At 47.3% G+C, this 115,343-nt stretch carries 104 protein-coding genes, 1 pseudogene and 1 riboswitch (2 of these 106 cut by a window edge); of the genes and pseudogenes, 66 read left to right on the top strand and 39 right to left on the bottom strand.

Annotated features, from left to right (window positions below; genetic code table 11):
* On the bottom strand, nt 1-223 hold the 5' portion of the coding sequence (locus KNP98_RS00265) for a 5'-nucleotidase C-terminal domain-containing protein (RefSeq protein WP_214810526.1). Its footprint begins 1,874 nt before the window's first position; only the first 223 of its 2,097 coding nucleotides appear in the window; its start codon is at nt 221-223; its stop codon lies off the left edge, out of view.
* A gap of 373 nt (nt 224-596) precedes the next feature.
* Between KNP98_RS00265 and KNP98_RS16160 the strand changes: the two genes are divergently transcribed.
* The 4 genes and pseudogenes from KNP98_RS16160 to galU all read left to right on the top strand — a co-directional run bounded on the left by KNP98_RS16160 (nt 597) and on the right by galU (nt 3,834).
* A complete protein-coding gene (locus KNP98_RS16160; RefSeq protein ID WP_255407413.1) occupies nt 597-731 on the top strand; it encodes a hypothetical protein in 135 nt (44 codons plus the stop codon).
* A 312-nt stretch (nt 732-1,043) separates the two neighbouring features.
* Nucleotides 1,044-1,853 (top strand): ABC transporter permease, encoded by an 810-nt coding sequence (locus KNP98_RS00270; RefSeq protein WP_088837901.1) that lies wholly within the window; start codon nt 1,044-1,046, stop codon nt 1,851-1,853.
* A 15-nt stretch (nt 1,854-1,868) separates the two neighbouring features.
* Nucleotides 1,869-2,822, top strand: coding sequence for an ABC transporter ATP-binding protein (locus tag KNP98_RS00275; protein ID WP_088837900.1), 954 nt, complete (start codon nt 1,869-1,871; stop codon nt 2,820-2,822).
* A gap of 133 nt (nt 2,823-2,955) precedes the next feature.
* A pseudogene (galU, locus tag KNP98_RS00280) lies at nt 2,956-3,834 on the top strand (UTP--glucose-1-phosphate uridylyltransferase GalU).
* A 44-nt stretch (nt 3,835-3,878) separates the two neighbouring features.
* Here the strand turns inward: galU and KNP98_RS00285 are convergent.
* Entirely contained in the window at nt 3,879-4,460 is a 582-nt protein-coding gene (locus tag KNP98_RS00285) for an LOG family protein (protein WP_214768970.1), read from the bottom strand.
* 129 nt (nt 4,461-4,589) lie between these two features.
* Here KNP98_RS00285 and KNP98_RS00290 point away from each other — a divergent pair, with 129 nt between their 5' ends.
* Both KNP98_RS00290 and KNP98_RS00295 read left to right on the top strand, forming a co-directional pair.
* Nucleotides 4,590-4,763 (top strand): hypothetical protein, encoded by a 174-nt coding sequence (locus KNP98_RS00290; RefSeq protein WP_214802612.1) that lies wholly within the window; start codon nt 4,590-4,592, stop codon nt 4,761-4,763.
* 301 nt (nt 4,764-5,064) lie between these two features.
* Nucleotides 5,065-5,523, top strand: coding sequence for a hypothetical protein (locus KNP98_RS00295; protein ID WP_214767032.1), 459 nt, complete (start codon nt 5,065-5,067; stop codon nt 5,521-5,523).
* On the opposite strand, the gene KNP98_RS00300 is transcribed toward KNP98_RS00295, so the two are convergent.
* Nucleotides 5,515-6,405, bottom strand: a complete 891-nt coding sequence (locus tag KNP98_RS00300) for a helix-turn-helix domain-containing protein (RefSeq protein ID WP_214767034.1) — start codon at nt 6,403-6,405, stop codon at nt 5,515-5,517. The two genes, KNP98_RS00295 and KNP98_RS00300, sit on opposite strands and share 9 nt — an antisense overlap.
* Before the next feature lie 148 nt (nt 6,406-6,553).
* Between KNP98_RS00300 and KNP98_RS00305 the strand changes: the two genes are divergently transcribed.
* The 4 genes from KNP98_RS00305 to KNP98_RS00320 all read left to right on the top strand — a co-directional run bounded on the left by KNP98_RS00305 (nt 6,554) and on the right by KNP98_RS00320 (nt 9,249).
* Nucleotides 6,554-6,700: a hypothetical protein gene (locus KNP98_RS00305; protein ID WP_157898498.1), complete on the top strand. Its 147-nt coding sequence runs from the start codon at nt 6,554-6,556 to the stop codon at nt 6,698-6,700.
* An 87-nt stretch (nt 6,701-6,787) separates the two neighbouring features.
* On the top strand, nt 6,788-7,999 hold the full coding sequence (locus tag KNP98_RS00310) for a hypothetical protein (RefSeq protein ID WP_214810527.1): 1,212 nt from the start codon (nt 6,788-6,790) through the stop codon (nt 7,997-7,999).
* Nucleotides 7,992-8,735 (top strand): hypothetical protein, encoded by a 744-nt coding sequence (locus tag KNP98_RS00315; protein WP_088837894.1) that lies wholly within the window; start codon nt 7,992-7,994, stop codon nt 8,733-8,735. The genes KNP98_RS00310 and KNP98_RS00315 overlap by 8 nt, the downstream gene beginning before the upstream one ends.
* Nucleotides 8,736-8,931: 196 nt before the next feature.
* On the top strand, nt 8,932-9,249 hold the full coding sequence (locus tag KNP98_RS00320; protein ID WP_088837893.1) for a hypothetical protein: 318 nt from the start codon (nt 8,932-8,934) through the stop codon (nt 9,247-9,249).
* Between the two features lie 61 nt (nt 9,250-9,310).
* Here the strand turns inward: KNP98_RS00320 and KNP98_RS00325 are convergent, their stop codons facing one another.
* A complete protein-coding gene (locus KNP98_RS00325) occupies nt 9,311-9,730 on the bottom strand; it encodes a helix-turn-helix domain-containing protein (RefSeq protein ID WP_214810528.1) in 420 nt (139 codons plus the stop codon).
* A gap of 339 nt (nt 9,731-10,069) precedes the next feature.
* Here KNP98_RS00325 and KNP98_RS00330 point away from each other — a divergent pair, with 339 nt between their 5' ends.
* Together KNP98_RS00330 and KNP98_RS00335 are read left to right on the top strand one after the other, a co-directional pair.
* Nucleotides 10,070-10,567 (top strand): VanZ family protein, encoded by a 498-nt coding sequence (locus KNP98_RS00330; protein WP_088837891.1) that lies wholly within the window; start codon nt 10,070-10,072, stop codon nt 10,565-10,567.
* Nucleotides 10,568-10,659: 92 nt separating this feature from the next.
* Nucleotides 10,660-11,652, top strand: coding sequence for an ATP-grasp domain-containing protein (locus KNP98_RS00335; protein WP_214810529.1), 993 nt, complete (start codon nt 10,660-10,662; stop codon nt 11,650-11,652).
* 330 nt (nt 11,653-11,982) lie between these two features.
* Here the strand turns inward: KNP98_RS00335 and KNP98_RS00340 are convergent, their stop codons facing one another.
* Both KNP98_RS00340 and KNP98_RS00345 read right to left on the bottom strand, forming a co-directional pair.
* Nucleotides 11,983-12,741, bottom strand: coding sequence for a homing endonuclease associated repeat-containing protein (locus KNP98_RS00340; RefSeq protein WP_088837889.1), 759 nt, complete (start codon nt 12,739-12,741; stop codon nt 11,983-11,985).
* Between the two features lie 31 nt (nt 12,742-12,772).
* Nucleotides 12,773-14,062, bottom strand: a complete 1,290-nt coding sequence (locus KNP98_RS00345) for an O-antigen ligase family protein (RefSeq protein ID WP_251135119.1) — start codon at nt 14,060-14,062, stop codon at nt 12,773-12,775.
* Between the two features lie 334 nt (nt 14,063-14,396).
* On the opposite strand from KNP98_RS00345, the gene KNP98_RS00350 reads away from it, so the two are divergent.
* The 13 genes from KNP98_RS00350 to KNP98_RS00410 are packed head-to-tail and all read left to right on the top strand — an operon-like array spanning nt 14,397 to nt 28,843.
* Nucleotides 14,397-15,038 (top strand): YveK family protein, encoded by a 642-nt coding sequence (locus KNP98_RS00350; RefSeq protein WP_251132218.1) that lies wholly within the window; start codon nt 14,397-14,399, stop codon nt 15,036-15,038.
* Between the two features lie 21 nt (nt 15,039-15,059).
* Entirely contained in the window at nt 15,060-16,922 is a 1,863-nt protein-coding gene (locus tag KNP98_RS00355) for a polysaccharide biosynthesis protein (RefSeq protein ID WP_214767045.1), read from the top strand.
* A 12-nt stretch (nt 16,923-16,934) separates the two neighbouring features.
* Nucleotides 16,935-18,197 carry an oligosaccharide flippase family protein gene (locus KNP98_RS00360; protein WP_214767047.1) on the top strand — a complete coding sequence of 421 codons (1,263 nt, stop codon included), beginning with the start codon at nt 16,935-16,937 and terminating at the stop codon, nt 18,195-18,197.
* 13 nt (nt 18,198-18,210) lie between these two features.
* Nucleotides 18,211-19,503 carry a hypothetical protein gene (locus tag KNP98_RS00365; protein WP_088837885.1) on the top strand — a complete coding sequence of 431 codons (1,293 nt, stop codon included), beginning with the start codon at nt 18,211-18,213 and terminating at the stop codon, nt 19,501-19,503.
* Nucleotides 19,493-20,530 (top strand): NAD-dependent epimerase, encoded by a 1,038-nt coding sequence (locus KNP98_RS00370; RefSeq protein WP_214810530.1) that lies wholly within the window; start codon nt 19,493-19,495, stop codon nt 20,528-20,530. The genes KNP98_RS00365 and KNP98_RS00370 overlap by 11 nt, the downstream gene beginning before the upstream one ends.
* The gene (locus KNP98_RS00375) at nt 20,520-21,869 is read left to right on the top strand and encodes a phenylacetate--CoA ligase family protein (RefSeq protein WP_214767053.1); all 1,350 of its coding nucleotides are present in this window, start codon (nt 20,520-20,522) and stop codon (nt 21,867-21,869) included. Before KNP98_RS00370 ends, KNP98_RS00375 begins: the two co-directional genes overlap by 11 nt.
* 12 nt (nt 21,870-21,881) lie before the next feature.
* Complete coding sequence (locus KNP98_RS00380) at nt 21,882-23,225, top strand: nucleotide sugar dehydrogenase (RefSeq protein ID WP_251132056.1); 1,344 nt, start codon at nt 21,882-21,884, stop codon at nt 23,223-23,225.
* Entirely contained in the window at nt 23,213-24,322 is a 1,110-nt protein-coding gene (locus KNP98_RS00385) for a glycosyltransferase family 4 protein (RefSeq protein WP_214767054.1), read from the top strand. The genes KNP98_RS00380 and KNP98_RS00385 overlap by 13 nt, the downstream gene beginning before the upstream one ends.
* A gap of 15 nt (nt 24,323-24,337) precedes the next feature.
* Nucleotides 24,338-24,958: a sugar transferase gene (locus tag KNP98_RS00390; RefSeq protein ID WP_088837880.1), complete on the top strand. Its 621-nt coding sequence runs from the start codon at nt 24,338-24,340 to the stop codon at nt 24,956-24,958.
* Nucleotides 24,939-26,006 carry a lipid II:glycine glycyltransferase FemX gene (locus KNP98_RS00395; RefSeq protein ID WP_214804268.1) on the top strand — a complete coding sequence of 356 codons (1,068 nt, stop codon included), beginning with the start codon at nt 24,939-24,941 and terminating at the stop codon, nt 26,004-26,006. Before KNP98_RS00390 ends, KNP98_RS00395 begins: the two co-directional genes overlap by 20 nt.
* Entirely contained in the window at nt 26,003-27,157 is a 1,155-nt protein-coding gene (locus KNP98_RS00400) for an aminotransferase class I/II-fold pyridoxal phosphate-dependent enzyme (protein ID WP_251132057.1), read from the top strand. The genes KNP98_RS00395 and KNP98_RS00400 overlap by 4 nt, the downstream gene beginning before the upstream one ends.
* A 23-nt stretch (nt 27,158-27,180) precedes the next feature.
* Nucleotides 27,181-27,924, top strand: a complete 744-nt coding sequence (locus KNP98_RS00405) for a hypothetical protein (protein WP_088837877.1) — start codon at nt 27,181-27,183, stop codon at nt 27,922-27,924.
* A 28-nt stretch (nt 27,925-27,952) separates the two neighbouring features.
* Nucleotides 27,953-28,843: an LCP family glycopolymer transferase gene (locus KNP98_RS00410; protein WP_214804269.1), complete on the top strand. Its 891-nt coding sequence runs from the start codon at nt 27,953-27,955 to the stop codon at nt 28,841-28,843.
* A gap of 795 nt (nt 28,844-29,638) precedes the next feature.
* On the opposite strand, the gene KNP98_RS00415 is transcribed toward KNP98_RS00410, so the two are convergent.
* Both KNP98_RS00415 and KNP98_RS00420 read right to left on the bottom strand, forming a co-directional pair.
* Nucleotides 29,639-30,250: an AmiS/UreI family transporter gene (locus KNP98_RS00415; protein ID WP_251132058.1), complete on the bottom strand. Its 612-nt coding sequence runs from the start codon at nt 30,248-30,250 to the stop codon at nt 29,639-29,641.
* 143 nt (nt 30,251-30,393) lie between these two features.
* Nucleotides 30,394-31,644, bottom strand: coding sequence for an SH3 domain-containing protein (locus KNP98_RS00420; RefSeq protein WP_214768936.1), 1,251 nt, complete (start codon nt 31,642-31,644; stop codon nt 30,394-30,396).
* Nucleotides 31,645-31,803: 159 nt separating this feature from the next.
* On the opposite strand from KNP98_RS00420, the gene KNP98_RS00425 reads away from it, so the two are divergent.
* Nucleotides 31,804-32,703 carry a Gfo/Idh/MocA family protein gene (locus KNP98_RS00425; RefSeq protein ID WP_214768933.1) on the top strand — a complete coding sequence of 300 codons (900 nt, stop codon included), beginning with the start codon at nt 31,804-31,806 and terminating at the stop codon, nt 32,701-32,703.
* A gap of 92 nt (nt 32,704-32,795) precedes the next feature.
* Here KNP98_RS00425 and KNP98_RS00430 read toward each other — a convergent pair whose 3' ends face one another.
* Together KNP98_RS00430 and KNP98_RS00435 are read right to left on the bottom strand one after the other, a co-directional pair.
* Nucleotides 32,796-33,434: a hypothetical protein gene (locus KNP98_RS00430; protein WP_088837872.1), complete on the bottom strand. Its 639-nt coding sequence runs from the start codon at nt 33,432-33,434 to the stop codon at nt 32,796-32,798.
* Nucleotides 33,431-34,132: a zinc ribbon domain-containing protein gene (locus tag KNP98_RS00435; RefSeq protein ID WP_088837871.1), complete on the bottom strand. Its 702-nt coding sequence runs from the start codon at nt 34,130-34,132 to the stop codon at nt 33,431-33,433. Before KNP98_RS00435 ends, KNP98_RS00430 begins: the two co-directional genes overlap by 4 nt.
* Before the next feature lie 268 nt (nt 34,133-34,400).
* Between KNP98_RS00435 and tnpB the strand changes: the two genes are divergently transcribed.
* The 3 genes from tnpB (at nt 34,401) to KNP98_RS00450 (ending at nt 37,371) form a co-directional block, all read left to right on the top strand.
* Complete coding sequence (gene tnpB / locus KNP98_RS00440; protein WP_214810532.1) at nt 34,401-35,573, top strand: IS200/IS605 family element RNA-guided endonuclease TnpB; 1,173 nt, start codon at nt 34,401-34,403, stop codon at nt 35,571-35,573.
* A 76-nt stretch (nt 35,574-35,649) separates the two neighbouring features.
* The gene (locus KNP98_RS00445; RefSeq protein ID WP_214810668.1) at nt 35,650-36,699 is read left to right on the top strand and encodes a glycerate kinase; all 1,050 of its coding nucleotides are present in this window, start codon (nt 35,650-35,652) and stop codon (nt 36,697-36,699) included.
* Between the two features lie 102 nt (nt 36,700-36,801).
* The gene (locus KNP98_RS00450; protein ID WP_088837869.1) at nt 36,802-37,371 is read left to right on the top strand and encodes a hypothetical protein; all 570 of its coding nucleotides are present in this window, start codon (nt 36,802-36,804) and stop codon (nt 37,369-37,371) included.
* A gap of 57 nt (nt 37,372-37,428) precedes the next feature.
* Here KNP98_RS00450 and KNP98_RS00455 read toward each other — a convergent pair whose 3' ends face one another.
* A complete protein-coding gene (locus tag KNP98_RS00455) occupies nt 37,429-37,908 on the bottom strand; it encodes a glutathione peroxidase (protein WP_214807144.1) in 480 nt (159 codons plus the stop codon).
* 184 nt (nt 37,909-38,092) lie between these two features.
* Here KNP98_RS00455 and KNP98_RS00460 point away from each other — a divergent pair, with 184 nt between their 5' ends.
* Nucleotides 38,093-38,287 carry a hypothetical protein gene (locus KNP98_RS00460; protein WP_088837867.1) on the top strand — a complete coding sequence of 65 codons (195 nt, stop codon included), beginning with the start codon at nt 38,093-38,095 and terminating at the stop codon, nt 38,285-38,287.
* A 74-nt stretch (nt 38,288-38,361) separates the two neighbouring features.
* On the opposite strand, the gene KNP98_RS00465 is transcribed toward KNP98_RS00460, so the two are convergent.
* Nucleotides 38,362-41,943, bottom strand: a complete 3,582-nt coding sequence (locus KNP98_RS00465) for an SH3 domain-containing protein (RefSeq protein WP_214810533.1) — start codon at nt 41,941-41,943, stop codon at nt 38,362-38,364.
* A 200-nt stretch (nt 41,944-42,143) separates the two neighbouring features.
* Nucleotides 42,144-44,177 (bottom strand): thioredoxin domain-containing protein, encoded by a 2,034-nt coding sequence (locus KNP98_RS00470; RefSeq protein WP_214810534.1) that lies wholly within the window; start codon nt 44,175-44,177, stop codon nt 42,144-42,146.
* A gap of 764 nt (nt 44,178-44,941) precedes the next feature.
* Here KNP98_RS00470 and KNP98_RS00475 point away from each other — a divergent pair.
* The gene (locus tag KNP98_RS00475) at nt 44,942-47,692 is read left to right on the top strand and encodes a chitobiase/beta-hexosaminidase C-terminal domain-containing protein (RefSeq protein ID WP_214810535.1); all 2,751 of its coding nucleotides are present in this window, start codon (nt 44,942-44,944) and stop codon (nt 47,690-47,692) included.
* A 15-nt stretch (nt 47,693-47,707) separates the two neighbouring features.
* Here KNP98_RS00475 and KNP98_RS00480 read toward each other — a convergent pair whose 3' ends face one another.
* Complete coding sequence (locus tag KNP98_RS00480; RefSeq protein ID WP_088837863.1) at nt 47,708-48,064, bottom strand: hypothetical protein; 357 nt, start codon at nt 48,062-48,064, stop codon at nt 47,708-47,710.
* 359 nt (nt 48,065-48,423) lie between these two features.
* Here KNP98_RS00480 and KNP98_RS00485 point away from each other — a divergent pair, with 359 nt between their 5' ends.
* Nucleotides 48,424-49,302: a CAP domain-containing protein gene (locus KNP98_RS00485; protein ID WP_214810536.1), complete on the top strand. Its 879-nt coding sequence runs from the start codon at nt 48,424-48,426 to the stop codon at nt 49,300-49,302.
* A 717-nt stretch (nt 49,303-50,019) separates the two neighbouring features.
* Here KNP98_RS00485 and KNP98_RS00490 read toward each other — a convergent pair.
* From KNP98_RS00490 to KNP98_RS00505, 4 genes are all read right to left on the bottom strand, one after another.
* Nucleotides 50,020-50,835, bottom strand: a complete 816-nt coding sequence (locus tag KNP98_RS00490; RefSeq protein ID WP_088837861.1) for a MetQ/NlpA family ABC transporter substrate-binding protein — start codon at nt 50,833-50,835, stop codon at nt 50,020-50,022.
* Between the two features lie 33 nt (nt 50,836-50,868).
* Nucleotides 50,869-51,534 carry a methionine ABC transporter permease gene (locus KNP98_RS00495; protein WP_214767083.1) on the bottom strand — a complete coding sequence of 222 codons (666 nt, stop codon included), beginning with the start codon at nt 51,532-51,534 and terminating at the stop codon, nt 50,869-50,871.
* Nucleotides 51,524-52,537, bottom strand: a complete 1,014-nt coding sequence (locus KNP98_RS00500; protein WP_214767085.1) for a methionine ABC transporter ATP-binding protein — start codon at nt 52,535-52,537, stop codon at nt 51,524-51,526. The genes KNP98_RS00495 and KNP98_RS00500 overlap by 11 nt, the downstream gene beginning before the upstream one ends.
* Before the next feature lie 83 nt (nt 52,538-52,620).
* Nucleotides 52,621-52,727, bottom strand: a riboswitch (SAM riboswitch).
* Between the two features lie 62 nt (nt 52,728-52,789).
* Nucleotides 52,790-53,977, bottom strand: a complete 1,188-nt coding sequence (locus tag KNP98_RS00505; protein ID WP_088837858.1) for an aminotransferase class I/II-fold pyridoxal phosphate-dependent enzyme — start codon at nt 53,975-53,977, stop codon at nt 52,790-52,792.
* A gap of 166 nt (nt 53,978-54,143) precedes the next feature.
* On the opposite strand from KNP98_RS00505, the gene KNP98_RS00510 reads away from it, so the two are divergent.
* Nucleotides 54,144-55,751, top strand: a complete 1,608-nt coding sequence (locus KNP98_RS00510; RefSeq protein WP_214810537.1) for an alpha-glucosidase — start codon at nt 54,144-54,146, stop codon at nt 55,749-55,751.
* 648 nt (nt 55,752-56,399) lie between these two features.
* On the opposite strand, the gene KNP98_RS00515 is transcribed toward KNP98_RS00510, so the two are convergent.
* The 3 genes from KNP98_RS00515 to KNP98_RS00525 form a co-directional block, all read right to left on the bottom strand.
* Complete coding sequence (locus tag KNP98_RS00515; protein WP_088837856.1) at nt 56,400-57,107, bottom strand: MBL fold metallo-hydrolase; 708 nt, start codon at nt 57,105-57,107, stop codon at nt 56,400-56,402.
* Between the two features lie 107 nt (nt 57,108-57,214).
* Entirely contained in the window at nt 57,215-58,018 is an 804-nt protein-coding gene (locus KNP98_RS00520) for an SMP-30/gluconolactonase/LRE family protein (protein ID WP_088837855.1), read from the bottom strand.
* Nucleotides 58,019-58,257: 239 nt separating this feature from the next.
* Nucleotides 58,258-58,521 carry a metal-sensitive transcriptional regulator gene (locus tag KNP98_RS00525; protein WP_088837854.1) on the bottom strand — a complete coding sequence of 88 codons (264 nt, stop codon included), beginning with the start codon at nt 58,519-58,521 and terminating at the stop codon, nt 58,258-58,260.
* A gap of 229 nt (nt 58,522-58,750) precedes the next feature.
* On the opposite strand from KNP98_RS00525, the gene KNP98_RS00530 reads away from it, so the two are divergent.
* The 3 genes from KNP98_RS00530 (at nt 58,751) to KNP98_RS00540 (ending at nt 62,267) form a co-directional block, all read left to right on the top strand.
* Complete coding sequence (locus KNP98_RS00530; RefSeq protein WP_088837853.1) at nt 58,751-59,296, top strand: RNA polymerase sigma factor; 546 nt, start codon at nt 58,751-58,753, stop codon at nt 59,294-59,296.
* The gene (locus KNP98_RS00535; RefSeq protein WP_088837852.1) at nt 59,296-60,054 is read left to right on the top strand and encodes an anti-sigma factor; all 759 of its coding nucleotides are present in this window, start codon (nt 59,296-59,298) and stop codon (nt 60,052-60,054) included. Before KNP98_RS00530 ends, KNP98_RS00535 begins: the two co-directional genes overlap by 1 nt.
* A gap of 170 nt (nt 60,055-60,224) precedes the next feature.
* Nucleotides 60,225-62,267: a putative bifunctional diguanylate cyclase/phosphodiesterase gene (locus KNP98_RS00540; RefSeq protein WP_088837851.1), complete on the top strand. Its 2,043-nt coding sequence runs from the start codon at nt 60,225-60,227 to the stop codon at nt 62,265-62,267.
* A 263-nt stretch (nt 62,268-62,530) separates the two neighbouring features.
* Here the strand turns inward: KNP98_RS00540 and KNP98_RS00545 are convergent, their stop codons facing one another.
* From KNP98_RS00545 to KNP98_RS00555, 3 genes are read right to left on the bottom strand one after another with little or no spacing between them, the layout of a single operon-like run.
* Nucleotides 62,531-62,878, bottom strand: a complete 348-nt coding sequence (locus KNP98_RS00545; RefSeq protein WP_088837850.1) for an iron-sulfur cluster biosynthesis family protein — start codon at nt 62,876-62,878, stop codon at nt 62,531-62,533.
* A 51-nt stretch (nt 62,879-62,929) separates the two neighbouring features.
* Complete coding sequence (locus tag KNP98_RS00550; protein WP_088837849.1) at nt 62,930-63,658, bottom strand: tryptophan-rich sensory protein; 729 nt, start codon at nt 63,656-63,658, stop codon at nt 62,930-62,932.
* 59 nt (nt 63,659-63,717) lie between these two features.
* Nucleotides 63,718-64,563 (bottom strand): DegV family protein, encoded by an 846-nt coding sequence (locus KNP98_RS00555; protein WP_088837848.1) that lies wholly within the window; start codon nt 64,561-64,563, stop codon nt 63,718-63,720.
* 192 nt (nt 64,564-64,755) lie between these two features.
* Between KNP98_RS00555 and KNP98_RS00560 the strand changes: the two genes are divergently transcribed.
* From KNP98_RS00560 to KNP98_RS00585, 6 genes are all read left to right on the top strand, one after another.
* Nucleotides 64,756-65,301: a helix-turn-helix domain-containing protein gene (locus KNP98_RS00560; protein WP_088837847.1), complete on the top strand. Its 546-nt coding sequence runs from the start codon at nt 64,756-64,758 to the stop codon at nt 65,299-65,301.
* A 12-nt stretch (nt 65,302-65,313) separates the two neighbouring features.
* A complete protein-coding gene (locus KNP98_RS00565) occupies nt 65,314-66,408 on the top strand; it encodes an ABC transporter ATP-binding protein (RefSeq protein ID WP_088837846.1) in 1,095 nt (364 codons plus the stop codon).
* Nucleotides 66,405-67,214 (top strand): ABC transporter permease, encoded by an 810-nt coding sequence (locus KNP98_RS00570; RefSeq protein ID WP_204251404.1) that lies wholly within the window; start codon nt 66,405-66,407, stop codon nt 67,212-67,214. The genes KNP98_RS00565 and KNP98_RS00570 overlap by 4 nt, the downstream gene beginning before the upstream one ends.
* Nucleotides 67,211-68,014, top strand: a complete 804-nt coding sequence (locus tag KNP98_RS00575) for an ABC transporter permease (RefSeq protein ID WP_088837844.1) — start codon at nt 67,211-67,213, stop codon at nt 68,012-68,014. Before KNP98_RS00570 ends, KNP98_RS00575 begins: the two co-directional genes overlap by 4 nt.
* A gap of 15 nt (nt 68,015-68,029) precedes the next feature.
* Complete coding sequence (locus tag KNP98_RS00580; protein ID WP_371816049.1) at nt 68,030-69,091, top strand: ABC transporter substrate-binding protein; 1,062 nt, start codon at nt 68,030-68,032, stop codon at nt 69,089-69,091.
* Between the two features lie 129 nt (nt 69,092-69,220).
* On the top strand, nt 69,221-69,730 hold the full coding sequence (locus KNP98_RS00585) for a hypothetical protein (protein ID WP_214810538.1): 510 nt from the start codon (nt 69,221-69,223) through the stop codon (nt 69,728-69,730).
* A gap of 33 nt (nt 69,731-69,763) precedes the next feature.
* Here KNP98_RS00585 and KNP98_RS00590 read toward each other — a convergent pair whose 3' ends face one another.
* Nucleotides 69,764-70,372, bottom strand: coding sequence for a YktB family protein (locus KNP98_RS00590; RefSeq protein ID WP_029331532.1), 609 nt, complete (start codon nt 70,370-70,372; stop codon nt 69,764-69,766).
* A 123-nt stretch (nt 70,373-70,495) separates the two neighbouring features.
* On the opposite strand from KNP98_RS00590, the gene KNP98_RS16235 reads away from it, so the two are divergent.
* Complete coding sequence (locus KNP98_RS16235) at nt 70,496-72,190, top strand: GGDEF domain-containing protein (protein WP_214810540.1); 1,695 nt, start codon at nt 70,496-70,498, stop codon at nt 72,188-72,190.
* Between the two features lie 207 nt (nt 72,191-72,397).
* On the opposite strand, the gene KNP98_RS00600 is transcribed toward KNP98_RS16235, so the two are convergent.
* From KNP98_RS00600 to KNP98_RS00615, 4 genes are all read right to left on the bottom strand, one after another.
* Entirely contained in the window at nt 72,398-73,048 is a 651-nt protein-coding gene (locus KNP98_RS00600; RefSeq protein ID WP_088837840.1) for a homing endonuclease associated repeat-containing protein, read from the bottom strand.
* A gap of 278 nt (nt 73,049-73,326) precedes the next feature.
* Nucleotides 73,327-74,976, bottom strand: coding sequence for a peptide ABC transporter substrate-binding protein (locus KNP98_RS00605; protein WP_214807162.1), 1,650 nt, complete (start codon nt 74,974-74,976; stop codon nt 73,327-73,329).
* Between the two features lie 662 nt (nt 74,977-75,638).
* Nucleotides 75,639-76,088 (bottom strand): thioredoxin-dependent thiol peroxidase, encoded by a 450-nt coding sequence (bcp, locus tag KNP98_RS00610; RefSeq protein ID WP_029331528.1) that lies wholly within the window; start codon nt 76,086-76,088, stop codon nt 75,639-75,641.
* A gap of 13 nt (nt 76,089-76,101) precedes the next feature.
* Nucleotides 76,102-76,944 (bottom strand): hypothetical protein, encoded by an 843-nt coding sequence (locus KNP98_RS00615; RefSeq protein WP_214810541.1) that lies wholly within the window; start codon nt 76,942-76,944, stop codon nt 76,102-76,104.
* A 126-nt stretch (nt 76,945-77,070) separates the two neighbouring features.
* Between KNP98_RS00615 and KNP98_RS00620 the strand changes: the two genes are divergently transcribed.
* The 10 genes from KNP98_RS00620 (at nt 77,071) to KNP98_RS00665 (ending at nt 88,743) form a co-directional block, all read left to right on the top strand.
* Nucleotides 77,071-77,358, top strand: a complete 288-nt coding sequence (locus tag KNP98_RS00620; protein WP_088837836.1) for a HesB/YadR/YfhF family protein — start codon at nt 77,071-77,073, stop codon at nt 77,356-77,358.
* A gap of 130 nt (nt 77,359-77,488) precedes the next feature.
* Nucleotides 77,489-79,033 carry an L-glutamate gamma-semialdehyde dehydrogenase gene (pruA, locus tag KNP98_RS00625; protein ID WP_029331525.1) on the top strand — a complete coding sequence of 515 codons (1,545 nt, stop codon included), beginning with the start codon at nt 77,489-77,491 and terminating at the stop codon, nt 79,031-79,033.
* A gap of 78 nt (nt 79,034-79,111) precedes the next feature.
* A complete protein-coding gene (gene putP / locus KNP98_RS00630) occupies nt 79,112-80,623 on the top strand; it encodes a sodium/proline symporter PutP (RefSeq protein ID WP_088837835.1) in 1,512 nt (503 codons plus the stop codon).
* Between the two features lie 446 nt (nt 80,624-81,069).
* Entirely contained in the window at nt 81,070-82,290 is a 1,221-nt protein-coding gene (locus KNP98_RS00635; RefSeq protein WP_214768891.1) for an Nramp family divalent metal transporter, read from the top strand.
* A gap of 201 nt (nt 82,291-82,491) precedes the next feature.
* Entirely contained in the window at nt 82,492-82,782 is a 291-nt protein-coding gene (gatC, locus tag KNP98_RS00640; RefSeq protein ID WP_088837833.1) for an Asp-tRNA(Asn)/Glu-tRNA(Gln) amidotransferase subunit GatC, read from the top strand.
* Nucleotides 82,783-82,798: 16 nt separating this feature from the next.
* On the top strand, nt 82,799-84,241 hold the full coding sequence (gene gatA / locus KNP98_RS00645) for an Asp-tRNA(Asn)/Glu-tRNA(Gln) amidotransferase subunit GatA (protein ID WP_214810542.1): 1,443 nt from the start codon (nt 82,799-82,801) through the stop codon (nt 84,239-84,241).
* A gap of 12 nt (nt 84,242-84,253) precedes the next feature.
* Nucleotides 84,254-85,687 (top strand): Asp-tRNA(Asn)/Glu-tRNA(Gln) amidotransferase subunit GatB, encoded by a 1,434-nt coding sequence (gene gatB, locus KNP98_RS00650; RefSeq protein WP_088837831.1) that lies wholly within the window; start codon nt 84,254-84,256, stop codon nt 85,685-85,687.
* Nucleotides 85,688-85,843: 156 nt separating this feature from the next.
* Nucleotides 85,844-86,806 (top strand): diacylglycerol kinase, encoded by a 963-nt coding sequence (locus KNP98_RS00655; RefSeq protein WP_029331519.1) that lies wholly within the window; start codon nt 85,844-85,846, stop codon nt 86,804-86,806.
* 30 nt (nt 86,807-86,836) lie between these two features.
* Entirely contained in the window at nt 86,837-88,195 is a 1,359-nt protein-coding gene (rlmD, locus tag KNP98_RS00660; protein WP_214810543.1) for a 23S rRNA (uracil(1939)-C(5))-methyltransferase RlmD, read from the top strand.
* Between the two features lie 38 nt (nt 88,196-88,233).
* Nucleotides 88,234-88,743 carry a DUF6933 domain-containing protein gene (locus KNP98_RS00665; protein WP_214807168.1) on the top strand — a complete coding sequence of 170 codons (510 nt, stop codon included), beginning with the start codon at nt 88,234-88,236 and terminating at the stop codon, nt 88,741-88,743.
* Between the two features lie 87 nt (nt 88,744-88,830).
* Here the strand turns inward: KNP98_RS00665 and KNP98_RS00670 are convergent, their stop codons facing one another.
* Both KNP98_RS00670 and KNP98_RS00675 read right to left on the bottom strand, forming a co-directional pair.
* Complete coding sequence (locus KNP98_RS00670; protein WP_214768883.1) at nt 88,831-89,988, bottom strand: helix-turn-helix domain-containing protein; 1,158 nt, start codon at nt 89,986-89,988, stop codon at nt 88,831-88,833.
* A gap of 120 nt (nt 89,989-90,108) precedes the next feature.
* Nucleotides 90,109-92,358 (bottom strand): methyl-accepting chemotaxis protein, encoded by a 2,250-nt coding sequence (locus KNP98_RS00675; RefSeq protein WP_214810544.1) that lies wholly within the window; start codon nt 92,356-92,358, stop codon nt 90,109-90,111.
* A 174-nt stretch (nt 92,359-92,532) separates the two neighbouring features.
* On the opposite strand from KNP98_RS00675, the gene KNP98_RS00680 reads away from it, so the two are divergent.
* Both KNP98_RS00680 and KNP98_RS00685 read left to right on the top strand, forming a co-directional pair.
* On the top strand, nt 92,533-92,955 hold the full coding sequence (locus KNP98_RS00680) for a CBS domain-containing protein (RefSeq protein ID WP_029331512.1): 423 nt from the start codon (nt 92,533-92,535) through the stop codon (nt 92,953-92,955).
* A gap of 128 nt (nt 92,956-93,083) precedes the next feature.
* Complete coding sequence (locus tag KNP98_RS00685; RefSeq protein WP_214767115.1) at nt 93,084-95,882, top strand: putative bifunctional diguanylate cyclase/phosphodiesterase; 2,799 nt, start codon at nt 93,084-93,086, stop codon at nt 95,880-95,882.
* 184 nt (nt 95,883-96,066) lie between these two features.
* On the opposite strand, the gene KNP98_RS00690 is transcribed toward KNP98_RS00685, so the two are convergent.
* Nucleotides 96,067-97,773, bottom strand: coding sequence for a M3 family oligoendopeptidase (locus KNP98_RS00690; protein WP_214767117.1), 1,707 nt, complete (start codon nt 97,771-97,773; stop codon nt 96,067-96,069).
* 176 nt (nt 97,774-97,949) lie between these two features.
* Between KNP98_RS00690 and KNP98_RS00695 the strand changes: the two genes are divergently transcribed.
* The 8 genes from KNP98_RS00695 to KNP98_RS00730 all read left to right on the top strand — a co-directional run bounded on the left by KNP98_RS00695 (nt 97,950) and on the right by KNP98_RS00730 (nt 106,673).
* Nucleotides 97,950-98,453: a PTS sugar transporter subunit IIA gene (locus tag KNP98_RS00695; protein ID WP_088837825.1), complete on the top strand. Its 504-nt coding sequence runs from the start codon at nt 97,950-97,952 to the stop codon at nt 98,451-98,453.
* A gap of 489 nt (nt 98,454-98,942) precedes the next feature.
* Nucleotides 98,943-99,704: an ABC transporter ATP-binding protein gene (locus KNP98_RS00700; RefSeq protein ID WP_214804281.1), complete on the top strand. Its 762-nt coding sequence runs from the start codon at nt 98,943-98,945 to the stop codon at nt 99,702-99,704.
* The gene (locus KNP98_RS00705; protein WP_214810545.1) at nt 99,691-101,607 is read left to right on the top strand and encodes an ABC transporter permease; all 1,917 of its coding nucleotides are present in this window, start codon (nt 99,691-99,693) and stop codon (nt 101,605-101,607) included. Before KNP98_RS00700 ends, KNP98_RS00705 begins: the two co-directional genes overlap by 14 nt.
* A gap of 81 nt (nt 101,608-101,688) precedes the next feature.
* Nucleotides 101,689-102,375, top strand: a complete 687-nt coding sequence (locus KNP98_RS00710) for a response regulator transcription factor (RefSeq protein ID WP_214767123.1) — start codon at nt 101,689-101,691, stop codon at nt 102,373-102,375.
* Complete coding sequence (locus KNP98_RS00715) at nt 102,372-103,364, top strand: sensor histidine kinase (RefSeq protein ID WP_214807171.1); 993 nt, start codon at nt 102,372-102,374, stop codon at nt 103,362-103,364. The genes KNP98_RS00710 and KNP98_RS00715 overlap by 4 nt, the downstream gene beginning before the upstream one ends.
* Nucleotides 103,357-104,121 carry an ABC transporter ATP-binding protein gene (locus KNP98_RS00720; protein ID WP_088837820.1) on the top strand — a complete coding sequence of 255 codons (765 nt, stop codon included), beginning with the start codon at nt 103,357-103,359 and terminating at the stop codon, nt 104,119-104,121. Before KNP98_RS00715 ends, KNP98_RS00720 begins: the two co-directional genes overlap by 8 nt.
* A 55-nt stretch (nt 104,122-104,176) precedes the next feature.
* Nucleotides 104,177-106,018, top strand: a complete 1,842-nt coding sequence (locus KNP98_RS00725) for an FtsX-like permease family protein (protein WP_251135122.1) — start codon at nt 104,177-104,179, stop codon at nt 106,016-106,018.
* A gap of 25 nt (nt 106,019-106,043) precedes the next feature.
* The gene (locus KNP98_RS00730; protein WP_214804284.1) at nt 106,044-106,673 is read left to right on the top strand and encodes a helix-turn-helix domain-containing protein; all 630 of its coding nucleotides are present in this window, start codon (nt 106,044-106,046) and stop codon (nt 106,671-106,673) included.
* Between the two features lie 57 nt (nt 106,674-106,730).
* Here the strand turns inward: KNP98_RS00730 and KNP98_RS00735 are convergent, their stop codons facing one another.
* From KNP98_RS00735 to KNP98_RS00745, 3 genes are all read right to left on the bottom strand, one after another.
* A complete protein-coding gene (locus tag KNP98_RS00735; protein WP_088837818.1) occupies nt 106,731-107,165 on the bottom strand; it encodes a hypothetical protein in 435 nt (144 codons plus the stop codon).
* 64 nt (nt 107,166-107,229) lie between these two features.
* A complete protein-coding gene (locus KNP98_RS00740; RefSeq protein ID WP_214810546.1) occupies nt 107,230-108,432 on the bottom strand; it encodes an ABC transporter permease in 1,203 nt (400 codons plus the stop codon).
* Complete coding sequence (locus KNP98_RS00745; protein ID WP_088837816.1) at nt 108,422-109,315, bottom strand: ABC transporter ATP-binding protein; 894 nt, start codon at nt 109,313-109,315, stop codon at nt 108,422-108,424. Before KNP98_RS00745 ends, KNP98_RS00740 begins: the two co-directional genes overlap by 11 nt.
* A gap of 324 nt (nt 109,316-109,639) precedes the next feature.
* Between KNP98_RS00745 and KNP98_RS00750 the strand changes: the two genes are divergently transcribed.
* Complete coding sequence (locus tag KNP98_RS00750; protein WP_088837815.1) at nt 109,640-110,248, top strand: alpha/beta hydrolase; 609 nt, start codon at nt 109,640-109,642, stop codon at nt 110,246-110,248.
* A 52-nt stretch (nt 110,249-110,300) separates the two neighbouring features.
* On the opposite strand, the gene KNP98_RS00755 is transcribed toward KNP98_RS00750, so the two are convergent.
* Nucleotides 110,301-110,768, bottom strand: a complete 468-nt coding sequence (locus KNP98_RS00755) for a hypothetical protein (RefSeq protein WP_088837814.1) — start codon at nt 110,766-110,768, stop codon at nt 110,301-110,303.
* Between the two features lie 424 nt (nt 110,769-111,192).
* Nucleotides 111,193-111,933: an SGNH/GDSL hydrolase family protein gene (locus tag KNP98_RS00760; RefSeq protein ID WP_214810548.1), complete on the bottom strand. Its 741-nt coding sequence runs from the start codon at nt 111,931-111,933 to the stop codon at nt 111,193-111,195.
* Nucleotides 111,934-111,976: 43 nt separating this feature from the next.
* Here KNP98_RS00760 and KNP98_RS00765 point away from each other — a divergent pair, with 43 nt between their 5' ends.
* Together KNP98_RS00765 and KNP98_RS00770 are read left to right on the top strand one after the other, a co-directional pair.
* Nucleotides 111,977-113,044, top strand: a complete 1,068-nt coding sequence (locus KNP98_RS00765; RefSeq protein ID WP_088837812.1) for an acyltransferase family protein — start codon at nt 111,977-111,979, stop codon at nt 113,042-113,044.
* Nucleotides 113,045-113,095: 51 nt separating this feature from the next.
* Nucleotides 113,096-113,428, top strand: a complete 333-nt coding sequence (locus KNP98_RS00770; RefSeq protein WP_235195173.1) for an Asp23/Gls24 family envelope stress response protein — start codon at nt 113,096-113,098, stop codon at nt 113,426-113,428.
* A gap of 47 nt (nt 113,429-113,475) precedes the next feature.
* Here the strand turns inward: KNP98_RS00770 and KNP98_RS00775 are convergent, their stop codons facing one another.
* Together KNP98_RS00775 and secA are read right to left on the bottom strand one after the other, a co-directional pair.
* A complete protein-coding gene (locus KNP98_RS00775; RefSeq protein WP_214768868.1) occupies nt 113,476-114,234 on the bottom strand; it encodes an SLAP domain-containing protein in 759 nt (252 codons plus the stop codon).
* Nucleotides 114,218-115,343, bottom strand: partial view of a preprotein translocase subunit SecA gene (secA, locus tag KNP98_RS00780; RefSeq protein ID WP_214810549.1) — the final stretch only. It continues 1,235 nt past the right edge of the window; only the last 1,126 of its 2,361 coding nucleotides appear in the window; its start codon lies beyond the right edge, outside the window — the gene reads right to left on this strand; the stop codon is at nt 114,218-114,220. Before secA ends, KNP98_RS00775 begins: the two co-directional genes overlap by 17 nt.

Consider the following 115,343-nt stretch of genomic DNA (forward strand, 5'->3'; position numbering starts at 1 on the left):
TAAAGATGTGACGGTCATACTTCTTCCACGTGATTTTTTCGCCCTTGTATGTAGCGGGTAATTTGACCGAGGCACCTTTCTTGAAGACGAGTGACTTGAGTTTGACCGTTTTGACTTTGACATGGGTTGCAGCAGAAACAGTAGTTTGCGCAACCGGCACGATTGCCGATGTCGTCAAGGCGACAGCGACAGCTGCCGCGTAAAGCGGTTTTGATTTGTACATACGTAAAAATCCTCCTTCAAAGTGGGTATATGAATGCAAGGTCAAAATGCGATCGTTGACCTCTTCTTCTACTATAAGTGTTTTAGAAAGCACTGTGCGGATAATGTTTTGTAAAAAACGTAAATTCTTAGGTCGGACGACGGGACAACCGATTGGAGAGGTTTACTTGTTAGACTGCAGACGCTGAAAAAGTGACTGAAAAATAAATGATAACGCTTTCATTATATGTCGGATTGATTCAAAAGGAAATAAAAAACTGCGAGAAATTTATGTGTCATTCCCATTTTTTGATAATTTGCTTGTAGTTTTTAGTGCCTCTCTCTTGTATCATATAAAGTAATGGACTAACGTGTGAAAGGATGATCAACTGAAAATGAATGAAGCGATTCGAGGAAGTTTAGTCGTTTTGATCCTCTGTTTGATGATTGCCTTACTCGGATGGGGATTATCTTCACCTCCGACGACGATTGGTAGTATGCATGTAATTGATTTTGAGCTGTCTCCGTGACGTGTCCTAGGACATCGATGAGGGCAGTTTTTTTGTCGTTTAGAAAGCTACAGTTTAGTGTCGGTTTCCTCAATACATTGACACGATTTTTAACGATGGCTAGAATTGACTAAGTGTATGGTCGTTATCGACGACTTTTAATATGAAAGATTTGTTCAAGCAGAGAGGGGGAATAATCGAATCGGGCAGGCGAGAGGCACTGCTAACGGATCGCATTCGTTTGATACGATCGCGAATCGAATCCGTCATTTTTGACTGGAAGTAACTGAACTAAAATACATGTACCTCTACGGATCGGAAGGAACTTAACTTATGTTAAAAGAAATGAAAAACATCATCCGCGAACAAGTGGAGAATTTTCCACTGATTCGGCGCCTGGCACGGTACGAAATCAAATCGGCGCATGCGGAGCAACGGCTCGGTCTGTTGTGGGAGCTGCTCAATCCCGGATTACAAATCTTTATTTACTGGTTCGTGTTTGGTGTCGGTCTGAAAGGCAACAAGAACGTGGATGGCGACACGCCGTTCATTGTCTGGCTTCTTTGCGGGATCGTCGTCTGGTTCTTCATCAATGACGCGTTACTCCGGGGTTCGAACTCGATCAACAACCGGCTCGCGATGGTGACGAAGATGCGTTTCCCGATGAGTGCGATTCCGTCGTATGTCATCTTGTCGCGGATGTACCAGCATTTCGCGATGTTATTGATCGTCTTCGTCGTCATCTTGCTGAACGGAATCCCGATGACGTGGAAGCTGCTCCAGTTGCCGTACTACATGGCGGCGACGTACATCTTCGTCTACGCGTTCTCACTTTGTTTCTCGACATTGATTACGCTCGTCAAAGACATTCAACTCTTTTTACAATCGATGATGCGGATGCTCTTTTATTTAACACCGATTCTGTGGAACATTGAACGATTCCCGGACGTCTTACATGGTCTGCTTCGTCTCAACCCGGTCTTCTACCTAGTCGAAGGCTACCGGTCGAGTTTACTGGGCGGTGCCTGGGTCTGGCAGGAATGGCCGACGGGACTTTACTTCTGGAGCGTGACGCTTCTATTGTTCACAGCCGGAACTTACTTACACATTAAGTTCCGTAAATCATTCACCGAGCTTGTTTAAGGGAAGGAAATCGCTATGTCTATGATAAAACTCGAACATGTCACGAAACGGTTTGACATGGTTACGACGACGAAAGAAAAATTTAAGTTGTTATTCAAAAGTAAAAGCAAGAGCGTGAAAACGTTCACGGCACTCCGTGACGTCACGCTCGACATCGGATCAGGAGAAGTCGTCGGTCTCGTCGGCATCAATGGTTCCGGTAAGTCGACGCTATCGAACTTGATCTCCGGTATCATCTATGCGAACGAAGGCGATGTCGAAATCAATGGTGAAGTCGCGATCATCGCCGTCTCGCAAGGACTGAAGAGTGTCTTGACGGGGCGCGAGAACATCCGGCTCAAATGTTTGATGCTCGGGATGGACGACGCAGAAATCGACCGCCGGATGCCCGGCATCATCGATTTTGCGGACATCGGGGACTTCATCGACCAACCGATTAAAAAATATTCGAGCGGGATGAAGTCGCGTCTCGGCTTCGCGATCGCCGTCAACGTCGATGCCGATATCTTGATCGTCGATGAAGCGTTATCGGTCGGGGACCAAACGTTCTATAACCGGTGTATCGATAAGATGAATGAATTCAAGAACGAAGGCAAGACAATCATCTTCGTCAGCCACTCATTGTCACAGATTCGCAACTTCTGTGAACGTGTCATCTGGCTCGAGTACGGTCAAGTCAAACTCGACGGGACGACAAAAGAAGTCGTGCCGCAGTATAAGCAGTTTTTGACGTCATACAAGAAACTGTCGAAAGACGAGCAACACCAGTACCGCAAAGATCGCTTAAAGGAACAAGCAGAAAACGCGACACCGCGTAAGCAGAACGTCGATGCTGAAGATACGGTCAAACATCCAGGCTGGATCTTGTCCGGACTCGGGTTGCTCGTACTCGCAGCCGGCAGTGTGATGGTCATCGATGAAACGCCATCATTTGCATCACTGACTGACGCAATCGCCAACTTATTTTAAACACCAACGACCAGTGATACGTTTTGTGTCACTGGTCTTTTTTGTCGAGGAAACAGGGAAACGCGAATCAAAAAAAGAAGTAGTACAACGGACAGTACAGCGTTAGACGATTCAGCATAAGGGAGGGCGCGGGATGCAGAAGATTCGAAAAGCCATCATTCCGGCAGCGGGACTCGGAACACGTTTCCTGCCGGCGACGAAAGCGATGCCAAAAGAAATGCTTCCGATTTTGACGAAGCCGACGATTCAGTACATCGTCGAGGAGGCCGTTGCTTCAGGAATCGAACAAATCATCATCGTCTCGGGACGAAACAAACGGGCAATCGAAGACCACTTCGATCATGCACCGGAACTCGAAAACATATTACGGCAAAAAGGGAAGCTCGAGCTATTGAAAGAAGTCGACGCCTCGACGACGATGGCAGAAATCCATTATATCCGGCAAAAGGAACCTAAAGGTCTTGGACATGCGATTTGGAGTGCCCGTCATTTCATTGGGAATGAACCATTCGCCGTCTTACTTGGTGATGATTTGATCGTCGCAGAACGTCCCGGTCTCAAACAGTTGATGGATCAGTATGAGACGACAGCGTCTTCCGTCATCGGCGTTCAACAAGTTGCAGCGGAGCATACACATCGCTACGGGATCATTGATCCGATTGAACAAATCGGGAATCGGTACCACGTCCGGCAATTCGTCGAAAAACCGCCGCAAGGTACAGCGCCGTCGAACATGGCAATCATCGGGCGATACATTTTGACACCAGCGATCTTTACGTACTTGGAGACGCAACAGGCGGGTTGAGGGGGCGAGATTCAATTGACGGATGCGATTGAACACTTGAATGGAATCGAGGACGTCTATGCGTATGACATCAAAGGAGAACGGTTTGATGTCGGCGAAAAGATGGGGTACGTCGAGACGACGCTTGCCTTCGCGCTGAAGGACGAAGAGATTCAAGAGGATGTCAAAGCATTGCTGAAGAAGTACGTCGCGGAGTGGGAAGCTTAAAAAAAGAGGGGGAACCCCCTCTTTTAAACTGTGATTAAGATTGTTTACGTTTGATCCGTATTCAAGTAGGACTTGACGTGAGGGGCTTCGTATTGACGAAAACGCTCGAGTAACGCTTCAGGTGTCGACTCGACGAGCAGCATCGCTGCATGCTCGGGGATGATGAATCCTTGGGTTTCCATCTGCTTGAACAACGCGATGAGGGGATCGTAGTACCCGTCGATGTTCAAGATGCCGCACGGTTTTTCATGGAGACCAAGCTGAGCCCACGTGAAGACTTCGAAAAATTCTTCCATCGTTCCGGGACCGCCTGGTAAGATGATAAACCCGTCCGCAAGTTCCGCCATCTTTGCTTTTCGGTCATGCATCGAGTCGACGAGGTGGAGTTCTGTCAGGTTCGGATGAGCGATTTCTTTTTCCTGTAAAAAGTGTGGTAACACACCGATGGCTTGTCCGTTCGCGGATAAAATGGCATCTGCGACGGCACCCATTGTTCCGACACGCGAACCACCATAGACGAGTCCGTAATCCTGTTTCGCAAGCACCGTGCCGAGCGTCGCGGCGGCTTCCTTGAAAAGCGGTGATGCTCCATCTTTTGAGCCACAAAACACAGCGAGTTTTTTCATGACAATCGTTCCTCCTTCAAGACTGGTCTTTTCTCAACATACCATATCGCCGCGGGAAATTGAAAAGCGACCTCGTCTTCTTAGCGGGAACTTTACATTGATGACGCCATTAGAATGGAGGGGACAACAGTGAGACCTAAAACAATTGTCTGGCTTGTACTGATCATTGCCGTAATTAATTTACTGCTCGGCATTTTTATACCGGAATCACCGACACGGACGACGATCAGTACGATTTTATTAGGCGTGATTCTGCTGTTAGGGGTAGGTTATTTCATTACACTGCGTCGATCTTCTAAATGAACAAGCAATCTCCCTGGCTGGATGTTTCAGTCAGGGAGATTGCTTTTTTTGATAGATTAAGAACACAATAGGTATGAAGGAATATTCTAAAAAATCTATTTTTATACATATTTTCGACACGAGAGTGGATTAAATGTAAAAATTGCACAACTTTAGGGACGTATGACCCGCGACTAAAGTAATAATAAGTGTAAATAATGTGCAAAATACGCATAATATTCGTATTCGAATATTTGGAGGGGGTCTAAGGTTATATGATGATATTAATAAGCCATATAAAAATATTAGGAGGTCATTAATCATGAACTTGAAAAATAAATTAGGTCTTGTTGTTGGCGCACTTACTTTAACTGCTTCAATCGGATTAGGATCAATTGGTTCTTTAAATAAAGTAGACGTAGCAATCAACAACCTACCGACAGAATTCTCAGTGAAGCGTGATGTAGCGATCAACAACCTACCGACAGAATTCTCAGTGAAGCGTGATGTAGCGATCAACAACCTACCGACAGAATTCTCGATGAAGCGTGATGTAGCGATCAACAACCTACCGACAGAATTCTCGATGAAGCGTGACGTAGCGATCAACAACCTACCGACAGAATTCTCGATGAAGCGTGATGTAGCAATCAATAATCTACCGACAGAATTCTCGGTGAAGCGTGACGTAGCGATCAACAATCTACCGACAGAATTCTCGGTGAAGCGTGACGTAGCGATCAACAACCTACCGACAGAATTCTCGGTGAAATTAGGATAAAATACCTTTATCGTTTATATATTTTATTTTGCTTGTTAAGATAATATCTTTGTATTCTTCCATACCGAGAAGATCGAATAATAGATATGCTTTTGTATATGAGATTTTTATTTCTTCAATGGGGCCGGATTGTAGCTCTAATACTGAAGCTCTTTGGAATAATAATTGTCCCAGAATAGACATATCCTTAAATCTTAAACTATCGTATATGCCTTCTTCGATGTATTTAAGTGCTGTGTGAGTATCGTTGATATCTAGAAGCATTTTTGAGAAGTTATAGAATATTCTAATACGATCTATCATTAACTCATCATTGTCGAAATTCAAAGAAATTAATTCTTCATATACTTTTTTACACCGTTGGTAACTTTTATTTTCGTAATAAATCGTTGCTATCGCTGATTTCAATCTTATTAACATTTTTGGTGAGTAATAAGAAGTTGAATACAAATCAGATAATTTTTGTAATTCGACTATGCATGTGCGGTAATCTATTTTTTTTAATCGGTATGAAGATAAATGGAAATAATATTTATACAGCAGAGAAGATTCTTCTGTTAAAGGGAAGTTTTCTAGTCGATTTCTGGCCTCATTGTAAAGGGATTCATATTTCATATTTCTAAACTTCATAAGTAAAGAGTCATCTAAAGTTCTTAATGAATTATATTGCTCTGTATGGTCTAAAAAAACGGCTATCGGAACTTGTAATCTCCGAGATAACGCAAACAACAAATCAACCGTCGGTGAATGTGTGCCGCTCTCAATCTTACTGATCTCCGCTTGGCTACAAATCCCGTTCGCTAGATCCTTCTGCGTCAAGTTATGCTTCTTGCGAAGACGGCGAAGGGCGAGGCCAATCTGGGGTGACGTGAATTGATCCATGGGTTCGGTCCTTTCTATACAAGTGGATTCGACTACGTGTCTATCTCCTTATTATAGAAGTGATGCCCGGACAAAACCAACTTTTTACTGTGATAATTCGTCAACGATTTTGATTATCCATTCTAAACGGAAGAAAGGGGTATTTCCTATGAATCTCATTTTTAAAGAATCGCGCCGTACGATTTCATCTTGTGGCTGGTGTTTAAACGCTTCTACGGTTACGGTCGCACCCTTGGCTAGTCGGGAGATGGAACGCGTCAAACCGGTGACGAAACGTCGCACTAAAACATCTTAAAAAAACGTCCATTAACGGCGTGGCTTCATTCCGTTCGTTACGGTTTGAAGCCATTTTTTTACACACTCAGATGAAAGGAGAATGAACATGATTGGACTTACTGTACTCGCTGAGAGTGAAGGCTGGCTCCACCAGCTTGAACCGACAGCGGACTTCATCGCTTTTTGTCAGTCGCATCGTTTTTCGTTCGATCATTACGATTACAATGTGCACACGTTTCTTGATTTACTGGATTATATGGATTTTCAAGAATTTGAACACTATTTGTTCATTCTTCGGGGGACCGGCGAACGGACGATGCGACTCGTCGCCTATCTTCAACAACGGATGCTGCATGTCCAGTTTCATTTGATTAATGACCGGGGGGACGTTTTGTTTGGGAATCCGTATTTTTTAGACGGCATCACGGTACTGTTCGAAGAACCGCTCGCTGACTCACAACCGATTGCCTTACAAGATGCCTTGATGTCTTTATTCACAGGTGTCTATCCGGACGCGACGTCCCGGCATCCGCAACCACTCCGGCATATTTACGCAGAAGAGACGAGTCTACTGAATTCCATCAATCCGGCACTATTCGATCAGATGACGATCAACAGCTTACTGTACATCGACCAATCGACACGGCACGATTTACCGGTCATTGAACTGATGAGCCGCGTTCCGGTCTTGGTCGCCTTCTCGGATACCCTGTCGTTCGACATCAAGGCACACCTTGCCGTCGTCAGTCGAACGGCAATAGAAGCTGCCTTCGAAACGTGGCAGACGACGAGCCGCGTACCGAACCCGGGACACTATATGGGGATTCTCGATTATGCGACACTCACCGGGATGACCGTGTCTCATCGGCTATTTATTTTTAAAGACGGCGTCTGTGCAGATTACGGAAAACAAATCTGCTTGAGCGGGCTTGAAGAGATTGATATTTGTCAGTTGCGTCATCGTCAACGGGAGACATTCGCACCGATCGCGCCACACCTTCAACTCGCATTGTATCCTTTACTGTATCAGCTGGCCTCGGCCTTCTTGACCGAAAGTCAGTTTGTCACTCCATATACCCAGTTGGATTTACCTCGGACGCCCGGAAAGCTCGGTCCCTTGACGATGATTGGCATTCAAAATCGCGAAGGGGCATTCGTGTTCGAACTGACGACGAACCAGCTGTTTGAAACAGATGAAGTCTTTTTATGGATTTTGGAAGCCGATCAAAAAGACCGGTTCGATGTATTGCCGGAACGCCTCGGTTCTGATTATGAAACAGTCATTCAAGCCTATAAGGAGTTGATGTATCATGGGTGACGTACCACTCTTTGGACCATTTTCACGAAAAGGAAGTTATTCGAGAGTGACCGTGCTCGATGATTTCAACGCAGATAACCGTTTCATGCGTCTGCATCAGGAAACGATGCAACTGGCAGAAATCGATGAATTGACATTTTATCGCCGGTATTTAAATCGGAATGACCGTGTCCTCGTTTATGGAACGTTTGATCCGGGCTTGTTCAACACGTTATCTGAGGAAGGATATGATTTGTATCTCGTCGAACCGGAAGCCGGCCGATTGAATGGAATTTCTTCACGGTTTATGCATAAAGTATACGGTCTTAGTTATGATTTAATCGACGCTGTCGGGTATGAAGCATTTGAGAAGCTGATTTTGCCTGGGACGACGGTTGCCCGGTATTCACGCGGCGAATTACTGTTATTTTTCCGAAACATCCGCCAGCTTCTGACGACAGATGGTCAACTGTTAGTGAATGTTCATAATGCCAAGCATTTAAAGCAACAGACGCAACCGATCGCTTCAAAACGTGTAAAGGACTGTGCTCTATTCTATGGACAGAAGGTGGAGGGGGAGCGGTTGATACTAAATCTTTATCTGAAATCTGATCAGGATGAGAAAGTCAGTTATGCTGTCGAGCATCTCTATGAACCAACCACTCTCTTTGAATTCGCGAAACTATCGAAATATGCAGGACGTACTCTATATGCAGGGAAAACCGTACACATCTTAGAATTTGATAAATTAGGATGAATTTCACCAGGGGGCAGATTAATAATCTGCTCCCTTGTTTTTGTTTAAGGATTAAAGTACGGATTAGACTTTTTAATGAAGAATGATTAAAAAAATATTTTAAATATTAGTTTGAATGGGTCTAAAGTCAGGGTATTATTTAAACTAGTTCATCACTTAGGGGCAGCCATCATGAAATTCGGAGGATCAATACGTTATGGATAAAAAAATGGCACAATCACGGACTATACAAGCCAGCTGTTTTGAATTCATCTCTACCTTATTTCCGGAAGAAACGTTTCAATTCATGGAAGAGCAAACCTTTCCGGATGCATTCGGTCAAATCGGCACATATTTGACGTTTAAATCGAAGGAGCGGGAACTAAAATTTAGCTTCGTTGAACAAGCCCACCAAAAGTTCGAGCGGGTTTTTCTTGCGGAAAAGAGTAAAGAGTCTTCTTTTTTTAGTCGTTTGTTAGAAGCCACATATGAAGAGGAAACATTATACATTCATCATATCGTCAAACCGGATTGAACTAAAAAAACACGATGAGAAGTGCACGGGAATAGTTCCTGTCTACTTCTCATCGTGTTTTTTAGACTTCGATTGATTCGAGACCTTGCTGTAGGGCTTGATTGACAGAGGCAGCTATCTCTTCACGGACTTCATGTGATAGTAACCGACCGTTAAAGTAAACTTCATTCGAGAGTGTAAGGTGAACGAGTATATCTTCAAGGACAAGCTTAAAGTCGATTGGTTTCGATGGTTCGAGCGATTGGCTCATAAAATCACTAAGGGTCGGATGCTGGACGTGCTCTGGATCAACCAAATCAATCACAGTCGTGTTGAGGGCGATGGCGAGCCGTTCAAGTGATTGCGTGCTTGGCATCCGTTGTCCGCGTTCATAGGCAGAAATCGAGGTCGTCGATTCACCGCATCGCTCAGCGAGATACTTTTGTGTATACTTGTGCTGTTTTCGTAGTTGCATGATTTTTTTCCCGAGAGCTCGGTTCATGTTATAGGTTGTCAGACGCTCAAGACGTTAGTCAGGAGAGGGACATCCTTCACCTCCTTTTTTAGAATGTAATCGATTTATCGGTAGAGCAGCCAACGATAAAGCTTATGGTCTGTGAAGCTCAACTCCTACTTTTAACGGTACTGCTATAGTACTAAATAACCACTTCGACTATATCGCAAACCTATCAAATGTAAAAAAAAGTTTTTTAGTAATTCAAATTACATAATTATGTAACTAAAAGGGTCTCTAAACAGTAATTGTTCCATCGATTAACTGAGAAATTCAAGAAGAACTCATGGTATTCTAGAAGCGTATTGAATAAGGAGGACGAGTTATATGCGTAAAATTCCTTGGTCCGGTTACATCACCTTGGCTATTCTAATTATTTTATTTATTTCGAGTTCGATGCCGTATGAAGAGCAATCGTTAAAGCCCGGGCTGTCCCGTTATTTTAATTTGGACTTTGTGGAGGCGTTTCGCTTCATCTCATTTGATTATCACGGAGAAGTCAGTGTTGAAGCGCTTGGTGCATCCGGTTTTGTCGAATTCTTTATTCGAAAAGCAGCGCACTTATCGATTTTCATTGTACTCGGATTTGCCTTGGTCGACTTGACCGTTCGCTTGTTGCGTCCCTATGTACTAGCCGGTTTATTCGCCTATACGTTGGCAATCACGATTGCTGTCTTTGATGAATTCCATCAAATTGTAACAGGCGGACGAACCGGGTTGATTCAGGATGTCTTATTAGATGGTACAGGTGCGTTAATTGGTATTGTATTGTATCGATTCATTCGGAGAAAACGTCGAGCGGAGCAACTGATTAGACTGTCTTGAGACTTTTGTCTCAGTTCAACGTTTTTTTGGAAGGAATCTTGTCTAGTAAAAGCGAATCCTTTGGGAACATCATACAAAAAGGAGCGGACAACATGAAGAGACCTCATCTGTTGATTACGAGTGCAGGTCGTCGTGCGAAGCTGGTCGAATACTTCGTTCAGGAGTTTCAGGAGGGGGCGGTCAGCGTGGCAGACTGTAATCCACTTGCACCGGCACTCTATATGACACCGAACCACCATATCGTCCCGAAGATTGATCAGCCGGATTACATCGATCATTTATTAGAATTGTGTCAACGCGAGCAGGTGACGGCATTGTTGTCGTTAATCGACCCTGAACTTGAGTTGCTCGCGACAGCGACGGAACGGTTTGCAGCAATCGGTGTCACGGTCATCGTTTCTCCGCCATCGTCGTGTCTGCTTTGTTTTGATAAGTACGCGATGTTCGAGCACTGTACCTTACAAGGCATCCCGCATGCGAAAACGTATCATGCCCTCACGTCGTTTCGTGAAGCGGTCGCACTCAAGGAAGTTGGTTTTCCAGTCTTCGTCAAGCCACGCAATGGGAGTGCGAGTATCGCCGTAAGACGCGTCGAGACATTAGAAGAAGTCGAACGATTATTTGAACAGAGCCCCGGCTTGATCGTGCAGGAATTTCTTGATGGGCCTGAACTCGGCGTCGATGTCTACGTCGATCTACTGTCTCATGAAGTCACGTCCATCTTCATCAAAGAAAAATTGGCGATGCGAGCCGGAGAGACGGATAAAAGTCGCTCCGTCCTCCGGACCGATGTATTCGAACTCGTCGAGCACGTCCTCGCCGGTTCTGGACTGGTCGGTCCGCTCGATTTCGATATTTTCGATGTCGACGGAACGCTCTACTTATCGGAAATCAATCCCCGCTTCGGCGGCGGGTATCCCCATGCCTATGCATGTGGTGTCAACTTCCCCGCTCAAGTCTGGCGCAATTTATGCGGGCTCGTCAATCAACCGGATATCGGTCACTATCAGGAAAACCTTTACATGATGAAGCACGATACGCTGACGCTCGTATCGGCGGCACAGTTTGAACAAACGAAATACTAAAAAGACGGAGGATGGCTCCTACGTCGTTCCGAAATCTTAGTGATGGAAGCGCGAACTGATTGTATCTCGATATCGCATGTTCACGCGTCATAAGCGTGAGCATGCTGAAAGCGAATCTTTGAGCTGTGCCGTAAGGAAGAAAATTCATGCAGATATTTAAACGCGTGTTCCGTCCCGCATATAAAATAAAACGCCGATGTTTCCGTTTTTCCTACGGAGCCATCGGCGTTTTCGATGCGTCTTTTCTCGTTCCTGATGTCTTGATGCGTCTTTACGTTATACATACGAAAGCTTTGATTTCTTTTGAGCCAGCCCCGTTTTTAAATGGAATTATGAGAGCGAGACACGGGAACGCTTGAGGCACTGAACAGCGGACGTCCAGCTTCCGAAGAGGGCATTGATCGTCGAAGTGCTCGGGACAGATTTTCCTTCAGCCCACTTCCGGTAATGGATGATGCTGAAGGAAGGAAGTTCAGCTTGCGCTTGTTTTAAGGCGCTGAGAACATCTTCTTCGACCCATTTCCGGCGGGGAGGCGCGATATCAAGGCACGCGAGGGCATCGACCCACGAGCCGTATTTTCGGGCAATCGTCGCGACCGTCGGATGCCCATTTTCTTGCGCCCAAATCGAATAGGTTTGGGTCGTCAGACGCGGGAGGACGTCCGATGCTTCGAGGAGCGCATTGATGATGCGTTCTTCCGTCATGCAGACGGAGCGTGTCATCTCGATATGTGCTTCCTCAAGGGCCCGTGACCATGACCCGAAACGAAGGTTGATTAACGTTAAGGAAGGACCCTGTTTCGCTTTCGCCCATTCACGATAACTGTTGCTATGAAACGGATGAAGGCGGTTCGAGGCTTCTTTGATGAACGTCAAGATTTCTTCATCGGAAAAGTAGGGACGAATCGATGAAAGTCCTGCTGCATGCAACGCTTCGCGCCATGAACCGAAGACGTTGATGATCGTCGTGATCGAAGGTACTTCTTTAGTACTGGACCAGCGGGCATATGTTTTAGCGTCTAACGCAGGTGAAGCAAGACTTGCCTCGACCAAACTATCGATAACTTGTTGTTCTGTCCATTTCTTCATGATGTCATACCCCTTTCGTGTCGGTGTTCGTCTAGGTGTGGGTACTGTCTGTTGGTGTGTCGCGACGGAATGTCGCGTATGCGAGTAGATTGAGCCAGATGAAATAAAAGCCGCCCGGTCGAATCAGGATGCTTTCTGTAAACTGAAGCAACAACAACCAGAAGATGAGCAGTAGAAGTGTGAGCGACTCGACGTCGTCAAAACGATAATTCCGAATTAAACGAAACAAGATGAAACTAAAACATAAAACGTAGAGGAGTAACCCGATGATGCCGAACTCATAGAGGAAAACGATCGGCGTACTGTGAAACGTGTAAAGGGTCTCTTCTCCCAATTGCTCAAATAAGCCGGTCGTTGCGGCGCCGAAACCATGACCGACCCAAAAGCGATCTACTGAAGCTGCGAGTCCCGCCTGCCAAAGATCAAGGCGACCATTCAAACTGACTAAATGGAGGAGGAGTCCCGGCTTTAGCGACAGGGCGCCAAACACAATTGCGATTCCGGTGATGTAACAGGCGCTGACCTGAAGACGTAGTCGCCGCGAAGGTAACAATAGAACGGTCGTCAATAAAGTGAGTAGAAAAAAAGAATAAATGCCCGTTTGCGAAGCACTTGCCAACAGCCCTCCGCATATCAATGCCAGCGAAACGCCAAAGAAGAAGAGACGGCGCCAGGCACTCGTCGTGATGGAACGGAGGACCGCAATCCAAGCAATCAATCCACCAGGAACAAGCCAAGCAGCAAATGCGTTCGGATTGTTCGTCAAGCTGGCTAAGCGTAGAAAGCTACCTTGCTCCCCGACATAGAGTTGTGGAAGCGCGATCGGACCAATCCGTAACCACTGCAAGTTGTCGATTGGGATGTAGGATTGTCCAAACGAGACGAGCAGGGCGTAACTCGCTAAAAATAGTGCCTGATAAAAGAGGATGAGAAATAAGAACCGGTGCCAGTGAGTGAAAAGCGGAGAAGAGAGTGATAGGACGATGATCAGAAACATCCATGTCGTCAAAAGAAAGAAGAGTGAAAAAGGTGCATCCGTCGCGGGACGAGAGAAAAACAAGACAGTGTGTAATGTCAAATAACTCAAAAAGACGAGGATGAGTCGATGCGAACGAGACCGAAACGGAAAGTATAACGGACGGGACACGATATAAAAAATGAGAAAGAGTAACGGGTATAAAAAGACGGTCACGACGTTCCAATGCTCCGGTAAGACTTCATCCGTAAAGCGTAACGGACGCGTCCACAAATCAATCGTCACAAATAGCAATAGGATGAATAAGGCAATTGACTCGGGTATATTGACGGATTTTAACATCATTTCTAAAGTCTATCCACCCTTCATATAGGACTTATTACCGATTATGTGACTTTTTAATCATCAAATTGGTATTTACCCGTAAATAAACGATATTTATGCGGATAAGATGAATGTTTTTGAAGGAACGACGATTATTTTTCTGTGAATCGTCTTTTTTTCGTGAAACGATATTTTTCGATGATGTAATGATACGCATGCACAACGACTACTGAAAAAAAACTAATCATTTCCACCAAGCTCTAATTGTTTTGGTAGTCGTTTGGAAATAAGGTGAAGTCATAACCAATGACCCTCCGACGTTCAAGGTAAGAAAGGGGTGAACCATGTGAATACCATGCATCAAAAAAGAACATTTGCAGACCACTTGATGACATTGAAAAAGGGCTGGTGGATCCTCATCGTCTGTGCCATCTTGTTTGCGGGTGCCGGTTACCTGATCAGCACGTACGTCATTAAACCTACGTATGAAGCAACAGCTTACATCCTCGTCGTACCGCAAAAGAGTAGTGACACGACTTCCTCGACGTCACTCGTCAGTACCTATCAAGATATTCTTCGGAGTCCGGAAGTCGTCGATCAAGTCGCCCAAAAGATGGGTGTGACCGATAAGCGTCTATTCGATTTAACCGATCGCTTGACGGTGTCGAGTAACCTTGATTCTCAAGTCATCGCCTTATCCATTACAGATGGATCAGCTGAACAAGCTGCCATCCAAGCGAACACGATGACAGAAGTGTTCCAAGATTACCTGCCTCAGTTGATTGATACGAGCAGTACGGAAGTTTTCTCGACGGCACGGATTCCGACGAAACCGATGTCTCCGAACATCTTGATGAACACGGCAATCGGCGGTGTACTCGGGTTGATGTTCGGCTTACTGATCGTCTATTCCCGTGTACTAGGAAAGAAGTCAGCAACTGAATCAACGAAAGATGATGCATCCTATCCACAAGCCGTCAGCCGTCCACACTCATGATTCGGGGAAGGAGGAGCAGTCATGCAAGCACCACCATTGCATCAGTATCGTCGCCATATGAAAATCGGACTTTTACGCGGGGTCGACGCACTGATCATCGCCGCCGCAACCGTCGTCACCTTCTACTTCTTCAATCCCCTTCACCTGACCGTCCAGTTCGATTTACGGAATGCGATTGAAATCGCATTGATTCAATGGGTCGCCCTAACACTCGTCGCCCACTGGATGCGCTTTTATCAAATCGTTTGGCGTTATGCGAGTCTGAGGGATTTAGGTGTCCTCCTGTTTGTCGTCGTCGCCAGCAGCTTTGTCTTACTCGGACTCGAGTATGCCTTGTTCGACTTCGCCGTCGAGCGCGCCGTCTTCCTGCAAACGGGACTTGTCCTGAACGGTATCTTGTTTGTCCGCTTAGCGATTCGCGGACGGACGCTTCAACTGAAACGGGACCGGACGCTCGGTAAACGTACGTTAATCATCGGTGCCGGAGCTTCCGGACAGATGATTACGAAAGAGTTAAAGCAGAAAAAAGCGCACATCTTGAACGTCGTTGGTTTACTCGACGACCTCGCAGAACTCAAAGGGATGCGCATCCACGGCGTCCCCGTCATCGGAACGATCGAGCAACTCGAATTCATCATCGAAGAACAGAAAATCGAAGCGGTCGTGCTCGCGATTCCTTCCTTATCCTACACGGAGCGGGTCGCTTTACTCAATCGCATCAAACAGACAAAGGTCGAAGCCCACACGTTACCGATGCTCGTCGAACTGGCGTCAGGAAAAGTATCAATCAATCAAATCCGCGAAGTCTCCATCGCTGACTTGCTCGGTCGTGAACCGGTCGAACTCGACATCACGGAAATCGAACGAAGCGTCAGCGGGGCGACCGTCCTCGTGACGGGAGCCGGTGGATCGATTGGCTCAGAGATTTGTCGCCAGTTGATTAAATTTAAGCCCGACCGGCTCATCCTCCTCGGACATGGCGAGAACAGCATCTACTTGATTCGCCGGGAGCTCGAATGTATGACCGATGGTACGGTCCTTCATTCCGTCATCGCGGACGTTCAGGATTTAGAACGACTGAATGAAGTCATGGGACGGTTCGAACCAGATCTCGTCTATCATGCGGCAGCCCATAAGCACGTCCCGTTGATGGAAGATAATCCACGCGAAGCTGTCAAAAATAATATTTACGGGACACGCAACGTCGCGCTCGCGGCGGAAGCAGCACACGTCAAACGATTCGTCATGATCTCGACCGATAAGGCCGTCAATCCGACGAGCGTGATGGGGGCGACAAAACGGATTGCCGAGATGGTCATCCAGCAAATCGCCCGCAACAGTGAAACGACGTTCGCCGTCGTCCGTTTCGGAAATGTACTCGGCAGCCGTGGTTCCGTCATCCCGCTCTTCAAGGAACAAATCGCAAAAGGCGGACCGATCACCGTGACGGACCCGGCGATGACCCGGTACTTCATGACGATTCCGGAAGCGAGTCGGCTCGTCATCCAAGCAAGCGTCCTCGCAAGCGGAGGAGAAGTCTTCGTCCTCGACATGGGAAAACCGGTCAACATCACGACGCTTGCGAAAAATTTGATTCACTTGAGCGGTTTTACGGAAGAACAGATTCGAATCGTCTACAGTGGCATACGAAAAGGCGAGAAGCTTTATGAGGAGTTACTCGCAGAAGAAGAAGTCCATGAGGAACGGGTTTTCGAGAAAATTCTAGTTGGGAAGACCCGGCCCTTCGGCTCCGTCGAACCGTATCTTCGGGAAATCAATCGTTGCCTCGACGATGAAGAGGCGCTTCGGACGTACCTGCTCGGTGCGACGAATGACAGCCGCCCGGTCGCGATGCCAGAAGTCGTCCGGATCGCGCGAGAATGAGAGGTGAGATAAATGAAAGCACCGCGGCAGTTATCACGCTTTAACTTGATTTTCATTGCCGATACGGCCTATTCCTTACACCAATGGATGATTTTGACGCTCTTAATCAAATGGAGCACGCCACTCAACATCGGTTATTTCAATTACGCTCTCGCCTTGACGGCACCGATTGTCATGTTCTGTTGGCTCAATGCCAGCACGATTTTGACGGCGGAACGGGCCGGGCTGAAGAACTTCACGCTTTTCATCAAAACACGGTTCTTCCTCTTGACGCTCGGTGTGTTCGTCTTACTGATCGTCTATTATTTCTTCGGTAAAGCGGATATCTTACTGTTGACGTTACTCGTTTATCTCAATAAATACATGGAATCGTTCGCCGATCTCTCGTACGGCTTCCTCCAAGGACACATGGCGTTCAAAGAAGTCGCCTTATCGAAGATTTTCAGAAGTCTGATCAACGTCTCGGGTGCAGCCTTGATTCTCTTTACGACCCATTCGATTCACGGATTCGTCCTCGCGATGATTGCTGGGAACTTAATCATGCTGATCATCTACGATTTACCGACCGTCCGCCGGATTGGACAAGGGTTTGAAAATATCACGATGAGCGATCGCTACCAAACGGGCCGGCAATTGTTTTTCAAGGCCGTCCCGCTTGGATTTGTTGCCTTACTCGTTGCCTTGAATGCCAACATCCCGCGTCTCTTCGTCGGTCAAACCATCGGGACGGAAGAACTCGGTTACTACGCGAGTATCGCTTACTTACTCGTTTTAGGTAGCTTGTTCATCCACTCGCTCGTCGCCGTGCTCTTACCGAATTTTTCGTCAGAGACGGGCGAACGACAAAGTCTCCCGGCACTCCGAAAGCTGACACGCTCGATGCTGCTGATGACAAACGCGGTCGGTGTCCTGTTGATCATCGGTGCCATCTTCTTCGGAAAGTGGGGGTTGACGATTTTCTACAATGCTTCATTCGTGCAGTACCATACGATTTTCGTCTTGATGATGGTCGCTTCGCTCTTTTTCTATAATTCGACCGTCATCCAAGCGTTACTAACGGGATTCCAGCAATTTCGCATCCAGACGCTTGCGATTTTCGGAAGTGTCGCCGTCAATCTGATTGCCTGCAGTTTCTTGATTCCACTGTATGGGTTATACGGTGCGACGACGGCTTATGCGTTATGCGCCGTCACGCAAATCGTCTTGTTGGTGCCAGCGCTCTACCGGGCGCTCTATCCGCGGAACTTGCCGCTCGCGATTGAACAAAGTAGCTAAAGGAGGGAAAAAGATGCGGCCAATCCTCATTCTGCTGATCATCGAAGCATTGCTCAGTCAACTGTTGCGGCCGCTCTTTTCGACACCGGAAAGTTATATCACGTTGATGCTAGTCGGCAATTCCATCTTGATGCTCTGGTATTTGCTCAAAAACTCGGAGACGACGCCATTATTTCTCGTCTTCGTCACCGCCTTCATCGTGCGTCTCGGATTGATGTTCGTCGATCTTGAGCTGTTTCGGCTCCCGCCACACAGTGGGGATGATACGGAGGCGTTCCATCTCGAAGGGCTGCAAATCTATCTCGATCCAGCGATGTTCAACGAAGTCGTTCGCGGAAGTTACTCGAAGTTCCTCGGCATCTTCTATCTTGCATTCGGACCTGAACGGATCTTGGCACAATACTTTAACGTCATCCTCGGCGTCGTCGCCGTCGTCATTCTCGCGAAAACGCTTCGGCTGCTCGGTCTGCCGATGCGGGTCGTGTTCCTGTCGACGCTGTTATTTGCCTTCTTCGCCCAAGGATTGTTGCTTTCGCCGATCCTGTTACGCGATCAACTCGTCGCACTCGGTATTGTCTATACGCTCTATTACATGGTGCGCTGGACGATGGATAAGTCGGGTACTTCCTTGGCACTGGCCTACCTCGCTTACTTCGTCAGTACGATTTTCCATTCCGGTCTCGCGATTGGAATCGTCGTCTTATTGGTTTATTTCTCCTTTTATAATCATGCGACCGGTCGGATGGATTTCGAAGCTTCCAAAGTACAGCGGTTGGTCATGCAAGTCCTGATCGTCGGCTTCATCGTCTACAGTTTTCAGGATGTCTTGTTCGCAAAATTCACACACGTCTCGGAAAACGGTCAATTGTTTAGCGGGATGAGTTATGACCGTGGTGGATCGGCTTACTTGAACGGGTTGACTGTCACGGGACCACTTGACATGATTCTCTATTCACCGCTCCGGATGATTTATTTCCTCTTCTCACCGTTCCCGTGGCAATGGTCCAGTGTGACGAACATCGCCATCTTCTTCTTCGACGCCGCCGTTTATCTCCTGCTGTTCGCACTGACAATCCGGCACTTCCGCTATTTGAAACACCATCCTTACGCTGCTGTTTTATTGTTCATGTTGCTCCTCTTCATCGTCAATGCACTCATCTTTGGTCTTGGGACAGGAAACGTCGGAACGGCAATCCGTCACCGCTACAAATTATTTCCGATGCTCCTGATCGTCTACACATCGATTCATTATATTCGCTACCAGGCGCTTCACCACTTTGAGGAGGTCGAACAACGTGCAGAATAAAACGATTTTAATCACCGGTATCGCAGGGTTTATCGGGTTTCATGCCGCTCGTCGATTTTTAGCGGAAGGGTACCGTGTCATCGGACTCGACGAAGTCAACAATTACTACGACCCGGCGTTGAAAGAGGCGCGCTTAGTCGAACTCGATCCGAGACGCTATACCTTTTATCGTGTATCGCTCGAGGATACAGCAGCCGTCGACGCCATCTTCGCGAAGGAACAGATTGATCTCGTGCTTCATCTCGCAGCACAAGCGGGTGTCCGCTACAGCATCGATCGACCGGACGTCTATATCACATCGAACATCGTCGGCTTCCTGTCGATTCTCGAAGCCTGTCGTCATCATCCGGTCGAACAACTCGTCTATGCCTCTTCCAGTTCCGTTTACGGCTCGAACACGAAGATGCCTTTCGCCGTGACGGACGCGGTCGACCATCCGCTCAGTCTCTATGCCGCTTCCAAAAAAGCGAACGAGTTGATGGCCCACACCTACAGCAGTCTATACGGCATCAAAACGACGGGGCTTCGATTCTTCAGCGTCTATGGTCCGTGGGGACGCCCGGATATGGCGTTGTTCAAATTCACGGAAGCAATCGCGAACGGTCAACCGATCGATTTATACAACTACGGTGAGATGGGACGCGACTTCACCTATGTCGACGACATCATCGAGAGCATCTATCGGTTGTTACAGACAGAGCCGGTCGCTGATCCGTCCTTTGATAAAGCGGCGCCACAGCCAGACCGGAGCTTCGTTCCATACCGGGTCTTCAACATCGGCAGTCACAGTCCGATCCGCCTGAACGAATTCGTCGCCTTGATCGAACGGCGGCTCGGGAAGACGGCGATCAAACATGGTATGCCGCTCCAGGCAGGAGACGTCCCGGAAAGCTTCGCTGACGTCACGTCGTTATTCGAGACGATCGGTTACCGGCCACGGACGACGGTCGAAGCTGGCGTCAATGCATTCATCGATTGGTATGAACGTCATTACCAGCTGAAGGAGGAGGTCCAAGATGGCGCTTAAGGAAGATCTTTATTATAAGTCTCCGATATTTATTCAGAATATTTTGACATCCATTTATGGCAAAAAGCTGATGCATGAACGGTACGGGGCCCGTTATGAACAAAAACTGATGCAATTACGCGAAAAAGACCGGTCGCTTGACTATCGCGTCGAACAACTTGAACGTTTGAATGCGTTTCTCTTGTTCGTGCACCAGCATACCCCGTACTACCGGGAGCTGTTTCGACAGCTCGACATAAAACTTCCGCTGACGTCACTCGATCAGTTGGCGCTGATTCCGGTCCTTGAAAAAGAAACGTTACGGCAGCAAAACGACGAATTCATGTCGGAAGTCGACGCGCCTGTCCGAGGACGGACAGGCGGAACGAGCGGGAAGTCACTCCAGGTTGCTTTCATGCGCGAGGACATTCAAGAACGAATGGCACATCTCGATTACTTTAAGGAACAGCACGGGTTTTACGGCGGGATGCCACGGGCTAGTTTCACAGGACGGACCTTGACGGCAGTCGATCAGAAAAAGCCGATCTTTTGGCGGATGAATCGTCCGCTCAATCAATTGCTGCTCTCGATTTTTCATATGAAAGAAGAAAACTTTCCCGCCTATATCGAGGAATTGAATCGTTTCCGACCAGTCGCATTAGACGGGACGCCGACGGCGATGGTCGAAATCGCCCGTTATTTACTCAAAAATAAGATTCGACTCGATTTCAAAATCGTTGCCATCTTTCCGACGTCAGAAACAGTGACAGAAGAAATGCGATCGATTCTTGAGGAGGCATTCGTCGCACCAGTCTTCGATCAATACGGTTCGTCAGAAGGCGCTCCGATCATTTCTGAATGCACGCACCGGAAGCTGCACCTGCATCACGAAACAGGCATCATCGAACCATACGGACCGGATGGTGAAGTCGTCGTGACGTGTTTTACGACACGCGGGACCCCGCTGATCCGTTACCGGATTGGTGACCGCATGACCCTCAGTCATGAGACGTGTGGATGTGGATTGAACGGACCGGTCATCGCCTCGATAGACGGACGGGGGACAAGTTTCATCGTCAGTGAGAAGCGGGGGAAAGTCTTTGAAGGTGATATTACGACAATTGCCCGCGAATTACCAAACTCGGTCTTACGACTTCAAGTCGAACAATACGCATTCAATCGTGTCACACTGCGTTACATTCCAGACAATCAGCGTTTCCAACCGAAACATGAAAAGATTTTATTGAACGAGATGCGCAAATTGCTTGGACCGGATATGTTGATTACGCTCGAGTCCGTCGAACAAGTTAAACAAGAACCGAATGGAAAAACATTGATCATCAAACAGTCGATGAAATAGGAGGAGTCCATCATGAATAAGGCAGTCAAACACATCACAGATACGACAGCAGCCGAAACACGATCACTTCCCATCGCCAACCGTTCAATTGCCGTCGTCGGCCTCGGCTACGTCGGTCTCCCGGTCGCCATCGCTTTCGGTGAAAAGACAGGTGTCGTCGGTTTTGACATTAAAGAACAGCGCATCCAGGAACTTCGTGAAGGAGTCGATGCGACGCTCGAACTGACACCGTTCACTTTAAAAAATGCGGACGTCAATTATGTAACGGATGCTGCGGCACTTCAAGCGAGTGACTTCATCATCGTCGCCGTACCGACACCGATCAATGCTCAAAATCAACCGGACTTGACGCCGCTCTTACGGGCGTCACAACTTGTCGGGCGCCAGCTGAATAAAGGCGACATCGTCGTCTACGAGTCGACCGTCTATCCGGGGGCGACGGAAGAAGATTGTATCCCGGTCCTTGAGGAATCTTCGGGTCTTAAAGCAGGCGTCGACTTCTTCGTCGGTTACTCACCGGAACGGATCAATCCGGGGGATCATGAACATACGTTCAAGACCATTAAAAAAATCGTTTCAGCACAGGATAAAAAAACGCTCGATGTTGTCGCAGAAGTGTACGAAGCCGTCGTCGAGGCGGGGGTCCACCGGGCATCATCGATCAAAGTCGCGGAAGCGGCAAAAATCATCGAAAACACGCAGCGTGACTTAAACATCGCCTTGATGAACGAACTTGCCATCATCTTCGACCGGATGGACATCGATACGCTCGAGGTCCTCGAAGCAGCAGGGACGAAGTGGAACTTCCTTCCGTTTCGACCAGGTCTCGTCGGAGGACACTGCATCGGGGTCGATCCGTTCTACTTGACGATGAAGGCTGAATCGCTCGGTTATCATCCGGAAGTCATCCTTGCCGGGCGACGCATCAACGATACGATGGGGCGCTTCATTGCGACGTCACTCGTCAAAAATCTAATCAAACAAAACATGCCGGTCCTCGGCGCACGCGTCACTGTCCTCGGTCTTTCATTCAAGGAAAACGTCAGTGACATCCGGAATTCGAAAGTCGCGAATTTAATCAAGGAAATCGAAGAATTCGGAATTGAAGTCCAAGTGACCGATCGCCTTGTCTCGAAGGATGAAGCGAAACGCGAATACGGGATTGATCTGCTCGACATGACAGAGCTTAAACCAGCCGACGTCGTCATCTTCGCCGTCAGTCATGAAGAGTACGTCGAAGGAAACTGGCTACTCGCGAAACACTTACTCAAAGTGGGGCGTGGTGTCGTCGTCGACATCAAAGGGATGCTCGCACCAGCTGAAAAACCGGAAGGGGTGCACTTATGGCGTCTTTAAGAATTCTCCAAGTTTGCGCGCTTGATACGACAGCTGAAACGATGCTGCAACCGTTACTGCTTGCGCTGCGCGACGCAGGGCATGATGTCGGGATTGCTTGTGCCGACACGGGAGCCTCTGACAAGCTGGCAGCACAAGGCTTTGCGATGCATGACATTCCAATCGAACGGAAAATTGACTGGACGAGTAATTGGAAGACTGTCCGCTCGATCGTTCACATTTTAAAGACGGGTCGCTATGACGCCGTCCATGTCCACACACCGGTCGCGGCAGCGCTCGGACGGGTCGCAGCGAAACGAGCGGGGACGAAGCATATCGTCTACACGGCACATGGCTTTTACTTTCATGAAAAGATGGGACGGGTGACGTATCAATTGACCTATTCCGTCGAAAAATGGCTCGCCCGTTTCGCGACGGATTACCTCCTGCTCCAAAGCGGGGAAGATTATGAACTGGCAAACCGGAAACGTTTTAAGGCGACGAAACGGTTGATGCATTTAGGGAACGGTATCGATTTGACCCGATTCTATCCACAGGCGCGGCAAGGAAACGAAGCTTTCACCTTCCTGTTCATCGGACGGATCGTCGAGGAAAAAGGAGTGCTCGAACTTCTGAATGCTTTTGAAAACGTCGTGTCGCAAGACCCGGATGTCCGCTTGATCATCGCCGGTGAAATGATGGAGAGCGAACGGGATCAAACGACGAAACATCGTTTCCTCGAACGTCTACGCGAGATTCCGAATATCGAGTATCGAGGGTTCGTTGAAGATGTGCCACGACTTTTACAACAAGTCGATGCCTTCGTCCTGCCATCGCACCGAGAAGGGGTCCCGCGCTCAATCATCGAGGCGATGGCGACGGCGAAACCGGTCATCGCAACGAACATCCGCGGCTGCCGGGAAGAAGTCATCGATGGCACGACCGGTTATTTAGTCGAAGTCCATGACGAAACGCAGTTGGCAGCAAGAATGAGTGATCTTGTCAAACACCCGCAACAGGCGTCAGAGATGGGACGGGCCGGATTCGAACGGGCAATGAAACATTTTAACGAAGCTGATGTCATCAAACGACAACTCGATCTCTTTTCGACTATGTAAAAGGAGGAAGTCATCATGAAACGGACATTCGATTTCACAATCAGCCTAGTCGCGATTCTCATCTTACTCCCCGTTTACCTGTTCGTCGCCTTGTTCATTTATACGAAGCTCGGTCGACCGATCTTCTTCAATCAAGTTCGTCCTGGTTATCACGGACAGTTATTTAAAATTTATAAATTCCGGACGATGTCGAACGAGACGGATGCGGATGGCCTCTTACTCCCAGACGAACAACGGATCCCGCACGCGATGGAATGGATTCGGCGGCTCAGCCTGGATGAAATCCCACAATTTTTCAATATCGTCCGCGGTCAGATGAGTTTCGTCGGACCGCGTCCGCTTCTCGTCAGTTACTTGAACCACTATTCGAAAGAGCAGATGACGCGGCATGATGTGTTGCCTGGACTAACCGGTTGGGCGCAAATTCATGGGCGGAACGCGACGACGTGGCAAGAGCGGCTCGAACAAGATCAATGGTACGCGGCACATCAGACGTTTCGTCTCGATCTCTATATTCTCATGAAGACAGTAAAAATCGTCGTCTCCTCAGAAGGGAACTCGACGGAACATCAGACGGGGATGGGCGAGTTCAAAGGACTTGACGGAGGTGTTCCCCATGATGTCGCTAAGCGATGAACGACTCATCCATGATCCGACCGAATGGGACGCACTCGTCAGTCAGTATCGCCTCGATTGTTATTACGAACATGCCTACTTCGCACTTGAAGAAGTAGGCATCCCGGAAATGTTCTTCTATCCGACAGAATTCGGGACATTGATCTACCCTTATTTGAAACGACCAATCGATGGAACGTCATATCACGACATCACGACACCCTACGGATACGGGGGACCGATTTTCGTTGGGCTTTGGTCACTCGATCAAATCCGCGAAGTCCGTCAACGTTTTCTCGACTATTGTCGTGCGGAACAGATCATCACCGAAACGATTCGGTTCCATCCACTCCTACAAAACGTCGAACTGGGAAAGCATTGGTGCCGTTCGACGCAGCGACTCCAAGCGACCGTGACGGTGGAGCTGACGGATTCATATGAAGCGATTCTCGGTGGCTTTTCAAAAATGACACGGCGCAATGTACGAAAAGCAGTCCGGGAAGGCGTCACGATCCGTGTCGCCGCACCGACAGATTACGAGAAATTTAAACACCTCTACCGCTTGACGATGGATAAGCACGAGGCAGCACCACGGTATTACTTTACGGATGAATACTTTAAACAGCTGTTATCAGGAACACTCGACGCCGAAGTATTGGTTGCAGAATTAAATGGTCACATCATCGCCGGGTGCATCGTCTTATATGGAAGTCGTTTCGCCCATTATCACCTCGGGGCGTCCGATCCGAGCCAGTTAAAGGTTCGACCGAATCAGTTGTTATTCGCAGAGATGATGCGACGTGCAAAGGAGAAAGGTATGGTTGCGATGCATCTTGGAGGCGGCACTTCACAAGATGCATCAGACAGTCTTTTATTATATAAACGTTCCTTTAGTGAAGGAGCGCATACGTTCTTTTCGATCGGGACGTCGATTCTTGACGAAGTGGCGTATGAACAATTGAATCGGACGTTTTTAACGCAGTACCCGTCAGCGAACGATTGTAAGTGGTTTCCCGTCTATCGCACACCGATCCGTCACTTGTCATCAAGAGGGGAGGAAACATCATGAAGCAAATCCCACTATCGATCCCGCACCTCAGTGGTCAAGAAGCACGCTATGTCAAGGAAGCACTCGAAACGAACTGGGTTGCACCACTCGGACCGAACGTTGAAGCCTTTGAAGCGGGGATGCGCGCATATACCAAAACAGAGGCAGCCCTCGCGACAAGTAGTGGAACGGCAGCGATTCACCTCGCCTTGGCGACACTCGGTGTGACGACGGGCGACGATGTTTTCTGTCAGTCGTTGACGTTCGTTGCTTCCGTCAATCCGATTCGTTACGTCGGTGCTCGTCCTGTCCTGATTGATTCGGAAGAGGAGACGTGGAACATGTCACCCGCGGCACTCCGGCGAGCCATGATTCAAGCCGCGACACGCGGACGCCTGCCAAAAGCCGTCATCGTCGTCCATTTATACGGGGTCGTCGCAAAGATTGAAGAGTTGAGTGCGATTTGCGCCGAGTATGACGTTCCGTTGATTGAGGATGCAGCCGAATCACTCGGTTCGACGATCAACGGTCGAATGACTGGGACATTCGGGACATTCGGAATTTATTCGTTCAACGGTAACAAAATCATCACGACATCAAGTGGCGGAATGCTTGTCGCAAACGATCCGCATTTGATTGAACGGGCATTTTATCTCTCGACACAAGCTAGGCAACCGGTCCTTCATTATGAACATACAGAAGTCGGGTTTAATTACCGGATGAGTAATGTCTCAGCCGGCATCGGACGCGGACAACTCGAAGTCATCGAAGATCGCGTCGCGGCACGCCGGAAAATCTTTCAGCGATATACGCGGGCTTTCGACATGCTCGACGCCACACAGTACCAAGCAGAGGTTGAAGGGAGTCGCGCCAATCGCTGGTTGACGGCTTTGACATTACCGGGAGGAATGGAACAACGGGATCAATTGATCATCCGCTTACAACAGGATCACATCGAGTCACGACCGGTCTGGAAACCGATGCACTTGCAACCGGTCTACCGGGATGTCCCGTTCATTACAAGTGACGGGATTGATGTCAGCGGTCGCTTGTTTGCTGAAGGGCTTTGTCTGCCGTCCGCCTCACAGATGACGTTTACGGAACAAGCACTCGTGATTCGCTCCGTTCGTCAAGGTATTGTTGAGGATGTTCGACGCAACGTTCGGCTATGAATGTGTGGGAGGGAGACATCGTGATGAGCGATCTGGAGGAAGCGATCGAAGCACTCCGTCTCGCTGCGAACGGGAAGAATGAACTGACGGCAAATACCTATTTTCGTTGGCAACTGAATACCCAGTATCCGACCGTCGCGGAAATCCTGATGTTATTTGGATCTTGGCAAATCGCGCTGGAACGCGCTGAAATCGGGCAAATCCGAGTGGTTTATACAAAATCCGACATCATCGAGGCATTACGAGCGGCGAAAGCGGAACTCGAACCATTCACGAGTGCGACATATCGTGAGTGGGCGCAACGGCATCAGGCGCCGAGCTTGACCGATATCGTCCATCAATTCAACTCGTGGCAGCAGGCATTATCAGAAGCAGACATTTTGAAGGAACGGGTCCAGGAGATGGAACGTCGGATCATCGAATCATTACTGGAAGCACAGGAAGCATTACCTACATTAACGAGTCAAGCCTATACGAAATGGGCGGTCGGAAAAAATCGGCCGACGGTAGCGACAATCGCACGACGGTACGGTTCATGGACGAATGCGCTAGAAATCATCGGCATCGAACTTCCGCGAAAACGGTGGACGGAAGAGGAAGTATTGCTCGTGTTAGGGCGAGCCAGATACGAGACGGAGCATTTGACGATTGCGAGCTACCAACGTTTTAGCGAAGGACAGGACGTACCGAGTATTGGTGTCATCACATCCCTGTTCGGGAGTTGGAGCAATGCAATCATGGTGCTTATGAACCAACAAGATTCGTAAATCGACTTGATTCGAAGGGGATGGAGATATGAAAAAATGGAAGTGGATTGTCTTGACCGTCATTGGCATCGGACTGCTCGTTCTCTTCGGATCAGGTGGGTATGTCTACCATCAAGCGAGTCAGACGCTCGAAGACGTCCAGTTGCCGGTCGAGGCAAGTGTCGAAGCGATTGAAGCGATCGAACAAGAACGAACGATTTCCTTTCTCTTGCTCGGGATCGACCAGCATGGAGATGAGGCGGGACGGAGCGATACAATCATCGTCGCAACGATTGATCCTGCGAGTGGGGAAAGTAAGATGCTCAGCATACCTCGTGACTTGAAAACAGAAATCATCGGAAATGGCTCACGCGATAAAATCAATCATGCCTATGCTTTCGGGGGGCCTGAAATGGCAATCGATACGGTCGAGAACCTACTCGATATCCGAATCGATTACTTTGCTGAAATCAATCTCGAGGGTTTTACAGATCTTGTTGACGCAGTTGACGGTGTCCGTGTTACGAACGACATCGATTTTTCGTATTACGAGATGCAGTTTCCGGTAGGGCAGCTCGACTTGAACGGAAAAGAAGCGTTGGCCTATGCACGGATGCGCTACGACGATCCTCGAGGAGACTTCGGTCGTCAAATCCGTCAACGTCAAGTCGTTCAGGCTGTCGCAGACAAATTGACGTCAGATTTTTCGCTCAGTCGCTTTAACGACGTACTCAGCGTGCTCGGTGAAAACGTCAAGACGAACGTTCCGTTTCCAGTCGTCCGGAAAATTGCGTTAGACTACCGTGATGCTTTGAAGAACGTCGAGACGTTATCGCTCGAGGGAAGTGGTGGAATCGAGTCGGATCAGATTTATTACTGGCATCCGACGGCGGAGTCACTGAAAGAGGTGCAAACGAGTTTGCAACAATCGTTGAGATAGAGCGGGGTTTTAAAGTGAACGGTGTCTGGGTTTTTGCTTAGGGTCAAGACATCTTCCGAATCGGAAAGTGGAGTTAAGTGGCGGGAGAAATCGTAGTAGATCGATGCAAGTGGTACAAAAGATCCTTGCTTCCCGTGCTTTCCTCGGGCGAGGCGCAAGCCGTTGCTCCTTTCCCTTACAGGTCAAGGGGCAGGGTCTCGCCTGCCTCTGACAGCGCAAGTCACCTTGCGCTTATGTCACGATGAAGCAAATCTTTTTAGCTTTCCGAATAAAAGGAGACCTTACGAACCAAAAAACGTAGTTGATCAATGTAAATGGTGCGAAAGATTTTTGCTTCCCGTGCTTTCCTCGGGTGAGGCGCAAGCCGTTGCCTCTTGCCCTTACAGGTCAAGGGGCAGGGTCTCGCCTGCCTCTGAAAGCACAAGTCACCTTGTGCTTTTTCCCGTAGGAGTCACGATGAAGCAAATCTTTTTAGCTTTTCTGATAGAAGGAAACACTAGAAAGACTGTGATGCGTCGCGTTTCCTGACACGAATCGCTTTCGAGCGAAAGAGCAAGAAGGAGCGACCCTGCAGTGAAACGAAGCGGCGCGAAAGCTTGCCGCTCGGAGACGATTCGGGAAGAGAATGCGCGACGAAAAACGCGAATACCTTACGAACCAAAAAGCTTGCCGCTCGGAGATGATTCGGGAAGAGAACGCGCGACGAGAAACGCGGATATCTTACGAACCAAAAAACGCGCTATTCCCTGTAAGCGTCAAGGGAACAGCGCGTTTTGTAGTAGCATGTGTCGGACATCATGATTGGACAGGTCGGCGAAGCGGCGACAATTTCAAGGCCGAGTAAACAAAGTAGAGAACGGTCACGATGGCAGCTGCGCTCCATAACAGTTGGTAGCTGCTTCCTGCCGTACCGAAACGAAGTCCGACGAGTGCAGGTACGATCAACGTCAACCAGCTGAGGACGAGTGCGACGCGTGCCGTCAATGCATCGACATTGCGGTTCAGTCCCATTCCGATGAAGAACATCGACCATAAGAGTGTCCAGAACAACCACGTCGTTCCGCTCATCCAGTCGCCTGCGCTAAAGCTGACGCCGGCATAGAAAAATGCAGCGATGGCGACGAACAGGGAAAACCAGCCGACGCCGCTCCCGTCGAGTCCGAAGATGAACGTGATGCCGACATACAGATACGTAAAGGCAAACAAATAAATGCTCGCATAGCCGAACGTCAAGATCGGATCACCTGCTGCACCGATGACGAGCAACGTCGCAACGAACGTTTGTAGTAATCCTGTCAACAAACTGAAGACACCGGCACTCTTTAAATCAACTTTTCCAAACAAGGACAAACTATTTAAAAAGAGCGCAACGCCCCCAAATAATAAACTTACATTTCCCACGGTCATACCTCCATTGAGACGTCAGACGTCTGATTGTGCTTTAACCATATGATGAATTCGCTTCCAATGCAAGTGAAATTTTAAACGGAATCAGAACAAAAAAATCCCCTAGAAGCGTTTCCGAAGAAAGTCTCCTAGGGGACGGGCGATTAACGGTTTAAGACAGCGCGTAATGTCGTTTCCGTTTGTGGAAGTGTTCCTTTCAACGTAACGAGGCCGTAGCGCGTCGAACCTTTTTTAATGAAGAAGACACGTGTATAGGCAGATTCTGGTGTATACCCTGTCTTACTCGCATAGACACGCGATTCGTTTGGAAGCGACGTGTTCGTATGGTACCACGTCAACGTCCGGGCGTATGGTCCTTTGACGGTCGTTTTGTATGATTTTCGGCCACTGACGGTCATCAAGTAACTGTATTCAGCATACGTGTTAGCGAGTTTTTGCATGTCTGCTGCTGTCGTATAGTGACTCGCATGATAGAAGCCGTGCGGATTCATGAAGTGACTTGACGCCATACCGATTGTTTTGGCACGACTGTTCATCAACGAGACGAACTTCGATTCAGAACCTGCCGTACGGATGGCGATGGCTTTTGCTGCGTCGTTGCCGGAGCGAATCAACATCCCGTTCAACAGTTGACGGAGTGTGACTTTATCACCCGAACGGAATCCAGCCGTGCTGCTTCCGGCAGGAACGGCGAGCATAGAGTAGGTCAAAGTGAACGTTTGATCGAGCGTTCCTTTTTTGGCAGCGGCGTCATAAGCGACGAGGGCCGTCAACAGTTTTGTCGTGCTTGCCGGATAACGGCGTGTCGTACTGGCTTTTGACAGTTCATAACTTGAGGAGCCGAGTTTGAAATAACGCATCGAGGCGACGGGATAACTACTTGAAGTCGCAGGTGCACTTGTCGTGATTTTTTTCGCGACCTGACTTGAGACGTAATAATAGTTCACTTTCCCTTTTACTTTGTACCAACCATTCGAATAGGAAACGGCATTAAACTTCGAGTTGTATGTAGCGAGCCGTTTAATATTTTTAGAGGACGCGGTGCTTGGTGATGTACGGACGTTCGCACCATACTTCGAGTAGACGATGATTTTATACGTTTTCGTCGAACTTGCCGTGACTTTTTTCGCGACTTGATTCGAAAGGTAACGGTACGCACTACCATCTTTGATTTTGTACCAACCGTTTGAGTACGAGACTGCTGTGAACTTCGCTTTGTACGGAGCGCGACGCGTGATGGTCGCTGATGAACTCGTGCTCGGCTTCGTTCGGACGTTCGCCCCGATCGTCGAAGTGACGACGACCTGGTAACTGGCAGCTTGTGCGGGTAATGCCGGAAGACATAGGGCGACGAGCAGTAACAGTGTCAGTCCAATTCTGAGCGATACTTTCATAAAAATCTCATTCCCTCCTTGTTCAAATATGTCTCTAGCATAAAACAAAAAAAGGAAATTCTCTTTTTTTTCAAAAAACTAGAATTTTCTACACGCCAGGTATGAAACTACGTATCATAGGGAATGAGTAGAACAGAAAGAATTGAGGGGGATTTATTCATGAAAATTGCAGTCATTGGTCTTGGGGATATTGCACAAAAAGCGTACTTACCGGTCTACGCGGAGCGGTCCGACTTAGACATTTATCTTGTCTCGGAAAATCAAGACAAGGCGAAGCAACTGTGTGATGCGTATCGTTTTGCCGGGACACTGACATCGATTGATCAGTTAACGGAAGCAGGCATTGGCGTGGCGATGATTCATTCGGCGACGAAAGTGCACGCGATGCAAGCGAAACAACTGCTCGAAGCAGGCATCCATGTCTACATCGATAAGCCCGTTTCGATGGAAATCGAGGAAATTCGTGAGCTGACACGATTAGCAGGGGAGAAAGGCTTACACTTCATCACAGGATTCAATCGACGTTTCGCGTCGGCACACCGGACGTTATTAGAAGTCGAACAACCGAATCTAATCGTCATGCAAAAAAATCGGATTTCGTTCATTGAAGATGCGAAATCATTCATTTTTGACGACTTTGTCCATGTCGTCGATACGTTACGTTTTTTGACAGGGTGCGGTAAAATCGAAAACTTGAGTGTCCGCGGGAAAAAGGTCGACGACTTACTGCATCACGTGACGATCCAGTTCGAAGCGAACGGGATCACGGCAATCGGAATCATGAACCGGAATAATGGTGTGACAGAAGAACGTGTCGAAGTCATGGGACCACATGAAAAACGGATTGCGACGGACGTGACGTCGGTCGATCAATTAACGAAAGCAGGCACGCTCCGTCGTCCGCTTGACAACTGGGAAGCGACACTCAAGCGGCGCGGATTCGTCGAGATGGTCGATGCATTTATTGCGAGCGTTAATGGTGAACCGTCATCGTCCGTTACAGCGGAAGACAGCTTGGCGACCCATGAATTGTGTGCGGAAGTCGTCGCCAAGTTATAAAAAATCACACGACATTTCTTGTTCGCGTTATATTGGCAGACGAATGGGACTATTCCAGCTATCGGAATAGTCCCATTTTGTCATCTGTCTGTTTACGCATCATCTTTTAGTTGCTTCAAGTAATAAATCCGTTTTCCGCCGGGGCCTTCATATGTGATTTTTAAGGTCGTGCGGATGAAGCGGTAAGAGATGACACCTTCTGATAAAGGGACGCGGGCCGTCAAATCTGGTTCAAAACGGATTTCATCTGTTCCTTGCCGGGGTGCTTCTTTCATGCCGAAGTCATCATAGAGGAAGGTCGCAATCAGGGAGTGTTCGTCATCGAATCGAATTTCGATGTCACCTTGTCCGTCAAATTTTTCTTCGGACACTCCTGTATCCAACAGACTGCGATCGACTCGGTAGGTCGCTTCGAGGCGCGACAGGTCCTGTAACAACGCATCGACACCGAGACGGATTGAGACGGCCCGTTCACGAACGGTATGGTCATCCGGAAGATTAAGCTGTTCAATTTTTTTTGAGATGGTTACGACATCCTGCAAACGATAGCTGGCTAATGCCTGTTCGAGCTGCACCATCAAACGGGCGGGCTCGTTCATCTCGTCTTGATCGGTCGATAAATCGACCGCTTTTGTATATTGATTGTTGTCCAGCTCATCTTGAATCTGTGTTGTTGGATCTGATGTACAGCCGATCAAAAAGAAGGGCACCAATAAGAGCAATCGTTTCATGTGTTGACCTCCTTTCGCGTGATGGTCGTGATTTGAAGGTGGTCGGTATGCAGACGAACCGTATAGTGAACGTCATACGTCACGAACTGATTTTCCGGAACGGTAGCGATCTTATACGTTTCTGTCGTCTCGACTTCGAATGTCGTCCCTTTTGAATGGAACTGATTGAAATCAATCGTATGCGGGAGTGGCGTGATTGGATGATCGCTTACGGCGACGATTGCGCGAAGGGCATCGAACTCTGACTGGAATGCCTCAAGCGTTGTGAACTGAATCGCAGCAAACGTTTCAAGCGAATCATTTGCTGCGGAGTACGTCACGAGCTCCGGAATTGTTTGCGTATATTGGCGAACGAATTTTAGGACTTCATATGAAGTCGGTGGATTCTCTTTTGAATACGTTTGATTATAAGCACTGTCCTCATCTGTCCATTCAGATAAGGCGATTGGTTGGACGTTCGACGGATTGTCAATCTTCGTTGCCGTCGTCGGACCAAACCAAGACCAGGCACCGAAAGAGATGACGAAAACCGTCATGACAGCAATCGTCCAAAGCAGAGGATGTCGTTTCTTTGATACGTGTGACGATGAAGTGGATGACATATGTAATCGTTTTTTTTCAGTCACAGGATGCTGGCAATGGGAGCAAGCTGTATCCTGTGATTTTAAAGGTGTTCCACAAAGCGAACAGCGTTCCATGCGACAGACCTCCTGTAAGAAAATAATTTCTTCAAACAAATAAATATTATGAAAATTAAGTCCATAATAACATTAACTGGAAGCGGAATCAAAAAACGATGTCCGATTGAATCAAAAACGTCAGGAGGGATAACGGATGCATCATTTTATCAAAATCAGGCGAGAATACGCCCACTTCTAAACAATCAGGGTGAAGCTCGAGTGAAAGTGGGAGATGAATCGCCAGCCTGCTTTTCGGGTATATTCTTTTTGAAGGAGGTGAAAAATCTTGTTGACTCACAAGGCCTACAAATTCAGAATCTATCCGACAAAAGAGCAGGAAATCCTGATTGCGAAGACGATTGGTTGTTCGCGCTTCGTCTTCAATCACTTTTTGGCGAAGTGGGATGAGACATACAAAATGACAGGAAAAGGACTGTCTTACGGTTCTTGTTCGAAAGAAATTCCGATGTTGAAGCAGGCGTTCGACTGGCTGAAGGAAGTCGATAGCACGTCTGTGCAAACGAGCGTCAAACATCTTGCCGATGCCTTTGACCGCTTCTTTAAGAAGCAGAACGAACGACCCCGCTTCAAGTCAAAGTGCAACCCTGTTCAATCGTATAAGACGAACATTCAGGGCAAGTCTCAACTTCCAGAAGTCTCGATCGTCGGCGCCAAAATCAAAATTCCAAAGCTGAAGTGGGTGCGTTTCGCCAACTCGAGGCAGGTCGTCGGACGCATCTTGAACGCGACCCTCCGGCGGAACGCTTCAGGAAAATACTTCGTCTCCCTGCTCGTCGAGCAGGAGAGCAACGAAATGCCGAAGACGGGTTCATCCGTCGGCGTCGATGTCGGGTTGAAGCACTTCGCCATCCTGTCGGACGGCACGGTGTACAAGAATGACCGTTACTTCCGTTCGCTTGAGAAAAAGCTGGCACGTGAACAACGTAAACTCTCTCGTCGTCAACGGTTGGCCTTGGACAAGAAAGGAACACTTTCCGAGGCGAAGAACTATCAGAAGCAGAAGCGGAAGGTCGCCCGCATCCACGAGAAGATCGCCAACAAGCGAACCGATTTCCTGCACAAGGTATCGACCGAGATCGTCAAAAACCACGACGTCATCGGCATCGAGACCTTGCAGGTGAAGACCATGCAGAAGAATCGCAAGTTGAGCAAGTCCATCTCCGAGGTCAGTTGGTCGGAGTTCTTCCGCATGCTCGGATACAAGGCGGGATGGTACGGAAAGACCGTCGTGAAAGTCGGCAAGACCTTCGCCTCTAGTCAACTGTGTTCAAGTTGCGGACATCAACACAAAGACGTGAAACATCTTGGATTGCGTGAATGGACATGTCCGAGTTGCGGGATCCATCACGACCGGGATGTGAACGCAGGATTGAATCTTAAACAAGAAGCAGAACGCCTCTTAGCTTCTTCAACCGTCGGGACGACGGGGTTAGCCTGATCAATTTTCGACCGTTAGGTCGGATCACTCAGGAATCCTCCACCTCTAAGCGAAGCGTAGGTGGAGGTAGTTCAACATCAGCGATAGTTTCAAAGGCAGTTTGACATCGGAGGAAGTAGCGTTGGCCGTCCAAAACGGGATTTTACAAGGGGATCGAGAGGCGACGATTGACTGGAGCCCGGGAGCAGATGGAGGAGAAGGAACACTTGAGATGCTGTTTGCGAACGACTTTGTTCAAGCAGAAGCAGAAACAATCGATTTAGCAGGTCGTCCGATTCGGGCACAATATGCCAGAAAAAATGAACAAGCCATCATCGAGGTGGCGAGAGTTTGTGGTCTTGGGCAGGTCAGAGCAACCGATTTGCCGATCACTCTTCATACGAGAGGCGTCGGGCGACTCGTGCTCCGCACGATGGATGCAGGGGCAACAGAAATTTTTTTGGCACTCGGTGGGACAGGGACGACGGATGGAGGGCTTGGATTTTTGTATGAACTCGGTGCAGTGTTGCTTGACGGACGAAGTCAACCGATTACTTGGACGGACAACCCTTTACTCGAGACGGAACAAATCATCTTGCCAAAGCTTGCCGTCAAACTTCACGTGTTGGCAGATGTAACAGCTGCTTATGCCGGAAAGGACGGGGCAGCGAAAGTATTCGGACCACAAAAGGGATTGACGGCGCGAGAGATTGATGTGCTCGATGTTCATCTCGAACGAATCGGTAACATACTCGGTGTCAACGAAGTCGCAGGTGCTGGTGCTGCAGGCGGGTTAGGTGGAGCTGTTGCGGCATTAGGGGCGGATATCTTGTCCGGAGCACTCTTTTTGTTGAATCAGATTAAGTTTGATCAACGGCTCGAAGCGGCAGATTACGTCTGGACAGGGGAAGGGAAAGTGGATGCGCAAACGGCACTAGGGAAGTTACCCGCAATCGTCGCCGAGCGGGCGAACGAAGCTTTAGTACCATGCGTGATACTTGCTGGTCATGTCGAACGTCCATACGCGCCAGCTTTAATCTGTAAATCGATTCATGATGCTGACGAATGCATCACGTTAGACAGCGAATTATCCCGTTTGCGTCTCGCTCGTCGTGCTGAGCAAATCACGCGTCGATTAAATACGTGAATTCGAAATCTTAGCACGATTTTCAAAAAATAGGAATGAAGCCTGTCTAAGCTGGGTAAAAGACTATATATTACCATATCATTTGGAAGGCAGGTCACATTCATGATCAATCAATCGATTCAACTGTCATTTCGTCAAGTGCGGGCACTCGTCGAACATACACTATTATTATTTAAAGAGCTGGACCAGCAGTTGGCGAATCGAGGGTACGAACCGATTCTTCCTGATCTTGTACAGACCGAGCATGGCTTAAGCATCCATCAGACAAAAGATAGTGCCGAGTCACTTGTCCCACATTTTTTGACGCGGTCGTACATCCGACAAAATGACAAGCACGTCCAACATGCGCTCGTCGTGTCTGTCCAATATACGCACCCGCTCCATGAGCGATTTGACCCCGTCGTACTGGTCGGCGACGTCGCGTTCAAACAACCGAAGCAGGTCGTGAAGTTGTTGACGGACAAACCGTGGTTATTAAAGTATGCCGCGTTTGAGTCGACGATCGCCAGTTCATTTGAACCGACGGGCGAACGCTTCAGCACGCAGCCGATTGAAGAAATTGAACGACTTGACGTCTGGGGACATTCGTTTACAGAAATGCGTGATGTCGAGGACGTGACACGTCTCGCGGAAGAGATGATTAAAGGACACCTTGAACCGGGCACACCTTAAATAGAAAAGACCACTGGTCAGATTCGCTGAAGAATCCGGCCGGTGGTCTTTTCGTGTTCAGACACGAACGAGTAAGCGTTCGATGGCTGCTGTCAAATCAGTTGGGTTCGTCTTCGGTGAGAAGCGTGTCACTTCACCATCTCGCGTGACGAGGAACTTCGTGAAGTTCCATTCGACGTCGTCCGCACCGTCTGCGTTTGGTGCGGCTGCTTTTAGTTCGGCGAATAAGGGATGGGTCTGCGCGCCGTTGACTTCGACTTTTGAGAAGACCGGGAACGTGACACCGTAGTTGATTTGGCAAAATTCTTGGATTTCTTCATCCGTGCCCGGATCCTGCCCGGCAAATTGATTACACGGGAAACCGAGAACGACGAGACCCTGATCGCGATACGTTTGATGCAACTGTTCGAGTCCTTCGAATTGTGGCGTCAAGCCGCATTTACTGGCGGTATTGACGATCAGCCAAGCTTGTCCTTTGTAGTCGTCTAACGTCGCTGTCGTACCGTCGACGCGTGTGAATGAGTGTTCGTGTAACAAAAAAATTCCCCCTTAACCTGTCTTACCTAACAGTGTACCAAATGAATGTCTGAAGCGCCGAAAACGTAAACTTTCAGATGACAGTTCCGTCACAAAGCGTCGTCAATCCCGTGTCACTGCCCCACAAGCGGCCTGATCTTTGTTAGAATGGTAAGCGAGTATGGAAGGAAAGGAGAGATGCCACATGAGAAAAATGTTGAAACAATCGCGTCATGTCATGATCGCGACGCTCTGTCTCGTACTGGTCGCAAGTTGTATTACGTTGTTGACCCTTGGATTCGAACGCGATATTGTGATTCTTGTTTCTGGAGTGGTTGCCCTGTGGGTAACGATGCTAGCTCCTTTGACGGTCCAAGCTAAAATGAATGAGCAATCATAATCATCGGTCAAAGAAAAAACGCTGTTTCCGCAATGACGGGAACAGCGTTTTTTTGTTGCGAAGCAAAGTCGTGCTTATCGTGCGAAAACTGGAATATCGAAGACGGCCGTATAACTGTCCATCTGTTGATAGAGGTTATAGAGTTGGTACGTCTGTTTAACGGCCCAGCCCATGTCTGTTGCATATTGATGGGAACCAGGGCGCGTCGGACTCCAGCGCATTTTGTAAAGCGTGTTTTGGTCGTAGGCATTATGGATGTACTTCGTGCTAATGAACTCCGCACCACCAATGATCGCTGCTTCCGGTGTGAACCAGCCTTGGCTGTACGCGTAAGCTGCGCCAGTATTGATCGCATCATAGTCATATGCACCGATTCCGTACATGTTGTAGACTTTACGTCCGTTCCATGTCACACCCATCGCGAGTGTCGACGTGCCGTTGCCTGTCTCAAGCATCGCATGCGAGATGAGGTATGCTTCATTGACTGCATATTTTGCACCTGCGTCGATGAAAGCTTGTCCGCAACTTCCTGTCGTACATTTTGCAAAGATGCCTTTTGAACCGATGACTTTATCGAGCGTCGCGGCAGAAGCACCCGTCGACTTCGATAAATCAAGGAATTGATAGAATGATTGTGAGTTACGGTCGACCTTCAATGGATCAGCGATATCACGGACGTCTGACTCGAGTGCATTTAACCACTGGATTGTCGAGTAGTTCGAAGATGAACTGTAGACGCGTGGATACGTCGTATAGAAACCGCTGACGTTTTGGTAGACCTTAATTAAATTGTTTGGTTTGAACTGACCATAGATGTGACTCGCTGTCGTCGCGCCTGAACGGATGTTGAGCGGTGTCGTCGCTGTGACGGTTGCAAGCGTCCCGTAAACGGGATCGAGTCCACCACCGAGTCGGACGTAACCAGCACTGACATACATGATCTTATTTTTGTACAGATCTGTTTGTGGTGATGGATACAATTTCATTTGTGCACTGATGAAACTGTCGAACGTGTACGGTGTCGCAACTGAGTTGTAGACGTTCAATTTCGATGATGTCGTGACGAGTGTGCCATTATACGCATAGCCTGTTTTACCATCGTAGCTGACTTTATACCAGTTTCCGATTTGACCAGTGACGGTCAGGACGATGTTTGCAGGAATCGTCGTTAAGACGTTGTAAGAATCACCAACGTACGAGCGAAGTGACGTAGGCGCAGTTGCTCTTACATACAGCTTGTCTTTTGCCGTGTAGCTGATTGGTGACGTCGCTTGACCGAGTTTGACGTACCCTGTCTTACCGTCGACCGTGATTTTATGCCACTGGCTGTTCGTGAATGTCGTGACGAGTGTCGTCGTGTAGTAAACATTTCCGAAACCTAACGTCGTGACAGTTGTTGCCGTATCATCCGGAGATGATTTGACGGCAATGGCACTGTTCAGCAAGAAGCGTGAACCTGTGATTTTTTTCGTTTCGAGATGCTCTTTCAGTGTAGCGCTCGAAGCATAACCCGTTTTGCCATTGTAAGTTACTTTGACCCATTCACCAATCTGTCCGCTTAGCGTCACGACTGTGTCAGTCGGGATCGTCGTGAGTGTTGCGTATGATGATCCAGCGTACGAGCGAATTGGTGTTGCAGCTGTCGCTTCATACTGGTGTGAAGGTAAGCTGTTGTATAAGATCGGTGTTCCCTGATTGATCTTGACATAACCTGTTTGTCCGTCGATTGACATACGGTGCCACTTCTCATCGCGTCCATTCGTGACGAGCTGCGTCGTATAGTAGACGTTTCCAGCCGAGAGTGTCTTGATCGTATCAGCAGTCGAATGATGACTTGCTTTGATTTCGACGGATTTCGATAAGATGAAGCGTGAAGAAGACAATGATTGCTTCGTGATTAATTCCGTCATTGTAGCAGAGTCGGCATAACCCGTTTTTCCATCGAACGAGAGTTTGTACCACTCGTTGATTTTGCCTTTGATCGCTAAGATCGTTCCTGCCGGGATTGCTTTAATGACGTCGTAAGATCCGGCGTAAGAGCGGAGTGACGTCGTTGCAGTCGTCTTGACATTCAAGTCTTCTGACGCATAAGAGACGGGCGTCCCTTGATTGACAGGGATGTAACCTGTCTTACCGTCTTTTGTGACACGGTGCCATTTAGCTGAGCCGTTTGTGACGACTTCAGTCGTGTAATAAATGTCATCCTTGCTGAACGTCGCGACTGTCGTTGCTGACGATTTTGGTGAAGATTTGATGGCGACGTCAGTTGAAAGTTTGAAACGGACACCTGATATTTTTTCAGTCGTGACATGATCGGCAAACGTTGAAGCTGCTGCATAACCTGATTTGCCATCATACGTGATTTTGTACCAGCTGCCGATTTGACCTTTAATTGCGATGACCGTACCCGTCGGAATCGTTTTGACGGTCGCATATGAAGGACCGGCATAGGAACGAAGTGCCGTCGGAGCAGTCGTTTTTAAGGAGAGATCCGTCAGTGCTTTATAAGCAATCGACGTTCCTTGATTGATTTTGACATACCCAGTCTGACCATCTTTTGATACTTTGTGCCATTGTTCGCCAATCGCGTTCGTCACCAAGTATTTTGTATAGTAGACATCACCTGAGTGGAATGTCGCTTTTGTAGAGCTCGTACTGGATGGGGTCGCTTTAATTTCAAGCGACTTCGTCATCATGAAACGAGAAGAAGCGATTTTAGCAGTCGACGTATACTCAGTGAGTGCCGTCGTTAATACATAGCCTGTTTTTCCGTTGTATGTAACACGGTGATAGAGACCTGATTTGACGGTCGATTTGACGAGAGTACCGCTTGGGATCGTCAAAAGCGATTTTTTACTTAAGTCCGTCGCATCATAAAGCGACGTCGTGAGCTTTAATTTGAACGTTGTTTCTTGGATTGTCGTGACGTTTTGTTTAGAGGCGCCAAGGAATGCCTCTTTGTACATATAACCGGATTTTCCGGCATAGGATACTTTGAACCAATCCCCAATGCGACCTGTCGTCTTTAAGGACGTCCCGCTCGGAACGACGAGTTCACGCGGGAAGCCTGTTCCTGCGTATTGACGAAGGCTGTACGCATCGGTCGTCTCATACGTCGTATCCGTCAAACGTTGATAGCTGATCGGATTTGCGTTGAGCGCTTGAATGTAGCTTGTTTTTCCGTCGTACATGACGCGATACCACACTTCACCGTAAGGATTGATGACCTTTTGAGAAGTGTAGTAGACATCGTTTGCATCGAGTGTCGCGATTGTTTTCGCGGTCGTCATCGCAGATTGATGGAGCGTCATCGGTTTTGAAATGGCGAAGCGTTGCCCACTGATCGATTGTTTTTGATAGTAGGGTGTTAAATATTTTGACGCGACGTATCCCGTTTTTCCGCCGTACGTTACTCTTCTGAAATAGCCAGAAGTAGATTCATACGTGGATGAAACGATTGTTCCGGTCTTGATCGTCAACAAGCGTTTCCGGGAAGATGTCGTCCGGTCATACAGATAACTATCTGTAGACAGGCGATAAGTCGTCGCTTTCGTCGTGGCGGCCTCAGGTGCTTTAGTATACGTAAACAATACGCCGAGGACCATGATGAAGCTGACGAGCATCTTCAAGGTTTTCGTGAATAGTGTCGTGTTCAAAGAGCATTTCCTCCTAGTTAGAATTCGTCCGGGGACGTTTCAGGCTCTAGGGTGTCGATTCTAAGGTGTAAGATAAGTGTTCCTATCTCTACTATCGACAATAAAACATTTATCTAAAGTAAAATTAGAATTTTTTTGAAAATAGGGGTTTAGATTTTTGAAAAACCCTTCTGTTTGTAGAAAACAGAAGGGAATGATTGTTAGAGGTCCAATTGATCGAGGAGTTCGTCGAGGTTTGTCGTCGGTTGATCGCACGTAAAGTCGTGGCACAGATAGGCTGTCGGCTGACCCGCGATTAACTGATAGTCTTCGATAAATGGAGCGATTTCCAGTAGTTCTGCTTTTTGGCCGACGAGAAGGGATAACTCCGGGTGACGGTGTTTGAAGAGGCGCCGAAGATACGGTTCGACCTTCGTCATGTCGTCTGCTAACACAATCAATTCTTGAGGTTTCATCATGATTCGGCAATAGACGCTCATCAATGAAGCATAACCGGTCGGTTGTTGCTTGATCTCTTCCGCGACCGATTGAAGGACACGGTGTGCCGTCTCGAGGTAACGTGAGTCTCCCGTCAATTGGGAGAGGCGGAATAAGTTCAAGGTCGCTGTGCTATTACCAGCCGGTGTCACACCGTCATAGACTTCCTTCGGTCGAATCAACAAGCGTTCTGCTCCTGACGCCGTGAAGAAGAAACTACCGGACGGATCGCCGAACGCTGAAAGCATGACATCCGTCAGGCGACGAGCCTGTTTAAGGTACGGTACTTCTTGCGTCGTAAGATGTAACTCGAGATAAGCTTCCGCGAGAAAACTGTAGTCGTCGAGAAATCCTCTGCCTTGAGCGTGTCCTTCTCGATAGCTGACGCGTAAGCGGCTACCATCGAGTAAGTGGTGCTCGATGAAGGTGAGCGCGCGTTTGGCAACGGTCGTATAATGCGGGTTTCCTAAAATCCGTCCTGCTTTTGCAAAAGCGGAAATCATTAACGCGTTCCATGACGTCAAAATCTTATCATCCCGAAATGGTCGAGTTCGATGCGCACGGTGTGAAAAGAGTTGTTGCCGTTCGTGTTCAAGTTGGCGCACGACATCTGCGACGGGGCGTGCTACTTCAGCAGCGAATGCGTGGAGATTTTGATTTGAACGGTGAAACACATTCCGTCCTTCGAAGTTCCCGTTTGGTGTTGCACCGTAATACCGCGGGAAGAAGGCTTCTTCACCTAGCAGTTGTATCAGCTCATCATAGGAGAAACTATAAAATAGTCCTTCGTGACCGTCACTATCCGCATCTTCTGCCGAGTAGAAAGCACCTTCGTTCGATAACAGGTCACGTTCGACATACGTGAAGATTTCTTCCGCGTACTGTTTGAAGCGGTCATTCCCGGAAGCTTGATACGTCTCGAGGCAAAGGGTCGCGAACAAGGCATTATCGTAGAGCATCTTTTCAAAATGGGGAATCACCCAAGCGGCATCCACGGTATAACGATAGAGGCCGAAGCCGACTTGATCGGTGATGCCGCCGTCACGCATCGCAGTCAGCGTCCGCATGACCATCTGGAGTGCCGTCTCGTCTTCCGCGTACTGGTAATAATCGAGCAAGAACGTCAACAGGGACGGAGACGGGAATTTCGGTGCACCGCCAAATCCGCCATGCGTGACATCGAATTGGCGCATCGCTTGGTCGAATGTTGTGTGTAACAGCTCCTCATCCAGCGTGCCGTGCTGCTTGACCGTGCTGACATCGAGCAACGCCTGTTCGATTTGTGTACCGACCCGTTTAATTTTTTGCGGATCCGTTTGATAGTGTTCGCTCAGCTGAAGCAGGACTTGTCGGAAACTCGGGCGGTTGAACTGGGGTGTCTTCGGAAAATACGTCCCGATATAAAACGGAACTTGTTCCGGCGACATGAAGACGCTGAGCGGCCATCCTCCTTGACCGGTCATGATTTGGGCTGCCGTCATGTAGATTTGGTCGATATCCGGTCGTTCCTCCCGATCGACTTTAATCGAGATGAAACGTTCATTGAGCATCGTCGCCGTTTCGTCATCCTCGAAACTTTCATGGGCAAGGACGTGGCACCAGTGACAGGTCGAATAACCAATCGATAAAAAAATCGGTTTATTTGCTGTCCGGGCGGCAGTGAAGGCTTCTTCTCCCCACGGATACCAATCAACCGGATTGGAAGCATGTTGTTGCAGGTAAGGGCTTGTTTCGTGAATCAACCGGTTTGTCGGCATAATGTGTACCTCGTTTCTTCTATAGTATTTGTATCTTTACGATAGCGATTTCTAAGGTCTGTATCAACTTGATTTAGTCAAAGAAATCTAGAGAAAAAAAGATTGACTTTGTAAAATATTTTGTGTTATATTAAGAAATGTCATGAATCGGGGATGATCACTCATGTGAGAATCTTTAACCCACAATACACAATTTAATAATCAGGTCAGGATTTTTAGACCTTAACTGACAATCGAGTCAGACATAAGTCATCGCTTTTATTTTGTCCTTCTTCTTTAGGGAAGAAGTTGACCCAGCAAGATAAACCTTCCATTCGATACTTTTCAGCTCATCCGAGCGAAACTCTAAAAATCCCAGTAAATGCGTAACCTAATACGCAACTTGATTCTTGCTAAAACGCTTGATTCAGCTGGCGCGGCCAAGGAGCCGTAACAACGAAAGAGAGGTAGGGCTTTCGTCGTTTCAGGTGTTTTGATCACCTGTGTCCTCGATTCCACTGACAACTAATGTAAAAGAAACCAACACGCTGAGAAGGCGTTTTTTTTTATGCCCTTTTTTAACCTGCTAACGGTGGGAAGACATCCATTGATGAGAGTGACTCCAAAAGATAATTATAATAAAAGCGAACGATAAAAATTTGTAAGCGATACCATTATTATCATTTACGAAGGATAACATGTTTTTTTACGAAAAATATACACTTTTCCAAATTATTTCTGATATTATAAAGAAGTGTCAGAAAATTAAATAGGGGGTCAACATCATGAAATACGGAAGTACGTTTGGTAAGTGGGCATTGGTCGGAGCATTAACAGCAGGTATTCTTCCGCAGGCAGGCATCATCGTAGGGGCAGAGGGCGAAGGCGTCATCCTGTCAGAGTACATAGAAGGATCGAGCAATAACAAAGCGATCGAGATTTACAATGGTTCGGGACAAATCATCAATCTCGCTGACTACACACTCGTACAGTATACGAATGGTGGACCGTCTGAATCAAAAATCACGCTTTCCGGAACGATTGACCCGGGGAAAACATTCGTCATTGCAAACTCAAGTGCAAATGCTGACATTAAAGCAAAAGCACAACAAACGACAGGATCACTGAACTTCAACGGTAACGATCCCGTTGCCCTGAAAAAAGGAGATGTCGTCCTCGACATCATCGGACCAGTCGGATCAAGTGCGGATTTCGCGAAAGATACGACGCTCGTCCGTAACACAAACGTGACGACCGGTTCAAAAACATATGAACCGTCACAATGGACAAGCTTCCCGGTCGATACATTAACAGATTTAGGATCACATAAAGCAGTAGCAGGTGATATTCTCGTTGCACCAACGGCTGACCCAGTCGGCGAAGTTGAGCGTGGTGATAAAGTAACGCTTACAGGGGAAGGGACGATTCACTATACAGTCGATGGATTAACACCGACAGTTGAAAGTCCGGTTTACTCAGAGCCGATCACAATTAATGAGGAAATGACGATTCAAGCAGTCGTCGTCAAGAATGGTAAAACGTCAGCCGTTTCGACGTTCAAATATTACATCGCACCACCCCTCACGAAAATCAGCAGTATCCAAGGAATTGCACATTTGTCTCCATACGCCGATCAACTCGTCCGGACGACAGGTGTCGTCACGTATATCGTGGATGCAAACAACTTCTACATGCAGGATCCGAATCCGGATAATAACAGTAAGACATCTGAAGGTATCTTAGTGTATTCGAAAAACCACGGAGCGGCAGTCGGACAAAAGGTCGCGACAACTGGATATGTGAAAGAATGGCTATTAGGTGGATATAGTGATAAAGCGGAGACAGACTTGCCTGTAACAGAGCTCAGTGCTGTCAACCTCGTTAAAGGAGCACTTAACGAAGGATTACCTGCAAGCATCGTCCTCGGTGGGGACGGCGTTTTGATTCCGACGGATGTCGTCGATAACGATGCGTTCGCGAACTTTGATCCGGAAGAGGATGCAATCGACCTGTATGAAAGTGTCGAAGGGATGCGTGTTGCACTTCCGAATGCCATCGTCACAGGTCCACAAGCAAACCGGACGATTCCGGTCCGGACGCAAACAGCAGACAAAGTCTACACGAAACGCGGTACACCAATCTTGACGGCAGACAACGTCAACCCGGAACGTCTCTTCGTCGAGATGGGCAGTTCGTCATACCGTGCGAAATCAGGTGACCGTTTTGAAGGAACGATTGAAGGGGTCATGAGCTACAACTACTCTGCTTATAAAGTCTTGTCAAAAGCAGCTGATCTTCCGAAACTCGTCACGAGTGAAATTGATCGTCAACCGACGAACATTGAAACAGGAGAGTCACGTTTGACGGTCGCATCGTATAACGTCGAAAACTTTGCTTCGACAGCAGACGCCGGGAAAGTTGATCGTGTCTCGGAAGGGATCGCGACGTTCCTTAAAACACCGGACATCGTTGGTTTGACAGAAATGCAAGATAACGATGGTGCAGTTGATAGCGGAACAGTCGATGCATCCAAATCATTTGAAACATTGATTGCCGCAATTGAAGCGAAAACTGGCGTTAAGTATGCGTATACAGACATCGCACCAGAAGATAAAAAAGATGGTGGACAGCCAGGCGGAAACATCCGTGTCGGCTTCTTGTATAACCCGGAGCGCGTCTCACTTGCACCAGGTAAAAAAGGAACGGCAACAGAAGCGGTTTCGGTCGAAAACGGCAAGTTGACGAGTAACCCGGGACGGATTCAACCGCTCGACCCGAACTTCGCAAGTTCACGGAAGCCACTCGTCGGGGAATTCCTCTTCAAAGGGGAGTCGTACCATGTCATCGTCAACCACTTTAACTCTAAAGGTGGCGACGGAGCAGACTTCGGTAAAAATCAACCGGTCGTACGTAAGAGCGAAGTACAGCGTCATGCGATTGCGACAATCGTCCAAGATTTCGTCAATGAACTCGAAACAGAAGTCAAAGACTCGAATGTCGTTGTTCTTGGTGACTTGAATGACTTCCAGTTCTCGAAAACACTCGACATCCTCAAAGGAAAGAACTTGTGGAACACGGTCGATGATCTTCCGAAATCAGAACGTTACTCGTATGTCTATAATGGTAACGCACAAGTACTCGATCACATCCTAATCTCGAAAAACTTAAAATCGTATACGTCTTCTGACATCGTCAACATCAACTCGGATTATATGGAAGCGGACGGAAGTGCGAGTGACCACGATCCAGCCATTATTTCAATTCAAGGTGCTGAGAGTGCCGTTCCTGTTAGAGGAAAAGCCGAAATTGGAAAATGGCGTGCTGTTCAAAAAGGAAAGCACATCGTCATTGAACGAAAAATTGCAAAGCGTTGGTTGAAAGTGAGTGAAACACATGGTCAGCAACAAGGTGAATTACTCGAACTTCGTGTTTCGAAAGGCCTGCCATACATTCTCGTGAAGACGAAAAAAGATGGGCAGAATTGGCTTGAGCTTTCAAAACGCTACAAATTAACGACTTCTGATAAATTTCAATAAATCAAAAAAGCGGACTTAGCGGTCCGCTTTTTTTTGTGTTCGGATAAAAAGAGATAGGAAGGAAAGGGTACTGATTGAAAAGGTGAGGAGCAGGGCAGTTTCAAGAGGAAGAATCCGGAACATATACATGAAGTGGATGATGATTAAGGTAATAATCGTGGCAAGACCGACGATAAAGTTCTTCCGTAATAAGTTTCCGACACCCGGGACGAGCAGTTCGAATCCGAGACGTTGGCTATAGTGAACTTCGTCATGTGCGTTCGCGAGACTAAAGGAGACCGTCAACACAACGAGAATCATCCAACCTGAAAACAAGTACTGCTGAATCGCGAGAAACGTAATCGATTCATAGATAAAGTAGAGAAGAATCATGGCATACTCCTTTTGATGGATATTATATGGACAAACACGTATTTTTTTTCCTTACGATTCCTAATATTAGCTAGGTGATGAAAGAACGGCAATAAGATTTGCAAAGAATGAAAATAAAAGAATGTTCACACATTTCAACAAGAGGGGAAAATAGTTCATTTTCTGTACGATAATGAAATGAGAATGGCTTCGGACTAAGTTGTCAGACCTTTAAAGGCGATGTTACTAAAATGTGTCTGTGTTGTGAACAAGTCGAATGAATCATGTGATTTTCTTAGAATGGATACTCTGACTGTTCGAACGGTTCAATTTCTTTTAAAATAAGGGTAATGCAAGAAAGAAGGAGGCGGACCAGCAGGATGAAAAAAGTATTAGTCCTCGGGGTAATAGCATTTGCTTTCTTTGGTTGCGAAAGCGTTCCAATCGAACAAGCGGAGGCGGAGTACCCGAAAAGTGGGGGAAAGCTGATTGATGCATATACAAGTGAGTACCCGGGATACAAGTGGGAAGTCAGACGGACAGCGACAGAGGAGTTTGTCGCACTGACGAAAGACGGGAAAGATTACGGGAAGTATCGTTTCCGGGACGGCGTGACGACGCAAGGCGCGACGTTAAATAAAGATACGGAAGCGACGCTTGCGAAAAAAGGCTGGAAGGTCGTCAAGTCCTATCGAAAGGGAAATACGAACTACATGCTGAACCTTGATCACGCAGCCGTCTATGAAAAGAACGATAACTACGTGACGTATTTCTTTGATCAATATGATAAAAATCGCGTCAAAGCAACACTGGCGATTCCGAAGGACGTCGAAGCGAAAAAAGAAGGGTTCTATGGTGCTGCTTCAAAAGCATTACGGACGACGGATGAGAAATTGATGTTACGCCTGATGAACTGGGAACGTGCCGAATACAAGAAACCTGCATTGTCGCCGTATACAGCATTAAAACCGGTCACGCGCGGACACAGTGAAAACATGGCGGAGAATAACTTTTTCTCGCATACGGATCCTGAAGGCCGTGACCCGTTCGCCCGGATGAAGGCAGAAGGCATTCGCTTCTCGATGGCGGGTGAAAACTTATCGATGGGGTATCCAAATGTCTTCACTGCTCACTGGGGATTGATGAACTCAAAAGGGCATCGTGAGAACATCATGCAAAGCGGCTTCAAACAAGCGGATGTTGGAGTGGCGTTTAGAAAAGATGCACCGTACTTTACGATTAACTTTAGAACACCGTGAAAATAGCACGAACTAAAGTAAAGCCTAGGTTCTCGTCAATGGGAACCTAGGCTTTTTGGTTTGTCTTGAGTCCCGGGAAACGTGATATCTTACGAATCAAAAAACGTAGGTGGTTGATATAAGTGGTACGAAAGATTCTTACTTCCCGTGCTTTCCTCGGGCGAGGCGCAAGCCGTTGCCTCTTTCCCTTACAGGTCAAGATGCAGGGTCTCGCCTGCCTCTGACAGCGCAAGCGCGACCCTGCAGTGAAACGAAGCGGCGCGAAGGCTTGCCGCTCGGAGACGATTTGGGAAGGATGGGCGACGCATTCTACGAATCAGAAAATATGTGGTGTCAGTCGGTGGAAATGAATGTTAAGAGGCGAAAAGATTCATGCTTCTCGTGCTTTCCTCGGACGAGGCGCAAGCCGTTGCCCCTTTCCCTTACAGGTCAAGGTGCAGGGTCTCGCCTGCCTCTGACAGCGCAAGCGAGCCTTGCGCTTTTTCCCGTAGGAGTCACGTGGAAGCAAATCTTTTTAGGCTTTCTAATGGAAGAAGACCTGAGAAAGGCTGCGATTCGGGAAGGAGCGACGAGTAACAGAGATACTATCGAAAAAACGGACGGCCCACCCCTGTTGTTGAAAGGAGGTGGAGCCGTCCGGTTCTTTTTTATATCATTTATCTTCGGGGAGTAGGCAAGACAAAGGTCTTTCTGTAAAAGTGACACAGACGCTGCCGCTCAATTCGCCCAGTCCGGTTTACTGAATCCTTTGAATGATTTTTCGATCACTTCATTAAAGTCATCCGATTTGACGACAGCGGTCAAGTCTTTGGCCAGTTGTTTGTCTTCGTCACTTGTCTTAACAGCGACTAAGTTGCGGTACTGCTCGTTCATCGTCTCGAGTGCGAGTGCATCGAGTAAGTCGAACTTCGCAGCAAGTGCGAAATTTCCGGGAACAGCTGAAATATCAACACTTTCGACAGCGCGTGGGAGCTGAGCGGCTTCAAGCGGTTTGATGACGAGTTTCTTTGGATTTTTGATGATGTCCTTTTCTGAGACGGTCAATGGATCGGTATCTGCTTTTAGTTCAATCCAACCTTGATCCGCTAACAGGTTTAAAGCACGTGCCTGGTTCGTCGGGTCATTGGGTGTTGCGACTTCAGCACCTTCTTTGACATCGTCCAACGTTTTATAGGACTTGCTGTATAATCCCATCGGTGCCGTTGGGACGGTGATCAGCCCTGTGAGATCGAGATTTTTTTCTTTCGCAAACGTTTTTAAATAAATCGAGTGCTGGAACAGGTTGGCATCGATATCACCGCTCCCGAGGGCAAGGTTCGGTTGAATGTAATCACTGAATTCGACGATTTCGACGTTGTAGCCTTTCTTTTCGAGTCCCGGTTGAATCGCTTCTTTGACCATATCGCTATACGGACCACTCGTCGCCCCGATTTTGATGGACTTCGTTTCTTCATTTGCACTGCTGTCACCGCATCCGGCTAAGATGCTTGCTCCTAATAATCCTGTTGCTAAAAAGGCATAGCGTTTTTTCATCTTAATCTCTCCCTTGCGTTCTCTATTTGTAAGTTATCGTTTATCGGCGACACGTGCGAACCGGTTGCCGAGTGCCTGAATGACTTGAATGATGACGACAAGCACGACGATCGTCATGATCATGACGACGTTATCGTACCGGTAATAACCGAACCGGATCGCGAGGTCACCAATTCCGCCGCCACCGACGATCCCTGCCATCGCTGAGAATCCGATCAGGCTGATCAAGGTCAACGTCAAGCCTTGAATGATTCCGGGCAATGCTTCCGGAAGGAGAACACTGATAATGATGCGAAGCGGTTTCGCCCCGCACGCTTCTGCTGCTTCAATCAAACCGGGTGGAATCTCACGGAGTGAGGTTTCGACGAGTCGGGCGAGAAACGGAATCGCGGCGACGCTCAAGCTGACCGAGGCGGCAGCGGGACCGATCGTCGTCTTCGTGATGAGTTGCGTCAATGGAATCAAAGCAACGAGTAGGATGATGAATGGTAACGAGCGGACGATGTTGATGGCGAAGTCCAACGTCGTTCGAATGAAGACGTTTTGGAAAAAGAGTCCGCGGTCGGTGATGAATAATAAAATCCCGAGTGGAATTCCGATGATGATGGCGAAGGCGAGTGAAATGCCAACCATGAAGGCCGTCTCTCCGAGTGCTTTCGTTAAGTCGGGAAGCATTGTCGTAAACCGGTCAAGCGACATCTTGAATCACCTCGATTGCGTGCAACTGTCCCTCGAGCCAGGTTAAGGCACGATTCACGTGCAGTGTCGGTCCCGTCAAACTGACGATTAAGACGCCAAACGCGACGTCCTGAATGTAGTCGACCTTCCCATGCAGGATGCTGACTGCGATATCGAATTGTTTGATGGCTTCAGATAAGGTACTCTCACCTGTTTTTTCACCCGTGAACTGAAGTCGAATGACTTTGCCGGGTGTCGTCCGTAAAATCCGTTCCGGTAACTCGATTTGGAGTGCCGTATCGACGTAATGTTTTGTGACCGGATGTTCGGCTTGACTAAATATGGCGTAAGTCGAAGCGACTTCGACGACTTCACCGTGCGCCATGACGGCAACGCGGTGACAAATTTGTTTGACGACGTCGATTTCGTGGGTGATGAGGATGATCGTCAAACCGAGCCGGGCGTTCAAATCTTTCAGTAAATCGAGAATCTGGAGCGTCGTCACGGGATCGAGCGCTGATGTCGCTTCGTCACAGAGTAAGATGTTTGGATTGTTGGCGAGCGCTCGTGCGATGCCGACGCGTTGTTTTTGTCCACCACTGAGTTGGCTCGGATAGTTCGTCTCGAATCCTTCGAGTCCGACGAGTGCCGTTAATTCTTGAATCCGTTTCGGGAACTCACGCCGTTTGACACCGGCAGCCTTTAAGGCGAACTCGATATTGTCGGCAACGGTGCGGGACTGAATCAGTTGAAAGTGTTGAAAGATCATACCGACCCGGAGACGGAGTTTGCGGAGAGACGTTTTGGAGACACGTGATAGATTGGCTCCGTCTACTATGACCGTACCGCTCGTCGGTGTCTCGAGCCCGTTAATCAACCGTAAGAGTGTACTTTTTCCGGCGCCGGATTCACCGATGATGCCGAATATTTCCCCTTGTTCAATCGTTAAGTTGACATCGTTTAATGCAAAAATCGGTGTGCGGTCACGGACGAATTGTTTTGTGATGTGTGCGAACTCAATCATGATGTTTCCCTCCCGATACAAAAAAATCGCTTTTTTCCAGTTAGAGAGCAACCAGAAAAAAGCGACGAAGTGTAGAATTTCGTAACTTATCTCTCAGAACAAAAGAAGTTCTGTAGGATGTGGCACCGTTCCATTACTGGTGGTTGCCGGACGTCGTTGGGCCTAATCCCTCGGTCGCTCTCGATAAGTAGCTATGCTGTTGGGATTTACTTTAACGGAAATGATTCCCATCTGTCAAACGTTTTTTCAGAATTATTCGGCAACGGCGGTTTGGAAGAGCTGAAGGGTCCCGATTCGCTTGACAGCCTCGACGAGTCGGTCGACATCGGCAATCAGACTGATCCGGACGTAACCTTCACCGTATGTACCAAAGAAATGACCCGGTGTCACGGCGACATGCGCTTCGTCGAGCAGGTGATCGGTGAAGCTTTGGGACGTGAAGCCGGACGGAACAGGGAGCCAGACGAAGAACGAACCGCCGGGAACCGGTCCGTCCCAGCCGATTTCGTTTAATGCACCGAACAACGCATCGCGTCGCGTCTCATACAAGGCGCTCAGTTCACGGACACATGTCTGATCGCTTGAAAGTGCGACCGTCGCTGCATGCTGGATCGGTGTGAAGGCACTGACGTAAAGGTGTTCCTGGTATGTTTCGATGCTCGCGATGACGGACGGATTACCGATTGCAAAGGCAATCCGGAAGCCGGACATGTTGAACCGTTTAGAGAGTGAAAACAACTCAATCCCGACATGCTTAGCGCCTTCCGTCTGGAGGAAACTCCGCGTCGGACCATCGAAACTGATCCCGCCGTACGCTAAGTCATGGACGACGCAAATGTCATGTGCATCAGCGAACGCGACCGTTTGTTCAAAAGCCGCTGCCGTCGCTGTCGCACCGGTCGGATTACTCGGATAGTTGAGGAACAACATCCGGGCTCGTTCGACGTCAAGCGAATCGAGGAGATCATAGTCAGGCAAAAAGCTATTTTCAGCGAGAAGCGGAAGCGTGATCGGATACGCACCGGCAAGTGCTGCGCCTGATAAGTAATCCGGGTAACCTGGATCCGGGACGATGACCCCTTCACCGGGATTGACGATCGTCTGCGGAAGGGCGACGATGCCGGCCTTGCTTCCGAGTAAAATCGCGACTTCTGTCGCCGGATCAACCGACACGCCAAATTCTGATTCATAAAAATTAGCGACGGCCTGTTTTAAGAAATCATGTCCGCGAAACGGCGGGTATTGGAGATTACTTGCATCATCGATGGCTTGTTTTAAAGCATCGAGAATATGTACGGGTGTCGTTTGGTCCGGTGTTCCTTGACCTAGCGTGATGACGTCGTGTCCTGCGGCTTTGACGGAACCGATCCGTTGGGCAAGTTCTGCGAAGACGGGATCGGGCAAGCGATCGATGGCGATCGATGGGGCGAAATGTTTCATCTCTGTTCCTCCTTCAGGTATTGTCGTCAAGAATAGCGAATTTTCAGTCAAAATGAAAGAGGTTTTTTAAAATTCCTTAAAAATTAGAAGAACATTCCAATTTCAGACGATGTTCTTGATACACTAGACAAGTAATCGATTGACTACTAGACGGGAGATGGAAAAGATGAATCGGACCTGGTGGAAAGAAGCCGTCGTTTATCAAGTGTACTGGCGGAGTTTTAACGACTCGAATGGAGACGGGATGGGGGACTTGCGGGGCGTGATTGAAAAGCTCGACTACATCGCCTCACTGGGGGTGGATGTCATTTGGCTTAACCCCTGTTATACATCACCTGATATCGACAACGGTTACGACATCGCTGACTATTACGGCATCATGGAGAAAGCCGGCACGATGGCAGATTTGGACCAGCTGATTGAATCGGCGCATGCGCGCGGCTTAAAAATCATTCTCGATCTTGTCGTCAATCATACAAGTCATCAACATCACTGGTTTGAGGAGTCGCGCCGTGATCAAACGAATGATAAGTCAGATTGGTACATTTGGCATGACGGGGAAAAAGGAACACCACCAAACAATTGGCGGTCGTATTTTGCGCCGAGTCCATGGACATGGGATGAAGGACGGCAACAGTACTATTTTCATTCGTTTGCGTCAGAACAACCTGATTTGAACTGGGAACAGCCTGCCGTCCGTCAAGCTGTCTACACGATGATGCGATGGTGGATTGACCGAGGCATCGATGGTTTCCGGATGGATGTCATTAACTTGATTAAAAAACGAGCGGCGTTTGACGATGTGGAGGATCCGTTTGACTTGTCCTACTTAGGCAATCAACCGGGAGTCCATGAATTTTTACAGGAGATGCATCAGGAAGTTCTTGCGGGGAAAGACTTGTTTACGGTCGGGGAGATTCCGTTTGTCGGTCCCGAAGACGGGCTGTTATATGTCAGCGAAGAACGTCAGGAGTTACAGACGTTGTTTCATTTCGAAGTCGCCGATGACATGGAAGAAATGGACCTGCTGCGGTATAAACAGATTCAAAAACGGTGGTATGATGCGCTGTACCCGAAAGGCGTCGCTTCACAATTTTTGAATAATCACGATCATACAAGACAAGTCACGCGCTTCGGTAGCGAGTGCTATCGTGTCGAGAGCGCCAAGTTACTCGGCTTGATGCTACACACGTTACCGGGTATCCCATATGTCTATCAAGGAGAAGAAATCGGGATGACGGGTATTCGTTTCTCGGATGCTTCTCTGTACCAAGACGTCGCCTTCCGTAATCGTTACGAGGAGCGCGTCGCAGCGGGAGAGCCGAGTGGCACTGTCTTGTCATCGATGCAGCTACGGGCGCGGGATAATTCGCGGACACCGATGCAATGGGATGATAGCCGGGCAGGCGGATTTACGACAGGGGAACCATGGATGACGGTCAATCCGAACTATAAAACAATCAACGTGCAGGCAGCTGAACAGGATCCGCAATCGGTTCTCGTGTTTTACCGGGAGTTGATTCAATTACGAAAAGAACATCCTGTCATGGTGTATGGCGTGTATCGTGATTTGGCGATTCAGGATCCTTATCTTTACGTATATGAACGGGAATTCGAAGGGGTGACGTGGCGAATCGTCTTGAACGTCCATGATGAACAGGTCGAAACGACATTCGCCTTACCGAATGAACAGTTACTTCTCTCGAACTATGAAGAGAGTGCAAGTAAGATCTTGCAGCCCTATGAGGCACGCCTGTACCAAACGAGTCGGTGAAATAGTGAAGGGTCTCATCTTAGGAAAATACAAGAAAATGACACGCTAGAAAAGTGCCGTGGTTTTGAGGAACATTCTGATCGAGGGTCATGACAAGAGCTAGGTCCCGCTGATTTCGAACGGGCTGATGAAAAAAGAAGGAGCTGACTCAAGAGTCGCTCCAATATCAATCAGAGTGACAGACGGTTTTGTTATCCTCACCGCGAATCGCGCTACCTTTTCCCACAGGGGTCGAGGATGAATATTCCCGTCCTCCATTAAGCAAATGGCCGATGACCCACTTTTGACGGGATCATCGGCCATATCTATACAAATGTTTATTGTTTCAGATAGTTGAGTGTTTGACTGAGATACGTATGGAAAAGTCCTGATTCCTTTTAATCGAGAGTGGTTCCCGCTTTTGAGTCAGACCCTTTGAGCGTGTAGAAAAACGTGTGCGAGAAGTGAATACGCTATGTCTAGATGCGATCAGTTCCTCGTCTCGTCTTCAAAGCGACAGGGGCGCGAACGATTGCTTTTTTCGGTTTAATGCGATTCAAGACGGATTGCGCTCTAAATCGGCTGCATGAATTGTCTATACTTACGCTTTTACCTCCCGCACTTCCTGCTTTTTAAGCAAGGTAAAGGGTTCGGTAGATTGTTGTGGGATCAGCGTTTTAACAATTGTTCAAACCGATCGACAGCTTCACGCATTTCATAGCTCGGTGCGAGAACGAGAGGACCATGTCCAGTCGCAAGGATGTCGGGCGTCAGTTCCGTCAATTGATGGGCGGACTTCAAGGCGACGTCTTTATCCCAAGTCGCGAGAGCAGGGAACGGGAACTGCCAGCGCGTATCGCCGGAAACAGCGATTCCGCCTTGTGTTTGGAAGGCATCTCCGGCAATCAACGTCCGACTGCCTTCATGCCATAAGGAAATCGAGCCCGGGGTGTGCCCGGGAGACGTAATGACGCTCAGGCTTCCGACTTGTTGGCCGCTTTCAAGCAGACGGTCTGGTCGTGTCTTGATGTTTTTCGGGATGCCCCCTTTTAAGGGTGTCGTCTCTCCTTCACGAAGCGATTCGTCACCGCTAAGAAGCGCTGCGTCGCGGTAACTGATTGCCACTTCGGCGAGTGGAAAGGCATTCGCTAAGAAGTCGAGTGAACCGACATGATCAGCGTGGGCATGCGTCAAGATGATGGAACGTAACGGTTTGTGATGGGACTTGATGACGCGATGGATTGCTTTGGCGTTCAGTGAAATCCCGGTATCGATCAAGGTCAGGCTGTCGGCTTCTTCAAAAAGGTAGCAGTTGACCGGGAAAAAAGATGGTGTCGTCTGTAATTGATGGAGTCGTTCAATCGTTGAGATTCGCATAGCGTTTCACTCCCTCGTTAAAATAATCATCGATACTTTAGTATCACCTGTTTTAGTACAGGCGTCTACAAAAAAACTCCTCGACTGGACCGAGGAGTAAACAAAAATTAATACGTGACTTCGAAGACGGCACCAGCATGCGCAGAGTCGTCTCCATCTGCCGCTGTCGTGACGAGCAGACGATCTTCATAAGCGATTGGGCACGTCGGATTTGCAACCGGGAAATCGATGTGTGCGAGCTTCTCGCCCGTTTCAAGATTCCAACGTGTAATGCAAGAACCGGCGTAATGCGCGATGAAGACATGTCCATCCCGGTCTTTCGTCATGCCGTCCGGAAAACCATCTTCTTCTTCTAAATCGATTGCTACGCGACGATTCGTCAAGGGTTGATCGGGTGCATAGTCAAAGGCGTAGACTTTTTTAGTCGGTGTGTCGATATGGTACAGCGTCGTTCCGTCCTCTGACCAGACGAGACCATTTGAATTCGTGAGTCCATCATGCAGAACATCGATTGAGCCATCGTGACGCAAACGGTAGAGACTGGCCGTTTCCCCGTCCTCTTCATTGATGCTACCGGCTACATACTGTCCAAATGGATCGAGTTTACCGTCGTTCATTCGATCCGAGTCGGGCATCGTCAACTTCGTTTCGAGTGAGAGATGACCTTCTTTCAGATCGAATGTTCCGAAACCATGTTCTGAAGTCACCCGGAGAAAATCAGGGGCATCGGTTAAAGCGATTGAAGTGATCGCGCTCGGGACTTGAAACGGCTTCAAGGCCTCGGTCGTCAAATCATATGAAAAGAACAGCTTGTTTGGAATGTCAACGAAATAAAAGCGTTTCGTTTTGGCGTCATAGACAGGCGATTCGCCTGTTTTACATGCTACATCAATAAAAAGTGAGACTGTCATATATGTTCCTCCTACGTGTGGTCTTGCTTGAATCAATCAAGTGAAGATAAATTACCATTGCTATCTTAATGAAGAGAGTGATATGAGTCGTTTGTGTCGTGATCTAAAATGAATCATAGTATCCACAGTAAATGTACCTGTTTTACTTTAATCTAAAACGTCCGCTCGAAAATTCAATCGATTCTATTAAAAAAGGTCTTCAGCTCGGAAGTTTACCGAAATGAAGACCATCCTTTAAATTAACGGCTTTTGACAAGAAGACTGACAGCTTCCTTAACTAAGTCTTCTGTTTGTCCCTCACCACTGGCTTCAGCCTCTTTGACACATTCAATCAAGTTTGAGCTAACGACGACACCAATCGTCCGGTCCATTGCTGACCGTGCAGCGGATAACTGAGTGATGACGTCACGACAATCTTGACCTTCTTCCATCATCCGTAAGATACCGCGCAATTGTCCTTCAATCCGACTGACCCGATTTTTCATCTTTTGATCGTAATCCATTCGTTTTCCTCCATTCTAAGGTGCAACACGTATTCTCGATACCTTCATGCTATGCCCATCATGGTATTTCTGTCAATTCAATCGATTTTTCAGCTATATTTTTTGATAGAACAGGGAATATGGATGTGGTGGAGAAAAATAATCAAAATAACGAAAGAAAACTAAAACGATTTTGCGTCAGCTTGCGTATACTATATGATAAGGCTGACTAATCACAAGGGGGAGAAGGATGCATACTCAATCCGATGAATCGCTTTATCATCAGATGCGTGGAGGAGATGAACAGGCTCTTGAAACGTTATATGATAAATACGAGAGGCTGTTGTTTTCATTCGCACATCGCTTTACGAACAACGATCGATTATCTGAAGAAGTTATTCAAGAAGTCTGGATGAAGATATGGAATGGACGTGTTGACTTCAACACGGAGAAAGGAAAGTTCTCTTCGTGGGTGTTGACGATTACCCGAAATGCTGCGCTTGATTGTTTGCGGCGTGAAAAGCGACAACCGACAATTGAAATTGAAGAACGAGACGGTGGGTTTGATGAACCGGTCGAACGAACGGTCGTCGAACGGGAAACGGCTTCTGAAGTACGTGAAGCGGTCCAAGCATTGAAACCGGAGCAACAAGAATTAATTGAGCTCGTCTATTTTAAAGGGTTAACGCAACAACAAATCTCAGATCAGCTCGAATTGCCCCTCGGAACGGTGAAGACGAGGATAAGGAGTGCGATTCAAGCGTTACGAAAATTATTGGAAGGGAGGGAACGTTGATGGAAGAACGTTGTCATGAATTAATTGATTACTTTAATGGAACGTTATCTGCAGCCAATCGAGACGCGTTCGAAGCACATCTTGCGACTTGTGACGACTGCAAGCAGGCGCTACAAGAAATGGAAGAATTGATGCTTCCCATCGCGGAATCACTTCCAGAACGACCGGTACCGGCTGGGATGAAATCAAGAATCTTAGGAGAAGTCCTTGCTTCGTCAAACGAGACGGATCAAGAAGCTCCTAACAATGTGAAAACAACACAGCCGACACCGGAACATGCCTCGGAACTCGAGACAAAACGTGCGAAAAAGCAAACGAGACGAAAAGTCCCGCTCGGTTGGTTAATGAGCATTGCAGCGGTTCTCTTATTATCGCTTGGAGCGAACGCCTATTTCTTAGCGCAAGATGAACCAGAACAAACAGAAGCGTTAGCGCTGGATGAAGTGAACGGCATGGGAAACTTCGAGAGTACGGCTTCGATTCAAGGATCGAGCATGATCTTTACGAAAGACGATAAAGAATACATGCTCGTTCAATTGAAAGACTTGCCACCGCTTAAAGAAGGCGAGTTGTATCAGATGTGGACGATTCAAGGCGATCAAGTACAGGCGAACGGAGTCATCGAACAAGATGGTCAAGCAGCAGCAGTCTTTGCACTCAAAGGCAGTGGAAAGATTGATGCCGTCGCGATTACGGTCGAACCTGAACCAGATTTAGAACAACCAACCGGAGCAGTCATTGCATCCGCTACACTATAAGAGAAGAAATGTCGAGGGATCCACAAATGTGGGTCTCTTTTTTGTATATTTCGTACAAAAAAGTCGAAAAACACATCAAACTGTATAAAAATTCGAAACAGTACTGAAAGAAATGACGAATTAAGACGATACTAATAGGAATGTCAGTCAAAAAGAGAGGCACTTACACAATGAATGAATGGATCATACTACCGAAACACTATGAAGAGGCACTGGTCATCCTATCGGTTATCGTCGCCATTGTCGGATCCTACGCCTCGCTTGAACTCAATCGACGCTTGGCTAAAGCGACATCTTTAAGAAAACGAACACTGCTTCTTTCATCATTGACGATGGGGTTATCGATTTGGGGCATGCACTTTATTGGAATGGGTGCATTCGAATTATCGGTCGCGGTCAATTATGACTGGGTCCTGATGTTACTCTCGGTCGTACCCGCGATCACGGCTGCATGGATTGCCTTTTATTTATTATATTATTCTGCGATTACGCGTAAAAAAGTCGTGCTTGCAGGTTCACTCATCGGGATTGGAATTACAATGATGCATTACCTGGGGATGGCCGCGATGCAGTTTGGGGGAGATATCCGTTATGACATCGGCATCTTCACTCTTTCAGTGTTGATTGCCGTGACGGTTGCCTATGTGGCGCTATTATTGCTCTATATGACGCGCCATGTCGACAAAAAACGCATTTTAATCCCTGTCGCGACATTGATGGGCTTAGCCGTATCAGCGATGCATTACGTAGGCATGCTCGGAACGACATTTTGTATCCCGGCTGATTCCACTACCGTTTTATCAAATGACCCGATCACGTCGAACATCTTGAGTGAAGTGGCGATTCCAATCTTTATTTTAATCATCTTGATCACGGGACTCTACATCCACTTGGAACGACGTGCACTTCAAATGATGGCCTATACGGACCATTTGACGGGGCTGCACAATCGGCGCTGGCTTGACCATCACATGATGAAGGTGGATGGACAATACAACCGCTCGAAACAAACGATGGCGATGGCGTTGATTGATTTAGACGGCTATAAATGGATTAATGACACATTCGGTTTTGATCAAGGGGATACGATCATTCGTCAGTTCGCAGATCGGATTAAAGAAATCCTAGGTGAAGAAGAAACCTGTATCCGCTATAACGGAACACAGTTTTTCTTGATTAAACAAGTCGATACGGAACAACTTGAGGCTTCATTTAATCAAGTGCTCGAGCAAATCCGTCAACCGATGCTCCTTGAAAATCAAGAGATTCATTTAACTGCGACGATTGGTGTCATCTTGCCGAATCCAGAAGAAACGTTAGAGATGCGGATTGGTCAGATGGAGAGTGCCTTACGGGCTGGAAAAAATGAAGGGCGCGATCGGTTTGTTTTATATGATGAATTGATTCACTCGGATCGACGGGAACAGTTGATCGTCGGTTCACTCCGAAAGGCGATGACCGATTACAAAGAATTTAATCTCGTCTATCAGCCGAAGATTGCGTTAGCGACAGGGAAGGTCGAACAAGCAGAGGTCCTGATTCGGTGGAACCATCCGAAACTCGGCTTCATCTCACCGGCCGAGTTCATTCCGATTGCTGAAAAGTACAGCTTGATTCATCGACTGACAGAATGGGTCTTGAAGGAGACGGTCCACCAGATGGAGTTGTGGAAAAAGGAGGATCACTTCATTCGTCAAGTGTCGGTCAACTTATCAGCGATGCACTTCCGGTCCGAGTCTCATAATTCAATGATTAAAGAGATTGTCCATCATTCACTCGAACGCGGGGGAGAGCTTCATCTTCAACTCGAAATTACGGAAACCTCTGTCATGGAAAACTTGGAACGGGCCCTGATGATGCTTGGTGAACTGAAACAGTTGAGTCTGACGATTGCTTTGGATGACTTCGGAACAGGGTTGTCTTCATTGACCCACTTGAAGCACTTACCAATCGATATCTTAAAGATTGATAAATCGTTCATCGATGAGGTTCCGCATGACGAGCGGGGCACGGCCATCACGGAAATGATCATTCAATTAGCGAAAAGTCTCGGAATTGAGGTCGTGGCGGAAGGTGTCGAAACACTCGAACAACACGAATTTTTAAAACGCCTCGGCTGTGATTATGGACAAGGGTATTACTATAGCCGTCCGATGAACGTCAAGGACTTGGATCAGCAGACGATTGAGCGTACAGTACGTGATGTCGGCTAAAAAAATGTTGTTTTTTAAATCCAATCACGGATTGGTTACGTAAGCTAGATAAGCACGCCGGCATGATGCGTGCGAAGATATGGGGGACGAAAAACGTATTGGTAGTAGGTTGATCGGGCGGAAAAACCTACTCGACTCGTGTACGATGCAGACAGAACTCTAGTACATTTTATAGATGACCGTGACTCTGTAATCAACGCAGCCTCTGTCTGTCCAACTATTACAAAAGGCAGCTTCCACAAGGGAGGCTGCCTTTTTTGTACTTACCGATTCGGTGTCAACTGACAGCCGGTATGATCGGTCACAAGAACATTCGTATTGAAGTATTGTCCGTCGCTTTTTAAAATCAGTGATTTTGATTCTTCTTTATAATCGAGTGTCATGTCTTGATCGAGAAAGTGACTCGACCAACGTTTGACGAGGACGGGACCGACATTTGAATCAATCGTCATATCTTCGTCAGTCGCCGACTCGACGAAACGGATACTGAAGATACCGGAGTTTCCACAACCGCATCCTTCTGTGTCGTAATAAAGATGAAGCTGTCCTTTAATGTCACCGCGCAATTGTTCAATCCGGTCAAGTGCGGGACGTGTAAATGTGATGTTCATGACAATCACTCCTTTGTCTCCAGTATACGCGTGTTTCAAACAAAAATAACGTTACTTGCTCACATGGATTTGCCGACGCATCCGGACGAGTAAGAAGACGTATCCTGCAAGAAGGACGACGACGCTACCGAGGACGACCGTATCAACGAGACCGTCATCTGATTTAAAGTTGATCGCGATATAGGCCCAAACGAAGACGAGCGGATAAATCGGATCGCGGTTCGCAAACATAAAGATGAGTGCGACAATGACACCTACCGGAAGCATGATCATCGTCCAACCGGCGTCATCGATGCCGAGCAACTTCGTGATGCCTTGCGTCTGCATGACGATGAAGACGTTAACGATTGTCGCGACCGAGACCCAGCCGATGTAAAGGGAGAACGGGACTTTAAAACGAAGGGCTTTTGTTTCGCGATCGACCTTCGAGTAAATGACCATCAAAGAAGCGAGTAGACCAATCATGACGACGAGCGTCAATGGGAAAAGTTTGTAAGCGAATGTGACGATCCAAGCGGCATTAAAGAGACAACTAATCAAAAACCAAGGACCGATTTTTTTTGCGATTTCATGTTCTTTGAACTTTGGGATGGTCTGTAAAATCAACCAAACAAGTAAAACACCATAAATGAGTCCCCAAATCGAGAACGCATACCCGGCAGGTTTGAACAACGTCGGAATCGTGTCGGAAATACGACCGGTTTTCCCACCGTCGAGTGCGTTAACTGTTACAGCAAAGATGAAACCAAGCCAGTTCAACCAAATCCATTTATTTTTCAATAGAAAAACCTCCTTTAATCTCTAAAGAAGGTTTACCCTGAATCTTTCAGTTTTAGACATTAGTGTCGGCTTGTCGGATTCAAGAATGACATGCCAATCGCCGGATTCCCGGTGTGTGAGCCGAGGACAGGCGTAAGATCGTCAATACGAATCGAGACATTGAAGCGCGCCTCAAGTTTTACCTTCCATTCCCGTGCTAAGTCGTACGCTGTGGCATGAAACAGTGAAATATCCGTTACGTCACCACGTTCAAGGATTTCGACGAGATGATCATAAATTTTGGAGTGTGCTTTCTTGAAGGTCCGAACCGTCTGGTAAGGAACGATTTTGCCCTCCTCGAAGTGGAAGAGCGGGCGTAATTGAAGTAAATTACCGACGAAAGCTTTCGTCGATGAAATGCGACCGCCAGCTTGCAACTGTTTTAAGTTTTCGACGGTAAATTCGATGTGATGATCGAACCGTCGTTTTAAAATCATCTGTTCGATTTGTTCAATCGCAACTCCTTGTTCTGCTAACTGGATCGCTTCCGCAAGTAATTGTCCTGCTGGATAGATACCGCAACGGGAATCAATCGCAATCAGACGAAAACCAGCAATTTCTGCTCCTTGAATGGAAGCATTATACGTACCGCTCAGTTCGCTTGATAAATGAACGGCAAATCCGAAGTCATAGTCTGCTTTTAGTTTTTCATAGTGTTCCGTAAAAGTCCCAATCGAAGGTTGGCTTGTCGTGACCTTATGACCGGCATCGATCCAGCTATAGACAGTCTCAGCATTGACATCGACACCGTCGATAAAACTTTCACCATCCTTCATGACAAGTAACGGGACGATCGTTAAGTCTTGATGGTCGACGATTGAGTTTGGCACAATCGTCGTACTGTCTGTAATCCAAGCAATACGCATCGTGAATTCCTCCTCATTTTAGTACCTGATATTAATTGTAGGTGTAAGCGTTATCGGTGTCAAACCCTCCTGAAAAAAGTGAGTAATTTCCCTTGCTAAAAAAAGTCAGTACGCTATAATCGGTACGTGATTAGTAAACTTTCAGTCGTCTTATACTAAACTCAGGAACAGTATGGGAGAGGAGGGCGTAAAGTGCGTACGATTGGCAATAAAATTAAAAACCTGCGTCTTCAAAAAGGATTGACACAAGAAGAGCTCGGGGAAAGAACCGATTTAAGTAAAGGATATATTTCGCAAATCGAGCGAGAGATCAGTTCTCCCTCGATTGAGACATTATTTAGCCTCCTTGAAGTATTAGGCATCTCAGCAAGAGACTTTTTCGATGAGGAGGCGCTGAATCAGAAAGTCGTTTATACACGAGACGATGTCACGAGTTATGCCGATGAGGAACGAGGGTACCACGTCACCTGGTTGATTCCGGAGTCGAATGAAAAAGAAATGGAGCCGGTCCTGTTGACGCTTGCTGCGAACAGTTCATTTAAAGCTTATGAACCGTCCGGATCGGAAACATTCGTTTATGTCCTCAAGGGTAACGTGACACTCGCACTCGGTCGACAAATATTCCGGGCGAAACAAGGTGAGACGTTCTACTATAAAGCGTCAGAAATCCATCAACTACGAAACGAGTCAGCGACGGAGGCGAAACTTCTCGTCACAGCAACCGACTCGTATCTTTAAGGAGGAACTAAAGTGACAACGAATACGATCATTCAATTCAAAGAAGTATCAAAACAGTTTGACGACCAAACCGTCCTCGACGGTGTCAGCTTCGAAATCGAGCGGGGGAAGTTCTACACATTGCTCGGCCCATCCGGATGCGGTAAAACGACAGTCCTGCGCTTGATTGCCGGTTTTACGGAAGCGACAGCGGGTGAAATCATCTTCAATGGAAAACGGATTAACGATGTTCCGGCGAACAAACGTCAAGTCAATACGGTTTTCCAGGATTATGCCTTGTTCCCGCACTTAAACGTCTTCGAGAACATCGCCTTCGGCCTCCGAATCAAAAAGGTCAAAGAAGCAGACATTAAGCAACGTGTCCTTGATGCGTTGAAGTTCGTTAACTTATCGGGCTATGAAAAACGGGAAATCACAGAGATGTCGGGTGGACAACGTCAACGTGTCGCGATTGCCCGGGCAATCGTTAATGAACCGGAAGTGATTTTACTGGACGAACCCTTGTCAGCACTCGATTTGAAGTTGCGGACGGAGATGCAATACGAGCTGCGCGACTTACAGCGTCGTCTTGGGATTACGTTCATCTTCGTCACGCATGATCAAGAAGAAGCGCTTGCGATGTCGGATGAAATTTTTGTCTTAAATCATGGTTCAATCCAACAATCGGGGACACCGACCGACATTTATGATGAACCGATCAACCGCTTCGTCGCCGACTTCATCGGTGAATCGAACATCATTCCGGGACGGATGTTAAACGACTACCTCGTTTCGTTCGCAGAAAAAGAATTCGAATGTGTCGACCGGGGACTTGAATTGAATGAGCCGGTCGAAATCGTCATCCGTCCGGAAGACTTAGAAATCACGAATGTCGCCCAAGGGAAGTTACAGGTGACGGTCGATTCACAACTCTTCCGCGGCGTCCATTATGAAATCGCCTGTATCGATGAAGTCGGAAATGAGTGGCTCGTCCATAGCACGAAAAAAGCGACAGTCGGTGAGCATATCGGTCTGACATTTGATCCGGAAGCGATTCATGTCATGCGTCTGAATGAGACGGAAGAGGACTTTGATAAACGGCTTGAATCGTACGATGGGGTGTTATGATGCAAAAAACACGTAACTGGTACCTGATTCCCTATACATTTTGGATTGCCTTGTTCGTCATCGCACCAATCGTGCTTGTCATCTATTATTCGTTCCTTGATTTAGATGGAAACTTCTCGTTCGTCAACTATCAGAATTTCTTTACCTCGACGTATTTGACGATGACGCTCAGTTCATTTTGGTATGCTTTTTTAATCACGTTGTTTTCGCTTGCGATCGGTTATCCGACGGCCTATTTATTGACGAAAACGAAGCATAAACAACTTTGGTTGCTCTTGATCATCTTGCCGACCTGGATCAACCTGTTGCTGAAAGCCTATGCTTTCATCGGACTGTTCAGCACGTATGGGCTTGCGAACCAAACGCTTGAAGCGATTGGCATCGGGCGCAAACAAATCCTGTTCACGGACTTCAGCTTCGTGTTCGTGTCGGTCTACATCTTCATCCCGTTCATGATTTTGCCGATTTTTAATGCCATCGAAAAGTTAAGTCCGTCGCTCGTCTTTGCGGCACGTGACTTAGGGGCATCGAACTTTACGACATTTCGTCGTGTCGTCTTCCCGTTGACGATTGATGGTGTGAAGTCAGGCTGTCAACTTGTCTTCATCCCGGCGTTATCACTCTTCATGATTACCCGCCTGATTGCCGGGAACCGTGTCATCACGCTCGGTACAGCAATTGAACAACAATTTCTTGTCACCCAAAACTGGGGGATGGGTGCGACGATTGCCGTCTTCTTGATCATCGCGATGGCCATCATTCTCGCCTTGACGAGTACAAAACGGAAGAAAGGAGCGACGACATGATGAAACGGTTTAAACTGGCAAACCTATATTTGATTGGTGTCTTCATCGTCTTGTATGCTCCAATCTTCTATCTCGCATTCTATTCGTTCAACAGTGCAGATAACATGACGAACTTTGATTCCTTCACGTGGGATTGGTATAAGGAAGTCTTTCAAGATTCACGCCTCTTGATCATCGTCTTGAATACACTCGTCATCGCCTTGCTCTCAGCAGCAATCTCGACGATTGTCGGTGTGTTCGGTGCAATCGGGATTCAAGCAGTTCGGAAAAAGCGGATTGAAACGTCGCTCCTGACACTTAATAGTATTTTGATTGTCAGTCCGGATGTCATCATCGGAGCATCGTTCTTAATCTTCTTTACGATGCTTGGGATTCAACTTGGCTTTACATCCGTCTTACTGTCGCACATCGCGTTTTCTGTCCCGATCGTCGTCATCCTCGTCTTGCCGAAACTGCAAGAGATGAGCCCGACGCTCGTTGATGCGGCACGTGATTTAGGGGCAAGTCGTTTGGACGTCCTGACGAAAGTCATCTTGCCGTACATCACACCGGGGATCTTTGCCGGATTCTTTACGGCACTGACGTACTCACTTGATGATTTTGCCGTGACATTTTTCGTGACGGGGAATGGGTTTACGACCTTATCCGTTGAAATCTATTCATTGGCACGCCAAGGGATTTCGATGAAAATCAATGCCTTGTCGACCGTCATCTTCTTATTTACGTTCTTACTTGTCATCGGCTACTATTTCTTGAACCAACGTTCTGTAGCGAAGTTGTCACGACCGGAGGTGAAATGACCGTTGAAAAAATTAATACAATTGTTCGTAACGATTTTTCTAATCTCGGGCGTCATCCTGTTTGCTTTGAACCGCTTAAACGCGACACAAGGCTATTCCGGGGGAAATGTCTTGAATATTTACAACTGGGGGGATTACATCGACCCGGACTTAATCGATCAGTTTGAAGAAGAGTCAGGAATAAAAGTCGTCTATCAGACATTCGACTCGAACGAAGCGATGTTGACGAAGATTGAGCAAGGAGGGACGACGTATGATATCGCCGTTCCTTCAGATTATGCGATTGCGAAGATGATTGAAGAAGATCTCGTCATCCCGATTGATCAATCGAAAATTCCGAATCTCAAGCATATCGATGATCGTTTCCTTGATTTGCCGTTCGACCCGGGCAATCAGTATTCGATCCCGTATTTTTGGGGGACGGTCGGCATCGTCTACAATCAAAAACTGCTTGATGGAAAAGAACCAACGAGTTGGAAGGATTTATGGGACCCTGCCTTTAAAAATCAAATCTTATTAGCGGACGGAGCCCGTGAAGTGATGGGGATGAGTCTAAACAGTCTCGGTTATTCATTGAACGAAACGGACGAAGATAAGCTCCAGGAAGCAAAAGCGAACTTGATGGACTTGACGCCGAACGTCAAAGCGATCGTTGGAGATGAAATCAAGCTACTGCTCGCAAACGAAGAAGCCGGAATCGGGGTCGTCTGGTCCGGTGATGCCAATGAAATCATGAGTGAAAATGAAGACTTGAACTACGTCATCCCGTCAGAAGGATCGAACGTTTGGTTTGATAATGTCGTCATTCCAAAAACGGCGGAAAACGTCGAAGGGGCACATGCGTTCATCAACTTCATGTTGCGCCCGGACATCGCTGCGAAGAATACGGATTATGTCGGCTACTCGACACCGAACAAAGATGCTTTAAAACTCCTCGACGCAGAGGTACGGGAAGACGAACGGTTCTATCCGGATAAAGCTGTGACGGATACACTCGAAGTCTACAAAAACTTGGGGAAAAAGATGCTTGCCCATTACAATGAATTATTCTTAGAGTTTAAAATGCATAAAAAATAACAAAGGACTGGTATCCCACGGATACCAGCCTTTTTTAAAATATTTTTCTAAAAAATGTATGGAAGATGAGTATTTTTTGAGAAATGGGGGAATGAGTTATTTAACAAAGCATTTTTAGGAGGTAACACCATGAAACGAATCTTAGGACTTATCTTAACAGCAGCTCTTGCCGTCAGCGTCGTGTCAGGCACTTCATATAATCAATCAGCAGAAGCAACGAAACCAACGGATGTCAATTGGCTTCAACATATTAATAAGAACGCGGGTTATGCTAAGTCACTCGACAAAAATGTTAAACTTAACCGAACGACACTCGCACAGGTACATAGTGCATATAAAGGTGAAAAAAATTCGAACTGGTGCCAAAGTGGTAATGGGCTTATGACACCCGATCGTTCCGTTCATTATTGTTCGACGTATGGAGTAAAGGACAGTAAAGCAAAAGTTTCAGCAATCGTATATGATCCGAAAATGGTTAAACGTACGATTTCTGTCAAGGAAGTAAAAAAAGCGTATCCAACTGCTAAGCTTGATCCAATGTTCAACACGATGACCGTTTCAGCGAAAAAGGTCAACATTTATCTAAATTTAAATTCTGACCGTACACAAGTCATGTCAATTCTAGTAAAATATAACTAATGAGAAAAAGGATGACCTTATAGGCCATCCTTTTTATTTAACCTTTTTATAGACCGGCACGAGATGGTCGTAGGTATTTCGAATCAATTCAAGTAATGCATCATGGGACATTGTGCTGACTTTTTGGGCGGATACATGCCGTCCGATTAAAAATTCAGCTTTTTTTACATCACGAAAACGAACTAATCCTTGTTCAAGGTTTGCATCAGTCACACGAACTGCTTCTTTTTTCATGTGATCGTAGGAAATGACGAAGTCCTCCGGTAAGTCCTGTAACAAATTTTGTTGCTCGAGAAGTTGTGTCGCGTATTGTTGTTTATTAGGAAGCTCGTAGATATAAGCGAGCCAAATGAACAAATGATCATCAAAGAGTCCGACTTGGAAATGCGGATGTTTTTTATAACCACGTTTGTTTGGAGAAAACGCCATCCACGTATCATTAGGCGGGTTTACCTTGCGTCTTGCATGTTGTGCGATGTGCACATACATATCCTCTGCGAGATTGACTGTCAAATCGGGTGAGACTTCAGCGCCGATCTGCCGGAAAACAGGTTGTATCCGTTCCCGGATCGCTTCCATCCGGTTTTCTAACCCTTCGATTTCAAACGCTTCGAAGGCTTCCTTTGTAAATTGAGTACTCATGTATTCATCACCTCTGTTTACATTGTAACAAATCCGTCTAGGAAAAAGAGCGTTTGAAGATTTTCTTAGGTGCAATGCAGTACACTTAAAAAAATAAAAATTTTTTAGGAAGGGGAACTCAACGTGCGTCGTTTTCAACAATACATCCTTCGAAGCTGGGTCGTGTTCTTTATCGTCGTGATTGTCATTGATCTTATCGCGAGAGCAGACGGATACAGCCTCAGCATCGATTACTTTACATTCTTTTTGGTAGTAGTGTTATCGACGATTTTCGTCGTCGACCCGGTTCGTCGAAGACATATGAGTTTTACGTTCCACTTTGGATTTGTCCTGTATACCTTTTTAACATATGGATTGTTATCAGCGATTTGTGTCGGACAATTGACGATGCTGATTTACCAATTGCGTTCTTTTCATACGGCAATCGGACGACGGCGTATGCTGCACAATTATCCATTCAACGTCACGCTCGAACTCTTATTGATTTTGCCGGCAGGTTTAGCCTACAATGCGCTCGGTGGAACACACGGTCCGGATTTTTCACTCATCGGGAATATCGTACCGCTCGTGACGATGGTCGTCATCATGTGGGTCGTCCTCTTGTTCCAATATACATTGTCGAACTTCTTACTCGGAGAGAATATCCCGAGCAGCGTCATGATCCCGTTGCTACGTTTTGAAGCAGTCGTCATTACGGCAGAACTGTTATTTGGAGTTTTTAGTACCTTGATGGCCCAAAACAATGGAATCAGTGCATTGGTCATGACGGCATTTGCATTATTCATCATCAAACGTGCGCTCGGCAGTTCAGTTCATGCGAGTGACCGGATTGAACACTGGGAACAGATTGAGCGTCTAAAAGAAGCAGCGTGGCAGGACGGGGATTCCCAGTTCATCATCGAACGCTACTTAAAACAACTCAATCAATTCGTTAAACCTGACATCGCCTGGATAAAGTTTGATTTTGGAGAAGGAAAGACAGTCTATTATTCGCTGAAAGATGGACGGAAATTAAAAGCGGATCACGTCGAAGGAATCATCATCGAAGAATTGATTGAAAAAGAGGAAGTTCTCCTTTACGGCATGCAACAGGAGTGGGACATTCGCCTCTACGATTGTCTTCCTGAAGAAACACAATCGATTCTGTTCATCAAACCGGAAGCGACGGAAACCATCAATTGCTCGTTATTTTTAGCATCGGAAGCAAGTGGTGAATTCACGACAGATTTTGGTTATGAGCTGTATCGTGCATTACGTGTGTTATCCTGGGCCGTTGAACGGGCCCAAGAACGACAACATCTTTTAACCGATAGCCGGACAGACGCCATGACAAAATTACCGAACTACCGTGCCTTGCAAGAGTGGGGCGATCGACGAATCAAGCAAAAGGATTTATATCCGTTCTCGGCATTAATGATTGACTTGGATCACTTCAAGCAAATCAATGATACCCATGGTCACGAAATCGGAGATGTTGTATTGTTCGAGGTCGCTAAACTCTTGATACAGGCGACACGCATCACAGACCTTGTCGCGCGGTACGGCGGGGAAGAGTTCGTCGTGTTATTACCGAATACGGACATCGAATCGGCACGAATCGTTGCAGAGCGCATCCGTGAGACGCTACACGCCAATCCAATCGAAGTATCCGGTCATTCGTTAGAAATCACCGCAAGCATCGGAATCGATACGCTGAAAGAGTTAGGCGATCTTGCGAGCCTGATTCGAAATGCAGACCGTGCGATGTACGTAGGGGCTAAATTCCAGGGGCGTGACCGCGTTGCGTCATACCAAGAATGGAAAGAAAAAGTGATTTAATATAACGGTGCTGACTCATAAGTGTAGCCCAAACAATCTTTTTGACAGACGTTTTCGTCCTACATCAAATCAAGTGGCCGATGCTTCCATCTTTTCACGGAAGCATCGGCCACTACTATTAAACATGAAACAGACCAGTCGAGGTTTCGACTGGTCTGTTTAGCGTGTGAACTATAAAATATGAAGAAAATGAATGCACTAGACTGATTATTGCGCTTGTTGGTTACTCATACGGATTTCACTCTCGATCGCATGAATAGCGGCTGACCATGAACCATAGCGATGGAGCAATGCTTTTGTAGAGGGTTTGTTGTTTCGCTTCGCCCACTCACGGTAAGCTTCAAAAGACAATGAGAATCCGACTTCTTCAATTGCTTGTCGAAGTGATGCCGCAAGCTCAGCTTTCGAATACGTGACGCTTGCTTCGAGTCCTGCTGCTGTACAGGCATCATGCCAAGAACCAAACATCTTCACGATATGATAGTGGCTCGGTGCATGGTGGACCGACTTCCGCCAAATTTGGTACTTCTTCAAGGTAATCGTCGAACCGACATCTTTCGCATACCGGTGGAAAGAATTCAGAATTTCATCTTTCGTATATTTCGGTGCCCGCTCCAGCTCTTCCGGTTGCTGATCGATATGCCATTCAAAACCTGCGGCAGATAAAGCTTCCGGCCACGAACCGAATTGACGGATGATGTTTTCAGGTAATGGCCAACCATGTATAACGGCATAGCGGCGGTAGATCGTCCGGCGTGGCCGGTCTTGAATCAGTTCGCCGACTGCACGGATGGCTTCAATCATCTCGATTTGTTCTTCTGTGAATGTTTGTTGACTCGTCAGTACACGTTGCTTCAAAGATGAGTCCTCCTTCCTAAATAATCGTAGTGTTGAGGCAAAAGTCCTCTATATAGAATGTATCGGCACTTTTTCATTAAATCTGAAGAATTACCGCGAATTATTGTAAAAAAAAGTGAATTTAGTTTCTTCTGCATAAGTATAAATGGAAGTAATACAAATGAAAACAGAATGTTACCACTTTTTAATCAATATTTAAAAAACAGTACATTCGCCCCATATGGAAAAAAAGACCAGACCCGCGTAAAGCGAGGCTGGCCTTTAGAGATCTTGTATGATTATCTTCCTTCGATGTATGTCCATTTGAACGAAGTATCCGCTCCGACTTTGTGGTTGACGATTCCTTTAACGTAAGGTTTACGTAAGAGGGAAGCACCGCGTTGGTACATGACAGAGATTGCTTGATCGTCTTCGAGTAAGACTTTTTCAGCATCCTTCAGCGACTGCCAGCGTGTTTCGGCATTCGCGTCTTTCATTGCAGATTTGATGAGTGAATCGTACTTTTCGCTTGAGTACTTACCACGGTTGTACGGTCCACCAGTCATCCACATATCGAGGAACGTCATTGGATCCTGGTAGTCAGGTCCCCAACCAGCGAATGAAAGTTCGAATTCACCTTTCGATTCAAGATCTAATTTGTTTTTGAATGGCTGCTGCTTGATTGTTACTTCAAGACCAGGAAGGTTTTTCTCCCATTCACCTTTGAGGTATTCAGAGATTTTTTTCGAGTTGTCATCATCATATGAGAGAAGCTCGAGTTTAACTTTGTCTTTGCCTTCTGCTTTTAGACCTTTCTCGAATGATGCTTTTGCAGATGAAGCATCGAATGAACCGAAGCCTTCGTTGCCGTCGCGGAAGTCTTTTCCGTCCGGACCATTTGCGAATTCTTGCGGGACATAGTAGTATGCCGGGATTGAACCGTTGTTTAAGAGGACTTTCGCCATTTGTTCTTTGTCATATCCTGAGTCGATCGCTTTACGGATATCTTTATTTTTGAGCAATTCGTTTTTGAAGTTCATTTGGATATAGTACATTGATGCATCGAGACGTGTTTGGAAATCTTCATCATCTTTATATTGATCGACGAATTCGCTTGTCAAACCGACTGTATCGATGTCGCCTTTTTCGTACAGGTTGACAGCCGTTGAAACTTCTTTAACGACTTTGTAGTTAACTTCTTCAAGTTTAACTGCGTCAGCATCCCAATACTGATCGTTCTTTTTGTACGACCAACCGACTTCTGTTTTCCAGTCTGTTAGTTGGAATGGACCGTTGTAAAGGAAGTTTTCAGGATCTTTCGCGAAATCTTTACCTTTTTCTTCGACGAATTCCTGCTTAAGCGGCATGAATGAACCGAATCCAGTCAAGGCTTTGAAGTAGTCTGCAGGTTGTGTCAACTTAACTTCGAGTGTCTTGTCATCCACTGCTTTGACACCGACATCTTCCGCTTTCCCTTTACCAGTGTTGTAGCCTTCCGCTCCATCGATGACATACATGATATAAGCATATTGCGAACCGCTATCAGGATCGAGGACACGTTTCCAAGCATATTCGAAGTCTTTTGCTGTGACATCGCTGCCGTCAGACCATTTTGAATCGCGTAATTTGAATGTGTATGTAAGTCCATCTTCCGAGACGTCAACACTTTCTGCAACACCTGGTGTTGGCTCTTGGTTTTCATCAAGACGGAAGAGACCTTCTTGAACGTTGTTTAAAACTGTGAAAGAAACAGAGTCTGTCGCGACTGTCGGGCTAAGTGCCGGGATGTCTGATCCGCTTGTTAAATTCAAGACTTGCTTGTCATCTGATTTTGCAGTGTCTTTCGAGCCGGATGTGTCTTTCGAGTCATCTGTTGATGAACAAGCTGCCAAGCTTGATCCTGCGATTGTTAGTGCACCAACGAGTGCGAGTGTTTTTTTCTTCTTCATAATGATAAGTTCCCTCCCAAGAATAAATATATATGATGATAAAATGAGTACCCGATAGTTAGAGCGATCCGGTGTCCTATGAAAAAATAAGAGGGGTCATCGCCTTTTACTTTTGTTGAAGGAAAGCACCGAATCAACTTGTTTCTAATAATAAATACAATATTCAGAAAAATCAATAGAATATTTTCAGATTATTTCAAAAACATTAAAAATATGAGCAATACCAAGGTTTTTTATGTGAAAAAAATTTTTGAAAGGATAAAATTGGTAGCGATAAAATGATTGTAAAATTAAAAAACACGCTACATCAGTAACGTGGTCAGCGTGTAGACAAAGTGATATCGGAAGATGAAAGCGTCTTTTTTCGTTGCTTTCCTCGGGCGAGGCGCAAGCCGTTGCTCCTTGATCCTAACGGACAACGAGCAGGGGCTTGTCTGCCTCTGCAAGTCGCGTTAAAAATGCACTTTTTCCCGTAGGAGTCAACGAAACGTGACGCTTTTTAGGTAATACCATGACAGAAATCCGGGCATGGAGACGGTTTAGAGCGCAATCCGTCTCGGATCGCTTAGAACCGCGAACTTTGCCTCTCGTTATAGCATATTCACTCTTCATAAGAGTTTGTCTACATTGAAACAGGCTACATCAGTAACGTGTTTTTCTTTTTAATCAAGTGATTTTACGTAGTTTAAGGCTTCAGAAACATGATCTTTAACTTTAACGCTCCGCCATTCTTGGATTAATTCACCCGCCTCATCAACTAAAAACGTTGAACGGACGATTCCATAATATTCCTTACCGTAGTTCTTTTTGAGTTGCCAGACCCCATACTGTTCGCAGACCGTATGATCGACATCAGAGAGAAGTTGAAACGGAAGTTCATATTTTGAGATAAAGTTTTGATGCCGTTTTTGACTGTCGGCGGAGATTCCGAGGATGACGGTATTTTCAGCCGCGAAGGCGTCCGTCGCGTCACGGAAGTCACAGGCTTCCGTCGTACAACCCGGTGTCGAGTCTTTCGGATAGAAGTAGAGAATGACTTTCTTACCACGATAATCGGCGAGTGAAATGTTTTCGCCATGGGCGTTCGGTAACGTAAATGTCGGTGCGTTCATTAAGAGTCCCCCTTTAACCTAATTCCATATTCAGTTGATCAGCGTATTTTCCGAGTTTCTTTTGTAAGCTTTCCTTTAATGGGTCAAGTGCGATCAAATATTTTTCGTAGTCTGTTCCGGCCTTCGCCGTTTTGAGTAATAGATTTTGTTCATCGACATACCAGTCCGCGTAATCGGAATAATAGTCGACTAATACTTCGGGATTGCCTTCGTTGCCGAGTGCCATACCGTAAATCATCAGGATGTTACTGTTCATTTCGAGTGCCATATAGTCGGTTTGGGCATTGACGCGTGTGAACACTTTATCCTGTTCATCTTCCGGTGTGTTCCCGACGGCTTCTGCTGCTTTGGCATTGACGCCATATTCGTCTGCATTAAATGAATCAAACATCTCAGCGAGCGTCGTGAAGACGGCTGGTTCAAAGGTCGTTGGTGCGATGACAGCTTTCCATTCCCCATCTTTTTTCAGGAATAACTTCGACGCACGGTTTGGGAGCGGGGACCCGTCCGCATCATTGAACTCATGGATGATGTAGGCGACGTCGCCTTGTTGGAAGCTTTTAACGACCTTACCAGGCGTAACGTTCAGGTTTTTAGCACCAATCGCTGCTGCGCGTAACGGTTCATCTTCACCCGTGTACTCAATCTTAGCGAGTGCTTTCGCATCAGCTGATCCCGTTTTCCCTAACGTATCTTGATAGGCTTGATAGACATCAAGAACGGCTTGATCGGCTTGCGCGACTTGTTTCGTTTCCGTCGTCTTCGGGGATTCAGTATCTGTAGAGGAAGTGGAATCGTTCCCACATCCGACTAACAGAATGCTCGTTGATAGTAGAGCTGTGATTAATCGTTTCATATAGGACCTCCTAAATCAGAATCAACAGGAATGATGGAATGAAGTGTTTACTGTCTTCACCATACAGGATATTCGCTTTTTTGAGTAGGAAATAGGTACACTAGTCTAAAGGGGAGTGGATAAAACATGAAAATTCACGTAACGGATGAAGCATTACAATACTTTAAAGATGAGATGGAAGCGAAGGAAGGCGACACGATTCGCTTTTTCGCGAAATACGGCGGATCGACGGATTTGACACAAGGATTTTCGGTCGGTGTCCATATGGAAGAAGTCGAACGGGCAGCTGTTGAAGAAGTCGTGGACGGGATTCATTTCGTCGTCTCCGATCAAGATGAGTGGTTGTTCCAGGAGCAGGACGTCAAGGTCTCAATCCAAAACGAAGAGATCGTCTTTTCCCAAGCAACTGAATAATTCGAGCGAAACGTGAGCGGGAGAACGCAGCCTGCTCATTTTTTTTGACTAGAATAATTGTAAGCGGCGTCATGCTTCTGTACAATGGAGAATGTAAGCGATTAAAAGTATGTATAAAGGGGGAATAGAGATGATTCCGTACAAACACGAACCATTCACGGACTTCTCACAAGAAGCGAACAAGAAAGCGTTCGAGGAGGCACTTGCACTCGTATCGCAAGAGCTAGGAAAAGATTATCCGCTCGTCATCGGGGGCAAACATGTGACGACGGAAGATAAAATCGTTTCGGTCAATCCGGCAAACAAAGAAGAGATCGTCGGACGTGTCTCAAAAGCGACACAAGCACACGCAGAGGATGCGATGCAGGCAGCTGTCACAGCATTCGAAACGTGGAAATTCGTCAATCCGAGTGTTCGTGCGGACGTCCTGTTCAAAGCGGCGAACATCATCCGTAAACGCAAACATGAATTCTCGGCTTACCTCGTCAAAGAAGCTGGGAAACCATGGAACGAAGCAGATGCGGATACAGCAGAAGCAATCGATTTCCTTGAATATTATGCACGTCAGATGCTCGTCTTAAAAGACGGCAAAAAAGTCGAGAGTCGTCCGGGTGAATACAACCGTTACGATTACATCCCACTCGGTGTCGGGGTCATCATCTCACCATGGAACTTCCCACTCGCGATCATGGCAGGGACTGCGGTTGCGGCAATCGTCGCCGGAAACCCGATTCTCTTGAAACCGGCATCGACGACACCAGTCGTCGCTGCTAAATTCGTTGAAGTCATGGAGCAGGCAGGTCTTCCGGCTGGCGTCTTGAACTTCATCCCGGGACCAGGGGCAGAAGTCGGGGATTACCTCGTCGACCACCCGAAAACACGTTTCATCAGCTTCACAGGCTCACGTGATGTCGGTCTCCGGATTAACGAACGTGCTTCGAAATTAAATGACGGTCAAATCTGGCTCAAACGTGTCATCGCAGAGATGGGCGGAAAAGACACGATGGTCATCGATGAGTCAGCCGATCTTGATTACGCGGCAGACATGATCACAAAAGCAGCATTCGGCTTCTCAGGTCAAAAATGTTCAGCATGTTCACGTGTCGTCGCACTCGACTCTGTCTACGACGAGTTACTCGAAAAAGTTGTTGCGAATACAGCAAAACTGAGCATCGGGAACCCGGTCGACGTGACGAACAACGTCGGTCCTGTCATCGATGCAGCGGCATTCAAAAAAATCACGTCGTACTTCGATATCGCAAAACAAGAAGGACGGATTGCAGCAGGCGGAACGGCTGACGATTCAACAGGCTTCTTCGTCTCACCAACGGTCGTCGCGGACGTTCAACCGACGGATCGTTTGATGCAAGAAGAAATCTTCGGACCGGTCGTTGCGTTCACGAAAGCGAAAGACTTTAAAGAAGCAATCGCGATCGCGAACAACACGGAGTACGGTTTGACAGGGGCAGTCATCACACAAGACCGGACAAACCAAGAGTACGCACGGGCGAACTTCCATGTCGGGAACCTCTATTTCAACCGTGGTTGTACAGGCGCAATCGTCGGGTACCAACCGTTTGGTGGCTTCAACATGTCAGGAACGGATTCAAAAGCCGGTGGACCGGATTATTTAACACTCCACTTGCAAGCAAAAACGACTTCAGAAATGTTCTGAATTAGTGTTTAATAGATGAAACGGGTATGCGACCTGCATATCCGTTTTTTTATACACCATAGAAAAGGGGGAGCAAGGATGAACGGAATGTGGTTAGCGATTTTACTGTATCTCGGTCTGATGGTGACGCTTGGCGTGATGGCGTATTACCGGACGAAAAACATGAATGATTATATGCTTGGAGGACGTACGATCGGGCCCGTCGTCACTGCACTCTCAGCCGGAGCAAGCGATATGAGCGGGTGGTTGTTGATGGGATTGCCGGGTGCGATGTTTGCAACTGGTCTGTCCAGTGGATGGATCGTGATCGGCCTATTGCTCGGAGCTTATGCAAACTGGGTGCTTGTTGCGCCACGTCTGCGGGCGTATACGGCGCATGCGGGCGACGCCATCACGATTCCCGACTATTTCGAAAAACGATTCCATGACAAAAGTGGTGTGTTGCGTACAGTTTCAGCTGGAGTTATCTTAATATTCTTTATAATGTACGCATCGAGCGGGTTTGTCGCCGGCGGTCGGCTGTTTGAAGCGGTCTTCGGTTTAGAGTACACGACGGGTCTTTGGATTTTAGCAGGCGTCGTCATCGCCTACGTGTTCCTTGGCGGATTCCTCGCCGTCAGTTGGACGGATGTCGTCCAAGGGATGATCATGGTCATCGCACTCTTGATTGTTCCGGGTGTCGCCCTTTCACTGAGCGGCGGGATCAATGAGACGCTCGAGACGATTCGGACGACGGATGGTTCAAAACTTGAACTGTTTAAAGGAACGACGATTATCGGCATCATCTCCTTACTCGCTTGGGGACTCGGCTACTTTGGTCAGCCGCACATCATCGTCCGTTTCATGGCGATACGTAACTTGAGTGAAATGAAGTCGGCCCGCCGGATTGGGATGGTTTGGATGACCTTCTCCATCATCGGCGCGATGGTGACAGGATTATTCGGTTATGCGTACTTTACGCAACAGGCGATTGAGCTGAACAACCCGGAGAACGTCTTCATTCAGCTTTCGCGTGATCTATTCCCGGGCTTCATTACCGGTCTCTTACTCGCAGCGTTACTCGCTGCCATCATGTCGACGATTTCGACACAGCTACTCGTCTCTTCGAGTGCTGCGACCAATGACTTTTATCAACGCTTCATGAAGCGGACGCCTTCAGACAAAGAGTTGATGCTCGTCGGTCGTATCATGGTGCTGGCGGTTGCCTTACTTGCCATTGCGTTATCGTTCGGCGCACAAAAATCGATTTTGACACTCGTCGGGTACGCGTGGGCAGGATTCGGTTCTGCTTTTGGTCCGGTCGTCTTGTTCAGCTTACTGTGGCGCCGGATGAACAAAGCGGGAGCACTCGCTTCGATGCTGACGGGATCCGTCGTCGTCATCGCCTGGATTTTAGTCAAACTGTACGTGAAGGATTTACCGTTCTATATTTCGGAGATGTATGAAATGATTCCTGCATTCCTCGCGTCGACGATTGCACTCGTTGTCGTCAGTCTGGCGACGGCTGAACCAAGTGAAGCGGTCTACCGTGAGTTTGATGAAGTAAAGGCGCAGTTGAAAGGTGTCGAACCAGAGCGGAAAATCGTGTAAGTGAACAGCAGGTCATGTAAGGACTGAACTCAGACTGTAGACAACGTGCTATCGGGAGATCAAGCGTCTTTTCCCGTAGGAGTCAACGAAACGTGATGCTTTTTAGGTGATACCGTGACGGAAAGCCGGGTATGCAGGCAGTTTAGGGCGCAATTCGTCTTGAATTGCCGTGAAGACGAGTCAAGACGGGGAAGCGCAGTAAGACAGTATGCGAATAGATAAGCTTCAATCTTCATCAGCGTTTGTCTACAATCTGATCGAAGTTCACTTGAATGTGAACTTCGATTTTTTTTGTGGTTAGAATGCGCGGTCAAAAAGAATGGTAGATGGCTTGATTTCAGGACTGAATGATTCAGTTTACTTTGTTAATAAGTATTTCCGTGAAGCATGTATGTTGCCTGAAGGAAAGAAAAGCGTATACTTGCAACTAAAGAGAGGTGTTCAATATGGTCAGTCAACCGGTAGCACCGGTCGAACGATTGAAAAAAAGACAATTTATCGGTCCGGCCTTTGTTGCCGCCGTCGCGTACCTCGACCCGGGGAACTTTGCGACGAACATGACGGCCGGCGCCCAGTACGGATTTTTATTACTTTGGATCATCGTCGCAGCGAACTTGATGGCGGTCGTCATCCAAACGTTGTCAGCAAAACTTGGACTCGTCAGTAATATGAGCTTGGCGGAAGTCATCCGGGACGAGCTATCGCCCGTTGCCCGACTGTTTTACTGGGCACAGGCAGAACTCGTCGCCATGGCGACGGATCTCGCGGAATTCGTTGGTGCCGCACTCGGATTTCATTTGTTATTTAATATTGATATGAAAATCGCTGCGCTGTTAACAGCCATCGCGTCGTTCGTCATTCTCGGCTTTGAACGGAAGGGCTTACACCATTTCGAAGCCGTCATCGCTGGACTGGTCCTCGTCATTGCCGTTGCATTCGCGATCCAAGTCATTCAAGTCGAGCCGAACGTGCGGGACATGGCAGGGGGCTTGATTCCCGGATTCGAGGGAACACCGAGTATCGTCCTTGCTGCCGGGATGTTAGGGGCAACGGTCATGCCGCACGCGATTTATTTGCACTCGGATTTGACGAAACGCCGGATGGGGAAAATTGCGGATAAACGAGGATTGATGAAAATTCAGACGCTCGATATTTGGGCAGCGATGTTAATCGCAGGGGCGGTCAATGGGGCGATGCTCGTCATCGCGGCGACAGTCTTCTTCGGAACCGATCAAAAAGCAGCGACACTTGAAAGTATTTTTTCAGGACTCGGGACATCGCTCGGTGGAACAGCACCGTACTTGTTCGGGGTCGCCTTACTCGTCTCCGGTCTTGCATCATCAAGTGTCGGGACAATGTCCGGCGATGCGATTATGCGTGGGTTCCTAAAGATTGAGATTCCGATTTTCCTTCGTCGGAGCATCACGATGGCACCAGCCATTGTATTGTTGTTATCGGGATTTGATCCGACGCGTGCTTTAATCTGGAGTCAGGTCGCCTTATCGTTCGGGATTCCGTTCGCGCTGATTCCATTGATTCGGGCAACGTCGAGTGGGCGAATCATGGGTGACTTCAAGAACGGGATGAAGATGAAACTCCTTGCCTGGAGTATCGTGACGATCGTCATCATCTTCAATGTCTATTTACTGGTTGATCTTTTAGTTTGAATATTCTGTTATTTTGTTTTGTAAAACAGTCGCACGGGTAATGAATTACTAGAAGCTTTCCGCCCGAAAGCTTTGCTACCCCTATAAAGACGATGGTGCGGACCTCCCCCCGATGCACCATCGTCTTTTTTGTCTGACTAAAAAGTGCTATGATTAGAAATAGTGTAAAATATACTGCAAAAGTTCCGGAGGTGGAATGACATGGCAAATATTAATGAAGAGCAAGTCCGCCACGTGGCGCATTTGGCACGCCTTGCCGTGACAGATGAAGAAGTACAACAATTTACGGTTCAGCTCGAAAAAATTCTCGGTTTTGCTGAGCAATTAAATGAACTTGATACGACAGGTGTCGAACCTACGACGCATGTCCTTGATTTAAAGAACGTCTTACGAAAAGACGAAGTACGTCCATCGCTTCCGCGCACGGAAGTAGAACGACTCGCGCCTGATTGGGAAGCCGGACAAGTCCGCGTCCCAGCAGTGTTCGAATAAGGAGGAGAAAACAGGAATGTCACTTTTTGAGCATGGTGTCAAAAAACTGCATACACTCGTCAAGGATGGCGAAGTGAAAGTATCGGATCTCGTTCAAGAATCGTTTGATCAAATCGATCGTGTTGACGGGAAGGTCGGCGCCTTTTTGTCCTTGAATGAAGACGCATTCGAACAAGCAAAACGGATGGATGAGCTCGCAAAACATGAAGCAAACCCATTGTTCGGCTTACCAATCGGTGTAAAAGATAATATCGTCACGAAGGGAATGACGACGACATGCGGCTCGAAATTCCTCGAGAACTTCGTCCCCGCCCACGACGCGACTGTCGTCGAACGTTTACATGAAGCAGGTGCCATCACGATCGGTAAACTGAACATGGATGAATTCGCGATGGGGTCTTCCAATGAGAATTCAGCGTACAAACCGGTCCGTAACCCATGGAACACAAAACACGTTCCAGGCGGATCTTCAGGCGGATCAGCCGCTGCTGTTGCGGCAGGAGAAGTCTTGTTCAGTCTCGGTTCTGATACAGGTGGTTCGATCCGTCAGCCGGCTGCCTATTGTGGTGTCGTCGGTTTAAAACCGACGTACGGTCTCGTTTCACGTTTCGGTCTCGTCGCATTCGCGTCATCGCTCGACCAAATCGGACCATTGACACGGACGGTCGAAGACAACGCCTATTTGCTTAGCGCGATCGCTGGGCATTGTGACATGGATTCGACGTCAGCGAACGTTGACCGGATCGATTATACGAAAGCACTGACAGGTGATATCAAAGGCTTGAAAATCGCCGTTCCAAAAGAATACTTCGGCGAAGGTGTCAGTGAATCTGTGAAAGACAACATTCGTGCAGCCATCAAAAAACTCGAGTCCCTCGGAGCGACGGTCGACGAAGTATCCCTTCCGAACTCGAAGTACGCGCTTGCGACATATTACTTACTCGCTTCATCAGAAGCCTCATCAAACTTAGCCCGCTTTGACGGGATCCGTTACGGTGTCCGTGCTGAAGCAGATGCACTCGAAGATGTCTTCAAGTATTCACGGGCCCAAGGATTCGGCGACGAAGTCAAACGCCGCATCATGCTTGGAACGTACGCGTTAAGTTCAGGTTATTACGACGCGTATTATAAAAAAGCGCAACAAGCGCGGACATTGATTAAAAAAGATTTTGATGACGTCCTCGCGAACTATGATGTCATCATCGGACCGACGGCACCTACACCTGCATTCGAACTCGGTGCGCAAAACGATGATCCTGTGACGATGTATGCGAATGATATCTTGACGATTCCAATCAACTTAGCGGGTGTTCCGGCGATTTCGGTCCCGGCAGGTCTCGTCGACGGATTACCAGTCGGTCTACAAATCATCGGAAAACACTTTGACGAGGCGACGATCTATCGTGCGGCGCATGCTTTCGAGCTTGCAACGGGCGGATTCGCGCTTCCGAAGTTATAAGGAGAGTGCGTTATGAACTTTGAAACGGTTATCGGCATCGAGGTCCACGCCGAACTAAATACAAATACAAAAATGTTTTGTGGCTGTGCCCGTGAGTACGGTGCGGAAACAAATACGAAAACCTGTCCGATTTGTCTCGGACACCCGGGCGTACTTCCGATGGTCAATGAAAAAGCAGTCGAACTCGCGGTTCGTGCGGCAATGGCGCTCAACTGCCACGTCGCCGATCAAACAAAATTCGACCGGAAGAATTACTTCTATCCGGATACGCCGAAAGCCTACCAAATCTCACAATTCGATCAGCCAATCGGGTTTGATGGATTCATCGATGCGGAAGTCGACGGTGAAACAAAACGCTTCCGGATTGAACGGGTCCACTTAGAAGAAGATGCCGGGAAGATGAACCATACGGGTGCTAATCATTCTGTCGTCGACTTTAACCGGACGGGCGCACCTTTGATTGAAATCGTCAGTGAAGCCGACATGCGTTCACCAAAAGAAGCGGTCGCCTACCTCGAACGTTTGAAAGAAGTCCTGCAATACGCAGGCGTCTCGGACGTGAAGATGGAAGAGGGTTCGTTACGGTGCGACTGTAACATCTCAGTCCGTCCTTACGGGCAAGAGAAGTTCGGAACAAAAACCGAACTGAAGAACCTCAACTCGTTCGGTAACGTCTTAAAAGGACTCGAATTCGAAGAAGACCGTCACCGTAAACTTTTACTGGCGGGTGGCGTCATGCGTCAAGAAACACTTCGGTTTGACGAAGCGAAAAAACAGACTGTCTTGATGCGTGTGAAAGAAGGCGCGTCCGATTACCGGTACTTCCCAGAACCGGATCTCGTCAAGCTCGTCCTCGACGAAGACTGGAAAGAAGCGATTCGTGCCGCGATTCCGGAACTTCCGGATGCACGTCGTGTCCGCTATCAAGAAACGCTCGGTTTATCCGCGTATGACGCGAAACAATTAACCGTCACACGCGAGATGGCTGAGTACTTCGAAGCGACGATTGCTGCCGGTGCAGAACCGAAAGCGGCAGCGAACTGGACAGTCGGTGAAGTACAAGGACACTTGAACAAGTCGAGTGAAACGTTCGAAACAATCAAACTGACACCGGCACGTCTCGCCGAGATGATCGAATTAATTGCCGGCGGAACGATTTCTTCGAAAATCGCGAAACAAGTTTTCGCGGCGACGATCGAACAGGGTGTCGAACCGCGTCAGTATGTCGAAGAACAAGGACTCGCTCAAATTTCTGACGAGGGTCTCTTACGAGGACTGATCGTCGAGATGTTCGAAGCAAATCCGGCTGTCGTCGAAGAACTCGTGGGTGGACGAGACCGGAAAAAAGGTTTCGTCATCGGTCAAATCATGAAGAAAACGAAAGGGATGGCGAATCCGGCCCTCCTCGATCAACTCTTCCATGAAGAACTCGAAAAATTAAAATAATCCTTTAAATCGTAGTAGATGTCCCCATTTTTCGTCTCGTAATCAGGCGGAGAACGGGAACATCTTTTTTTTCGGCTTTGTAATGTAGCAAAACTTCATGTAAAATAAAACAGTTATGTATCAAATGGACCGGTTGATTAAAAAGGAGAAAAACTTATGAGACCTAGAGCGCGAGTGATTTATAACCCGACTTCCGGGAAAGAGATGGTAAAGCGAAATCTGCCGTATATCTTAGACCGGCTTGAAGCAGCGGGTTATGAGACTTCCGTCTATTCGACGAAAGCGGTCGGTGACGCAACACATGAAGCAGCACGGGCCTGTGAAGCTGAATTTGACCTCGTCGTGGCTGCGGGTGGAGATGGAACGTTAAACGAAGTCATCAGTGGCATGGCTGCCTACAAGGTTCGCCCTAAACTGGGTGTCTTGCCTGTCGGGACGACGAATGATTTTGGACGAGCGATGCGGATTCCGTTGACGATTGAAGGCGCGATGGATGTCATCTGCACCGGCTATACGATGCCTGTCGACATTGGGAAGATTGAAGGAACGACGGGTGTTCATTATTTCATCAACATCGCAGGTGGCGGCATCATGACGGAGTTGTCTTACGAGGTTCCGTCAAAACTCAAAACGGCACTCGGACAACTCGCTTATTACGTCAAAGGGATGGAGAAGTTACCACAAATCCGTCCGACGTATGTCGAACTCGAACATGAAAAAGGGACGTTCAAAGGCGAAGTCATGTTGTTTTTGACTTCGAATACGAACTCCGTTGGTGGCTTTGAGAAGCTATCTCCGAATGCGTCACTCAATGATGGACGGTTTGATTTATTCATCTTAAAAAAATGTAATCTTGTCGAACTGATTCGCGTCATGCGTCTCGCCTTAAAAGGGGATCACTTCTCGGATCCTTGTGTCGAGCATGTCACGACTTCATTCGTCCGGATGAAAAATACTTCTGAGATGAGCTTGAACATCGACGGTGAGTTCGGTGGCACCTGTGAAGGGGAGATGACGAATTTACAGTCGCATTTCGATGTCATGACACCGAAGTTCCGGATCGATGAGATGGAACTGATTAATACACAACTACAAGAAACAGAAACAAACCTCGCGTAAGGCGCGGGGTTTTCTAGGAGGAACCCAATTATGATCCCAGTACAAAAAAATGACGAGCACGTCGTCGATATCGTTGATTTGACGCACGACGGTTCAGGTGTCGCACGAATCGATGGTTATACGGTCTTCATTCCAGGAGCTTTACCGACGGAACAAGTCAAAATCAGAATTACGAAAACAACGAAATCATATGGTTTCGGACGAATTATCCGTCAAAAGACGAAGAGTGTTGACCGTGTCGAGCCGCCATGTCCTGTCTACAACCAATGTGGGGGCTGCCAACTGCAACACTTATCATATGATGCAGAACTCGTCTTTAAGCACAACCGTGTTCGTGATGCATTTGCCCGCCTCGCAGGACTCGAAATTCCGGTCCATGAAACAATCGGGATGGAAGATCCATGGGGCTACCGCAATAAAGCACAAGTCCCGGTCGCTTTCCAGTCGAACAAGTTGATGGCCGGTTTTTACCAAAAACGGAGCCACCGCATCATCGATATGGATTACTGCTTGATTCAAAACAAGGAAAATGATGAAGCAATCCAAGCGGTCCGTAAAGTCCTCGCTGACTTAAAAGTCCCAGCTTACGATGAAAAGAAACAAACGGGTGTCATCCGTCACATCATGGCACGTCACGGGTACCATACGAATGAATTGATGATCGTCCTCGTGACGAAGGTCAAACAATTGCGTGGCGTCGATAAAATCGTCGCGGGCATCTTAAAAGCTGTCCCAAACGTGACATCGATTCAACACAACATCAACCCAGAGGATACGAACGTCATCTTAGGGAAAAAGAACATCGTCCTGCACGGACCGGCTGTCATCCGCGATCAAATCGCCGGATTGACGTATGAAATCTCGCCACATTCATTCTTCCAAGTCAATCCGTTGCAAACGGAGAAACTATACGGTAAAGCACTGGAGTATGCACAATTGACAGGTGAAGAAATCGTCGTCGACGCGTATTGCGGTATCGGCTCGATTTCATTATCACTTGCACAACAAGCGAAACATGTCTACGGGATTGAAATGGTTCCTCAAGCAATCGACGACGCACGTCGTAACGCCGCTGCGAATGGCATCGACAATGTATCATTCGAGTACGGAACGGCTGAATCCGTCATGCCGGCACTCGTCAAAGCTGGAATCAAACCAGACGTCATCGTCGTTGACCCACCGCGTAAAGGCTGTGACGAAGAATTCCTGCGTGCTGCGGCTGAAGTGGCACCAAAACGAATCGTCTATGTCTCATGTAACGCGTCAACTCAAGCACGTGACGCGAAGTTGTTTGCTGAACTTGGTTACAAGCTGATGGAAGTCACACCTGTCGATATGTTCCCGCATACGACACACGTCGAGAGTGTAGCTCTTTTCGTAAAAATGTAAGAGCAACTTTCTAACTAAAGGAAAAGCGGGGTTGGAGCATGCTGATCGAATGTACAAAAAAACTAGCAGATGCGATGAAAATCAACTTAACTCCGTATGAGACAACTCACGCAGGTTCTTTTTATGAATGGCATGCGAATGTGTTCACGTTTGATCGAAGAAAATGTGTTGTCTTGATGAATAACAAAACAAGATATAGTATCGTCTTCTACGGCATGAAAATGAAAGAATTCAAACAATTTGATGTCATTGCCTTGAAGGCAATCAAGGACACATTTTTAGCAGAAGGATTTTCTAATGCGGTCGTGGATCGTTATCTGGAACGGTGCGGTGACGTCCAGTACTCGAAGACACATGATCGAAGTATCATCGGACAATTGAATGATGCCATCATTAGTATTTCGTGGAAGCTTGAGGACTTTTTACCGACAGAACAAGTGCATATGATGGATTTAAGTATGTGGATCGGAGAAAATTTATTGTGTGGTCCAATCGGCTATGCAGCGCCGATCGATCTTCTAAAAAAAGAGTTCGACTCGTCCTTTTAACTAAATCAGGCGATTCAAAAAACAGGACCCCTTCGTGTAAACGGAGGGTCCTGTTGTCGGTTAAAAAACTAAATCGTCAGCTGCGTTTTACAGGTAGTGCCGTTGTCGATAATGGGTGGGTGTCTCACCAGTCGTCTGTTTAAACGCTTGACTGAAGTGACTTTGGCTCGAAAAATGCAGTTTGTTTGATATCGTCAGCAACGAATCATCAGATGAACGGAGCAAGCGTTTCGCCTCCCGGATTCGCTCCCGGATGACATACCGGGCAAGCGGTAGACCAGTTTCGTCCTTGAACAGGACGGATAGGTAATTGGAGGAGACGTGAATCGCATGACTGATTGAAGAGACGGACAACGGATCGTAAAGATGCTGTTGAATGTAACGGATGGCAGCTAAGACGTGTGGCGAGTGTCGTAACTCTTGGATTTGCTTGACGGCTTCTGCAAAACTGACAGTAATCCGGACGTGACGATTACGAAGTTCAGAGATACTGTTTGCTGCTTCAATCGAATCAATCATCCGGTCGCTGAGTGAGAAGGCTTCGTCCGGTTCAAGTCCACCGATAATGGCAGCACGTGCGCTGAGCAGGACCGTTCCAAGTAGGAGATTCTTTTCTGCCCGAAGTGGTTGATGGCGTGCGAGCGAGCCGAATTCACCATAGGCAGGTAAGGAATAAGTCGTCGCCAATCGCTCGCTTTGACCGGAGGAAATCCAGTCGATGATTTGCTGTTCGCGTTGCCAAGCTTTGCGGTAGGCTGTCGTTCCTGTATGGGCAGGTACGTCTGCGACGAGCGGGATTTCTTCTTCGACGATTTCAGACTCCGTCCGGATTGCGCGGGACGGGAGCTGTCGTCCGTTCAATAACCGATAGACGAGGTGAGCGCAGTCGATTAATCGATTTTCAGTCGTCCGAGGTAACGATTTATAAAATTGGTGATAAGACTCATCCTGAATATGCGCGCGAAACAAGGCGGATTGTAACAGGACGGGACCAATTCGGTATTGCCCTTGATCTGCGACGGCAATGAATAAATACGCCGTTCCATCTTTTAGCGTGTAGAGGAGTGGGACCGATTCAGCAGTCGGCCACTCGGCTTCAAGCGTCAATTGATCGGGATGGACAGGCGCGGTTGGTCGTACATGAAGTGAATCGTTTTCATGTGATTGGTACGATACAAAAAAACCGGTCGTCCCATAAATACTTTCAGCAATCTGGATTAAATCGTCTGTTTGTAGCGGCTTCATGGGTCTACTCCTCTCGGTAGAAATCATTAAGTCTAGTCTAAGGGGTGTACAAGAAATTGTATAGGGAGGAACGAAAAGAAGGAACCTGCGCGTGGCAGGTTCCTTTTTTAATAAGGCTTATCAACGATTGTCTGATTCCTGCTGATTAGTCGAATCATCGAGCACTTCTTCAGCATCGAGTTCAAACAAGTCGCTATCGCTTGTCTGTTCCAATTCGGTCACGGCTGCTTCGTCCGCAACTTCATCAGACGCATCGGCATGAGGCAGTTCGTCAGCTTCGGTTCTTTCTTCAGGTGGCAGTGTATCGTCTAATTGGAAGTCGAACGTCAATTGATGAAGTTCACTTGCGATATGAGCCAAGTGCGTCGCTGCCGTCGTGACGGCTTCGATTGTCGCATTCGTTTCCTGGATACTTGCGGCACTCGTTTCGATACCGGCTGCGTTCTCTTCTGTCAACGCGAGAATCGTTCCCATCGCGTCAGACACTTCTTCTGTCGCAGTCGTCAGAGCGCTGATATCACCGGTTAGTGATTCAGTCCGTTGTGAGACATGATGGACGGAACCGGCGATCTGTTCGAAGTCGATGCCTGTCGTTTTGACGGACTCAAGGGAAATTTTCAAGTCATCCATGACATGGTTCATCGCACTCATCGCGGTGTGCGTCTCTTTTTGAATATTATCGAGGAGCTGTTTAATTTGTTTTGCAGAATGATCGCTTTCCTCTGCAAGCTTCCGGACTTCACTTGCGACGACGGCAAAACCTCGACCTTGTTCACCGACACGCGCCGCTTCGATGGCGGCATTCAAAGCCAGGAGATTCGTCTGGCTTGAAATTGCTTGAAGCGTCCCGAGAATCTTTCCGATTTCGCCTGAACGTTTACCGAGGAATTCGGATGTGTTCTGAATTTCCTGTTCGAGTGAATCGGAGTGTTGTAGTAAGTCGGTAATCGTTTGTTTCGTCAGTGAGCTACCGCGTGTTGCGGCATCGGCGACGGATGCGACTTCAGACAACGTCGTAGCAGCCGCTTGTTGCATCGCGACCGAGCGTTCCTTGACACCGTAAACGGCATGCGAAGATCGTTCCGCCTGTTTCGTTTGCGTTTCACCGGCGGCTGCAATTTCTTCCATCGTTTGACCGATTTGTTGTGACGCATTTTGGACGTGGGTCGCATTTGCTGATAAGTCCTGTGACGCATCACGAACGGTTCCGGCTGATTGTGTCATGGCCGTAATCGTTTGACGCAACTTTTGACGCATCGCATCGAAATTCTCATTGAGGTCAGAAAGTTCATCGCGAATAAAGCGTTTTGGACGTTTTGTCGTCCGTAAATCACCGCTTGCGATCGCGAGGGCTTCCGTCCGAAGTGTCGAGAGGGGACGGTTGATTGAGCGTCCAATTAACCAGGCAATCAATGTCGCTAGCGCAATCGCGACGACAAAGTTGATGAGCGACTGTTCGAGCATGGCATCTTTAGGAGCATACAGAGACGCATAATCTAGTACGACTGCTAGCTTGAAACCTGTTTTAGAAGAGAGTTGCCAGATGACGACTGATTTTTTCCCTGCAACATCCATGATGGCGGAACCGGATTCTTGGTCAATCATCTGTTTCGGTGCACTGAAATAAGACTTTCCTTCTTCACGGAGTTGGTCGAGACTTTTAAAGAAGTAATTTTTATTCGGGTGCGTGACGACTTTTCCGTCTTTTGTATAGCTGAATACGAAACCTTCCTGTCCGATTTCGATTCGCTTCATGTCTTCTGAGAGGCGGTTGATGCTTTTATAGACGGACAAGACACCCTTGATGTTTGCTTGATCATCAAGTGTCGCTTTTGAGAAACTGATGATGGATAGTTTCGTCGCTTCGTCATAATACGGTTCGCTCATGGCGACCGTACTTGAATTTTCAAGTGCTTGTTTATACCAAAGGTCGCTTCGTGGATCATAGCCGGCAGGGACGTCTTGCTTCGGCCAGTTCAAATAGCCGCCTGACGTATCAGCGTATTGGAGAAAAGAATTTTCGATTTTCGATGAACCGTATTTTTCGAGGACGCTGTAAATGTCTTTTGCTTTTTGAGACGGTTCGTCCGTCAGATCAGGAAGGTCTTTTGGATCAGTATAGTTCGGCAGTGAGCCACTCGCCCGCGTGAACGGGAGTCCGGCGAGTAAAGACGTATCTTTTTTTGTATCGTCGATGATCCGCGAGAAGGATTGCTCGAGTTGCTTTAATGCCGTTTGAGACGTTGAATCGACAAGATTTTCAACAGTTTGACTTGTCTGGTTGTATGAGAACCAGGTTGAGACACCTAACGTAAGCGCAGGTAATAGAATGAGACCGATGAAAAGACGGCGTGTGATGGGAAGGCGCATATGTAATTCTCCTATCTAAATAATCTATAAAATCTGTCTATTCTGATTATCGGACGGGTAATGTTAAATATGAAGGAATTATGGTGAGATTTTCATGATTTGAGAAATGAATCGAACGGAAGTTCATGATAAAATAAAGTGGATGTCACAGAGTGACTAGGGAGGAACTTAGAAATGAATATTGCTTTTTTCTTATTGCCAAAAGATGAAGTGAAATACTTAGATCCTGAGTCGACGGTCAGGCAAGCACTTGAAAAGATGAAACATCATCGGTTCACGTCAGTCCCGCTCGTTGATGATAAAGGAAAATATGCAGGAACGCTCACGGAAGGTGATGTGCTTTGGGCACTTGAAAAAAACCTGGAACATGCGGATTATGATCATGTACTTCAAACACGTCTGACAGACATTAAACAACGTGTTCGTTATAAACCCGTTTCGATCACAGCACAAATGGAAGAAATGATTGAGGTCATCACTGATCAAAACTTCGTGCCCGTCATTGATGACGGCAAACACTTCATTGGAATCATTCGTCGACGCGACATCATCGACTATTTCGCTAAAAAGGTAGAGCGAGAGAATGTCCAATATTGAAGAATGGATCAAAAACGCTTTTGTCCCGAAAATAAACGGGCGAAAGCGTTTTTATTGACCTCTTTCCGCTTCACGAATCGCTTCTTTTAGACGATATATAGACATAATGACAATTTAGGGAGGACGATGTGTTGCGACTTTTACCACCAGTCTTCATCGTAGAAGCATTTCGGAAACGCTCCTACTATAAAACGTTCTCATGGATGATTTCGATTATCGGGTTGTTAGCCGTGTTAATTGCGACGCAGCAACTCTTAAAAAATGTAGAAGAAGGTTACAGTTATAAACGTGCGAGCGGCGTGATGGATGTATTTGAACAAGTCAATCAGGCGGAACGCGATCTTACATACTATTATTACTTATCATTGAGTTCACGGGTCGATGACTCGTTGACGGAACGAATCGAGTGGTCGAAAAAGGTCGATGACGAGCTCGTGGCGCTGAGCAAACGTTTAGAGACAATGCCGACGACAAGTTCTTTGAAAGAGGACGTACTAACCGAAATCGACGAGGTTCGAAAAAACGGTTATGTCGCGAGCAATCGATTTTTTACGGCCGTAGCAAATTATAAAAGTGAAATTTTATTTAATCAGCTATCGCTCAGTCAAGATACCGGGAAATATTATTCCTTGTTTTCTAACCTGTTCTTAATGGAACGGGATTTCGGAAAAGCAGGACAGAGCCTGCTTAGTGCAGATCAAGACAAACAATTGGATGCATACGAGTTATCAAGAATACGGCAAATACGTCAAGATTTGGCAGTGAGAAATGATACGGTGACGAAAACGCTTTCGGCAACGATTGATGCTGAAGACGGAGCGTCGAGACTTGATATTAATACGATGAAAAGTGAGATGGCGGCATATTTTGGTGTGATCGATACGACGTTGAGTGAACCCGCACTTCGCGAATACGAAACGTTAGAACGTATTTCAGATCGCTATCAAGGCAGCATGTACCGTTTGTTTAATCGAGCAATTTCAGACGTACAAACGGAAATGACGGACCGGGGAAATGATGTCATTCGAAATGCGTGGTTGATGTTCGTTGCGACGTGCTTCATCATTTTCGCTTTACTCTTACTGACGCTCTCGCTGTTACGTGCTTTCCGAAAAGACTTAGTCATGTTACAGGAAGAAGCAAACGTATTTGCTGAAGGACAGCAACAATCGTTTTATCAAGTGCCGGAACGCAATGATTTTCAACCTGTCGTCCATGCTTTTCGGACGATGACGGCAATCATCTCAGGACTACTGGATTACAATGACCAAAAAACGCTCGAAATCAAACAGAGAAAAGCAGAAATCGAATCCCTGTTTTCACAAAATACAGATCCAATCATTGCCTTAGCAGCAGACTTCAAGTTATTGCATGGGAATGACCAGTTCCAGAAGCTCGTCGAGACGACAGAGTTCGTGACGATTGAAGAACTGATTCACCCGGCTGATTTGAACCGGGTGCGTCGTGCCTTAAATGGGGCAATCGAAGGGCATAGTCAAACGATTCGTTGTAAGATGATTTTCGAAGCGGACATTCGGAATATGTTCGTCAACATCATTTATGTGCCGACGAAAAGCGAGAACGGGATTGCACTTTATTTAACGTGTCACGATGAAACGGATCAATACAGACGAGAAGAGCGGATTACGCAACTGGCACTGTATGACGTCTTGACAACGCTATTGAATCGAAATGGTTTCGAACAAAAGATGACGGAAGCATTGGCAGGGTTACAGCCCGGCGAACTCGTCACAGTCAGTGTACGCCAGTTTAGACGCATCAATGATGCGTATGGGCATAGCGCGGGTGATTTGATTCTAAAAGAAGTAGCGAACCGTTTACGCCGTCACTTCATCGGGACAGGTTCACCGGCACGAATCGGTGGAGATGAATTTGCTGTCTTGATTTCGCAGCAAGGCATCGTCGATTACCACGAATTAAAACGAGTCATGGAACTTCCGTATTATGTCGAAGGTGAAGAAATCCATGTCAGCATCAGTATGAGTATGGTCCGTTATCCGAACGATGCAGTTGCCGTGACCTCGCTCTTGTCATCTGTTGATATCGCGATGCAACATGCGAAACGAGATCAAGCAGGGGAGCCGGTTTGGTTCGAATCATGGATGAGTGAAGAGTACCGTGAATCGGTCGTTCTCGAAGCAGAGTTGCGCGAAGCGATCGTCAAAAATGAGCTTCAATTATTTTATCAGCCACAAATTAACTTAAAGACAGGACAGGTCGAAGGCTGTGAAGCGTTACTCCGTTGGTTCCATCCTGAACGAGGCATGATTAGCCCGGCCGTCTTCATTCCGATTGCCGAGCGCTCGATGCTGATTGAAGAAGTCGGCATGTGGGTCGTTCAGGAAACGGTCAACCAAATTAGACGCTGGGAGCAGACGCCACTTGCGATGCTTGGTGTTTCAGCTAACTTATCAGTGAAAGAACTTGCTTCCGGTCGCATCGTCGACTATTTGGCGGATATCAGAAATGAACATCCGGGAATTGAACGGCGGATGGAGTTAGAAATCACGGAATCGTTTGGTGTCTTTTCCGATAAACGCGTCTTTGATGCCCTCGAGTCGCTACATGCAATGGGTTATCAATTGGCAATCGATGATTTTGGAACCGGCTATTCTTCTTTGTCTTATTTAAGTCGCCTTCCGATCCAACGTCTGAAAATCGACCGCTCCTTCATTAGCGGGGAAGATGCATGTTCGAATGCACCATTGATCGAGACAATCATCAAGCTTGCGCATACGTTGAAGTACGACGTAGTCGCAGAGGGAATTGAACAGTTGGAACAAAGCGAGAGTTTACGAAAGCTCGACTGTGAATATGGACAAGGGTTCTACTATTCCCGTCCGATTCCGGCAGATGAATTTGAAGTTTGGTTCATGCAGCATCAGGAAACATTGAAATCTTCATGAGACAACCGAAGCGGAGAGTGGGTACTTCGTTCGTTTCGGCTGGGATTAACGTAAACTACGCGTGCACAAAAAAAGCTCCGTTTTCCTGTCCATTGAACTGACAGGAAAACGGGGCTTATGTTTTTTGCTTGAGGACAGCACACTTGCGAACGAGTGATTCCTGTTGCTGCCAGGCATGTTTTAGTTAGACACGATCGAGTGCTAAGTCGTCTGCTTGTTCGAGATAGGCTTTGATTGGTGCGACCGCTTCGTCGACTGTTCCGTCAGCGAAAGGTGACTTCAAGCCGGCGCGTTCGACAAGTGCAAGGAAACTTTCTGATCCACCTGCTTTACAGAGCGCGAGGTACGATTTCCAAGCGGCTTCGCGGTCCTTCTCCATCCACGCATAGAACTGGAAGGCGCAGACTTGAGCGAGTGTGTAATCAATGTAATAGAACGGGCTGCCGAAGACATGTCCTTGCTGATGCCACCAAGCACCTGAATCGAGGTAGTCATTCTCCTCGTAGTTGCGATGCGGGAGGTATTTCTTCTCGATCGTCCGCCACGCTTGACGACGTTCAGCCGGTGTGAGCTCCGGTTTGCTGTAGATGACGTGTTGGAACTCGTCGACTGCGACTCCATATGGTAAGAAGGTAACACCGCCAGCCAAGTGACTGAATTTATACTTCGATGTTTCTTCACCGAAGAATTCTTCCATCCATGGGTACGCGAAGTATTCCATCGACATCGAATGGATTTCGCATGCCTCATATGTCGGGAACCCGTACTCCGGTGTCGTGAAGTGACGGCTCTCATAAACTTGGAAAGCATGACCGACTTCATGCGTCAAGACGTCGATATCTCCCGACGTCCCGTTGAAGTTCGAGAAGATGAACGGCAGTTTTTCGTCAGCGATGTAGGTACAATACCCACCGCCTGCTTTACCTGGCTTCGCCGTCAAATCAAGGGCACCACGCTCGATCATGTAATCGAAGAATTCATTTGTCTCAGGCGACATCTCGCGGTACATTTTCTTTCCGCCTTCGATGATGAAAGCTTCCTCGCCTTGCGGTGTCGCGTTTCCTGATTTGAAAGCGAATCCTTCATCGTAGTAGTAGAGTGAATCGACACCAATCCGGCGTTGTTGACGTTCTTTTAGTGACGTCGCAATCGGAACGATCGTGTCAAGGATTTGCTGGCGGTAATCCTCGACCATCGACTGGTTATAGTCGACGCGAAGCATCCGGGCATAACCGAGTTCGACAAATGATGGGAATCCGAGCGTCGTGGCGATTTCAGTCCGGACATGGACGAGTTTGTCGTAAATCGTATCAATCGCTTCGCCGTGTTCTGCTAAATAACCGTAACGTGCTTCTGAAGCCGCTTTACGAACCGCGCGGTCAGGTGACTGCAAGTAAGGACCGAACTGAGACAAGTTCAACGTTTTGCCATCAAATTCGATTTCTGCTGAAGACATCAACTTCGTGTATTCACTCGAGAGACGATTTTCTTCTTGAAGCTTCGGAATGATTGCTTCTGAAAAAGTTTTTAAGCTGGCTTCTGCTAAGAGGAAGAGTTGTTTGCCCCAAGTCGTTTCGAGCTGTTCACGGAGCGCATGCGCCGTCAACACATGATAGTAACTCGAGACGTAGCCCTGATAGACGGGGCCTGCTTCATCAAAAAAGCCTTGTTCCGTTTCGTAAAATGCGTCGCGCGTATCAATCGTATGACGAATCTCGACGATTTGGCTCGCTGTTTCGAATTGGTTTCTAAGGGTATTAATCTCAGTGATGGCTGCGTTTGCCTGTTCGACTTGTGTGGCTTCTTTTAAACGAGAAATTGCGTTTTGCATGGTGGTTTCTAAAACATTCAGATCAGGACGGACATATGTAAGTTCTGAAAATGGTAACATGTAAGCGCCTCCTTTTGATTTCTAACTATTATCACACAAAAATACTTGCAAAACTAGAGGGACAAACGTATGCTTTTTGTGAGAACGTGAGCGAGTCGTTCATAAACACGCTCCTATAAAAAAATCGAATCTTCTTCAATGAAGAAAAACGATCAAGAAAGTAGAGGGATAGTATCATGGGATTCTTTAAAAAATTGTTTGGTGGCAACGAAGCAGGAAACGCAAAAATCACTTCTGCACTTACAGGTAAAATCGTCAGCATCGAGAACGTACCCGATCAAGTCTTCTCACAAAAAATGATGGGAGACGGAGTCGCAATCGAACCGACTGAAGGTAAAGTGGTCGCACCGATTAACGCAACAGTCGAAACGATTTTCCCAACAAAACATGCAATCGGTCTTAAAGGTGAAGATGGTCTCGAACTATTAATTCACGTTGGTTTAGATACAGTTAACCTTAAAGGTGAAGGTTTCACAGCACATGTTCAATCTGGTGATAAAGTCAAAGCGGGCGATGTCCTCGTTGAGTTCGATTTAGATTACATCCGTGCGAATGCACCATCGACGGTTACACCAATCATCGTCACGAACCACGACCAATTCACACTTTCTGCTGTTCCTGCTGAAGGTACTTCAGTAGTGGCAGGCGAAACAGAATTGTTCAAGGCAACACATAAATAATCTGATTACGCGCGAAATTTTGCGCTTCTCCTGAAACTCCCTCATCTTACGAGATGAGGGAGTTTCAGACTGTAGACAACGTGCTATCGGGAGAGCAAGCGTCTTTTTTCGTTGCTTTCCTCGGGCGAGGCGCAAGCCGTTGCTCCTTGGATCCTAGCGGCCAACGAGCAGGGTCTTGCCTGCCTCTGAAAGTGCGTTATAAACGCACTTTTCCCCGTAGGAGTCAACGAAACGTGACGCTTTTTAGGTAATACCGTGAGGGAAATCAAGGCATGCAGACGGTTTAGAACCCAATCCGTCTCGATATAGCATATTCACGCTTCATAAGAGTTTGTCTACACGACTCCCTCATCTTACGAGATGAGGGAGTTTTTTGTTCTCCACCCAAACCTTACTGTTTTGTAAGTGAATTGAAAGTCAACTCCATCCCTTGAAGTACGATTGCTCGGTAGACTGAAGGTAACGAATCGACTTCAGGAGGAACAGAATATGAAAGCAATTTTGAATGCAGAAAATATCACGAAGGTATACCAAACGAAGATGGCGCGGCATGAAGCACTAAAACCGACATCATTGACGGTACATGAAGCGGAGTTTGTCAGCATCATGGGTCCTTCAGGAGCTGGTAAATCAACACTGTTGAATCTTTTATCGACGATTGATCAACCGAGTGAAGGTATGATTTCGATTAATGGTGAAGATGTCACGAGCATGACTGAAAAACAGTTGGCACGGTTTCGTCGGGAACGACTGGGTTTCATCTTCCAAGACTTTAACTTACTCGACACGATGACGGTCGAAGAAAACATTGCCTTTCCGCTTGCGCTGGCACGTGTCGAGAAAGCGATGATTGTGTTGCGTGTTGAACAAGTGGCGCGGCAACTTGGAGTCGAAGATTTATTGAAGAAACGTCCGGTCGAACTTTCAGGTGGTCAAAAACAACGCGTCGCAGCAGCACGTGCAATCATCCACCAACCATCACTCCTCTTAGCCGATGAGCCAACGGGAGCACTCGATTCAAAGTCAGCGACAGGGTTACTCGAAGCCCTCGAGACGCTGAATGAACAAGGGGCAACGATTTTGATGGTGACCCATGATCCTGTCACGGCGTCATACGCGGAACGCATTGTCTTTGTCAAAGATGGAGAGCTGTTCCGGGAAATCCATCGGTTTGGGACGCAAAAGGAATTTTTCGAACAAATCATGGAAGTCCAACGCGAACTCGGGGGTGCAGCACGTGAGTTTGTCTAAATTAGCTTTTCGTAATTTAAAGAACATCCGGCACAATATGATGTATCTAGGTGCCGTCACATTCGCAATTTTGATTTATTACACGTTTTTAGGGATTCGTTCGAACGAAGCGATGCTGAACGCAAATGAGATGTACGGTAAGCTCGGGACGGTCTTTACGGGATCGAGTATCATCTTGGCCGTGTTCTCGACGATTTTCATTTGGTATTCGAGTGACTTTTTCTTACGACGTCGTAAACAAGAACTTGGTTTATATGCGTTACTTGGACTCGAGCGAAAACAAATCGCTCAACTGATCTTTATTGAAACGATGGGATATGGAATGGTCGGATTGATCATCGGGACCGCTCTAGGGACGGTTGCTTCAAAATACTTTGTTCAACTGCTTGCGCATGTCATGGCAATCGATATCGAAGCGACGTTTACGATCAGCCTCGCTGCAATGGGTCAGACGATTGCCGTGTTCTTGGTCATTTTTTTATTGATTGCTCTGCGATCGGCACGAACAATTTATCGCTTCACCTTGATTGAACTATTCAAAGCAAACCAACAAGTCGAAGTGATTCCGAAAGTCCATCCGATTCTCGCAGTCCTTTCTCTTCTATTGATGGGATTCGGTTATTACCTGACGGGGCAGCCGCTGCTCGATCACTTTACTGTAGTCGCGCCACTCTTGATAGTTTGTATCATCGTCGGAACATTCGGGACGATGAGTTACTTTACAATTTTCTTGTTGCGTGTTCTCAGTAAGCAGGCACGTCACTTCGAAGGAACGAATTTGATTTTACATGGTCAATTGCTGTCACGCGTCAAGTCGAATGCTGTCATGTTATCAACGATTACTGTCATCACGGCAGTCACACTGACGACGGTCGGAACAGCGACATCGATTTACTATTTCATCGATCGAACGGTCGAGCAACAAATGCCATACAGTTTATCGGTTGCGAGTAAACGACCGGAGGCAGAGCAATTGATTAAGGAATCGAATCAAACCATTGAACAGCGGACGATGGTCAACGTCAAAAATGTCGACCATCAGATGAAAGAGTTACCAAATCCGTTATATTTGACGAAGTACTACCGAACATATGCGATGGACGGTTCAAAAGGACAATTCAGCTACATCAATTATTCAGACTACCGCAGACTAGCGAAGGCGAACGGAAAACGTGTTTTACCTGAGCCGCAACAAGGTGAGGCGATTGTCCTCGAGACATTCAAAGGAAACGACTTGTTGCAGGAACGAGTCAAGTCACCCGTTGGAATCAAGATAAACGACATCCATTCGTCCTTTCGCATCACGGGTGAAACGGATTTACCAATCGCTCAACTCTATGAGAAACAACGATTGGCGTTCGTCGTTTCGGACGATGCCTTCGCGATGATGCCGGAGCGTGCATGGATGCTGACGAATTATCAATTTTCAGATGAACGGACGGATGACGGGTTGATGAAGAAACTCGAGGCACTTTACGGAAAGCAGGCGGAAACGGACATGGCGGCCTATTATCCGGTCTACGCGATAACGACGGCGACGACAGGGCTGCTCGCATTTGCTGCCGGGTTCCTCGGACTCGTCTTCCTGCTCGCGACAGGTTCAATCATCTACTTCAAGATGCTTGCGGAAGCAGAAGAATCAAAGCACCGTTTTGCGATCATTCAAAAGGTTGGGGTGGCGCAAGGCGAACAGGTGAGTATCATTCGTCGCCTCGTCGGATTTGTCTTCTCCCTACCGTACCTCCTTGGACTCATTCACAGCATCTTTGCGATGCAAGTCCTTCAAAAACTACTCAACTACAACATCGTCATGCCGACAGTCCTTGCGATTGGCTGTTATACGGTCGTCTACCTTGTGTATTACATCATGACGGTCCGAGCGTACCGGCGGATTGTGATGTGACGACGGTGACTGGAAACGAATAATCGTTTCCAGTCCTTTTTTTGTTCGGTATGATAGATAACGAAGGAGATGAATCATTCGATGGAAACAATTTTATTAGTGGAAGATGATCAAAAAATCGCGGAGTTACTTCAAGAGTTGCTCGAACGTTATGATTTCCGTGTCATTCACGAAGATGGATTTGGTGATGTCGCGGCACGTTTTGAAGAGACGAAGCCGGATGTCATCTTGCTTGATGTGAACCTTCCGAAGTTCGACGGCTTTTATTGGTGCCGGCAGCTTCGCTTAAAAACACGTGCCCCGATTTTGTTCATTTCGGCGCGAGTCGGAGAAATGGATCAAGTCATGGCACTTGAATATGGGGCGGATGACTACATCGTTAAACCGTTCCAAGGAGCCGTTGTCATCGCGAAAATCAAAAGTCAGATTCGGCGGGCGTACGGGACGTTATCAAGTGAGAATGATGAACGGACCGTCGTGAAGGCGGGCATCACGTTGTATTTAGATCGGTATATCGTCGAACATGGTGATCAATCGATTGAACTATCGAAAAAAGAGGGTTTGATTTTAGAAATGTTACTGACGGCTAGCCCGCGGATTGTCAGCCGGGGAGACCTGCTCGAACGAATTTGGGATGATGAAGCCTTCGTCGATGAAAATACATTGAACGTCAATATTACGCGTGTTCGTAAACGTTTGACAGAAATCGGCGTGTCAGGGCTTGAGACGGTCCGGGGAGTCGGGTATTGCCTGGTGCTTGAAAAATGAAACTGTTTTTTCGTTATACGATTCCAGGACTGCTGTTTTTCATCGTTCAACTGGTCGGCTTATTTCTCGTCTTATGGTTATACGATCTTTATCAACCCGCAGCGTTTTTCTATATCATCTTACTTGATACAATCGCGCTCATCATTTATTTAAGCTATCGCTTTTTTAGTATGTTGCCACTGCTTAAACGATTACAAAATCCGATTACCTCGGTTGCAGAACCGATTCGCCCCGGCAGTGAGGAACCAATCGCTGCAGCAGTCGAACAATTTTTAGAACGGCAACAAACGATTTTTCGAAACAGTTTGTTTGCCGAACGGCGGAAAGAAAAAGAACGGCACCGGTACGTCGATCAGTGGATTCATCAAATGAAGACGCCGCTCTCGGTCATCGAACTGATTCTTGAACATCCGGGTGAAGATTACCGGACAGATCTGCGGCACGAAGTCGAACGACTACGGACAGGTCTTGATCAAATGTTGTATTCGTCACGCCTCGAAGCAATCGAGACGGATTTGAAGGCGGAGCAACTTAATCTCCGTGTTCTCGTCATGGACATCATCAATCAAGAAAAACGACTGTTTGTCAAAAATAAAGTCTATCCGAAGCTTGAAATCGAACCGTCCTTATACGTGTATACAGATGCTAAATGGTTCCGCTTTTTGTTACTTCAACTGTTGACGAACGCCGTCAAATACACGACGGGACATGGTAAAGAAGTTCTGATTCGGGCGATGGAACGCGACGGACAAGTCGTGCTGACATTGATTGATGATGGAGTCGGCATTCCGAAGCGTGACTTGCCGCGTGTCTTCAACGCCTTCTTCACGGGTGAAAATGGACGGCGTTACGGAGAGTCGACCGGAATGGGACTTTATTTCGTCTGGCAGGTCTGTACGAAGCTCGGGCATGAAATTGAATTGAATAGTCTGGAAGGCCAAGGGACGACGTGTCGATTGAAGCTTGTAGGAGGACGAACGGATGATTGAAGTCAAACAGCTTGGGAAAGTATATGCAGGAAAAGTAACGGAACAACCGCTGACGGATTTGAATTTCCGTGTCGAGGAAGGCGAGATGGTCGCGGTGATGGGGCCGTCCGGAAGTGGCAAGTCGACACTGATCAACTTACTGGCGACGCTCGATCAACCGAGCTGGGGTTCGATTTTGATGGAGGGCATTGATACATCGACCTTCAAGCGAAAAGAAACGACGCGCTTTCGGCGTGAGACACTCGGAATCATTTTTCAAGAGTTCAATCTACTCGATTCGTTGACGCTTGGTGAAAACATGCTCGTTCCGTTGATGTTGTCTGGGAAAAAGACGAAGCTCGCGCGAGAGGAGATGCTGCATCTCGCAAAACGGCTTCAAATCGATGAACTACTCGACAAACAGGTGGATGAAGTATCCGGTGGACAGCGCCAACGCGCTGCGATTGGGCGTGCTTTAATCCATGCTCCGCGTTTGATGTTGGCTGACGAGCCGACCGGTGCACTCGATTTCCAAGCGACAAAACATGTAATGGAATTACTTGCTGAGTTAAATGCAGCCGGGATGACGATGGTCATCGTCACCCATGACCCGACGGTCGCCTCGTATTGTAACCATGTCTTATTTTTGAAGGATGGTAATATTCAAACCGAGTTGTTTCGTGACGAACCCCGTCGTGTCTTCTTTCAACGCGTCATCGAGTCGCTGTCGTTATTAGGAGGGGACGAACATCAACTATCTACAATACGCCCTACGTAACATTAAACGCTATCAGCGTCTGTACTATGGGTACGCCCTGACGATTGTCATCGCGATGACGATTTCGACGAGCTACTGGAACTTAGTGACGAGTGCTTCGTTCCAAAATGTCGCAAAAGTCTTAAGTCAATTGAATCAAGTCATCGAACTGACGATGATTTTTGTTTTTATCGCGGAACTGATTATTTTGTTTTTCAGTATCCTGTTCATCTATGCGACGACGTATACGATGCTTGAACACCGTAAAAATGATTTACGTGTCATGCGGACGCTCGGGAGCGGATTTTCGCACTTTTTAAAGTACTTCCTCATTGAGGTTCTCCTTGTCGGCGGACTAGCGATTTCGGCGGGGTTGTTGCTTGGAGTCGTCTTGACGAAACTGATGTTGCTGGCAATCGAAAAAGTGATGTTTTTACCACAACTCGATATTGAGATCTCTGCACTGTCGTTTTTAGTACTCATCGCCGGGGCGCTCCTCGTTCTCTTAACGGCGACAGTACTCGCAATCTATCGATTCCGTCCGGATCGCCCCATTCGGACACGCTCAACATGGAAACGCCGCTTTCGTATGTCGCTGCGCGTCCTGGCGATTCTTCTGTTGTTGTACGGCTATATATTAGCGTTCGTCCAACAAACCGGATTTGTTTTGTTGTTTCCACTCGTCATTTTTATCGGTTCCTTTTTCATCTGCCGTAATGTGTTACCGACGTTGATGAAATTGTATCGTCCCCGGACGTTATCGTTACGTAAACTCATCCTTTCTGAAATTGCGACACAGCTCCGGACGAATAGCACCCTCGTTGCCCTTGGGACGATTTTGACGTCATGTGCACTAACGGCAGTCGGGCTCGTCTTCATCTTTCAAGTAGTCGGGTTAGACTTATCTTCACAAAATCATTTTGGACTCGTCTATTATGAAGAGTCGAAAGAGCAGTCCGAACGCTTGCAAAAGATTGAAGAGACGATGGAAGAGACGTTCCCGGACAAATATCAGCAGGAAGTTCGTCTGAAAAAGAAGGGGACACGTTACGTGTTGCCTTTATCCGACTACAATCAATTATTAAACGAGCTGGGACAGAAACGACGCGAGCTGAACGACCGTGAGGCGCTTCAAATTCCAGCCCGTCCCGTTCAGTTAAAAGAACAGACACCGACGATGGAAAAAGCGCGACAGGCGATGGAACAAGCTGGATACAGATTAGTAACCCCGGCTAAACACCGCCTCTTTTTCGGTTATAACTATCGCATCGAAACGCTGTTTGTCATCAGTGATCAGCGCTTCAACGAACTGGCACAACCCCTCGCCCGGATTCGTGTTTTTGAAACGCCAGCCTATCGGGATTACGGGACAGGGGCTTGGGATGACTGGATGTCAATCGTCCGGGACATTCAGTCGAAATCGAAGATGACGAACGAAGCGGCGGCGCCGTATCAATTAATCAATGAAACAGAAGATGAACTCGATGGGATTCGGATTGTCCGTCTCGTCTCATTCGTCGTCATTTTACTGACGGTCTGGCTCTTCGTCATCAACGCGAGTTTCCTCCACGTCTGGATGCAGATGACGGCTGAACAAGAACAAAAACGATTGAAGACGCTGTTTGCCCTCGGTTTTGATCGTCAAAGTGTCCGAACGTTTTTACTTGTGAAATATGGAGCGGTCTTGATGATTCCATACTTGATTTCCGTATTTCATGCCTGGTTGTTGTTCCAAGCCATCATTTCCGAGGCGGGTCTTAAGATGGGTCCCCTGTTCGGTGTTTCCTTGATGTGGATTGGAATCGTCACGTTTTGTTATATCGGAAGCATCTTCCCGCTCTGGGTTCAGTATCCACGACACCTGCTTCAAAAATCAGGCGAAAGTTCGATGTATCCGATACCGGATTCAAGGGTATGATAAGAGCATAGCGAGGAGGGAGCATATGCTGGATCATTCACCATATCGAGGGTACGGGGACCGGATTCGGATTTTGCGGGAACGCGCCGGAATCTCGATTGATCAGTTAGCAGATAACCTGGGTGTCGCACCTTATTTCATTCGACGAACAGAATTAAGTGAGGTCTACCCGACGAAAGCCTACATCGAGTCGTTAGCAGAAGTTTTACAAATTGATTCGAGTTATTTGGCGCGGCATATTTGGACAGGGGAATCGTTGAAGTTCGTCATGCAGGACAGCACACCGCTCGAGGAATTGCGTTTAGCGTACGAGCAGACACTGGGTCAGGATGAGTCCGTCATCGAAGAACAACTCGAAGAACGGATGCGGATGTTTGACTTGATGTATGATGATGACGTGAAGCGAATTGAACAGACGATGAGTACGACGGAACAGCGAATCTTTCACGAGCTGGTCGAGTCGGTCATGGAGGCCGGAGAGCTTCGTCGGGAAGAAGCGCGGGGGACGTTTGAGATGTTCGAGGATAAACTCCCCTCGATGATTCAACTCGACGAGTATTTAGATCGTTTGACTGAGGGAGAGACGACCGAGCGAACGACGTGTTACACCCAGTATAGTAATCAGATTGAACGAATGCGCTATCATCGAAAGTAATGCGAATTCGTTTTATTAAAAATGCCGCCCCTTCCTGAAGAAGAGGCGGCATTTGTTTTATGATCGTCGTGGAACTTGGTGATGAGAGACTCGGCTTTTTTGACGTGTCCGCCCGATGATGAAGCCGATGATTGCGTTCGCGATGACGAGAACCCATCCGACGTATCCAAAGTTAAGCGTCAAGCTACCAAGCATAGCTTGCCATTTGAAGACCATCATGAAATCTCCACGGATCACAAACCGAGCGATACAAACGAGTAACACCGTCGTGCCGGCGATGAAGATTCCCATCCAACTTCCGAAGAGGCGGGATGATTGAATGCGGATAGCGACGAACGACCAGAAAAATAGACTGACGACAAACGTCATGCCACCATAGGCAAGGACGAGCTTCCACGTCTCGCTCGCTTGTGGAAATTTCGTAAACATGACAAGAGACGAGACGATGGCGGCAGCGGTGAATAAAATAGCTGCCCAAAAACGAGACCGCATAACGTAGTTCCTCCTAAAGTTTTTCTCACTTAACGATAGCGGAAACGTCTCATCTTGTAAACCACTACTGACGACCACTTAAAATACGTCGCAGTTGCTTGAGCGGGTTCGATCCATAGAACAGCACACCGCCTCGATAAAATTTCGTTCCGACGAACAGGGCAAGGGCGATGCTTACCCCCATTAAGCCGATGGATAAAAGGATTTGCCACATCGGGACGTCCGTCAGCATGACCCGTAAGAACATCAACATCGGGGTGAAGAACGGAATGAATGATAAGACGACGACCGCTTGATTTGTTGGAGCGTTTAAACTAAAAATGGAAATCATGAACGCGGCTACAATCAGCATGATAACGGGTATCGTTACTTGCTGTGCATCTTCGACCCGACTGACGAGTGAACCGAGTGCGGCGAGCAACGTTGCATAAAGGAAGTAGCCGAGTAAGAAGAATACAAATAAGTAGACAACTGTTTGAATGCTTAAAGAGTCGAGTGATAGTTGGTCAAACAAGCTGCTTTTTTGTCCACTGTAGTAACCAACGCCAACAAGCAAAGAAAGTTGAATGATGCTGACCGTTGCAATGGATAAAATTTTTGCAAGCATATGTTGAATCGGACTGGCAGCAGAGATTAACAGCTCCATGACACGTGATGATTTTTCATTGGCAATCTCGGTTACAATCATTCCGCCATAAATTACAATCGTAAAATACATTAAGAACAGCAAAACATACACGAGGGCAGAAGCGGCAAACAGTTCGTCCTCATTTTTTCCGCCAGTGGATGTTAACTCTTGTTTTGTTGTAATAGGAGCAGCCAATGCGGCGAGAATCGCAGGATCAACATTTGATTCAGAAATGATTTTTTGATCACGAACCAGTTTTAGTGCCGTTGACAGTTGAGTTTTCAGGGATTGTTCCGGACTCTCACTAATTAATGTGACAGCGTAAGGATCGCTCGTCATCAACGCAACCACTTCATATATGCCGTCTTTAACGGCATCTCGTGCTTCCTGTAATGAATAATCTTTCTGATCGATTTCGGATTTTATCCCACTTTCTTTTAGAACAGGAACGATGTCCGCATCCAGTGAACTGACAACAGCGATTTTAGGTTCGTCTCCTGCAAACCAGTCAATGATTCGTTCGATATTCGAAAATCCAATCAAAAAAACAATCATTAAAGCGGTTGAGATAAGAAAACTTTTTGCCCGCAATTTTTGTAATAAACTAAAGCGATATAGGGTCATAAATTTACGGTTCATAACGTTTTCCGACCTCCTCGATGAAAATGTCCTGTAGGGAGAGTTGATCCCAGACGAAACGTTCGACGTGGAACCCTTCTGTAATTAAATGGCGAAGTAATCCGTCGGCGGCTTCTTTTGATTCGACTTGGAGCGTGTAGCCGGTGCCTTCCGTCTCGACCTGTAAAATACCAGGCAGTGCATCCCATAACAATGGTGGGGCATCGGTTGCTAACAAAACACGCGTTTTTCCGTAGCCTGCTTTGATGTCTGGTAAGTAACCGGCGACAACAGGTTTTCCGTGATCTAAAATCGCGACATGTTCGCATAATTCTTCGACATGATCCATCCGGTGACTTGAGAAGACAATCGTCGTCCCGTCCGTCGTCAGTTTCCGGACCGCTTTTTTAAGTTGTTCGACGTTGACAGGGTCAAGTCCGCTGAACGGTTCATCGAGAATCAACAGATCCGGCTTGTGCAGGACGGCAGAAATCAATTGGATTTTTTGCTGATTCCCTTTTGAAAGCTGTTCGACACGCATCTTTTCATATTGAGGAATTTGAAAGTAATCCAACCACGCCACTAGAGATGCTTTAGCCTCTTTACGCCGCATCCCACGAAGCTCGGCTAAAAAGATTAATTGCTCGTCCACCCGAATCTTTGGATAAAGACCGCGTTCTTCTGGTAAATAGCCGATTTGCGAGAGGGGGATGGCTTTTCCTTTCCAGGTGATTGATCCTGTCGTCGGCTGTAAGATACCGAGCAACATCCGGAACGTCGTCGTCTTTCCGGCACCATTCGCGCCAAGTAATCCGAAAATCTGTCCTTCCGGAACTTGAAACGATAGCTCATCGACGGCTGTAAAATCGCCGAACTGTTTTGTGATGTTCTGTAGTTCTAGCATGTGAACCTCCTTGGTAGACTAAGTAGTCACTTCTCTTTACATTGTACCCTTACGTTAAAACTGGTTAAAGGTTCCATTTTTAAAATTTATATAATTGAGCATTTTTGTTTACTTTTAGTAATTTAGTTACTATTATTATATTAAGGATAAAAGGGAGTAACTAGGTAATCGTCATGAAAGCGCAACGGACAATCCTGGTTTTGCCGTTGATGAAGCATTCGAAGCACTCGGTGAAGACTTAAAGTTGCCGGAACAATTTGAGGCGCACCGGGTGCAAATCGCGCAACATGCCGCACCAATCACAGTCAAGAAGGGGAGACTCGTATGATACATCTTTTTGAACAACCTAAAAAACAAGGCGCACCGATTTTCTTGCTTCTCCATGGCACGGGTGGATCGGAACAAGATTTAATCGGACTCGTCCAATTGCTTCATCCAGATGCCGGTTATCTCTCCGTTCGTGGAGCAGTCACGGAAAATGGGATGCCGCGTTTCTTTAAACGCTTGGCAGAAGGCGTCTTTGACGAAGCCGACTTAGCCTTACGGACAAAAGAATTGATGGCATTCATCAAAGAAAAAAGTGAGACGTATCAATTTTCCGTTCAGGAATTAATTCCCGTCGGTTACTCGAACGGTGCGAATATCGCAGCGAACATGATGTTTGAAGAAGCGCTGTTCGCACAAGCGATTTTGCTCCATCCGATGGTACCGCGTCGTGGCATCCCGTTGCCAAATAGTGAAGGCGTCAACGTCTTCATCGGAGCGGGGGCAAATGATCCGATTTGTGCCGCAAGTGAGACGGAAGAACTAAAAGCACTATTTGAAGGTGCCGGAGCGCATGTCGACGTGACATGGTCAAACCACGGACATCAGCTCGTCATGCCGACGATTGAAAGCGCGGCATCCTGGTTAAACAATCAATTGACACAATAAAAAAGCATTGAGAACTCAAGGGGCAGAATCCTGAGTTCTCAATGCTTTTTTCTTAAGCTGGATGGTCACTTTTCGGACGAGAATAAACAATCAAGATTCCTCGCTCAACGAGTTGCATTGCGAGTGTCTCTTTTGCTTCTTCAGAAATTTTCGTCTGTGTGATATGTTTGTACAGGTGCCGTAGTTCGCGACGCATCGGTTTGCGGACGAGCCACATGCTGTCGATGATCGAACACCACGTCAGGACGGTTTCTTGACCGATATAGAATTGCTTTTGCCGATTGAGATAACGAATCCACCATTCATCGCGAAGCATCTTTAAAGTAACGCCGGTAACAAAGACGATCAGAAATGTCAGTGGAATTGTTTCATACAAAGGAAGACTTGTCAGGACATCGCGAAGTCCTGTGACTAAGCTGAGCATCATCCAACCAATGAGCCCGATGACGAGCCAATAACCAAAGTTGAGTGTACTTCGTCGTTGCATCATGAGTTTCGGTTTCAAGAGTGGAGTGGCCATCAGAATCACCTCCTTGTGAAATAATCGAATTTTCTGACAATTTATAGTTGTCCTTCTACTATAGTTACTTTTTCCCTAAACGTCCAGTCATTAGACATGGAAAATGTGTTTCTTTCTTGACGATTTTCGTGTACGCTAAAAAAAGAAAGTGAGCGGTTACATTAAAGGAGGAAAACAGATGGTGGATCAAGTCGTTTGGATCGCGGTTGGTATCGTCGCAATCGCTGTGTTCACAGCTTCAAGCGTTGCTGCGTACATGGGCGTTAAAAATCAAGAAGACTAAGAATTGGTCAGGCATCAGCCTCACCGAATCTTTACAAGCTCAAAGGACGATTCCGCTGTCGGAATCGTCCTTTTTAGATTTTTGAATACAATCAAAGCCAACCGAATGACAAGCGCATCATTCGGGTCGGCCGAGTAGAGCTTATTTATTTTCCGTCACATCTATCTTTTCTGCATACGGTTTTAAGGCATCGATCCACCGCAAGTAACCGCCACCGACGAGGTGCAACCCATCATACGTCATCCGATTTTGGAGGTATCCTTGATCGTTCGTCAAGACCGGCCGTAAATCGACGAAGTCGGCATCGACCGATTCTGCGAGCTGCTTCAAATTACGGTTCAACGCTTCGACTTCACGGTTGACCCGGACGGAGTCGGAATATTTCGGTGCGACGGGGACCGTTGACTGGATGACGACGTCGATGTTATTTTTTCGGAGTGTCGTCACGATCGTCGTCATATTCTCTGTAATCTTAGAGACGGGTGTGAAGTGCCGGATGTCATTGATACCACCCATCACGAAAACTTGTTTTGGTTCTAACTCAAGAATTAGGTCAAGTCGTGTCAAAAATCCTTCCGTTGTATCACCGGGAATCCCGAAATTAACGATCGATGAATCATTCATCAAAATCCGCCAGTCACCAAAATGTGTCATCGAATCACCTAACATGACAGCATTCGGAGATTTTGGGTATTGATAAGTATGGAAGAGACTATTCAATCGGACATAGTTGGAGTTTTTTGTGTATTGGAATGTCGTAACCGGTTTCGAACTCATTGCAGGGAAGACGTCTTCGATTAAATCAAGTGGTTTACGTCCGAACAGTAGTGCAAGGAGAACGATGTTTATGACAACCGAGAGAATCAATAGTGCTTTTTTCATAAAACAATCGTTCCTTTCAGAGGAGTATAAGGGGTAGTGTAACATGAATCGAAATCCATGGTTCGACAATATTAAAGGATTTCTTGTCATTTTCGTTGTCATTGGTCATATGCTGACTGATATTCGGTTCGACTATGATGGCAAGGTACTCGAGACGGTCTATTTAATTATTTATTCGTTCCACATGCCATTGTTCATCATTTTGAGTGGCTACTTCTTTCGCGAAAACAAGTACTTACGGGTGATTCAATTATTTGCCGTCTATTGTGTCTGGCAAATTTTAATCGGGTCGTGGGCAACCTTTGGGGAAGGGTTACCCTTATTTTCCGGTCAAAATATCGGGACGCACTTGTTGCGTCCGTACTGGGCGCTTTGGTATTTGTTCGTCATGGTCGTCTGGTACATTGTCACACCATACGTCGTGCACTTGAGAGGATATATCTGGTTCGGTTTAGCGTTCGCCCTGTTATACGGCTTCGAACTTGAGAATACAGGATTCCTGGCATTACGGAAGTTAATCATGTTCTATCCGTATTTCTTATTAGGGAACTATCTCTCGGAACACGAGTTTATCCGGATTTTCGAGATGCCGAAAAATTTCAAACGCCGGATGAACGTCCGCTTACTGGGCGGACTCGCGTTTACTTCCGTCGTCGGTTTTTTATTGTTTCAAGCCTGGCGGGATACACCGCAAGAAGTCGTCGATCTTGCAAATGCCTTTAAACACCGTTTTCCTTACGTCGAACAATATGATAGCGATGCCTGGGTCGGGGTACTGAAGCATAGCGTCATCTATTTCTTATCGATCACGGCGTCACTCGGGTTCATGATGCTTGTGCCGATGCGCAGGCTTCCACTCGTGACCCGGGCAGGGGAGCTGAGTCTCTACGTTTATCTTTTACACGTCTTCTTCGTCATGGCTTGGCGACAATATGTAACGGGTGCATTTGTAACAGAACCTTGGGTCGCTTTGTTGATCATTTTTGGCGTTGCGATTTTAATCGTCGGAATCATCGTTCACCCGGCAGTTGTTCGGATGTTACGCCCATTGATTGAAATTGACATCCGTCCGATTGTCGAGAAGCGGGAAGACCTTTCAAAAAAAGGTTAAATGCTATACACTTTAAAGTAGATGGATTAATAGATGAAGGGCGTGGAAAGTATGTCATATAATTTAAACAACGCGGATGGTGTCGTAAACGTTTCTCAGCAGGTAATCGAGGTCATCGCCGGAGTTGCCGTCAAGGAAACAGAAGGTATCGCATTTACGCAAGATGATTCGAAACTGCAAGAAAAACAAATGGTCAAACTCGTTAAGGTCGAAGATGTCGGAGGCGAGATTACGGTCAGCCTGGCTGTTCATATCAAGTATGGTATGTCGATCATCAAGACAGCGGGTAAAGTGCAAGAACGGATTGTGCAAGACATGGAAAACATGTTGGCATTCCCACCGAAAGCAGTCGACGTCCGCGTCATCGGATTGTTAAAAGGATAAAAAAGGAACGAGGCGCTTCGTCATTGGACGAGGCGCCTCGTTGTTGATTAGGGGAGGTAGCGGAGGGCGAACGTTTCAGTTGCCTTTGCCGAATAGTCAAACTGGAGGCGAATGGCATATTCGCTCGTCGAAAAAACAGATACAGCGGGGTGCTCGGTCTGCGCAAGCGTCGTTTCTCCGGTCACGAGTTCGAATGCCAACTGATCGAGTGTCAAAAGCTGATTACTTGGATTACGCACTAAGACAATCGCTTCAACGGAAGTCTCTTTTTTTAGAATCGATACCGGAAGGAGCGACCAACCGTCTGTCGGAGGAATCGGGTGAGAAAAAGCGATTTGGCGGATCCGTTGGCGTTCAGTCTCCGAGAAGGACGAATCAATCAGCACATCGGTCAATAATTCGTTCGAAAAGACAAGTTGGACCGGATCAGTAAGTAAATCAAGGTCGACAAACACATCTTCTTCCGCAAACTCAAGCCAAAGCGGAATTGTTACCATTGGTAAAAGGACCGGTATCTCCTCGATACTAAGCGTTTTCCGGGCAATCAACTGGTCGCCGGACAGTGCAAGAACGACTAAATCATTCAGCTGGAAAGCTTGGTCAAGTGTATTTTGGAACAAGGCAATCAAGCGCAACGGCTTGTTTTCTAACCTTTGGAAGAGGTGGATTGCCATTTGACCAGGAGCGAGTCCAGGTAGTTGTGCCGCGACGTAGCGGAAGACATACTCATCTTCTTTGACGATTGGCATATCGTCCGTGAAATAGAGCGCAGGTTGAATAACCGGTGAATCAGTCGACGGTTGCATGAAGCATTCCTCCTTCAGTCGTAACACTTTCGAAGCGACAAAGACTAGAGACAATCTGTTTTTCAAAAGTAGAAATCGCATAAGTGAAGTAGTCCATTCCTTCCTGTTCAAAGATACGAACAGGTTGTTCCTGCGCATAACCGCGAAGATGAATCCCTTCCTTCAATGAATTCATCGCCGTTAAGTGACCCGTCCACTGTTCATCGAGTGCGAGCAGCATGAAGCGACGTGCTGTTTCTTCATGGGACGCAAGATGGTCTGCCATCGTGGTCTCGGTCTCTGCAATGAGTGGAGTCAATCGTTGTTTCATTTCTTCACGCGATTCGACGCGCTCGAGCAGGACCGGTTGTTGGACGAGCTGTTCAAGTTCCGATGTCAGTAATGCCAGTGGCCATTCTTCTGGAACGAGCGCGTCATGGAGATGCTCATCGACTAAGGCATGAATGACACGAGCAGCAAAGGACTGGACGAACCCTTCAAGTGACTCGGACTCAACAATTTGATTGCGAAGACGATAGATCGCGAGGCGTTGCTCACTGATGACATCTTCTAGCTGGACGAGTTCATCACGGACGCTCCGGTTGACGGATTCACATGTCTCCTGCGCATAGCACATCAACTGACGCGCCTCTTTTAACGTGACAGGACCTGCGACATCGGGAAGCTTTTTTTGAACACGGGTGAGGCGGTCTTTTGCGAAGCGGCGGGGAAGCTCGTCTTCGAGTGATAAATAGAAGCGCGTCAATCCTGGATCACCTTGGCGACCGGCCCGGCCGCGAAGTTGATTATCGATGCGGACCGACTCGTGGCGTTCTGTCCCGATGACCAACAATCCACCTTGCTGTTTGGCAGAGGCATCGAGGACGATATCCGTTCCACGACCGGCCATGTTCGTCGCAATCGTAATCCGGCCGGCTTGTCCGGCTGACTCGATGATTCGGATTTCTTGATCAACCGTCTTTGCATTCAAAATCTCATAAGGCAACTGTTCGCGCTCCAGGACGTGAGCGACTTTTAGGGATTGTTCGATTGAAGTCGTCCCGATCAATACGGGTTGTCCTGTTTGATGTGCGAGTCGTGTTGCCTGTGCGATGGCCTGATATTTTTCC

The sequence above is a fragment of the Exiguobacterium sp. s127 genome, from assembly GCF_018618695.1.
Classification (GTDB): domain Bacteria; phylum Bacillota; class Bacilli; order Exiguobacteriales; family Exiguobacteriaceae; genus Exiguobacterium_A; species Exiguobacterium_A oxidotolerans.

What these genes read in the sequence shown, in the direction of transcription:
- KNP98_RS16160 (WP_255407413.1), top strand. Translation starts at nt 597, where the DNA reads ATGAATGAAGCGATTCGAGGAAGTTTAGTCGTTTTGATCCTCTGTTTG.
- KNP98_RS00270 (WP_088837901.1), top strand. Translation starts at nt 1,044, where the DNA reads ATGTTAAAAGAAATGAAAAACATCATCCGCGAACAAGTGGAGAATTTT.
- KNP98_RS00275 (WP_088837900.1), top strand. Translation starts at nt 1,869, where the DNA reads ATGTCTATGATAAAACTCGAACATGTCACGAAACGGTTTGACATGGTT.
- KNP98_RS00285 (WP_214768970.1), bottom strand. Translation starts at nt 4,460, where the DNA reads ATGAAAAAACTCGCTGTGTTTTGTGGCTCAAAAGATGGAGCATCACCG.
- KNP98_RS00295 (WP_214767032.1), top strand. Translation starts at nt 5,065, where the DNA reads ATGAACTTGAAAAATAAATTAGGTCTTGTTGTTGGCGCACTTACTTTA.
- KNP98_RS00300 (WP_214767034.1), bottom strand. Translation starts at nt 6,405, where the DNA reads ATGGATCAATTCACGTCACCCCAGATTGGCCTCGCCCTTCGCCGTCTT.
- KNP98_RS00305 (WP_157898498.1), top strand. Translation starts at nt 6,554, where the DNA reads ATGAATCTCATTTTTAAAGAATCGCGCCGTACGATTTCATCTTGTGGC.
- KNP98_RS00310 (WP_214810527.1), top strand. Translation starts at nt 6,788, where the DNA reads ATGATTGGACTTACTGTACTCGCTGAGAGTGAAGGCTGGCTCCACCAG.
- KNP98_RS00315 (WP_088837894.1), top strand. Translation starts at nt 7,992, where the DNA reads ATGGGTGACGTACCACTCTTTGGACCATTTTCACGAAAAGGAAGTTAT.
- KNP98_RS00320 (WP_088837893.1), top strand. Translation starts at nt 8,932, where the DNA reads ATGGATAAAAAAATGGCACAATCACGGACTATACAAGCCAGCTGTTTT.
- KNP98_RS00325 (WP_214810528.1), bottom strand. Translation starts at nt 9,730, where the DNA reads ATGAACCGAGCTCTCGGGAAAAAAATCATGCAACTACGAAAACAGCAC.
- KNP98_RS00330 (WP_088837891.1), top strand. Translation starts at nt 10,070, where the DNA reads ATGCGTAAAATTCCTTGGTCCGGTTACATCACCTTGGCTATTCTAATT.
- KNP98_RS00335 (WP_214810529.1), top strand. Translation starts at nt 10,660, where the DNA reads ATGAAGAGACCTCATCTGTTGATTACGAGTGCAGGTCGTCGTGCGAAG.
- KNP98_RS00340 (WP_088837889.1), bottom strand. Translation starts at nt 12,741, where the DNA reads ATGAAGAAATGGACAGAACAACAAGTTATCGATAGTTTGGTCGAGGCA.
- KNP98_RS00345 (WP_251135119.1), bottom strand. Translation starts at nt 14,062, where the DNA reads ATGATGTTAAAATCCGTCAATATACCCGAGTCAATTGCCTTATTCATC.
- KNP98_RS00350 (WP_251132218.1), top strand. Translation starts at nt 14,397, where the DNA reads ATGCATCAAAAAAGAACATTTGCAGACCACTTGATGACATTGAAAAAG.
- KNP98_RS00355 (WP_214767045.1), top strand. Translation starts at nt 15,060, where the DNA reads ATGCAAGCACCACCATTGCATCAGTATCGTCGCCATATGAAAATCGGA.
- KNP98_RS00360 (WP_214767047.1), top strand. Translation starts at nt 16,935, where the DNA reads ATGAAAGCACCGCGGCAGTTATCACGCTTTAACTTGATTTTCATTGCC.
- KNP98_RS00365 (WP_088837885.1), top strand. Translation starts at nt 18,211, where the DNA reads ATGCGGCCAATCCTCATTCTGCTGATCATCGAAGCATTGCTCAGTCAA.
- KNP98_RS00375 (WP_214767053.1), top strand. Translation starts at nt 20,520, where the DNA reads ATGGCGCTTAAGGAAGATCTTTATTATAAGTCTCCGATATTTATTCAG.
- KNP98_RS00380 (WP_251132056.1), top strand. Translation starts at nt 21,882, where the DNA reads ATGAATAAGGCAGTCAAACACATCACAGATACGACAGCAGCCGAAACA.
- KNP98_RS00385 (WP_214767054.1), top strand. Translation starts at nt 23,213, where the DNA reads ATGGCGTCTTTAAGAATTCTCCAAGTTTGCGCGCTTGATACGACAGCT.
- KNP98_RS00390 (WP_088837880.1), top strand. Translation starts at nt 24,338, where the DNA reads ATGAAACGGACATTCGATTTCACAATCAGCCTAGTCGCGATTCTCATC.
- KNP98_RS00395 (WP_214804268.1), top strand. Translation starts at nt 24,939, where the DNA reads ATGATGTCGCTAAGCGATGAACGACTCATCCATGATCCGACCGAATGG.
- KNP98_RS00400 (WP_251132057.1), top strand. Translation starts at nt 26,003, where the DNA reads ATGAAGCAAATCCCACTATCGATCCCGCACCTCAGTGGTCAAGAAGCA.
- KNP98_RS00405 (WP_088837877.1), top strand. Translation starts at nt 27,181, where the DNA reads ATGAGCGATCTGGAGGAAGCGATCGAAGCACTCCGTCTCGCTGCGAAC.
- KNP98_RS00410 (WP_214804269.1), top strand. Translation starts at nt 27,953, where the DNA reads ATGAAAAAATGGAAGTGGATTGTCTTGACCGTCATTGGCATCGGACTG.
- KNP98_RS00415 (WP_251132058.1), bottom strand. Translation starts at nt 30,250, where the DNA reads ATGACCGTGGGAAATGTAAGTTTATTATTTGGGGGCGTTGCGCTCTTT.
- KNP98_RS00420 (WP_214768936.1), bottom strand. Translation starts at nt 31,644, where the DNA reads ATGAAAGTATCGCTCAGAATTGGACTGACACTGTTACTGCTCGTCGCC.
- KNP98_RS00425 (WP_214768933.1), top strand. Translation starts at nt 31,804, where the DNA reads ATGAAAATTGCAGTCATTGGTCTTGGGGATATTGCACAAAAAGCGTAC.
- KNP98_RS00430 (WP_088837872.1), bottom strand. Translation starts at nt 33,434, where the DNA reads ATGAAACGATTGCTCTTATTGGTGCCCTTCTTTTTGATCGGCTGTACA.
- KNP98_RS00435 (WP_088837871.1), bottom strand. Translation starts at nt 34,132, where the DNA reads ATGGAACGCTGTTCGCTTTGTGGAACACCTTTAAAATCACAGGATACA.
- KNP98_RS00450 (WP_088837869.1), top strand. Translation starts at nt 36,802, where the DNA reads ATGATCAATCAATCGATTCAACTGTCATTTCGTCAAGTGCGGGCACTC.
- KNP98_RS00460 (WP_088837867.1), top strand. Translation starts at nt 38,093, where the DNA reads ATGAGAAAAATGTTGAAACAATCGCGTCATGTCATGATCGCGACGCTC.
- KNP98_RS00470 (WP_214810534.1), bottom strand. Translation starts at nt 44,177, where the DNA reads ATGCCGACAAACCGGTTGATTCACGAAACAAGCCCTTACCTGCAACAA.
- KNP98_RS00475 (WP_214810535.1), top strand. Translation starts at nt 44,942, where the DNA reads ATGAAATACGGAAGTACGTTTGGTAAGTGGGCATTGGTCGGAGCATTA.
- KNP98_RS00480 (WP_088837863.1), bottom strand. Translation starts at nt 48,064, where the DNA reads ATGATTCTTCTCTACTTTATCTATGAATCGATTACGTTTCTCGCGATT.
- KNP98_RS00485 (WP_214810536.1), top strand. Translation starts at nt 48,424, where the DNA reads ATGAAAAAAGTATTAGTCCTCGGGGTAATAGCATTTGCTTTCTTTGGT.
- KNP98_RS00490 (WP_088837861.1), bottom strand. Translation starts at nt 50,835, where the DNA reads ATGAAAAAACGCTATGCCTTTTTAGCAACAGGATTATTAGGAGCAAGC.
- KNP98_RS00495 (WP_214767083.1), bottom strand. Translation starts at nt 51,534, where the DNA reads ATGTCGCTTGACCGGTTTACGACAATGCTTCCCGACTTAACGAAAGCA.
- KNP98_RS00500 (WP_214767085.1), bottom strand. Translation starts at nt 52,537, where the DNA reads ATGATTGAGTTCGCACACATCACAAAACAATTCGTCCGTGACCGCACA.
- KNP98_RS00505 (WP_088837858.1), bottom strand. Translation starts at nt 53,977, where the DNA reads ATGAAACATTTCGCCCCATCGATCGCCATCGATCGCTTGCCCGATCCC.
- KNP98_RS00510 (WP_214810537.1), top strand. Translation starts at nt 54,144, where the DNA reads ATGAATCGGACCTGGTGGAAAGAAGCCGTCGTTTATCAAGTGTACTGG.
- KNP98_RS00515 (WP_088837856.1), bottom strand. Translation starts at nt 57,107, where the DNA reads ATGCGAATCTCAACGATTGAACGACTCCATCAATTACAGACGACACCA.
- KNP98_RS00520 (WP_088837855.1), bottom strand. Translation starts at nt 58,018, where the DNA reads ATGACAGTCTCACTTTTTATTGATGTAGCATGTAAAACAGGCGAATCG.
- KNP98_RS00525 (WP_088837854.1), bottom strand. Translation starts at nt 58,521, where the DNA reads ATGGATTACGATCAAAAGATGAAAAATCGGGTCAGTCGGATTGAAGGA.
- KNP98_RS00530 (WP_088837853.1), top strand. Translation starts at nt 58,751, where the DNA reads ATGCATACTCAATCCGATGAATCGCTTTATCATCAGATGCGTGGAGGA.
- KNP98_RS00535 (WP_088837852.1), top strand. Translation starts at nt 59,296, where the DNA reads ATGGAAGAACGTTGTCATGAATTAATTGATTACTTTAATGGAACGTTA.
- KNP98_RS00540 (WP_088837851.1), top strand. Translation starts at nt 60,225, where the DNA reads ATGAATGAATGGATCATACTACCGAAACACTATGAAGAGGCACTGGTC.
- KNP98_RS00545 (WP_088837850.1), bottom strand. Translation starts at nt 62,878, where the DNA reads ATGAACATCACATTTACACGTCCCGCACTTGACCGGATTGAACAATTG.
- KNP98_RS00555 (WP_088837848.1), bottom strand. Translation starts at nt 64,563, where the DNA reads ATGCGTATTGCTTGGATTACAGACAGTACGACGATTGTGCCAAACTCA.
- KNP98_RS00570 (WP_204251404.1), top strand. Translation starts at nt 66,405, where the DNA reads ATGATGCAAAAAACACGTAACTGGTACCTGATTCCCTATACATTTTGG.
- KNP98_RS00575 (WP_088837844.1), top strand. Translation starts at nt 67,211, where the DNA reads ATGATGAAACGGTTTAAACTGGCAAACCTATATTTGATTGGTGTCTTC.
- KNP98_RS00585 (WP_214810538.1), top strand. Translation starts at nt 69,221, where the DNA reads ATGAAACGAATCTTAGGACTTATCTTAACAGCAGCTCTTGCCGTCAGC.
- KNP98_RS00590 (WP_029331532.1), bottom strand. Translation starts at nt 70,372, where the DNA reads ATGAGTACTCAATTTACAAAGGAAGCCTTCGAAGCGTTTGAAATCGAA.
- KNP98_RS00605 (WP_214807162.1), bottom strand. Translation starts at nt 74,976, where the DNA reads ATGAAGAAGAAAAAAACACTCGCACTCGTTGGTGCACTAACAATCGCA.
- bcp (WP_029331528.1), bottom strand. Translation starts at nt 76,088, where the DNA reads ATGAACGCACCGACATTTACGTTACCGAACGCCCATGGCGAAAACATT.
- KNP98_RS00615 (WP_214810541.1), bottom strand. Translation starts at nt 76,944, where the DNA reads ATGAAACGATTAATCACAGCTCTACTATCAACGAGCATTCTGTTAGTC.
- KNP98_RS00620 (WP_088837836.1), top strand. Translation starts at nt 77,071, where the DNA reads ATGAAAATTCACGTAACGGATGAAGCATTACAATACTTTAAAGATGAG.
- pruA (WP_029331525.1), top strand. Translation starts at nt 77,489, where the DNA reads ATGATTCCGTACAAACACGAACCATTCACGGACTTCTCACAAGAAGCG.
- putP (WP_088837835.1), top strand. Translation starts at nt 79,112, where the DNA reads ATGAACGGAATGTGGTTAGCGATTTTACTGTATCTCGGTCTGATGGTG.
- KNP98_RS00635 (WP_214768891.1), top strand. Translation starts at nt 81,070, where the DNA reads ATGGTCAGTCAACCGGTAGCACCGGTCGAACGATTGAAAAAAAGACAA.
- gatC (WP_088837833.1), top strand. Translation starts at nt 82,492, where the DNA reads ATGGCAAATATTAATGAAGAGCAAGTCCGCCACGTGGCGCATTTGGCA.
- gatA (WP_214810542.1), top strand. Translation starts at nt 82,799, where the DNA reads ATGTCACTTTTTGAGCATGGTGTCAAAAAACTGCATACACTCGTCAAG.
- gatB (WP_088837831.1), top strand. Translation starts at nt 84,254, where the DNA reads ATGAACTTTGAAACGGTTATCGGCATCGAGGTCCACGCCGAACTAAAT.
- KNP98_RS00655 (WP_029331519.1), top strand. Translation starts at nt 85,844, where the DNA reads ATGAGACCTAGAGCGCGAGTGATTTATAACCCGACTTCCGGGAAAGAG.
- rlmD (WP_214810543.1), top strand. Translation starts at nt 86,837, where the DNA reads ATGATCCCAGTACAAAAAAATGACGAGCACGTCGTCGATATCGTTGAT.
- KNP98_RS00665 (WP_214807168.1), top strand. Translation starts at nt 88,234, where the DNA reads ATGCTGATCGAATGTACAAAAAAACTAGCAGATGCGATGAAAATCAAC.
- KNP98_RS00670 (WP_214768883.1), bottom strand. Translation starts at nt 89,988, where the DNA reads ATGAAGCCGCTACAAACAGACGATTTAATCCAGATTGCTGAAAGTATT.
- KNP98_RS00675 (WP_214810544.1), bottom strand. Translation starts at nt 92,358, where the DNA reads ATGCGCCTTCCCATCACACGCCGTCTTTTCATCGGTCTCATTCTATTA.
- KNP98_RS00680 (WP_029331512.1), top strand. Translation starts at nt 92,533, where the DNA reads ATGAATATTGCTTTTTTCTTATTGCCAAAAGATGAAGTGAAATACTTA.
- KNP98_RS00690 (WP_214767117.1), bottom strand. Translation starts at nt 97,773, where the DNA reads ATGTTACCATTTTCAGAACTTACATATGTCCGTCCTGATCTGAATGTT.
- KNP98_RS00695 (WP_088837825.1), top strand. Translation starts at nt 97,950, where the DNA reads ATGGGATTCTTTAAAAAATTGTTTGGTGGCAACGAAGCAGGAAACGCA.
- KNP98_RS00700 (WP_214804281.1), top strand. Translation starts at nt 98,943, where the DNA reads ATGAAAGCAATTTTGAATGCAGAAAATATCACGAAGGTATACCAAACG.
- KNP98_RS00710 (WP_214767123.1), top strand. Translation starts at nt 101,689, where the DNA reads ATGGAAACAATTTTATTAGTGGAAGATGATCAAAAAATCGCGGAGTTA.
- KNP98_RS00715 (WP_214807171.1), top strand. Translation starts at nt 102,372, where the DNA reads ATGAAACTGTTTTTTCGTTATACGATTCCAGGACTGCTGTTTTTCATC.
- KNP98_RS00720 (WP_088837820.1), top strand. Translation starts at nt 103,357, where the DNA reads ATGATTGAAGTCAAACAGCTTGGGAAAGTATATGCAGGAAAAGTAACG.
- KNP98_RS00725 (WP_251135122.1), top strand. Translation starts at nt 104,177, where the DNA reads ATGACGATTTCGACGAGCTACTGGAACTTAGTGACGAGTGCTTCGTTC.
- KNP98_RS00730 (WP_214804284.1), top strand. Translation starts at nt 106,044, where the DNA reads ATGCTGGATCATTCACCATATCGAGGGTACGGGGACCGGATTCGGATT.
- KNP98_RS00735 (WP_088837818.1), bottom strand. Translation starts at nt 107,165, where the DNA reads ATGCGGTCTCGTTTTTGGGCAGCTATTTTATTCACCGCTGCCGCCATC.
- KNP98_RS00740 (WP_214810546.1), bottom strand. Translation starts at nt 108,432, where the DNA reads ATGAACCGTAAATTTATGACCCTATATCGCTTTAGTTTATTACAAAAA.
- KNP98_RS00745 (WP_088837816.1), bottom strand. Translation starts at nt 109,315, where the DNA reads ATGCTAGAACTACAGAACATCACAAAACAGTTCGGCGATTTTACAGCC.
- KNP98_RS00750 (WP_088837815.1), top strand. Translation starts at nt 109,640, where the DNA reads ATGATACATCTTTTTGAACAACCTAAAAAACAAGGCGCACCGATTTTC.
- KNP98_RS00755 (WP_088837814.1), bottom strand. Translation starts at nt 110,768, where the DNA reads ATGGCCACTCCACTCTTGAAACCGAAACTCATGATGCAACGACGAAGT.
- KNP98_RS00760 (WP_214810548.1), bottom strand. Translation starts at nt 111,933, where the DNA reads ATGAAAAAAGCACTATTGATTCTCTCGGTTGTCATAAACATCGTTCTC.
- KNP98_RS00765 (WP_088837812.1), top strand. Translation starts at nt 111,977, where the DNA reads ATGAATCGAAATCCATGGTTCGACAATATTAAAGGATTTCTTGTCATT.
- KNP98_RS00770 (WP_235195173.1), top strand. Translation starts at nt 113,096, where the DNA reads ATGTCATATAATTTAAACAACGCGGATGGTGTCGTAAACGTTTCTCAG.
- KNP98_RS00775 (WP_214768868.1), bottom strand. Translation starts at nt 114,234, where the DNA reads ATGCAACCGTCGACTGATTCACCGGTTATTCAACCTGCGCTCTATTTC.